The organism is Stenotrophomonas sp. Ker107b, assembly GCF_053847245.1.
Genome location: NZ_JBSPHX010000003.1, coordinates 169,749 through 285,091 on the forward strand (window position 1 = coordinate 169,749; position 115,343 = coordinate 285,091).

93 protein-coding genes and 2 pseudogenes (2 of these 95 cut by a window edge) are annotated in these 115,343 nt (G+C 65.8%); 66 read left to right on the forward strand and 29 right to left on the reverse strand.

The genetic code is table 11. From position 1 onward, the window contains the following. A protein-coding gene (locus tag ACWV8V_RS16070; protein ID WP_455900214.1) for a winged helix-turn-helix domain-containing protein crosses the window boundary here: on the reverse strand, positions 1-40 show its 5' end (the start). Its footprint begins 650 nt before the window's first position; the window shows 40 of its 690 coding nt (coding positions 1-40); the start codon lies at positions 38-40; its stop codon lies beyond the left edge, outside the window. Between the two features lie 334 nt (positions 41-374). Between ACWV8V_RS16070 and ACWV8V_RS16075 the strand changes: the two genes are divergently transcribed. Together ACWV8V_RS16075 and ACWV8V_RS16080 are read left to right on the forward strand one after the other, a co-directional pair. Continuing rightward, on the forward strand, positions 375-986 hold the full coding sequence (locus ACWV8V_RS16075; protein ID WP_346467269.1) for a porin family protein: 612 nt from the start codon (positions 375-377) through the stop codon (positions 984-986). 97 nt (positions 987-1,083) lie between these two features. Continuing rightward, complete coding sequence (locus ACWV8V_RS16080) at positions 1,084-3,003, forward strand: asparagine synthetase B family protein (RefSeq protein WP_455900215.1); 1,920 nt, start codon at positions 1,084-1,086, stop codon at positions 3,001-3,003. A gap of 94 nt (positions 3,004-3,097) precedes the next feature. Here the strand turns inward: ACWV8V_RS16080 and ACWV8V_RS16085 are convergent, their stop codons facing one another. Continuing rightward, the gene (locus ACWV8V_RS16085; RefSeq protein WP_088432036.1) at positions 3,098-3,463 is read right to left on the reverse strand and encodes a phasin family protein; all 366 of its coding nucleotides are present in this window, start codon (positions 3,461-3,463) and stop codon (positions 3,098-3,100) included. A gap of 204 nt (positions 3,464-3,667) precedes the next feature. Further along, on the reverse strand, positions 3,668-4,021 hold the full coding sequence (queD, locus tag ACWV8V_RS16090; RefSeq protein ID WP_259261742.1) for a 6-carboxytetrahydropterin synthase QueD: 354 nt from the start codon (positions 4,019-4,021) through the stop codon (positions 3,668-3,670). Positions 4,022-4,209: 188 nt separating this feature from the next. On the opposite strand from queD, the gene ACWV8V_RS16095 reads away from it, so the two are divergent. The 4 genes from ACWV8V_RS16095 to ACWV8V_RS16110 all read left to right on the forward strand — a co-directional run bounded on the left by ACWV8V_RS16095 (position 4,210) and on the right by ACWV8V_RS16110 (position 13,096). Continuing rightward, positions 4,210-6,855 carry a TonB-dependent receptor gene (locus tag ACWV8V_RS16095; protein WP_259261892.1) on the forward strand — a complete coding sequence of 882 codons (2,646 nt, stop codon included), beginning with the start codon at positions 4,210-4,212 and terminating at the stop codon, positions 6,853-6,855. 72 nt (positions 6,856-6,927) lie between these two features. Next, positions 6,928-9,510 (forward strand): M14 family zinc carboxypeptidase, encoded by a 2,583-nt coding sequence (locus ACWV8V_RS16100; protein WP_455900216.1) that lies wholly within the window; start codon positions 6,928-6,930, stop codon positions 9,508-9,510. Positions 9,511-9,759: 249 nt separating this feature from the next. Continuing rightward, entirely contained in the window at positions 9,760-10,611 is an 852-nt protein-coding gene (locus ACWV8V_RS16105; protein WP_455900217.1) for an EF-hand domain-containing protein, read from the forward strand. Positions 10,612-10,789: 178 nt separating this feature from the next. Next, positions 10,790-13,096: a TonB-dependent hemoglobin/transferrin/lactoferrin family receptor gene (locus ACWV8V_RS16110; protein ID WP_455900218.1), complete on the forward strand. Its 2,307-nt coding sequence runs from the start codon at positions 10,790-10,792 to the stop codon at positions 13,094-13,096. Positions 13,097-13,189: 93 nt separating this feature from the next. Here the strand turns inward: ACWV8V_RS16110 and ACWV8V_RS16115 are convergent, their stop codons facing one another. Next, entirely contained in the window at positions 13,190-14,590 is a 1,401-nt protein-coding gene (locus ACWV8V_RS16115; protein WP_455900219.1) for a DEAD/DEAH box helicase, read from the reverse strand. Between the two features lie 387 nt (positions 14,591-14,977). Between ACWV8V_RS16115 and ACWV8V_RS16120 the strand changes: the two genes are divergently transcribed. Together ACWV8V_RS16120 and maiA are read left to right on the forward strand one after the other, a co-directional pair. Continuing rightward, entirely contained in the window at positions 14,978-15,967 is a 990-nt protein-coding gene (locus ACWV8V_RS16120) for a fumarylacetoacetate hydrolase family protein (protein ID WP_455900220.1), read from the forward strand. A 20-nt stretch (positions 15,968-15,987) separates the two neighbouring features. After that, a complete protein-coding gene (gene maiA, locus ACWV8V_RS16125; protein ID WP_455900221.1) occupies positions 15,988-16,641 on the forward strand; it encodes a maleylacetoacetate isomerase in 654 nt (217 codons plus the stop codon). A gap of 69 nt (positions 16,642-16,710) precedes the next feature. Here the strand turns inward: maiA and ACWV8V_RS16130 are convergent, their stop codons facing one another. Continuing rightward, positions 16,711-17,838: a PilT/PilU family type 4a pilus ATPase gene (locus ACWV8V_RS16130; RefSeq protein ID WP_123731257.1), complete on the reverse strand. Its 1,128-nt coding sequence runs from the start codon at positions 17,836-17,838 to the stop codon at positions 16,711-16,713. Between the two features lie 97 nt (positions 17,839-17,935). Between ACWV8V_RS16130 and ACWV8V_RS16135 the strand changes: the two genes are divergently transcribed. The 12 genes from ACWV8V_RS16135 (at position 17,936) to ACWV8V_RS16190 (ending at position 32,913) form a co-directional block, all read left to right on the forward strand. After that, entirely contained in the window at positions 17,936-18,319 is a 384-nt protein-coding gene (locus ACWV8V_RS16135; RefSeq protein WP_455900222.1) for a DUF4398 domain-containing protein, read from the forward strand. Positions 18,320-18,333: 14 nt separating this feature from the next. After that, the gene (locus tag ACWV8V_RS16140) at positions 18,334-19,215 is read left to right on the forward strand and encodes a hypothetical protein (RefSeq protein WP_455900307.1); all 882 of its coding nucleotides are present in this window, start codon (positions 18,334-18,336) and stop codon (positions 19,213-19,215) included. Positions 19,216-19,582: 367 nt separating this feature from the next. Next, positions 19,583-19,801, forward strand: coding sequence for a YdcH family protein (locus ACWV8V_RS16145; RefSeq protein ID WP_259261749.1), 219 nt, complete (start codon positions 19,583-19,585; stop codon positions 19,799-19,801). A gap of 152 nt (positions 19,802-19,953) precedes the next feature. Beyond that, positions 19,954-21,324: a pyridoxal-phosphate dependent enzyme gene (locus ACWV8V_RS16150; protein ID WP_152153085.1), complete on the forward strand. Its 1,371-nt coding sequence runs from the start codon at positions 19,954-19,956 to the stop codon at positions 21,322-21,324. A gap of 119 nt (positions 21,325-21,443) precedes the next feature. After that, positions 21,444-22,625 carry a cystathionine gamma-synthase gene (locus tag ACWV8V_RS16155; RefSeq protein ID WP_259261750.1) on the forward strand — a complete coding sequence of 394 codons (1,182 nt, stop codon included), beginning with the start codon at positions 21,444-21,446 and terminating at the stop codon, positions 22,623-22,625. Between the two features lie 15 nt (positions 22,626-22,640). Further along, positions 22,641-24,050, forward strand: a complete 1,410-nt coding sequence (locus ACWV8V_RS16160; protein WP_259261751.1) for a glycosyltransferase family 4 protein — start codon at positions 22,641-22,643, stop codon at positions 24,048-24,050. 1 nt (position 24,051) lies between these two features. Next, the gene (locus ACWV8V_RS16165) at positions 24,052-24,837 is read left to right on the forward strand and encodes an ABC transporter permease (RefSeq protein WP_429000580.1); all 786 of its coding nucleotides are present in this window, start codon (positions 24,052-24,054) and stop codon (positions 24,835-24,837) included. Next, entirely contained in the window at positions 24,834-26,123 is a 1,290-nt protein-coding gene (locus ACWV8V_RS16170) for an ABC transporter ATP-binding protein (protein WP_259261753.1), read from the forward strand. The genes ACWV8V_RS16165 and ACWV8V_RS16170 overlap by 4 nt, the downstream gene beginning before the upstream one ends. Before the next feature lie 47 nt (positions 26,124-26,170). After that, the gene (locus ACWV8V_RS16175; RefSeq protein WP_259261754.1) at positions 26,171-28,342 is read left to right on the forward strand and encodes a methyltransferase domain-containing protein; all 2,172 of its coding nucleotides are present in this window, start codon (positions 26,171-26,173) and stop codon (positions 28,340-28,342) included. Further along, positions 28,342-30,858, forward strand: a complete 2,517-nt coding sequence (locus ACWV8V_RS16180; protein ID WP_455900223.1) for a glycosyltransferase family 4 protein — start codon at positions 28,342-28,344, stop codon at positions 30,856-30,858. Before ACWV8V_RS16175 ends, ACWV8V_RS16180 begins: the two co-directional genes overlap by 1 nt. A gap of 95 nt (positions 30,859-30,953) precedes the next feature. Continuing rightward, positions 30,954-31,994: a GDP-mannose 4,6-dehydratase gene (gmd, locus tag ACWV8V_RS16185; RefSeq protein WP_259261756.1), complete on the forward strand. Its 1,041-nt coding sequence runs from the start codon at positions 30,954-30,956 to the stop codon at positions 31,992-31,994. Next, positions 31,978-32,913 (forward strand): NAD-dependent epimerase/dehydratase family protein, encoded by a 936-nt coding sequence (locus ACWV8V_RS16190; protein WP_455900224.1) that lies wholly within the window; start codon positions 31,978-31,980, stop codon positions 32,911-32,913. Before gmd ends, ACWV8V_RS16190 begins: the two co-directional genes overlap by 17 nt. A 47-nt stretch (positions 32,914-32,960) precedes the next feature. On the opposite strand, the gene ACWV8V_RS16195 is transcribed toward ACWV8V_RS16190, so the two are convergent. The 9 genes from ACWV8V_RS16195 to ACWV8V_RS16235 all read right to left on the reverse strand — a co-directional run bounded on the left by ACWV8V_RS16195 (position 32,961) and on the right by ACWV8V_RS16235 (position 42,816). Then, positions 32,961-34,790 (reverse strand): sugar translocase, encoded by a 1,830-nt coding sequence (locus tag ACWV8V_RS16195; protein WP_259261758.1) that lies wholly within the window; start codon positions 34,788-34,790, stop codon positions 32,961-32,963. Then, complete coding sequence (locus ACWV8V_RS16200) at positions 34,787-35,149, reverse strand: GtrA family protein (RefSeq protein WP_259261759.1); 363 nt, start codon at positions 35,147-35,149, stop codon at positions 34,787-34,789. Before ACWV8V_RS16200 ends, ACWV8V_RS16195 begins: the two co-directional genes overlap by 4 nt. A 40-nt stretch (positions 35,150-35,189) precedes the next feature. Continuing rightward, positions 35,190-36,119 carry a WxcM-like domain-containing protein gene (locus ACWV8V_RS16205; RefSeq protein ID WP_259261895.1) on the reverse strand — a complete coding sequence of 310 codons (930 nt, stop codon included), beginning with the start codon at positions 36,117-36,119 and terminating at the stop codon, positions 35,190-35,192. Then, a complete protein-coding gene (locus ACWV8V_RS16210; protein WP_259261760.1) occupies positions 36,116-37,084 on the reverse strand; it encodes a glycosyltransferase family 2 protein in 969 nt (322 codons plus the stop codon). The genes ACWV8V_RS16205 and ACWV8V_RS16210 overlap by 4 nt, the downstream gene beginning before the upstream one ends. Next, the gene (locus ACWV8V_RS16215) at positions 37,069-38,172 is read right to left on the reverse strand and encodes a DegT/DnrJ/EryC1/StrS family aminotransferase (RefSeq protein WP_259261761.1); all 1,104 of its coding nucleotides are present in this window, start codon (positions 38,170-38,172) and stop codon (positions 37,069-37,071) included. Before ACWV8V_RS16215 ends, ACWV8V_RS16210 begins: the two co-directional genes overlap by 16 nt. 37 nt (positions 38,173-38,209) lie before the next feature. After that, positions 38,210-39,619 carry a mannose-1-phosphate guanylyltransferase/mannose-6-phosphate isomerase gene (locus ACWV8V_RS16220; protein ID WP_259261762.1) on the reverse strand — a complete coding sequence of 470 codons (1,410 nt, stop codon included), beginning with the start codon at positions 39,617-39,619 and terminating at the stop codon, positions 38,210-38,212. Between the two features lie 14 nt (positions 39,620-39,633). Then, positions 39,634-40,992, reverse strand: coding sequence for a phosphohexomutase domain-containing protein (locus ACWV8V_RS16225; RefSeq protein ID WP_259261763.1), 1,359 nt, complete (start codon positions 40,990-40,992; stop codon positions 39,634-39,636). Positions 40,993-41,131: 139 nt separating this feature from the next. Then, entirely contained in the window at positions 41,132-42,070 is a 939-nt protein-coding gene (locus ACWV8V_RS16230; RefSeq protein ID WP_259261764.1) for an electron transfer flavoprotein subunit alpha/FixB family protein, read from the reverse strand. Further along, positions 42,070-42,816 carry an electron transfer flavoprotein subunit beta/FixA family protein gene (locus tag ACWV8V_RS16235; protein ID WP_121042567.1) on the reverse strand — a complete coding sequence of 249 codons (747 nt, stop codon included), beginning with the start codon at positions 42,814-42,816 and terminating at the stop codon, positions 42,070-42,072. Before ACWV8V_RS16235 ends, ACWV8V_RS16230 begins: the two co-directional genes overlap by 1 nt. A 261-nt stretch (positions 42,817-43,077) precedes the next feature. On the opposite strand from ACWV8V_RS16235, the gene rfbB reads away from it, so the two are divergent. The 5 genes from rfbB (at position 43,078) to ACWV8V_RS16260 (ending at position 48,162) form a co-directional block, all read left to right on the forward strand. Then, positions 43,078-44,133, forward strand: a complete 1,056-nt coding sequence (gene rfbB, locus ACWV8V_RS16240; RefSeq protein ID WP_259261765.1) for a dTDP-glucose 4,6-dehydratase — start codon at positions 43,078-43,080, stop codon at positions 44,131-44,133. A 32-nt stretch (positions 44,134-44,165) separates the two neighbouring features. Continuing rightward, on the forward strand, positions 44,166-45,053 hold the full coding sequence (gene rfbA / locus ACWV8V_RS16245; RefSeq protein ID WP_259261766.1) for a glucose-1-phosphate thymidylyltransferase RfbA: 888 nt from the start codon (positions 44,166-44,168) through the stop codon (positions 45,051-45,053). Beyond that, entirely contained in the window at positions 45,050-45,607 is a 558-nt protein-coding gene (gene rfbC, locus ACWV8V_RS16250; RefSeq protein WP_259261767.1) for a dTDP-4-dehydrorhamnose 3,5-epimerase, read from the forward strand. Before rfbA ends, rfbC begins: the two co-directional genes overlap by 4 nt. Further along, complete coding sequence (gene rfbD, locus ACWV8V_RS16255) at positions 45,604-46,515, forward strand: dTDP-4-dehydrorhamnose reductase (RefSeq protein WP_259261768.1); 912 nt, start codon at positions 45,604-45,606, stop codon at positions 46,513-46,515. The genes rfbC and rfbD overlap by 4 nt, the downstream gene beginning before the upstream one ends. Before the next feature lie 183 nt (positions 46,516-46,698). Continuing rightward, entirely contained in the window at positions 46,699-48,162 is a 1,464-nt protein-coding gene (locus tag ACWV8V_RS16260) for a hypothetical protein (protein ID WP_259261769.1), read from the forward strand. A gap of 79 nt (positions 48,163-48,241) precedes the next feature. Here ACWV8V_RS16260 and ACWV8V_RS16265 read toward each other — a convergent pair whose 3' ends face one another. Continuing rightward, complete coding sequence (locus ACWV8V_RS16265) at positions 48,242-49,591, reverse strand: phosphohexomutase domain-containing protein (protein WP_259261770.1); 1,350 nt, start codon at positions 49,589-49,591, stop codon at positions 48,242-48,244. A gap of 307 nt (positions 49,592-49,898) precedes the next feature. On the opposite strand from ACWV8V_RS16265, the pseudogene ACWV8V_RS16270 reads away from it, so the two are divergent. The 10 genes and pseudogenes from ACWV8V_RS16270 to ACWV8V_RS16315 all read left to right on the forward strand — a co-directional run. Continuing rightward, positions 49,899-50,039: pseudogene (locus tag ACWV8V_RS16270) on the forward strand (sugar nucleotide-binding protein); the annotation flags it as partial. A 115-nt stretch (positions 50,040-50,154) separates the two neighbouring features. Beyond that, positions 50,155-51,126, forward strand: coding sequence for a UDP-glucuronic acid decarboxylase family protein (locus ACWV8V_RS16275; RefSeq protein ID WP_259261771.1), 972 nt, complete (start codon positions 50,155-50,157; stop codon positions 51,124-51,126). A gap of 10 nt (positions 51,127-51,136) precedes the next feature. Then, positions 51,137-52,081, forward strand: a complete 945-nt coding sequence (locus ACWV8V_RS16280; protein WP_259261772.1) for a glycosyltransferase — start codon at positions 51,137-51,139, stop codon at positions 52,079-52,081. Next, on the forward strand, positions 52,059-52,460 hold the full coding sequence (locus ACWV8V_RS16285; protein WP_259261773.1) for a GtrA family protein: 402 nt from the start codon (positions 52,059-52,061) through the stop codon (positions 52,458-52,460). The genes ACWV8V_RS16280 and ACWV8V_RS16285 overlap by 23 nt, the downstream gene beginning before the upstream one ends. After that, a complete protein-coding gene (locus tag ACWV8V_RS16290) occupies positions 52,457-53,056 on the forward strand; it encodes a hypothetical protein (protein ID WP_259261774.1) in 600 nt (199 codons plus the stop codon). Before ACWV8V_RS16285 ends, ACWV8V_RS16290 begins: the two co-directional genes overlap by 4 nt. A gap of 233 nt (positions 53,057-53,289) precedes the next feature. Continuing rightward, positions 53,290-53,715, forward strand: coding sequence for a hypothetical protein (locus tag ACWV8V_RS16295; RefSeq protein WP_455900225.1), 426 nt, complete (start codon positions 53,290-53,292; stop codon positions 53,713-53,715). Then, a complete protein-coding gene (locus tag ACWV8V_RS16300; protein ID WP_455900226.1) occupies positions 53,690-54,898 on the forward strand; it encodes a hypothetical protein in 1,209 nt (402 codons plus the stop codon). The genes ACWV8V_RS16295 and ACWV8V_RS16300 overlap by 26 nt, the downstream gene beginning before the upstream one ends. A gap of 130 nt (positions 54,899-55,028) precedes the next feature. Then, positions 55,029-55,751 carry a CoA transferase subunit A gene (locus ACWV8V_RS16305; RefSeq protein WP_455900227.1) on the forward strand — a complete coding sequence of 241 codons (723 nt, stop codon included), beginning with the start codon at positions 55,029-55,031 and terminating at the stop codon, positions 55,749-55,751. A gap of 1 nt (position 55,752) precedes the next feature. Next, a complete protein-coding gene (locus ACWV8V_RS16310) occupies positions 55,753-56,385 on the forward strand; it encodes a CoA transferase subunit B (protein ID WP_259261778.1) in 633 nt (210 codons plus the stop codon). A 60-nt stretch (positions 56,386-56,445) separates the two neighbouring features. Beyond that, positions 56,446-57,030, forward strand: a complete 585-nt coding sequence (locus ACWV8V_RS16315) for an alpha-ketoglutarate-dependent dioxygenase AlkB family protein (protein WP_455900228.1) — start codon at positions 56,446-56,448, stop codon at positions 57,028-57,030. On the opposite strand, the gene ACWV8V_RS16320 is transcribed toward ACWV8V_RS16315, so the two are convergent. Genes ACWV8V_RS16320 through ACWV8V_RS16335 form a run of 4 tightly spaced genes read right to left on the reverse strand, consistent with a single transcriptional unit; the run spans position 57,014 to position 60,585 of the window. After that, positions 57,014-57,673, reverse strand: a complete 660-nt coding sequence (locus ACWV8V_RS16320) for an ABC-type transport auxiliary lipoprotein family protein (RefSeq protein WP_455900229.1) — start codon at positions 57,671-57,673, stop codon at positions 57,014-57,016. The genes ACWV8V_RS16315 and ACWV8V_RS16320 overlap by 17 nt on opposite strands. Then, positions 57,670-58,596, reverse strand: coding sequence for an MlaD family protein (locus ACWV8V_RS16325; RefSeq protein WP_019182569.1), 927 nt, complete (start codon positions 58,594-58,596; stop codon positions 57,670-57,672). Before ACWV8V_RS16325 ends, ACWV8V_RS16320 begins: the two co-directional genes overlap by 4 nt. Before the next feature lie 3 nt (positions 58,597-58,599). After that, positions 58,600-59,430 carry an ABC transporter ATP-binding protein gene (locus ACWV8V_RS16330; protein WP_455900230.1) on the reverse strand — a complete coding sequence of 277 codons (831 nt, stop codon included), beginning with the start codon at positions 59,428-59,430 and terminating at the stop codon, positions 58,600-58,602. Positions 59,431-59,433: 3 nt separating this feature from the next. Further along, on the reverse strand, positions 59,434-60,585 hold the full coding sequence (locus ACWV8V_RS16335) for an MlaE family lipid ABC transporter permease subunit (RefSeq protein ID WP_455900231.1): 1,152 nt from the start codon (positions 60,583-60,585) through the stop codon (positions 59,434-59,436). Positions 60,586-60,706: 121 nt separating this feature from the next. Between ACWV8V_RS16335 and ACWV8V_RS16340 the strand changes: the two genes are divergently transcribed. After that, positions 60,707-61,966, forward strand: a complete 1,260-nt coding sequence (locus ACWV8V_RS16340; RefSeq protein WP_088432072.1) for a threonine/serine exporter family protein — start codon at positions 60,707-60,709, stop codon at positions 61,964-61,966. Between the two features lie 89 nt (positions 61,967-62,055). Here the strand turns inward: ACWV8V_RS16340 and ACWV8V_RS16345 are convergent. The 3 genes and pseudogenes from ACWV8V_RS16345 to ACWV8V_RS16355 form a co-directional block, all read right to left on the reverse strand. Continuing rightward, positions 62,056-62,430: pseudogene (locus ACWV8V_RS16345) on the reverse strand (H-NS histone family protein); the annotation flags it as partial. Positions 62,431-62,582: 152 nt separating this feature from the next. Beyond that, positions 62,583-64,274 carry a proline--tRNA ligase gene (locus ACWV8V_RS16350; RefSeq protein ID WP_455900232.1) on the reverse strand — a complete coding sequence of 564 codons (1,692 nt, stop codon included), beginning with the start codon at positions 64,272-64,274 and terminating at the stop codon, positions 62,583-62,585. A gap of 98 nt (positions 64,275-64,372) precedes the next feature. Beyond that, positions 64,373-64,747, reverse strand: a complete 375-nt coding sequence (locus ACWV8V_RS16355; protein WP_346467311.1) for a DUF4124 domain-containing protein — start codon at positions 64,745-64,747, stop codon at positions 64,373-64,375. A 73-nt stretch (positions 64,748-64,820) separates the two neighbouring features. Between ACWV8V_RS16355 and pssA the strand changes: the two genes are divergently transcribed. Genes pssA through rimI form a run of 3 tightly spaced genes read left to right on the forward strand, consistent with a single transcriptional unit; the run spans position 64,821 to position 66,573 of the window. Next, positions 64,821-65,600 (forward strand): CDP-diacylglycerol--serine O-phosphatidyltransferase, encoded by a 780-nt coding sequence (pssA, locus tag ACWV8V_RS16360; protein ID WP_346467312.1) that lies wholly within the window; start codon positions 64,821-64,823, stop codon positions 65,598-65,600. Then, entirely contained in the window at positions 65,597-66,079 is a 483-nt protein-coding gene (locus ACWV8V_RS16365; protein WP_259261786.1) for a hypothetical protein, read from the forward strand. The genes pssA and ACWV8V_RS16365 overlap by 4 nt, the downstream gene beginning before the upstream one ends. Continuing rightward, complete coding sequence (gene rimI / locus ACWV8V_RS16370; RefSeq protein WP_121042847.1) at positions 66,076-66,573, forward strand: ribosomal protein S18-alanine N-acetyltransferase; 498 nt, start codon at positions 66,076-66,078, stop codon at positions 66,571-66,573. Before ACWV8V_RS16365 ends, rimI begins: the two co-directional genes overlap by 4 nt. 32 nt (positions 66,574-66,605) lie before the next feature. On the opposite strand, the gene ACWV8V_RS16375 is transcribed toward rimI, so the two are convergent. The 5 genes from ACWV8V_RS16375 to ACWV8V_RS16395 form a co-directional block, all read right to left on the reverse strand. After that, a complete protein-coding gene (locus ACWV8V_RS16375; protein ID WP_455900233.1) occupies positions 66,606-67,430 on the reverse strand; it encodes an EamA family transporter in 825 nt (274 codons plus the stop codon). Positions 67,431-67,616: 186 nt separating this feature from the next. Continuing rightward, positions 67,617-70,385 (reverse strand): valine--tRNA ligase, encoded by a 2,769-nt coding sequence (locus tag ACWV8V_RS16380; RefSeq protein WP_455900234.1) that lies wholly within the window; start codon positions 70,383-70,385, stop codon positions 67,617-67,619. Between the two features lie 43 nt (positions 70,386-70,428). Continuing rightward, positions 70,429-70,617, reverse strand: coding sequence for a YqaE/Pmp3 family membrane protein (locus tag ACWV8V_RS16385; protein WP_088432079.1), 189 nt, complete (start codon positions 70,615-70,617; stop codon positions 70,429-70,431). A 45-nt stretch (positions 70,618-70,662) separates the two neighbouring features. Then, positions 70,663-71,088 (reverse strand): DNA polymerase III subunit chi, encoded by a 426-nt coding sequence (locus tag ACWV8V_RS16390; RefSeq protein WP_019182556.1) that lies wholly within the window; start codon positions 71,086-71,088, stop codon positions 70,663-70,665. Positions 71,089-71,173: 85 nt separating this feature from the next. Next, positions 71,174-72,652: a leucyl aminopeptidase gene (locus ACWV8V_RS16395; RefSeq protein WP_259261789.1), complete on the reverse strand. Its 1,479-nt coding sequence runs from the start codon at positions 72,650-72,652 to the stop codon at positions 71,174-71,176. Between the two features lie 104 nt (positions 72,653-72,756). Here ACWV8V_RS16395 and lptF point away from each other — a divergent pair, with 104 nt between their 5' ends. Next, complete coding sequence (lptF, locus tag ACWV8V_RS16400; protein WP_123731217.1) at positions 72,757-73,836, forward strand: LPS export ABC transporter permease LptF; 1,080 nt, start codon at positions 72,757-72,759, stop codon at positions 73,834-73,836. Then, a complete protein-coding gene (lptG, locus tag ACWV8V_RS16405; RefSeq protein WP_259261790.1) occupies positions 73,833-74,942 on the forward strand; it encodes an LPS export ABC transporter permease LptG in 1,110 nt (369 codons plus the stop codon). The genes lptF and lptG overlap by 4 nt, the downstream gene beginning before the upstream one ends. 712 nt (positions 74,943-75,654) lie before the next feature. Here the strand turns inward: lptG and ACWV8V_RS16410 are convergent. After that, complete coding sequence (locus tag ACWV8V_RS16410; protein WP_455900308.1) at positions 75,655-76,143, reverse strand: RDD family protein; 489 nt, start codon at positions 76,141-76,143, stop codon at positions 75,655-75,657. Between the two features lie 59 nt (positions 76,144-76,202). On the opposite strand from ACWV8V_RS16410, the gene xerD reads away from it, so the two are divergent. Together xerD and ACWV8V_RS16420 are read left to right on the forward strand one after the other, a co-directional pair. Beyond that, complete coding sequence (gene xerD, locus ACWV8V_RS16415) at positions 76,203-77,180, forward strand: site-specific tyrosine recombinase XerD (protein ID WP_259261792.1); 978 nt, start codon at positions 76,203-76,205, stop codon at positions 77,178-77,180. Between the two features lie 104 nt (positions 77,181-77,284). Then, on the forward strand, positions 77,285-78,064 hold the full coding sequence (locus ACWV8V_RS16420; RefSeq protein ID WP_259261793.1) for a thioredoxin fold domain-containing protein: 780 nt from the start codon (positions 77,285-77,287) through the stop codon (positions 78,062-78,064). 90 nt (positions 78,065-78,154) lie between these two features. Here the strand turns inward: ACWV8V_RS16420 and ACWV8V_RS16425 are convergent, their stop codons facing one another. Continuing rightward, on the reverse strand, positions 78,155-80,263 hold the full coding sequence (locus ACWV8V_RS16425; RefSeq protein WP_455900235.1) for a glycosyl hydrolase family 18 protein: 2,109 nt from the start codon (positions 80,261-80,263) through the stop codon (positions 78,155-78,157). 290 nt (positions 80,264-80,553) lie between these two features. Here ACWV8V_RS16425 and purL point away from each other — a divergent pair, with 290 nt between their 5' ends. The 23 genes from purL to ACWV8V_RS16540 form a co-directional block, all read left to right on the forward strand. Continuing rightward, positions 80,554-84,438 carry a phosphoribosylformylglycinamidine synthase gene (gene purL, locus ACWV8V_RS16430; RefSeq protein WP_455900236.1) on the forward strand — a complete coding sequence of 1,295 codons (3,885 nt, stop codon included), beginning with the start codon at positions 80,554-80,556 and terminating at the stop codon, positions 84,436-84,438. 450 nt (positions 84,439-84,888) lie between these two features. Continuing rightward, positions 84,889-92,493 carry an ESPR-type extended signal peptide-containing protein gene (locus ACWV8V_RS16435; protein WP_455900237.1) on the forward strand — a complete coding sequence of 2,535 codons (7,605 nt, stop codon included), beginning with the start codon at positions 84,889-84,891 and terminating at the stop codon, positions 92,491-92,493. A gap of 157 nt (positions 92,494-92,650) precedes the next feature. After that, a complete protein-coding gene (locus ACWV8V_RS16440) occupies positions 92,651-94,504 on the forward strand; it encodes a S8 family peptidase (RefSeq protein ID WP_455900238.1) in 1,854 nt (617 codons plus the stop codon). 126 nt (positions 94,505-94,630) lie between these two features. Next, on the forward strand, positions 94,631-96,358 hold the full coding sequence (gene gspE, locus ACWV8V_RS16445) for a type II secretion system ATPase GspE (protein WP_455900239.1): 1,728 nt from the start codon (positions 94,631-94,633) through the stop codon (positions 96,356-96,358). A 37-nt stretch (positions 96,359-96,395) separates the two neighbouring features. Next, complete coding sequence (gene xpsF, locus ACWV8V_RS16450) at positions 96,396-97,616, forward strand: type II secretion system protein XpsF (RefSeq protein WP_259261799.1); 1,221 nt, start codon at positions 96,396-96,398, stop codon at positions 97,614-97,616. A 48-nt stretch (positions 97,617-97,664) separates the two neighbouring features. Beyond that, entirely contained in the window at positions 97,665-98,096 is a 432-nt protein-coding gene (gspG, locus tag ACWV8V_RS16455) for a type II secretion system major pseudopilin GspG (protein ID WP_259261800.1), read from the forward strand. A 90-nt stretch (positions 98,097-98,186) separates the two neighbouring features. After that, entirely contained in the window at positions 98,187-98,606 is a 420-nt protein-coding gene (xpsH, locus tag ACWV8V_RS16460; protein WP_455900309.1) for a type II secretion system protein XpsH, read from the forward strand. Next, positions 98,603-99,019, forward strand: a complete 417-nt coding sequence (gene xpsI / locus ACWV8V_RS16465) for a type II secretion system protein XpsI (RefSeq protein WP_346467322.1) — start codon at positions 98,603-98,605, stop codon at positions 99,017-99,019. Before xpsH ends, xpsI begins: the two co-directional genes overlap by 4 nt. Positions 99,020-99,021: 2 nt before the next feature. Beyond that, positions 99,022-99,654 carry a type II secretion system protein J gene (locus ACWV8V_RS16470; RefSeq protein WP_259261897.1) on the forward strand — a complete coding sequence of 211 codons (633 nt, stop codon included), beginning with the start codon at positions 99,022-99,024 and terminating at the stop codon, positions 99,652-99,654. After that, entirely contained in the window at positions 99,651-100,514 is an 864-nt protein-coding gene (locus ACWV8V_RS16475) for a type II secretion system minor pseudopilin (protein WP_259261802.1), read from the forward strand. The genes ACWV8V_RS16470 and ACWV8V_RS16475 overlap by 4 nt, the downstream gene beginning before the upstream one ends. Next, positions 100,511-101,659, forward strand: a complete 1,149-nt coding sequence (locus ACWV8V_RS16480) for a PilN domain-containing protein (protein WP_259261803.1) — start codon at positions 100,511-100,513, stop codon at positions 101,657-101,659. The genes ACWV8V_RS16475 and ACWV8V_RS16480 overlap by 4 nt, the downstream gene beginning before the upstream one ends. Continuing rightward, positions 101,634-102,377: a type II secretion system protein GspM gene (gene gspM, locus ACWV8V_RS16485; RefSeq protein ID WP_455900240.1), complete on the forward strand. Its 744-nt coding sequence runs from the start codon at positions 101,634-101,636 to the stop codon at positions 102,375-102,377. The genes ACWV8V_RS16480 and gspM overlap by 26 nt, the downstream gene beginning before the upstream one ends. Further along, positions 102,367-103,155 (forward strand): hypothetical protein, encoded by a 789-nt coding sequence (locus tag ACWV8V_RS16490; protein ID WP_455900241.1) that lies wholly within the window; start codon positions 102,367-102,369, stop codon positions 103,153-103,155. The genes gspM and ACWV8V_RS16490 overlap by 11 nt, the downstream gene beginning before the upstream one ends. A gap of 9 nt (positions 103,156-103,164) precedes the next feature. After that, entirely contained in the window at positions 103,165-105,363 is a 2,199-nt protein-coding gene (gene gspD / locus ACWV8V_RS16495; RefSeq protein WP_455900242.1) for a type II secretion system secretin GspD, read from the forward strand. A gap of 115 nt (positions 105,364-105,478) precedes the next feature. After that, positions 105,479-106,345, forward strand: a complete 867-nt coding sequence (locus ACWV8V_RS16500) for a glycosyltransferase family 2 protein (RefSeq protein ID WP_455900243.1) — start codon at positions 105,479-105,481, stop codon at positions 106,343-106,345. Continuing rightward, positions 106,342-107,178 carry a glycosyltransferase family 2 protein gene (locus ACWV8V_RS16505; protein ID WP_455900244.1) on the forward strand — a complete coding sequence of 279 codons (837 nt, stop codon included), beginning with the start codon at positions 106,342-106,344 and terminating at the stop codon, positions 107,176-107,178. Before ACWV8V_RS16500 ends, ACWV8V_RS16505 begins: the two co-directional genes overlap by 4 nt. Positions 107,179-107,286: 108 nt before the next feature. Continuing rightward, positions 107,287-108,465 carry a nicotinate phosphoribosyltransferase gene (pncB, locus tag ACWV8V_RS16510; RefSeq protein ID WP_259261809.1) on the forward strand — a complete coding sequence of 393 codons (1,179 nt, stop codon included), beginning with the start codon at positions 107,287-107,289 and terminating at the stop codon, positions 108,463-108,465. A gap of 233 nt (positions 108,466-108,698) precedes the next feature. Continuing rightward, positions 108,699-109,157: a cellulose biosynthesis protein BcsD gene (gene bcsD, locus ACWV8V_RS16515; RefSeq protein ID WP_455900245.1), complete on the forward strand. Its 459-nt coding sequence runs from the start codon at positions 108,699-108,701 to the stop codon at positions 109,155-109,157. Between the two features lie 27 nt (positions 109,158-109,184). Further along, positions 109,185-109,559 (forward strand): hypothetical protein, encoded by a 375-nt coding sequence (locus ACWV8V_RS16520; RefSeq protein ID WP_455900246.1) that lies wholly within the window; start codon positions 109,185-109,187, stop codon positions 109,557-109,559. Between the two features lie 99 nt (positions 109,560-109,658). Continuing rightward, a complete protein-coding gene (gene bcsA, locus ACWV8V_RS16525; RefSeq protein WP_259261811.1) occupies positions 109,659-111,809 on the forward strand; it encodes a UDP-forming cellulose synthase catalytic subunit in 2,151 nt (716 codons plus the stop codon). Then, positions 111,806-114,145, forward strand: coding sequence for a cellulose biosynthesis cyclic di-GMP-binding regulatory protein BcsB (gene bcsB, locus ACWV8V_RS16530; protein ID WP_455900247.1), 2,340 nt, complete (start codon positions 111,806-111,808; stop codon positions 114,143-114,145). Before bcsA ends, bcsB begins: the two co-directional genes overlap by 4 nt. Positions 114,146-114,147: 2 nt before the next feature. Then, a complete protein-coding gene (gene bcsZ / locus ACWV8V_RS16535) occupies positions 114,148-115,308 on the forward strand; it encodes a cellulose synthase complex periplasmic endoglucanase BcsZ (protein ID WP_259261813.1) in 1,161 nt (386 codons plus the stop codon). Continuing rightward, a protein-coding gene (locus ACWV8V_RS16540; protein WP_259261814.1) for a cellulose biosynthesis protein BcsC crosses the window boundary here: on the forward strand, positions 115,290-115,343 show its 5' end (the start). 4,428 nt of this gene lie beyond the right edge of the window; only the first 54 of its 4,482 coding nucleotides appear in the window; it begins with the start codon at positions 115,290-115,292; its stop codon lies off the right edge, out of view. Before bcsZ ends, ACWV8V_RS16540 begins: the two co-directional genes overlap by 19 nt.

The following is a 115,343-nucleotide window of genomic DNA, read 5'->3' on the forward strand; positions in this document are numbered from 1 at the left end:
CCAGACGCTCGTCATCCTCCACCAGTACGATATCGACCATCGCTGCATCGCCTGCCTGACCTGACGCGATCGTAAAGCAGTACGGCAAGGCATCGCCCGTCACACGCAGTGCGGTGGGCCGTTCGTGAGCCGTGGTGCCGCCACGCTGAAACAAAGGACGTCAATTGGTGCAGACAACGACTGCCCGTGGCGTATACAGCAGCTTCAGTGGTGCGGCGATGGATCCGGGACGGACACTGCTGCGGTGTCGCATTCTGCACGTTGTCACGCGCGGTTACACACAGTCGACAACGGTTTCGACAGGCACACGCGCACGCCACTGACATGCGGCCGGCAGGGATCCACGCTGTGTACTCCCAACCACGGAGTCACCCATGTACATCAAGCGTTCCCTCATTGCCCTGTCGCTCGCCCTGGTCGCCACCACCGCCCACGCTTCTTCCCCTGATCGCGAAGGTGCCTATGTTTACGGTGGTATCGGCAAGACGCACCTCAAGTCGAAGACCCCTGCAGCAGACGTGGTGCCCGGTGAAAAGCGCAAGCAGAGCGATTCGGGGACCAGCTACGCCAGTGGCGCCGGATATCGCTTCGGGCCATTCCTGGCCGCAGAAGCTTCGTTCGAGAACACACTCAAGAACAGCCGCAGCAAGGACGTGTCGCGACTGACGAACCGCTCGCTCAATGTCGGCGGGCTTGCATTGCTGCCGATTGGCGACCGTGTCGAAGTGTTCGGCAAGGCAGCGGTCGGCAGTCGCCAGCAGAGCTTGGCCCCGCCCAAGAACGCGGTGGGCGATACCAAGCGAATCCGCCAGAGCAAGTTCGGCGTCACGCCCAGCGTCGGCGCCAACGTGTACCTGACCGAGGCACTTGCCGTGCGTGCGGAGTACAGCATTCCACAGTCGGTCAACAAGAAGGTGACGCAGGCCGCAGGGGACGAAAAAATGCGCCTGAACACCTGGAACGTGGGTATGTCCTACCGCTTCTGATTCGAGCGACCGCCGCCGATCCGTGCGGATCGGTGGCGGCTTCCCAAAGTGAGCGGGTGCAGTGCCGCGCGCTCACATCCCGGTAGGAGAAAGACCCATGAGTGGTATCTGTGGCGCGGTCCTGCGTCCTGGACGGTGCGCAGCGGAACTGTCGCAGCACGTGCAAGCCATGAGTGTGACACCACGCCATCGTGACAGCTTGCCACCTGCGCCCTGGTGTGAAGAGGATGACGGCGTGGCACTGGCCCAGTTGCACGCCGGCCCGGCGCGGCATGGCTCGCCCCGCAGGTCCCGGTGCGGGCGCTACGTGCTGTGCATGGATGGCAGGTTGAACGTGCGCACCGCCCTTGAGCGCGAGTACGCCACGAGCGTCCATCCAGGTGCGGATGATGCGACCCTGCTGTTGCTGTCCATCGCGGCGCGCGGGGTGCAGCGTACGCTGCACGATTGCGATGGCACGCTTGCGCTGGCGGTATGGGACTGCCAGGACAAGGTGCTCTGGCTGGCCCGCGACCGGGTGGGGGCCCGTCCGCTCTATTACGGGTGGTGCCATGGCGACGTGTTGTTCGGCTCCAGTGTTACATCGCTGCACGGCTATCCCGGCTTTCAGGCGCCCATCAGTCGCGATGCACTCACCCTGTTGCTTCGCTATGGCTACATCCCCGCCCCGCACAGCATTCAACAGGGCATTTTCAAGGTTTCAGCGGGCTGCGTGGTCCGTCTCAACCTGGCCGCGCGCGAAGCCGGCGCAACTGCGCATGTCGATCACGCAGGAGGTCGCCGCTACTGGGATGCCCGAGAGGACATGTGCGCTGCGATCGACGAGCGGGCCTACTCAACACTGAGTTTCGACGATGCGACGGGAAAACTGGAGCTGCTCCTGCACCAGGCTGTCTCGCGATGCAGGCCTCACGGCACTCCGGCGGCCGCATTTCTTTCCGGCGGGACCGATTCATCGCTGGTGACCGCCGTGCTGCAGTCCCAATCCACGCTGCCGGTGGAGACCTTCACGGTCGGCTTCGATGATCCGCGTCATGACGAATCGGACTGGGCGGATCAAGTTGCTGGACGCCTGAGGACGCGGCATACCCGGCACATCCTGCGTTGGAACGAGGCTGCGGCGCTGGTGGCGTCCCTGCCGGACGTCTGGTGTGAGCCCTTTGCCGATGCCTCCCAGATGCCGACGCTGCTCGCGTGCGCGCTGGTCGCCAAAGACCACAGCAGCGTGTTCACCGGCGATGGGGGCGATGAACTGTTCCATGGCCATGGGGCCTATCAGCGGGCCCTGCGTAATGCGGCCTGGACGGCGCGCATGCCTGCGCCCTTGCGGCGGATGCTGCAGCAATGGCCGCAGCGTGACGGCGAGCGTGCCCGGCTGGGTGGATGGCCCGCGCTGCGCTCGGAGCTGCAGGCAGACAGTCTGGAAGCACATTACCTGCTGCGCGTATCGCGTTGGCGCGATCCCTCCCGCGCCGTGCTGCATGCAAGTGAACCTCTTACGCTCTTTACCGACTGCCAGCGCTGGCTCCCTGCGGGCGATCCGGCCGACCGCGTCCAGTACCTGGATTTCATGATGGATCTCGGCAACGGGATCATGACCAAGATCGATCGTGCCGGTGCCGCGCATGGGCTGGACACGCGCTCGCCACTACTCGATGCCGCCGTCGCACGCTTTGCCTGGTCGCTCCCCAGCCCGCTCAAATACGCCGGTGGCGAGCACAAGCGCATCCTCAAGCGGCTGTTGTGCCGGCATCTGCCGGAGCACCTGGTCCACCGTCCGAAAATGGGCTTCGGGCCACCCGTGGCGGCCTGGCTGGCCGGCCCACTGCGTCCGTGGGCCGACGCGCTGCTCGACGAGGAACGCCTGCGCCGGGAGGGGTACTTCGATGCGGCCGTGGTCGGGCGTATCTGGGCCGAATTCCGTGAGGGGCGGCGCAAGTGGCACACCCACCTGTGGCCGATCCTGATGTTCCAGGCGTGGCTGGAGCGCCATCGGCGCGCCATTGCCGAGGCCTGATCGCCGGCCAAAAAAAGACCCGACAGAGGGAGGGTTCTGTCGGGTCTGGGATTGCGTGGGGGGAGGGACCCACGCAAATTCGATGTTGTCCGGCTCAGCCGCGCGTCTTGCCTGCGCTGGGCGTGGCGGCCGCGAACGGCTGCCGGGCGAGTTCGCCGAAGGCTTCGGAGGCCTTCAGCCCCAGGCCGGCCACTTCCTGGCTGGCGCTGGTCCAACGGGCGAGGTTGTCACGTGCCAGTTGCGCGCCTTTGGGCAGCAGCGACTGCAGCGTGCCAGCATCCTGTGACTGCACGATTTCACCGAAGAACCCGCTGGTGGCGGTGATGTTCTTTTCCAGCGTCTTCAACTGCACCCCGAACATGCTCTCGGCATTCTCCAGTGCGAGCCGGTTGGCACGCGTGGCCGTGGCGGCCAGCTGGCGGGTGTAGTCGCTGAAGGAATCGGTGAACGCGGACGCCATGGTCAGGACGGCTCGAGAACGTTGATGCAATGCAGCATACGCCGAAAATATTGCATTGCAACATTACGTTGCCGGGCGTCGTCCGGATTCAGTCGAATGGTTTACATATCAATGGGTTGCGCAGTGCTTCGGGCGGTAGCGGATGGCCCGGAGCCGGCCAGGAGCCGGCACTACCGCGCCGCATGATGCCCGCGCGCCATCGGATCAGCCCCGGTAGCGGCAGCCGGAGGTGCAGGTTTCGTGCACGGTGACTTCGCTCAGCGCGGGCAGGGCCGGCTTGAGTTCGTCCCAGATCCACATCGCCAGGCGCTCGCTGGTCGGGTTTTCCAGGCCGGGGATGTCGTTGAGGTAGTGGTGGTCCAGACGGTCGTAGATCGGCTGGAAGGCAGCTTTGACGTCGCCGAAGTCCATGATCCAGCCGGTCTGCTCGCCGGGCTCGCCTTCCACTTTGAGTTCCACCCGGAAGGAGTGGCCGTGCAGGCGCGCGCACTTATGGCCCACCGGGACGTTGGGGAGGTGGTGAGCGGCCTCGAGGGTAAAGACTTTGAAGATTTCCATGGCCGCATTGTAGCGGTGGGCTGGGGCTCCAGCAGGGGTCGGGCGTTAATTGTTGCTAACGAAAACATTTCCATCCGGATGAAGAGATGTTAGTTTCTCTTATATCCGTATGAAGAGATGTTATTGGCCGTGGTTCAGCCAGGCATGGACTACTGCGGAACTTGTCGTCCACCACCCCACTGAAGTTCATGCCCAAGCACACTCTTCTTGTAGCGGCGTTGTCCGTCGCTCTGGCAACGCCTTTGACCGCGTTCGCCGACGCCGCCCCCGATGCCGCCGCCGCCGGCGACAGCAAGACCCTCGCCGCCGTGCGGGTCACCGGGTCCAACATCAAGCGCACGGATACCGAGTCGGCCAACCCGGTGCAGGTGATCGAGCGCCAGCAGCTGGAGGAGACCGGCAAGGCCACCGTCGCCGACCTGCTGCGCTCGATCTCGGCCAATACCGGCAACGCCGCCAACGAAACCACCAACAACGGCTGGGCGTCCGGTTCGGCCGGCATCGGCCTGCGCGGCCTGTCGCAGAAGAACACGCTGGTGCTGCTCAACGGCCGCCGCCTGGCCAACTACGGGTTCCCGGCCGGCGGCCTGTCGGACACGTTCGTCAACCTCAACGCGCTGCCGCTGGTTGCGGTCGAACGCATCGAAGTGCTCAAGGACGGCGCCTCGGCCGTGTACGGTTCGGATGCCGTGGCCGGCGTGGTCAACATCATCACCCGGCAGAATTTCGAAGGTGCCGAACTCGGTGGCAGCCTGGGCACCGCCGATCAGGGCGGGCTGGACGAGCAGAACCTGAAGTTCATCGGCGGCATCGGTGATCTGGACACGGACGGCTACAACATCCTGGTCAGCCTGGAAGGCTACAACCGCGAGCGCCTGGACCAGGACGAGCGCGATCTGACCAAGTCCGGCATCTACACCGACAAGCCCGGCGGCCGCTGGAACGGCTGGTCGGCCAAGGGCGCACGCTATCTGGTCAACGGCACCTCGGTGCCGATGCTCGATGCCAGCGGCAACTGCCCGGACGGCACCACGCTGGTCGCCAGTGCGCCGATCGACGGCCTGGCCGGCAACACCTGCGGCTTCAACCAGGCGCCTTACACCACCCTGATCCCCTCGACCAAGCGCTACCAGGCCTACGTCAACGGCACCTTCCGGGTGAACGACAACGTCGAAGCGTTCGGCGAAGTGCTCTACAGCGACATCAAGGGCGTCTCCTGGTTCGGCAGCAGCCCGTTCTTCACCCTGGAAAGCGGCCGCTTCGCGCTCAACGCCGATACCGGGCTGGCCGAGCCGGTGTCGTCCAATCTGCCCGCCAGCAGCCCGTACAACCCGTATGGCCGCGCGGTGCCGATCGAGTACACCTTCTTCAACCTCGGTGCGACCATCAAGACCAACCGCTCGCAGGCCTACCGCGGCCTGGTCGGGCTGCGCGGCAGCCTGCAGAACTGGGATTGGGAAGTGGGTGCGTTCGGCGCACGCAGCAGCGAGCGCGAGACCGTCTCCGGCGGCTTTGCCAACCGCTATGCACTGGCCGATGCACTCGCCACGGGCAGCTACAACCTGCTCAATCCGTCGGCAACCTCGCAGGACGTGCTCAACGCGATCAACATCAGCACGCTGCGCCCGGCCGAATCGGTGCTGCAGGGCGTGGATGCCAAGATCTCCGGTGCGATCGGCCATACCTGGGCCGGCGAGATCGGGTTCGCCGCCGGTGCCGAATGGCGCCGCGAGAAGCTCGATTCCAACAACCCCTGGCAGATCGACGCGGGTCTGCAGATCCGCCCGGCGATCGCCGAGGTGCACGGTGAGCGCAAGGTCACCGCGGCCTATGCCGAAGTGAACGTGCCGCTGGCCGACCGCCTCGAACTGCAGGCCGCGGCGCGTGCCGATCACTACAGCGATTTCGGTGATGCGTTCTCGCCCAAGCTGAGCCTGCGCTGGCAGCCGTGGGACATCCTGCTGGTGCGTGCCGCCGCCTCCAAGGGCTTCCGCGCGCCGTCACTGTCGGAGAACTCCAACAGCACCAGCATTGCCTACGGCAGCGTGATCGATCCGCGCGACCCGGACGTGCCGGGCTCGCGGCAGAACCCGACCTTCTTCACTGTCGGCAACAACGATCTCAAGCCCGAGCGCACCAAGAGCTTCAATGCCGGCATCGTGCTCTCGCCGTGGTCCAACACCAGCCTGAGCGTGGATTACTACCGCATCGAGCTGGAAAACCTGGTGGGCACCAACAACACCCAGACCCTGGTCACCGACAACGTGCCGGGCGCGGTCAGCCGCGATGAGCGCGGCAAGCTGCTGGCGGTGTTCAACCGCTACCAGAACCTGAGCGAGCTGAAGACCTCCGGCTTTGATGTCGAACTGCGCCAGCGCTTCCCGACCACGCAGGCCGGCGACTTCGGCCTGAGCACCGCCTTCACCCACGTGCGCGACTACAGCCGCCCCACCGTGGTCGGTGGCCCGCTGGTGGACTACGCCGGCAGCAACCTCGGTGCCACCCTGCCCAAGAACAAGGCCACCACCACCTTCGACTGGAGCTATGGCGACTTCCGCACCGCGCTGACCTGGTACTACACCAGCGGATACGACCAGAAGGCCAGCGCCGCGGCCACTGCCGTGCAGGATCGGGTGGATGCGTACAACCAGTTCGATCTGTACCTGGGCTACACCGGTATCGAGAAGCTGACCCTGTACGCGAAGATCCAGAACCTGGCCGATGAGGAACCGCCGTACGACGCCTCCTTCCCGGGCATCCGCGCGCCGTATGACTTCAGCCAGTACGACCTGCGCGGTCGCTACTTCACGGTCGGCTTCGACTACCGCTTCTGACCTCATCCAGCGCACCGGAGCGTGCGTATCCACAGGGCCGGAAGGAACCGGCCCGTCTTTCGGGGAATTGCTGTGTCTTTGCAACGTCGTCTGTTCTCTCCCATCGCCTGGGTGGCGCTGGTGCTGTCTGTGTTCGCTGCGCCTGCCTCTGCGCAGAGCGCGTACTTCTTCCCGGCCGGCGGTGATTTCGATCCGGCCGTGCCCACGCCCCAACAGTTTCTCGGCTATGAGATCGGCAGCCGTTACACGCGGCACGATCAGCTGGTGGCCTACTTCAACGAACTGGCCAAGCGCTCGGACAAGATCAAGGTCGAAGAGATCGGCCGCAGCTACGAGGGCCGCCCACTGTTGATCGCCACGGTGACCTCGGCGCAGAACCTGCAGAACCTGGACACGCTGCGTCGCCAGCACGTCACCCTGGCCGATCCTGCGCAGCCGCTCTCGGCCGCCGGCAGCAGCCCGGTGGTGGTGTGGCTGGGCTACAGCGTGCATGGCAATGAAACCTCCAGCGGCGAAGCGGCGATGCTCACCGCTTACTACCTGGTCGCCAACCGCAGCACGGAGACCGCGCAGTGGCTGCAGCAGGCGGTGGTGCTGTTCGATCCGGCGCAGAATCCGGATGGGCGCGACCGCGCGGCAAGCTGGCACAACGCCTATGCATCCTCGCCTGCCTCGGCCGATCCGGCCGACAAGGAGCATGTCGAACCGTTCCCGCAGGGCCGTACCAATCACTACTTCACCGATCTCAATCGCGACTGGCTGGCGCTGACCCAGCAGGACACACGGCCGAAGATCGCCTATTTCCACCAGTGGTATCCCAACGTCCAGATCGATTTCCATGAGATGGGCAAGGACAGCACTTACTACTTCGAACCGTCGCCGGCGAGCATGCACAGCCCGTTGATTCCGGCGGCGTCGTATGACTTCAACAAGACCTTGGCCAAGTACCACGCCCAGTCGCTGGATGCGCTGGGCTCGCTGTATTACACCGGGGAGAACTTCGACAACTTCTCGCCGGTGTATGGCTCGACCTACCCGGACTTCCACGGTGCGGTCGGCGTGACCGTCGAGCAGGCCAGTTCGCGCGGCCGCGTGCAGGAATCGGTCAATGGCCTGCTGACCTTCGGCTTCACCATCCGCAATCAGGTTGCCACCGGACTGGGGACGGTGCGTGGTGCAGTGACCGAGCGCGACGGGCTGCTGAAGCTGCAGAAGGAGTTCTTCCAGTCCGCACTGAAGCAGGCCAACCAGCAGCCGGTGACGTCCTTCGTGTTCGGTGATGCCGCCGATCCGGGCCTCACCCAGCGGCTGCTGGATCTGCTGCTGCAGCACCAGATCACGGTGCAGGCGTTGAGCGCCCCGGTCACCGTGGATGGGCTGCGCTTCGAACCGGGCAGCGCGTACGTCGTCCAGGCGGCGCAGCCGCAGTTCCGCCTCGTGCATTCGATCTTCGCCGACACCCCACCGATCAAAGGCGATGTGTTCTACGGCAGCACCTCCTACGCGATCGCGCCGGCCTACGGCATCGCCTTCGCCGCGAGCCGCAGCCGGATTGCCGGTGGCGAGCGCGTGGCCAGCGTGCCGGCCGCCAACGGTGGCGTGGTCGGCGGTCAAGCGGGCTACGCCTACGTGTTCGATTGGCGCGATTACAACGCCAGCCGCGCGCTGTATGCGCTCCAGGCCAAGGGTGTGTTGACCCGTGCGGCCTTCCAGCCGTTCACCGCAGCCACCGCCCAGGGCGAGCAGTCATTCGGCTATGGCAGCGTGGTGGTGCCGGTCGCGGGCCAGCCGCTGGCCGGTGCTGAGCTGCTTGCCGCGGTCGATGCGGTCGCACGCAGCAGTGGGGTGCACATCCAGGCGCTGTCCAGCGGGCAGAGCCGCGGTGGCATCGATCTGGGCAGTGACAGCGTCAAGGCGCTGCGCAAGCCGGCGGTGGCGCTGGTCATGGGCGAGGGCGTCAGCGCCACCGAAATCGGCTCGGCGTGGTTCCTGCTCGACCAGCACCTGCAGCTGCCGGCGAGCAAGATCGACCCGGCCCAGCTGGGCAAGATCACCCTGGATCGCTACACCACCATTGTCCTGGCCGGCGGTACCTATGCCGGCGTGGACGCCACCGCCGTGGCGGCGCTCAAGCGTTGGATCAACGCTGGTGGCTCGCTGATCACCTACGGCACGGCCGCGCGCTGGGCGATCGAGCAGAAGCTCAGCGACGAAGTGCTGGGGCCGGAGGAGAAGGAACCGGAAGGCGCCCGACGTGCGTTCGGCGATCAGCGCGACATCGCGGCGATCGAACGGGTGAGCGGCAATATCCTCAGCGCGGACGTGGACAACACGCATCCGCTGGGCTTCGGCGTACCGCGTCGGCAGCTGGCGGTGAACAAGGAAAACGGCCTGAGCTTCCAGCCCAGCCGCAACCCGTTCTCCACCGTGGTGCGCATCGACGAGGCGCCCAAAGTCAACGGTTACCTCTCCGAACGCAACCGCAGCCGGGTCGCCGGTGCCGCGTGGCTGGTGGTGTCGCCGCAGGGGCAGGGCAATGTGGTGCTGTTCGCCGATGATCCGGCGCACCGCAAGTATTGGCACGGCACCGAGCGCCTGCTGTTGAACGCGATCTTCTTCGGCAACCAGCTCAACCCGACCAAGCCGCGCGGCTGACACCCCGGGTACCGGTAGTGCCGGCCGCTGGCCGGCTCCCGACCGTTCCCACCGCAACGCGCAGCTCCGCCACACTCACCTGATGGCGGGGCTTCCACCCCCAGGCAACAGCCGACCCACGTCGGCTGTTGCCGTTTGTCAGACACCCATCACACCCCCTGTGAAATTTCCGTATTGCGAATCATTCGCAATACGAATAGGATGGCGCCCGCCGGCTCGACCCGCAGCCGTCCTTCCAGGGGAACCACCATGAAGATCGTTCCGCTCACCGCTGCCCTGATGGCACTGGTGCTGGCCCCGGCCGTCCTCGCGCAGCCGTCCAGCACGACCCCCACCGCCTCGCCGACTGCGGCCGCCTTCCTCGCGCAGTTCGCCACCGAGGGCACCGACAGCGTCAGCTGGGCGCAGTTCGATGCCTTCCGCAAGCAGCGTTATGCCGACACCGACCGCAACCACGACGGTCATGTCGACGCACAGGAATACGTCGACGAGTACCTGCAGCGCTTTGATGTGCGCCTGGCCGACGCGCGCGCCGGTCACCTGCGCCAGACCGACACCCGCTTCAAGGCGTTGGATCGCGACAAGAACGGGGCGATCAGCCGCGCCGAGTACGATGCCGCCGGCGAACGCACCTGGGCCGGCTACGAGACGTCGCAGAACGCCACGCAGGAGACCGCCGCAGCGTCTTCGCGCGATCCACTGAAGATGCCGACGTCGCATACCGCCAACGGCATGCTCGAACTCTACGACCGCAACAAGGATGGCGCGGTGGATCGTGAGGAGTTCGATGCGGTGCGTGCGGCCAGCTTTGCGGCCACCGATACCGATGGCAACGGCAGCTTGTCGCTGGCCGAATACACCAGCGAGTTCGAAGGCCGCCTGGACCAGCAGCGCCAGCGCGTGCGCGCCGATGCCGAGCGCCAGGCCCGCGTGCGCTTTGCCTCGCTGGACAAGGACGCCGATGGCCGCATGACGTTCGCCGAGTACCAGCTCTCGGGCAAGCGCATGTTCGACCGCGCCGACAGCAATGGCGACGGCGTCGTCGATGCGCGCGATCCCGAGCCGGTCGCCGGTGCGCACTCTACCAACGGCAACCGCTAGCGGCCCGGACGTGCCGTGCACGTCCCACGTATCAGCCAACGATGATTCCGGCTCGCGATTCCCCGCGGGTCTTTGCGCCTCCCAGCCCCGCTCGATCCACCGATCGCCGCAGCCAGGAACGGCCCGCCGCCAACCGCGGCGCTCACGCCATTCCCTACCTCTCCTGCGGAGCTTGATCATGAAGTCGTCCTTCACCCTGCTGGCCATGGCGGTTGCCGCCAGCCTGTCCGTCACCGTGCACGCTGAAACCGTCAACGATGCGAGCACGCTCGATACCGTGCGTGTCCAGGCCGAGCGCGCCAAGAAAACGCGTTCGGCCAACCAGAATGTCACCGTGCTCACCTCGGCCGATCTCGACAACGAGATGGCCAACACCATGGAAGAAGCGATCCGCTACATCCCCGGTGTCAGCATCGTGGACATGGGCCGTTTCGGCGATAACGGCTTCAACATCCGCGGCCTGGAAAGCGACCGCGTGGCGATCACCGTCGATGGCCTGAGCCTGGGCGAATCGGTGGAAACCGCGCGCTCCTACGAGTTCTTCCGCGGTGGCCGCGGCGATGTGGACATCGATACGCTCAAGAGCCTGGCCGTGATCAAGGGCGCCGATTCGATCAGCGCCGGCAGTGGCGCGCTGGGTGGCGCGGTGGTGTTCACCACCAAGGACCCGGCCGACTATCTCAAGGCAAGCGGCAACGATACCCACCTTGGATTCAAGGCGGGGTACTCCGGTGCCAACGACGAAACCATGGGCACGCTGACCTTCGCCAACCGCACCGGCATCGTCGAATCGATGCTGGTCTACACCCGTCGCGAAGGCCATGAATCCGAGTCGTGGTACGACACCACGAACGATCGCATCGGGGTCGGTCGCCGCACGCCCGATCCGGTCGACAGCACCCGCGACAACCTGCTCGGCAAGCTCGATCTGCAGCTCGACGAAGCCAATACGTTGGGCTTCCTGTACGAGCGCGGCCGCGCCACCAACGACGTGGACAACCTGTCGCGCGTCTATGCACCGGGTTATCTGTCGCGCAAAGGCCATGACACCAACGACCGCGACCGCTACGGGGTGAACTACCAGTGGCGGGCCGACACCGCGCTGTTCGATACCCTGGATGCGCAGGTGGACCGCCAGGTCACCGACAGCCGTGGCATCACCACCATCGTGGCCGGCAGTGGCTGCCCGGGCGGCGCCACGCCGTGCCTGCGCAGCGAGAACCGCTCGACCAAGCAGACGCTGGACCGTGCCGCGGCCGATTTCAGCAAGGTGTTCGCCGCCGCGGGCGCACGCCATGATGTGGTGTACGGTCTGGCCTGGCAGCAGCGGGACATCGACTTCACCGCTGTCGATACCCGCTGGAATGCGGCGGGCGCCGTGGCCTCGGTCGAGATCGATCCGCGCCAGGTGCCCAAGACCGACGTGACCGCCTGGAACCTGTACCTGCGCGACAGCATTCAGCTGCTGGACGAACGCCTGATCCTCAGTGCCGGCGCCCGGTATGACCGCTACGACTATTCGCCGCAGGTGGATGCCACCTTCGTGGATCGCACCGGCAGCGTGCGTGATGTGAGTTTCGCCTCGCCGAGCTGGCAGGCCGGTGTCGAATATCGCTTCCTGCCCGACCATGCGCTGTGGGCGCAGGTGGGTCGCGGCTTCCGGGCGCCGACCGTGGCGGACATGTATTCGCCGACCAGCGCCACCCAGGTGATCAATGCGCAGAACGGCCAGCCGCTGCTGCTCAATGACACCGTGTCCAATCCAGACCTGGAGTCGGAAAAGAGCCTGAACCTGGAACTCGGTTACCGCTGGAGTACCGACCGTGCGCAGCTGGGCCTGTCGGTGTTCCGCGACCGCTACGAGAACTTCATCGAGTACACCAACCTGGCGCAGTCGGTGCCGGGTGGCTTCCGCACGACGGCGACCGGTCCGGTGCTGTACTCGCGCAACTACACGATGCCGACCAACGCGGGCAAAGTGACGGTCAAGGGGGTGGAACTGGAAGGACGCTGGCAGATCAGCGATGCATGGTCCTCGCGCCTGGCGGCCTCGTACAGCGAAGGCGAGAAGCGCAACGGCGATCCGCTGGAGAGCATCGTGCCGGCCAGTGCCGTGCTGGGCGTGCGCTATGCACCGTCGCCGGTGTGGAACCTCACCGCCAGCGTGACCCACGCCGTGGCCAAGAAGGCCAAGGATGCCTACACCACCGATGCCACCACCGGCAGGGTCACCACGCCGGCCTTCGTCGACAAGGCCGACGGCTACACCGTGCTGGATCTGTACGGCACCTGGAACGTCACCCCACAGTGGAAGCTCAGTGCCGGCCTCTACAACCTGACCAACGAGGAATACTACCTCTGGCAGCGCGTACGCAACATCAACAAGGGGACCAACACGCTGTACGGCTACGTCAACGATGAAGGCATCGGCCGCTACAGCGAGCCCGGCCGCAATGCGCGGATCACGGTGGCCTATAGCTTCTGAGGTGGGGGCGCCGGCCGCTGTCCGGCGCCCGACAAACGAAAAGGGCGACGCAGATGCGTCGCCCTTTTCATGTTTCAGCGATGCCCGAAGGAATCAGCTGGCGCGACCGCCACCGCCGCCCTGGCTGCGGCCACCACCGGGATTGCCACCGCCACGGCGCTGGCCCTGCGGCTGGCCACCGCGCGGTGCACCGCGGCCGGCGCCATCACGCTGACCGCCACCGGCCTTCTTCGGGCCGGCATGGGCGTGGCGCGGGGCCTCGGCGTGCGGGCGACGCGCGTGCTTGCGCGGCGAACGATCGCCACCCGGCAGTTCGGCCTTGCCCGGCGCGCTGTTGCCCCAGCGGATCGGGGTCTGCGGCTCGAAGCCCGGCACGTCGCGGATGTCCATGTCCTTGTCGAGCAGGCGCACGATCTGGCGCAGCAGCTTGGCTTCGTCCTGCGCCACCAGCGAGATCGCCTGGCCGGTCGAGCCGTTACGGCCGGTACGGCCGATGCGGTGCACGTAATCCTCGGCCACCATCGGCAGGTCATAGTTGATGACCTTCGGCAGCTCGTTGATGTCGATACCACGCGCGGCGATGTCGGTGGCGACCAGCACGGTCACGCGGCCGGCCTTGAAGTCACCCAGCGCACGCAGGCGCTGGCCCTGACTCTTGTTGCCGTGGATCGCCGCGGTCTTGATGCCGGACTTGTCCAGGAACATGGCCAGCTTGTCGCAGCCGTGCTTGGTACGGCCGAACACCAGGGTCTGCTCACGGCTGTCCTGGGCCAGAAGATGCAGCAGCAGCTCGCGCTTGCGCGGGCCATCGACCGGGTGCACGCGGTGGCTGATGTTCTCGGCAACGGTGTTCTTCGGCGTGACCTGGATCTGCTCCGGGTCGCGCATGAACTCCAGCGCCAGCTGCTTGATGCTCTCTTCGAAGGTCGCCGAGAACAGCAGGGTCTGGCGGTTCTGGCGCGGCAGCTTGGCGAGGATCTTCTTGATCGACGGCAGGAAGCCCATGTCGAGCATGCGGTCGGCTTCGTCCAGCACCAGGATTTCGATGCCGGAGAGGTCGACGCTGCGGCGCTCGATGTGATCGATCAGGCGGCCGGGGCAGGCGACCAGCAGGTCCACGCCACGGCGCAGCACATCGAACTGGTTGCCCATGCCGACGCCGCCGTAGATGCAGGCGCTCGGGATGCGCAGGTACTTGCTGTAGCCGCGCAGGCTGTCATGCACCTGGGTGGCCAGCTCGCGGGTCGGGGTCAGCACCAGTGCACGCGGGCGGCGCGGGCCATCGACGGCCTGCGGGTTGGTGCCCAGGTGCTGCAGCAGCGGCAGGCCGAACGCGGCGGTCTTGCCGGTACCGGTCTGTGCGCCGGCCAGCAGGTCGCGGCCTTCCAGGGCGAGCGGGATGGCCTGCTCCTGGATCGGGGTGGGGGTTTCGTAGCCCTGCTCAGCCAACGCGCGCAGCAGGAACGGGGCAAGGCCCAAGGATTCAAAAGACATCGGGTGGAAGCTCCAAAGACAAAGTAACGCCAGGCCGAATGGCCGGACGCGAGGCAGATCAATGTGATCGGCTGACTCGGAGCGTTCCCGTAAACCGCGCTGCGAGAATTGGGTGCAGTCGACGCGGTGCGCAGACTGGAATGCATGACGAATGGCGTCGGAGTGGGGGCGGGCGACGGATCAATGATCCATATCGCCGGCGATCCCGAAGGGAAACGGACGGCCGCTGCAGACCCGGATAGTCTAACGGATGTTTGAGACCCATACCAAATCCCCCTGTTCAGCTTGGGAGAGGTTACGGTAAGGCGATGCGGCGGTGCAGCTGGTAGGCCCGCCAAGCATTTGATTACACTTGAAACCTATTTTCGCGATCCCGGATACCCACCCATGAAGCTTGGTTCTCTGAAGGAAGGCGGCCGCGACGGCACCCTGATCGTGGTCTCGCGCGATCTGCGCCAAGGCGTGCGCGCCACCGGCATCGCCGTGACCCTGCAGCAGGCACTGGAAGACTGGAGCCACCTGGCGCCGCGCCTGAACGCCCTGTACGAGTCGCTGAACGACGGCGACGCCGACGGCGTGTTCGATATCGACCTGCAGGCATTGGCCGCCCCGTTGCCGCGTTCGTATGAGTTCGTCGACGGCAGCGCCTACCTGCCGCACGTGGCCCGCGTACGCCGCGCCCGTGGCGCCGAGGTGCCGGAAAGCTTCTACACCGATCCGCTGATGTACCAGGCCACCAGCGCCGGCTTTTACGGCCCGCGCGATGCGGTCAAGGTGGTCAGCGAGGACTACGGCATCGATCTGGAAGCCGAGCTGGTGGTGATCACCGACGACGTGCCGATGGCGGTGACTCCGGAGCAGGCCGCCGGCCACATCCAGCTGATCGGCCTGGTCAACGACGTCTCACTGCGCAACCTGATCCCGGGCGAGCTGGCCAAGGGCTTCGGCTTCCTGCAGTCCAAGCCGCGCTCGGCGCTGTCGCCGGTGTTTGTTACCCCGGATGAGCTGGGTGATGCCTGGCAGGACAGCAAGGTCCACCTGCCGCTGGTCACCCACATCAATGGCACCTGGTTCGGCGCGCCGGAAGCAGGCGTGGACATGCAGTTCAACTTCGCCCAGCTGGTCGCGCATGCGGCCAGGACCCGCCCGCTGGGCGCCGGTGCGATCGTCGGCTCGGGCACCATCGCCAACGAGGACACCAGCAAGGGCGCCTCCTGCTTCGCCGAACAGCGCACGGTGGAAACCCTGCGCGACGGCAAGCCGAGCACCCCGTTCATGTCCTTCGGTGATGTGGTGCGGATCGAGATGTTCGACGCGGCCGGCGAAAGCATCTTCGGTGCGATCGAGCAGCGCATCGAGCAGGCGGCCAAGCCCTGATCGCGGGGGCGGAGACCGTCATGGAACCGATCGAGCTCTTCAGTTACTGGCGGTCCAGCGCCGCCTATCGCGTGCGCATCGGTCTGAATCTCAAGGACCTGCCGCACCGGATCACCCCGGTGCACCTGGTCCGTGAGGGCGGGGAGCAGCACAGCGCGGCCTATGCCGCGCTCAACCCGCAGGAACTGGTGCCGACCCTGCGCCATGGTGATCGCGTGCTGCAGCAGTCGATGGCGATCCTGGAATACCTCGACGAGGTCTTCCCGGCCACACCGTTGCTGCCCGGCGATGCCGAGGGCAGGGTGCGCGTGCGTGCGCTGGCCCAACTGGTGGCCTGCGACATCCATCCGCTCAACAACCTGCGGGTGATGCAGTATCTGGAGCGCACCCTGCAGGCCAGCGCCGAGGCGCGCACGCAATGGACGCTGCACTGGATGGCGGAGGGGTTGGCGGCGATGGAAACGCTGCTGGCCGGCCATGCGGCGACCGGTACGTTCTGCCATGGCGACCAGCCCGGGCTGGCCGATGCCTGCCTGGTGCCGCAGCTGTACAACGCGCACCGGTTCGGCCTGGATCTGGCGCCGTACCCGACCCTGCAGCGGATCGAGGTGGCGTGCCTGGCGCTGCCGGCGTTCGATGCGGCGCGGCCGGAGAACCAGATCGACGCAGGGTGACGGGCAGGCATCGACCGTTGGTCGATGCGCCTGGCCCATTGCCCCCACCAACGGTGGGGGCCTACACCGTCAGAACCCGTGCGTGATCGCCGGTGCCGAGGCGGCCGAGTAATCCGCGTAAGGATCGTGCTCGTTGCCGCCCTCGGACAGCCGGAACTTCAGCGCCAGGCCATCGCGCGAATCGGCTGCGCGCAGCGCTTCTTCCTGCTCGATGATGCCGTTCTTGGCCATCCGGAACAGGCACTGGTCGAAGCTCTCCATGCCTTCTTCCAGCGAGGCTTCCATCGCGGCCTTGATCTCGTGCACCTGGCCGCGGCGCAGCAGGTCGCGGATCATCGGCGTGTTGATCAGCACTTCCGTGGCCGGCAGGCGACGTCCGTCCTTGCCCTTGACCAGGCGCTGGGACACGACCGCGCGCAGGTTCAACGAGAGGTTCATCAGCACGTTGCGGTGCGCGCTCTCGGGGAAGAAGTTGAGGATGCGCTCGATGGTCTGGTCGGCGTTGTTGGAGTGCAGCGTGGCCAGGCACAGGTGCCCGGTTTCGGCGAAGGCGATCGCTGCCTCCATGGTTTCCGCATCCAGGATTTCGCCGATCAGGATCACATCGGGTGCTTCACGCATCGCATTCTTCAGCGCGTGGTGGAAGGTGTGGGTGTCCAACCCGACCTCGCGCTGGTTCACGATCGACATCTTGTGCTTGTGCAGGTACTCGATCGGGTCCTCGATGGTGAGGATGTGCCCGGTCGTGGTGCTGTTGCGGTGGTCGATCATCGAGGCCAGCGAGGTCGACTTGCCCGAGCCGGTCGAGCCGACCACCAGCACCAGCCCGCGCGGGGTCATGATGACGTCCTTGAGCACCTGCGGCAGGTTGAGCTCTTCGATGCTGGGGATCTTGCTGCGGATCGCACGGATCACCATGCCGACCTCACCGCGCTGCTTGAACACGTTGACGCGGAAGCGCCCGGCGTCGGGCAGGGCAATGGCCATGTTGAGTTCGAGCTCGCGCTCGAACTGCGGGGCCTGGCCCTCATCCATCAACGAGTAGGCGATCTTCTTGACCATCCCGGGCGGCAGACCGGTATTGCCGAGCGGATAGAGTTTCCCCTCGATCTTGATGTATACCGGTGCTCCCGTCGTCAAGAACATGTCCGACGCGTTCTTTTCGGTCATCAGCTTCAGGAAATAGCCGATATCCATGCGAAATGTTTCCCCAACAATCAGCGGCTTGCCATTGCAAGCGCACCGCAGGCTTCCGACAATGGCCGCGCACACAACTCTGGCGACGGCACCCCCAATGAATCCTAGCTTCGCACAAATACGACGGGCCCTGTATGTGACGGTGTGCGCATTCGCGCTCTCTGGTGCCGTACAGGCGCAGGATGGCGCCCTGGAACTGATGCAGGCCCGCCAAGCGGTCGACAAGGCCACCCAGGCCGACGCCGACCAGTACGCTCCGGATCTGATCGCCGTGGCCCGCCAAGGCCTGGAGCAGGCCCAGCGCGCCGCAGGTGACCGCCGCGAGCGCAAGAACGCGCCGATGCTGGCCGTTCGCGCCACGGCCGATGCCGATCTGGCCCGCGCCCGCAGCGAAGAAGCCACCGCCACCGCGCAGCTGCAGCTGCGCCGCAACGAAGTCAGCCAGCTGCAGCGCCAGCTCGCCACCGGGGAAGACCGCTGATGATGTCCACCAAGATGCGCCTGCCCTGCCTGCTGCTGGCCGCCAGCCTCAGCCTGCCGCTGATGGCCCACGCCGCCGATGACCCGGCCGTGGCCCAGCTGACCCAGCGCCTGATGGCCATCCAGGCCAACCCGGATGCGGCCCAGCTGGCCGCCTTCGAGCGCCTGCAGGCCCAGCAGGCCGTGGCCGATCTGGCCAAGGCCAAGCGCCGGGATCTGGACCAGGCCCGCTACCTGGCCGAGCGCCGGGTCGAGATCGCAGAGACCAGCGTGCGTGCCGCGCTGGCCCAGCGTGAGGTCGACCAGCTCGAGCGCACCCGCAGCGAGCTGCTGATCGAGGCCAGCCGTCGCGATGCCCAGCGTGCCCGCCAGGAGGCCGAGCGCCTGCGCGTTCAGGCCCAGATCCAGGCCGAGGAAAGCGAACGCCTGCGTCAGGCCGCTGAGCAGGAAGCCCTGGCCCGCCAGGACGCCGAGACCGCGCTGACCAGCGTGGCCGGCAAGCAGACCGCGCGCCTGAGCGCGGCCCAGCAGAATGCGGCCAAGCTGGCCCGCGAGGAAGCCGAGCTGGTGGCGGGCAGCAAACTGCCGGGCTCCAGGTTCGACAGCCGCGGCGAAGTGTTCACCTTCAATGGCGACGCCTTCGCTGCCGGCAAGGGCAGCCTGTCCGGCGGTGCCAAGGGCCAGGCCAAGGCCTTGGCCGAGTACCTGAACATCGGCAAGAAGGGCCGGGTCCGGATCGAGGCCTACGACGCCGCAGCCGGTGTCGGCCAGCAGCGTGCCGAGGCCCTGCGTGATGCCCTGGTCGCGGCCGGCGTGAGCAGCAGCCGGCTGCAGGTCAGCGGCAAGAAGGCGGCGGCGACCAAGGCGCGTTCGGCCGAGGTCATCATCGCGCCCTGATGCCTGATCAGGATGTGCTCATGACCGCGGGTTGTGACGCAAATCCTTGTTTTTGTTTAATTTTCGTTGTTCTGCGTGTTCAGGCTGAACCCCGCCTAGGCAGCGCCAACGATATCGTTTGAAAGGGTTGAACCGACCCCGAAGCAAGCGTAGGGTCAGTTGTCCGGGTCGCCTTCCGCGGCCCGGACGATTGGAGGGCCGGCAATGCACCAGCGCCACGAATCACCGCAGTCCCAGGTCCAGCGCGATGTGCTGGAGGGCGCTGCGGGTTCGCAGGCCAAGGATGCGCGGTACTCCGCCCCAAGCAGCGCCCCGTGCCGTCAGGCCGGGGCGTTCTTGTTTCAGCAGAAGCGATAGGAGGTTCATCATGTTTGAAGGTCAGCCCCAGAGCGATATCGACGCACGGCGCCAGCGTGATCCGGAATTCAAGGCGTTGTACGAACGGCACCAGAAGTTGAACAAAAAGTGCATGGATGCCGAGCTGGGCGTACTTCCTATAGACCGTCTCACCCTGGGACAGATGAAGCGAGAAAAGCTGTTGGCCAAGCAGAAGCTGGAACGGTTGTACGCCTCCCCCATGCATTAACCCCTTTACCACCGTACGTCGCGGGCGGTTCCGGTCTCCTCGTCGACCGGTGCCGTCCGCGCCGCTTGATGAACGCGGCAACCTGACTTTCGCCGCCAACCGTCGGATAATCACCGGTCCGGCCGCCCAGCGGCGCGAATCGATGTGAACCGATGGCAATCCACTCCTCCGTACTCGAACTCATTGGCCAGACCCCGATCGTCAAGGCCCAGCGCCTGGATACCGGTGTCTGCGAGCTTTACCTGAAGCTCGAGAGTGCCAATCCCGGAGGATCGATCAAGGACCGCATCGGCCTGTCGATGATCGAAGCCGCCGAGCAGCGTGGCGACCTGAAGCCGGGCGCGACCCTGGTCGAGGGCACCGCCGGCAACACCGGCCTGGGCCTGGCGCTGGTCGCCCAGCAGAAGGGCTACAAGCTGATCCTGGTCGTGCCGGACAAGATGAGCCGCGAGAAGATCTTCAACCTCAAGGCGATGGGTGCCGAAGTGCGCCTGACCCGTTCGGACGTGGCCAAGGGCCACCCGGAGTACTACCAGGACATGGCCAAGCGCGTGGCCGAGGAAACTCCCGGCGCGTACTTCATCAACCAGTTCGGCAACCCGGACAACCCGGCCGCCCATGAATTCGGCACCGGCCCGGAAATCCTGGCGCAGATGGACGGCGACCTGGACGCGATCGTGTTCGGCTGCGGCAGCTCCGGCACCATGACCGGCCTGTCGCGTGCCTTCTCCACCCTCTCGCCGAAGACCGAGCTGGTCCTGGCCGACCCGGTCGGCTCGATCCTGGCCGAGTACATCAATGACGGCGTGCTCAATGACAAGTCGGGCAGCTGGCTGGTGGAAGGCATCGGCGAGGACTTCCTGCCCTCGATCGCCGATTTCAGCCGCGTCACCAAGGCCTACGCGATCACCGATGCCGAGAGCTTCCATACCGCGCGCGAGCTGCTGGGCAAGGAAGGCATCCTCGGCGGCTCGTCCACCGGCACCCTGCTGGCCGCGGCGCTGAAGTACTGCAAAGAGCAGACCACCCCGAAGAAGGTGCTGGTGCTGGTCTGCGACACCGGCAACAAGTACCTGTCCAAGATGTACAACGACTACTGGATGCTGGACAACGGCTTCCTGGAGCGCCCGCAGTCCGGCGACCTGCGCGACCTGATCCTGCGCCCGTACGGCCAGCGCGACACCGTTGTGATCGGCCCGAACGATCTGCTGACCACCGCCTACCAGCGCATGAAGCTGTATGACGTGTCGCAGCTGCCGGTGATGGATGGCGACCAGCTGGTCGGCATCGTGGATGAAAGCGACGTCCTGCTGCATGTCTATGGCGACGAAGCCCGCTTCCGCGACCCGGTCGCCACCGCGATGGTCAGCAAGCTGGACCGCTTGGACGTGAAATCCCCGATCGAGGCCCTGCTGCCGGTGTTCGACCGTGGCCAGGTCGCCATCGTCATGGACGGCGCCAACTTCCTCGGCCTGATCACCCGCATCGACCTGCTGAACTACCTGCGCCGCCGGGTACAGTAAGCGGCTGTGTCGCAATGAACCCATGTTTATCCGCGTCAACGGCCGATTAAGCCACCGCTGATAGACTTCCGCTCCTTTTGCGGGGGCCCCTGTGGGGGCTCCTCTTGCTGGGAAACAACATGTCCGATCACGCTTCTTCCGGGCACGGCGACCGCTCGCTCGCCCTGGCCACGCTGGCCATCCATGGCGGCCAGTCGCCGGATCCGAGCACCGGCGCGGTGATGCCGCCGATCTATGCGACCTCCACCTACGCCCAGTCCAGCCCCGGTGAGCACCAGGGCTTCGAGTACTCGCGCACCCACAATCCCACCCGTTTCGCCTACGAGCGGTGCGTGGCCTCCCTGGAAGGCGGCAGCCGCGGCTACGCCTTCGCCTCGGGCATGGCCGCCAGCTCCACGGTGATGGAACTGCTGGACGCCGGCAGCCATGTGGTGGCGATGGACGACATTTACGGCGGCACCTTCCGCCTGTTCGAGCGCGTGCGTAAGCGCACCGCCGGCTTGCAGTTCAGCTTCGTCGACCTGACCGACCTGGCCGCGTTCGAGGCCTCGATCACCCCGCAGACCAAGATGGTCTGGATCGAAACCCCGACCAACCCGATGCTGAAGATCGTGGACATCGCCGCGGTCGCTGCGATCGCCAAGCGCCACAAGCTGCTGGTGGTGGTCGACAACACCTTCGCCTCGCCGATGCTGCAGCGCCCGCTGGAGCAGGGCGCGGACCTGGTCCTGCACTCGGCCACCAAGTACCTCAACGGGCACTCGGACATGGTCGGTGGCATGGTCGTGGTCGGCGACAACGCCGAACTGGCCGAGCAGATGGCCTTCCTGCAGAACTCCATCGGCGCCGTGCAGGGCCCGTTCGACAGCTTCCTGGCCCTGCGCGGCCTGAAGACCCTGCCGCTGCGCATGAAGGCGCACTGCGCCAATGCGCTGGCGCTGGCCCAGTGGCTGGAAAAGCACCCGGCGGTGGAGAAGGTCATCTACCCCGGCCTGACCTCGCACCCGCAGCACGAGCTGGCGACCCGCCAGATGAATGGCTATGGCGGCATCGTCTCGATCGTGCTCAAAGGCGGTTACGAGGCGGCCAAGCGTTTCTGCGAGAAGACCGAACTGTTCACCTTGGCTGAGTCGCTGGGCGGCGTGGAAAGCCTGGTCAATCATCCTGCGGTGATGACGCATGCCTCCATTCCGGTGGAACGCCGGGAAAAGCTGGGCATCAGCGATGCGCTGGTGCGGCTGAGCGTCGGGGTGGAGGAGCTGGGGGATCTGCAGGTGGATCTTGAGCGGGCGTTGGGCTGATCGCAGCCGATCCCGATGAACGCAATCGAGCCCCCCCGACCGTCTGCCCAAGTGCGCCTGCTGGCGTGGTTGCGCAGTCAAGGTTGGCTGCGCAGCGTCTATCACGTCATTCCACGCCCGCTGCGTGAGGGCGCTTTGCAGCTCCTCACCCATCGCCTGCGTGCGCGTGCGCGTTTTGCACGTACCCCCGCCTGGCGGGAATGGAACAGGCCGGCACATCTAGGCGCGCCGCTCGGCCGCGCGCCGGGCGTGGGGCCGGTGCCATCCGGCGTCAACATCATCGGTTACGTCAATGGCCAGTTTGGATTGGCGGAAGCGGCACGCAGCTATGCGCGCGCGCTCATAGAGCAGGGGGTACCGGTTGCGCTGCACGATATCAATCTGGGCCTCCCCAACGTGCGTGCCAAAAGCGCGCTCGATGCCCATATCGATGACACGATGCCGCACCCGGTCAGCATCATATTCGTCAATCCAGATTACCTTCCACAGGCATTGGCGAAGATCGGCAAAGCGCATCTCAAGGGGCGGCATCTCATCGCGTGCTGGTTCTGGGAATTGGAGCGGATTCCGGATACTTGGCTGCCATCACTCGGCTTGGTGGACGAAGTCATGGTCGCCAGCGCGTTCGTCGAGCAGGCCGTTGCGCGGGTGACCGACACGCCGGTGCTGCGGGTACCGATGCCCGTTACGGTGCCTGCGGACAGCGGATTGCAGCGCGACGATTTCGGCCTGCCGGCAGACGTCTTTGTATTCCTGACGACCTTCGACTTCAGCTCCAGGATGGAGCGCAAGAATCCGGAGGCGGCCATCCGTGCATTTCTGGCGGCATTCCCATCAACGCGCCGTGACGTGCGCCTCGTGGTCAAGAGCAGCAATGGGCATCGATTCCCGCATTGGCTCAAGCACCTGCTGGCCCTTGTTGCGGGCGATGATCGAATTCTGATTCGGGACGACGTCATTGAACGTGAACATCTCACCGCCTTGCAACGGTGTTCGAACGCCTATGTATCGCTGCATCGCGCAGAGGGATTCGGGCTGGGAATGGCCGAATGCATGGCGATGGGGAAGCCGGTCATCGCCACGGCCTGGTCGGGCAACATGGAGTTCATGGACGCAGGGTGCGCGGCGCTGGTCGATTACTCCCTCATTCCGGTTCGCGCTGGTGAATACCCCGGAGGCGAAGGCCTGCGTTGGGCTGATCCCAATATAGAACAGGCCTCCGCCTGGATGCGAAGGCTGGTTGACGAACCCGGGCTGGCACTTGGCCTGGGCGAGCGGGGCAGGCAGCACGTCGACGAGGTTTTGTCCGGCAGGCACGCCGCGCGACAGATCGTCATCCGTACAGGTGAAATCGAGGCTGGGCGGATTTCCACGCAGCAATGCATGAAAGAACCACTGGAAGAGGGCGAAACAAGCCGTGATTGACATGCTGCGGTCCCTTTGGGCATATCGCTACTTTATTCTCTCCTCAATCAAGAACGATCTGAGGATGCGCTTCATTCGAAGCAAACTGGGTGCGCTGTGGATGATCATTCATCCGCTGATGCAGGTGCTCATCTTCGCCACCATCCTCTCCGAGGTTTTGTCGGCAAAAATGCCTGGCGTGGAGAACAAGTATGGATACGCCTTGTATCTGATGGCGGGAACGCTCTGTTGGAGCATGTTCTCGGAGACGGTATCCAAGTGCGTCAATCTGTTCGTGGATAGCGGCAACCTAATGAAGAAAATGGCGTTCCCGCGGATCTGCCTTCCGTTTATTGCAGCGGGAACCATGCTGGCAAACAACCTGCTGCTGCTGGCGGCGATCTTTGCCGTGTTCGCTGTGATGGGACACTATCCTGGCGTGCAGGTGCTGTGGCTGCCGGCACTGATCCTGCTGACGCTCGGTTTCGCAATGTCGATCGGTCTCCTGCTCGGCGTATTCAATGTATTCATGCGGGACATCAGTCAGGTGGTTCCGGTTGTCCTGCAGGCGCTGTTCTGGCTGACGCCGATTGTCTACAACGTGAGCATCCTGCCGGAAGCGGCTCGCGAGGCATTCAAGCTCAACCCGTTGTACCCCTTGGTGACCAGCTATCAACAGGTGCTCCTGTACAACCAGCCGCCCGTGTGGATGGATCTGTTGCCGATGGCAGTGGTGACGTTGATATTGCTGCTTGCGTCGCTGGTGGTGTTCCGCAAGGCCAGTCCGGAAATGGTGGACGCGCTATGAGTGGTCTGCTGAAGCTCACGGGGGTAGGCAAGGCCTACCGGCATTGGGGCAGCGAATGGCTTCGTGCAGCCAGCTGGTTCGGCCTGCCGGTGCGTCCCAAGGAGGAGCACTGGATCCTCCGTGATGTGTCCCTGACCATCTCGCCGGGCGAGGCGGTGGGTGTGGTGGGCCGCAACGGTGCAGGCAAAAGCACCCTGTTGAAGCTGATCACCGGCACCACCCAGCCCACCGAAGGCAGCATCATGCGCGGTGGGCGCATCGCGGCCATCCTCGAGTTGGGCATGGGCTTCAATCCGGACCTCACCGGCCGCCAGAATGCCTTCCACGCCGCGGGTCTGATGGGGTACACGCAGCACCAGATCGAAGCGATGATCACCTTCATCGAAGCGTTCGCCGAGGTAGGCGAGTATTTTGATGAGCCTGTTCGCACCTACTCCAGCGGCATGCAGGTGCGTGTGGCGTTTGCTGTCGCGACTGCGTTCCGCCCGGATATTCTCATCGTCGATGAGGCGCTCTCGGTCGGTGATGCCTATTTCCAGGCAAAGTGCTTCAAACGCGTGCAGGAGTTCAAGGAGCTGGGCACAACGCTCATCCTGGTGAGCCACTCCGTCGCCGATATCGTCAAGCATTGCGATCGTGTGATCTTCATCAAGGATGGCGGTGTTCACGCTGATGGACCGTCACGCGAAGTGTCCAACCTGTATCTCGACGAGTTGTTTGGCCGCAAGCCTGCAAAAGCGACCGCGTCGGCTGCCAGCGTCGCACCGACGAGCGTGGTGATGGAAGGTGGGAGAGAGGACCTGTTCCACACGCGGCGCGGCTACAACAAAGCCGAACATCGATGGGGCCAGGGCGGAGCCAGGATCATCGACTACGCAATCGTGAGCGGAGGCGAGGAACATCCGGCGCGCATTGACAGCGGCGCACGTACCGAGTTCGTGATGAAGGTGCTGTTCGAGCAGGATGTCGACAATGCAGTGCCCGGTATTCTGATCAAGACCTTGGAAGGCCTGTTCCTGTACGGAACCAACTCGTTCCTGGCCAGCAACGGGGCCGCAGCGATCTCCGCGAAGGCGGGGGAGATCGTGGTCTGCAGCTTCCAGGTGCCGATGAACGTCAATGAAGGGCACTACATGGTGTCGCTGGGCATCTCGTCGGGAGATCCCCTTTCCGAATTGGTACCGCTGGATCGCCGGTACGACTCCATCCTGCTCGATGTGAGCCGGCCGATGCAGTTCTGGGGAATTGTGGACCTCCACGCTGACTTCAGCGTGCAGGCGGCTTGAGCAGGCGCAGAAACGTATGTTGTACCGAGAATTGGATGACTATGCTTATGAATGATGCCCCCCCCCGTGCCGATGGCTCGATCAAAGCGCTGGTAGCTGCGTTGCCGGAGAAGTACCAGCCCATCTTCGGTCACCCGGAACTGTCGGATGGAAGTTCCCGAGGGTGCGAAGATCGATTGGTGCTCATTCTTGCAGCGGCCCAGCGATTGCAGGGCGCATTGGGGCGGCCGCTGCGCGTGCTCGACCTCGGCTGTGCCCAAGGCTTCTTCTCGCTGAACCTGGCGGCAGCGGGTCATTCCGTTCACGGTGCGGATTTCCTTGATCGAAACGTCGATGTCTGCGCTGCGCTCGCCGCGGAAGCCGGGCTGGCCAAGGCGACCTTCCGGTGCGCTCGCATCGAGGACGTCGCTGCCGCATTGCAGGCCGACACCTATGATCTGGTCCTCGGCCTCAGTGTCTTCCATCATCTGGTGCACGAGCACGGCCTGCCCCCCATCGTTGAGATCATCGCCGGCATCGCGGACAAGATCGGCTGCGGCATCTACGAGGTCGCGGTGCGCGAGGAGCCGCTGTATTGGGGGCCTTCCCAGCCCAAGCACGCCAGTGAGCTGCTCGCACCCTACGCGTTCCTGCGGGTCATGTCCTGGCAGCCGACGCACCTGTCAGGCGTTGAGCGCCCGCTGTATTTCGCCAGCCAGAAATACTGGTACGTGGGTGATGATTTCCGTGCATTCGATTCGTGGCGCTTCCAGTCGCATTCGATGGACATGAGCAGTCACCAGCAATCCCGACGCTATTTCTTCAGCAAGCATGCCCTGCTCAAGCAGTACTCACTGGCGAATCCGGCCCGACGTGAGTTCAATCGCGAGGAGTACGAAAACGAAGCCGGGTTCCTAGCTGTACCGCCGCCGCAGATGCGCACCCCTGCCTTGATTGAAGCGGTGGTGGATCGCCAGGACTGCTGGCTTGCCAGAGAGATGTTGCCGGGCCGGCTGCTGTTGAAGCTGATGGACGAGCATGTGCCCTATGCAGCCGAGCGCGTGGTGGATGGGTTGATCCGCCAGCTGGTGCTGCTGGAGGAGTGTGGCCTTTATCACAATGACGTGCGCTGCTGGAATCTGATGATCGATGGCGATTCGGAGCCATACCTGATCGATTTCGGCGCGATCTCGAAGACGCGAAGCGACTGCGTGTGGCCGGTCGATCTGCTGGTGTCGCTGCTGATCACTGTCCGCGAAATCTTCATGGGGCACGTCGGCCCGGTGCTGCCGGTGCGGCGTGGCCTGTTGGATCTCAGCATGCTGCCCATGCGCTACCAGACTGCGTTCGCCAACGCGCTCGCCAAGCCGCGTGGCGCCTGGAGCTTCCGCGAACTGTCGGACGGCATCAAGGCATGGGCCGGTGAGTCGATTGAGTTCCCCGGATACGTCGCGGCGATCGCCGCCGCCGAACGAGGGATGTTGAGCCTTGAAGGCACGCTTGCGGCTGAGAGGCATGAGGGCAGGGTTGCCCGCGAGAACCTTGCACGCTCGCTGGACGAGGCTCGCGCGGAGCTGACACGCTCGCTCGACGGGGCGCGCGCGGAGCTGACAAGTTCCCGTGAGGATGCCCATCGTTGGCACCTGCTTGCTGCGCAAAGGGACGACGAGATCGCCGCCTTGAATGACCGCACGGTGTCCACGACGGTCAGCCACGGTGCCCTGCAGCGGCGAATGGAAGGCTTGCTGGCCCAGCTGGCGGTCCAGGAGGCGGAGGCGCGCAGGGCTGGTGAGGACAATGTCGCGCTCGGAAAGTCCGTGCAGGAGTGGCAGGCGCGTGCAGACGAACTGAATCACCTGTTGCTTCTCGTTCGCGGCAGCTGGTCCTGGAAGTTGACCGCCCCGCTGCGGGGCCTCAAGCTCCTGGTTCGGCAGCCGACCGCCTTCACCCGGCGGATCGTCCTGGCCGGCATGCGACGCGTGGTGCGTTATCCGGTGATGGCGCGGCGGCTCAATTCGCTGGCCCAGTTGTTCCCGCCGCTGCACGCCAAGCTGATCTCGGTGGCCGTGAACAATCGAATCATCGCCGACGTTCCCGCTCCAATCGAGCAGGAAGGGATCGTCGGTGGCGTAAGCTCATTTACCGGCCTGACCGAGCGCGACGGCCTGGACCGCCTGTCCATCCGTGGCAAGGCGTTTTACCAAGGCATTGCAAACGGCAATCGCAAGGAGGCCCGTTGATGCGAATTCTTTTGGACCTGCAGGGTGCGCAAGGCGAAAGCCGGCGCCGCGGCATCGGGCGATACTCCTTGTCGCTCGCTATCGCTGCAGCCCGGTCGAAGCGGGGGCATGATCTGCACCTCCTGTTGAATGGCGCCTTCCCGGAGACCATCGATCAGATTCGGGACGCATTCACGGGCCTCGTGCCGAGACACAAGATCCATGTGCTGCATGTTCCGCTTCCGGTATTCGAGCGCGACGCGAGCAACGACCGTCGCAGAAGCCAGGCAGAGATCATCCGGGAAGCTGCGATCGCCTCGGTGAACCCGGACGTCGTGCACGTCTCCAGTCTCTTCGAGGGATTTGCTGACAATGCCGTCTGCAGTGTCAACCAACACTGCCGCGTCCCTACGATCGTGACGCTTTACGATCTGATCCCGCTGATGAATGCCAAGCTGTATCTTGATCCCGATCCGACCTACAAGAGCTTCTACCTCGGAAAGCTGGGCAACCTGGGGCGTGCCGATGCCCTCGTGGCCATCTCCCAGAGTTCGGCGGCGGAAGGACACGATGTAGCGGGCTTCCCCGCCGATCGGATATTCAACATCTCCGCAGCTTGCGATCGTGTGTTCCGGCCGTTGAAGGAAGCCGATCCGCTGCGCGGCGCTACACGGGCGGCGTTCGGCTTGCACGGCGGGTTCGTGCTGTATACCGGTGGTGCGGATCGGCGCAAGAACCTGGGCCGCCTGATCGAAGCGTATGCCGGCTTGGACGCGCACACCGGCGCACATGTGCAGCTGGTCCTGGCGGGACACATGCCGGGACCGCAAGTTGCCGAGTTGCAGTCCCTGGCGCTCGAGAAGGGGCTGGGCGAGCGCGATCTCGTCTTTACCGGATACATCTCTGACGAACAGTTGATTGCCTTATACAACGAATGCAGCCTGTTCGTTTTCCCGTCCTGGCACGAAGGGTTCGGTCTACCCGTGCTGGAGGCCATGGCCTGCGGCGCAGCGGTCATCGCATCGGATGCGTCCAGTATTCGGGAAATCGCGACCGAGAAGACGGCGCTGTTCGACCCAAACGACGCGGAGTCCATTCGCGAACGCATGGCGCATTTCCTGGCAAACCCGGAAGAAGTCAGCCGCCTGCGGGCGTACTCGCTGGAGCGCGCGAAGGTGTTTTCATGGGACAGGGTCGCCGGACACTTCCTCGACGCCTGTGAACGTGTGGCGGCGATGGGCATCGAGCGCACCTCGGCCGCGGCCGCCATCGACGACGCGATCGCCAGGCTTGGCGCGCTACGGGGGCAACACCACAGCGAAATGCTGGCGGCCGCCGACGCGCTGGACCGAAGCTGTGCTGCGACCCCGCAGTTGCTGGTGGATGTGACCGAGCTGGCCGACAAGGATCTTCGTTCCGGCATCCAGCGTGTGACGCGCGCGGTGCTGGCCGAGTGGGGGCGCGTGCCGCCCGCCGGGTACACCCTGCAGCTGGTGCGGATGGACCGTAGTGTGGGGACGTATGTCTGCGCAAACCGGTATGCCGCCACATTGCTCGGAGTGGAATCCCATCCGGACGTTCCTGTTGTCGCCCATCCCGGTGACGTCTTCCTTGGTCTGGACCTGGTGGGGTCCGCCGTGCAGGCGGGGAGCGCGTGGTTCGCCGCATTGCGGCGCAACGGCGTCAAGGTCAGTTTCGTCGTCTATGACATCCTGCCCGTCAGGCACCCCGAATGGTGGCCAGGTGGCGGCGGACAACACCATGAGGCATGGCTGCGCAATATCCTTGCTTGCGCCGACCAACTCGTCTGCATTTCCCAGGCGGTGGCCGATGACGTCAGCGCCTGGATGGATGAGAACCAGATAGACAGTAGGGCCACGATCGACTGGTTCCACCTCGGTGCGGACCTCGATGGCAGCATGCCGTCGAGGGGCCTGCCCGACGATGCGGAACAGGTTCTGGCGCTTCTGTCGGCCGTGCCCAGTTTCCTGATGGTCGGAACCATCGAGCCGCGCAAGGGACACGAGGCGGTCCTGACCGCATTCGAGGCGCTATGGGCCGACGGTCACCAGATCAACCTGGTGATCATCGGCCGCAAGGGGTGGCTGGTCGACGCGCTGTGCAGAAAGCTGGCCGGGCACGAGCAGCTCGGGAAGCACCTGTTCTGGTTCGAAGGCGCCAGCGACGAGTACCTCGACTTGGTGTATGAGAAATCGAGCTGCCTGATGGCGGCGTCCGAGGGTGAAGGCTTCGGTCTGCCGCTGATCGAGGCGGCCCAGCGCGGCCTGCCCATCATTGCGCGTGACATTCCCGTGTTCAGGGAAGTGGCGGGCACGGGAGCGCATTACTTCTGCGGTGCGGGCGCTGTGCCTGTTGTGAACGCAGTCAAGGAGTGGCTGAATCTGCATGCACGGAATGAGCACCCCTCCTCGGATGGAATGCCCTGGCTGACCTGGACGCAGAGCGCCGCGAAACTGGAGCAGGTGCTGTTGAGGGGCGAAACCGCCGACGATCGGCCTGCCCTGCGGCCCTCCTGAGCTATGATCCGTAGCTGAAACCACGGGCGCGGTCCTTACCTGGACCCCCCGATCTGGCGGAACCCGCCACACCAGACTTTTGAAGAGAGATCGGAATGAGCAAGAAGAAGGCGATTATCACCGGCATCACCGGCCAGGACGGCGCTTACCTGACCGAGCTGCTGCTGGGCAAGGGTTATGAGGTGTACGGCACGTATCGCCGCACCAGCTCGGTCAATTTCTGGCGCCTTGACGAGCTTGGCGTGACCAAGCACCCGAACCTGCATCTGGTGGAATACGACCTGACCGATCTGGGGACCACGATCTCCATGGTCCAGAAGATCCAGCCGGAAGAAATCTACAACCTGGCCGCGCAGAGTTTTGTGGGTGTGAGCTTCGAGCAGCCCACCACGACCGCCCAGATTACCGGCGTTGGTGCCCTGCATCTGCTGGAGGCCATCCGCCTGATCAACCCGAAGATCCGCTTCTACCAGGCGTCGACCTCGGAGATGTTCGGCAAGGTGCAGGCCATTCCGCAGATCGAGGACACGCCGTTCTATCCGCGCAGCCCGTACGGCGTCGCCAAGCTCTACGCACATTGGATCACGGTCAACTACCGCGAAAGCTACGACATCTTTGGTTCCAGTGGCATTCTGTTCAACCACGAAAGCCCGCTGCGCGGTCGCGAGTTCGTGACCCGCAAGATCACCGACTCGGTGGCCAAGATCAAGTTGGGCCAGCTGGACTGCCTGGAGCTTGGCAATCTCGATGCCAAGCGCGACTGGGGTTTTGCCAAGGAATATGTGGAAGGCATGTGGCGCATGCTGCAGGTCGAGCAGCCCGACACCTTCGTGCTGGCTACCAACCGTACTGAAACCGTGCGCGACTTCGTGCAGATGGCGTTCAAGGGTGCGGGCATCAATGTCGAGTTCCGCGGCAAGGACCAGGACGAGACCGCCGTGGATTCCGCTACCGGCAAGACCGTCATGCGTATCAACGCCAAGTTCCACCGTCCGGCCGAGGTCGATCTGCTTATCGGCAACCCGGAGAAGGCGGAACGCGTGCTTGGCTGGAAGCCGCAGACCACGCTCGAGCAGCTCTGCCAGATGATGGTCGAGGCCGATCTAAAGAGGAACGAACGTGGTTTCTCGTTCTGACCTTGCCGGTAAGCGGGTCCTGATCACTGGAGCGGCCGGGTTTACCGGTCGCTACGTCAGCCGCGAACTGCTGGACCAGGGCTGTCACCTGATTGGGATGGGGGCAGGACCTGCGATGGAGCATGGCGGGCAATCCTCCGGACTGTCCGCTTACGTCCAAGCCGATCTTCGCGATGAGCAGTCCGTTGCACGGGCGGTGGCCGAGAGCCGGCCGGACATTGTTGTCCATCTCGCCGCCATTGCGTTCATCGCGCATGGCGCAGCCGATGACTTCTACAACGTCAACCTGCTGGGTTCGCGCAATCTTCTCCAGGCCATCGCCGATCACGCGCCGGGCGTCGAACGCGTGCTGCTGGCGAGTAGCGCAAATGTGTATGGCAACCTGTCGGAAGGGAAGCTCGACGAGCGGTCGCGGCCTGCACCGGCGAACGACTATGCCGTGAGCAAGCTGGCGATGGAGTACATGGCCAGCCTGTGGACGGGAAAGCTGCCGATCACCGTGGTCCGGCCGTTCAACTATACCGGTGTCGGGCAGAGCGGGAATTTCCTGATACCCAAGATCGTTTCGCACTTCGCGCAGCGCAAGGACGAGATCGAACTCGGAAACCTCGACGTGTCGCGGGATTTTGGCGACGTACGCGCTGTGGCACGGGCCTATCGGTTCCTGCTGCAATCACCCGCTGCGGTGAGCCGTACGGTCAATGTCTGCACGGGTGTGGGCCATTCACTGCAGGAGATCATCTCGATCTGCACGCGTCTGACCGGTCATTCCATGACGGTGCGGGTAAACCCTGCCTTTGTCCGTGCCAACGAAGTAAAGGTCCTGCTGGGCGACAGCACGCAGTTGCTTGAGTTGATCGGCGACTGGCAGGCCCCCACGCTGGAACACACCATCGAGTGGATGTTGGCCGGGGAATAGCCTTGCGTTTCCGCCTGCCCGCAGGCGGAAATCAGCCCGGCGAGAGGTCAGTTGGCCGGCGTTCCTGCAGGGGTTCCGGGAGTGGCGGAAATGTCGAAGAACACGACCTTGCCATCTTCGCGCTCGATATTCGGGCCGTGTCCGAGTGCGGCACTCCACGCGGCCACCTCTGCGGCACCGGAATCGGGATAGCCACGTGTATCTATGTAGACCCCACGGAACCCTTTCCTGCGGATTTCGGCGAGTTGCGCGTCGACCGGCTGTGTTGAAAGCTGTCGGAAATACAGGTCACCTTCGCGCCCCTTCATGCCTGCGTAGCTCCACTTCAGCTGCGTTGAATGGATGAAGCCGGCTGCGAGGCCATAGGTCTGCAGCTCATGCAGCGGCGGCACTTCCGGGAACGGCATATAGGGAAGCTGATACACCGCGGCACCCTCGGGCAGGGCGCGCTCGATGTCGGCGACGAACGACTTGTCCATCGTATAGGCCGCCCGTGTCGCCGGGTCACAGCCGCGACAGGCATTGGGCGTCTGGTCCCAGAAGCCGAATGCAAGAAGGGCCATTGCCGTGATACCGGCGACATAGCGGCGTTGAGAAGCACGCACGCGCGCCAATCCATACTCAACGACCACGACGAGTGCCAGGATGGTACTGAAGGATACGAAGATGCTCGCGCGGTTCCAGCCTCTGATGGAGGGGCTGACCAGGTTGGCAAACAACGAGCCCAGCCCGCCAACGATCATGAAGGCGAGGAGCATGATTGTCGTCGCGCTGAGCAGATTGAGTCGCTCGTCAATAGTCACGCCGGCGAAGCGTGCAAAGAGAACCAGTACAAGAATGCCCAGGCCCGCTGCGCCAAGGAAGCCCAATGCAGCCGTTACGTTCTCGTTGATCAGTGGCGTGGAGCTGTTGTAATGCTGGGCAATGGCGGCCAACTTCTCGGAGCGGTGCGCGCCTTGGGGAAGGACCAGCTGAAGCGGCTTGGTTGCATAGATCTCCGATTCAACAGGCGAACGTGCGGCAACCTCGGCATTCTTCCCATGGGTCCGTTCGTGGACGATGTTGGGCAGGACGTTTGCCAGCGAGCCCAATGCCAGGAAGAACAGGGCAGGTGCGACGATGCCTCGGAGGGGGGGCAGGCAGCCGCGCAGCAGCATCAACCCAGCCGCCGTGCCTATCACGATCATGCCGAAGGCGGTGTAATACACCCCGAAGCAGGACATCACCAGGTACAGCAGCGCCAAGCCCGCCCGACGCTTGTTGCTGGCCTCGAAGAAGTCGAAGTGGCGGGCCTGCGAGACGACTGCGAAGGCGACATAGAAGTACAGCGGAATGACGAAATACCACGTGTAGAAAATGTGACCGAGCCGCAGGAAGTGGAACGGTGCGATGGCAAACACCATCGCTGCGGTGAAGGCCATCGGCCGGGACACAGAGACACTGCGGATCACCAGATGCGCGATGGCGAAATTGACGGCGAACCCAAGCAGATAGAACAGGTTCATCGCAGCGGCGCTGCTGCCGCCCAGCCAGCCCAGCAGTTTGAGGATCAGGAAACTGCCATTGTCGGCGCCGGGATAATCGAGAAACGATGATCCAAACGGGAAGCCGCTGCGTGGATTGTCGAAGACCCAGCCTTCCATGGCCCGCTCGGTCAACCACATGCTGCTGAGCGCATCGCCACTGTACTGATAAGGCATCTGGATATCGGGAAGCAGACCTGCCGGCCACCCGCTCATCGCGATGCTCCCGATCAGGATCGCCACGACTGAACCTATCAGCAGCAGCAGCCGATCATCCACGGCCAACCGGGCCAAGGGAGCCGGTGCGGCCAAGGTCAACGGTGAAACCGGGCAGGACTTGAAAGTGGTGTTCATTCAGGGACGTGGTCGCGTAAGAGCAGGAAGCGGGTAAGCAGGAATGAGACGGGCAGCGTAGCCACGATCGATACGAGCGGGGCAATCGAAACCGGCACCCCAAGCTGATGTACCGAGAGCCGCAGCACCAGCGCGCCAATCACATAGGTGATGAGGTAAATCAAGGGAAATACAGCAAACTTGAGCCAGGTGTGGCGCGCGCGGAACACAAACCGGGTATTCACCGAGTAGCTGATCGCGATTCCGGCGCAGTAGCTGACAAGATAGGCCAGCTGGTAATGCATGACACGCTGGAGCAGCCAGTACAGTGCCAGCGTGGCCAAGGTGTTGATGCCGCCCCCGATCAGGAACCTGATCATTACCGGGAGATGGGGGCGGAGCCGCTGGGGAGGCTGCTGATCAGGCACCCGCGTTGGCCAGCGTTTTGAAGGTGCCGTAATCGCGGATGTACTCATCGGAGTCATAGGACTCCGAAGCGAACACAAGCAGTACCGCATCCTTGGAATACCGGTACTGCGTACCCCAGATCATTGGCGGCAGGTGGATGCCCTGGTCGGGGGAATTGAGTTCCACATCGATCCGGCGCCGCCCGTCATCGGCCAGCACCCGCACGGAGCCCGCCACGCAGACCAGGAATTGATGGCAGCGCTTGTGCGCGTGCTCACCTCGGGTTTCCTGGGTGGGTACGCCATAGACCAGGAAATATCGCTTGGCCTGGAACGGAAGGAAACCGTCGAAGTCGCCCACCGACAATGAGCCGCGCATGTCGGCGAAGCTCGGCATGCGGTACAGCTTGACGCCCGGCACGGCGGTTTCGCTCACGCCCTGACCTCCTGCCTCGGGCGCTTGGGACGCGTCGTCCTTGTCCGAGACATAGCCGACGATACGGGCCGGATTGCCGACGACGATGGCATTGGGCGGGACCGAACGGGTCACCACGGCACCTGCGCCGATCATCGCGCCGCTGCCGATCGTGGTGCCCGCGAGAATCGTGGCGTTCGCGCCGATCGAAGCGCCCGCCTCGACAACGGTGCCAAGGAACTTTTCGGGATACACCTTGCTGCGCGGAAACAGGTCGTTGGTGAACGTTGCATTGGGCCCGATGAACACATCATCGCCGATACGCACGCCGTCCCAGAGCTGAACCCCGCACTTCACCGTGACGCGGTCGCCAATGACTACATCGGATTCGATGAACACGCCATCGCAGATGTTGCACTCTCGGCCGAGGCGCGCGTTCGGGAGTACGTGGGCGAATGCCCAGATGCGGGTGCCTTCGCCAATCTGGTCGCTTTCACACAGGGCGTTGGGATGGACAAAATGACTCACGTGATCTCCTTTCCGAAAAGCTCGACCGATTGTTTGATCGAAAGAGGCCTTGCCTTGGTATTTTCGAAGGCGTGCCATGCGTATGTGCCCACGATGCCCAGCCCGAGGGAATTGAGTGCGCCGAAGAACAGGATCGTCAGCATGGTGCCTGCGTAGCCCGGCACCTGGACGAGACCCGAGATCTTGGCCGCAATGACCAGTACACCCAGAAGCGCGGTGAATGCCAGCGAGACCAGCCCCAGTGCGGTCAGCATCCGCACTGGCAGGTCTGTGAAGGCGAAGACGCTGTCGGACAGGTAGCGAAGCTTCTTGCTCAGCGTCCATGCGCTTTTGCCATGCTGGCGTTCGCGGCGCTGGTAGGTCACGAACTCGCGCGTGCCCCCCAGCCAGAACAGCTGGGCCAGCAAACTGGAGTGCGATTCATTGAGCATCAACAACCGTTCGCGGAATTTCCTGCTGACGGCAAAGATGTCCACGCCACCTTTCGGGATGTCCTTGATCACCAGGCGTCGATAGATGGCCCAGAACAACGTAGAGGCAAACTTGGAGCCCATCGGGTCCTTGCGCGCCTCGCGAACGCCGAAGGCAACATCGTACTGTGCAGCGACAAACCGCTGATAGAAGCTGATGACCAGCTCCGGCGGTTCCTGCAGGTCGGCTGCCATGACAGCGGTGACGTCGGCGCTGCTCAGCTCCAGTCCCGCACGAATGGCCGGAAAGGCGCCGAAATTCCGGGTCAATGCCACCAGCTGGGCCGGGAACGCACAGCCGGGAAGCTTCTCTCGAAGCACCTGGTGGCTGCGGTCAGGACTGCCATCCACCACGAAGATCGCCTCGAACGGCGCCTGCACCGACTGCCGGATGTGTTCCAGTGCCAGCAACAGATCATCGATCGACCCCTCGTTGCGGTAGATCGGGACGACCACCGCGAGAGAGGGCGTGGACATGCTCAGAACCGATTGCATGCGGCAATGACCTGGTCGGCTTCAGCGTCGGTCAGTTCGGGGAAGCAGGGCAGCGTCAGGACGCTGACTGCATCAGCCTCGGTGTTCGGCAGCCGCACGCCATCGAACGCACCCGCATGACACGGTTGGCGGTGATCGCATACCGGGTAATGCACTTCAGTCTGGACGCCTTCGGCCTGCAGGTGCTCACGCAGCGCGTCGCGAGCGCTGCTGCGAACGACATACAGATGGCCCACGTGATCATCACCAGCGGGGCCGCTCACCACGATGCGAGGATTGCGAATGCCGGCTGCGTAGCGGTTGGCGATCTCGCGCCGACGCGTGTTCCAGCCATCCAGCAGCGGCAGCATGTGCAGCAGCATCGCCGCCTGCAGCTCATCCAGGCGGCTGTTACGGCCACCACGGAGGCTGTTGGTGTACTTGGCGGACCAGCCGTACTGACGCAGGCGCGTGGTCGTTTCAGCCAGCTGCGCGTCGTTGGTGACGATGGCGCCGCCGTCGCCCAGTGCACCCAGGTTCTTGGTGGGGTAGAAGCTGAACGAGGCGATGTCGCCGAAGCTGCCGGCGCGCTTGCCATTGCGGGTAGCGCCGTGGGACTGCGCGCAGTCTTCCAGGACGGTGATGCCGCGGCCATGGCAGAGGGTGACGATCGCCTCGATATCGGCCAGCTTGCCGTAAAGGTGGGTGACGATGACCGCTTTCGGTGCAGCGCCCGAGTCGAGGGCGGCCTGCAGCGATTGGATGGACATCAATCCATCATCGACGTTCGTGTCGATGAAGACCGGCGTCGCGTTGCAGGCCAGCACCGCAGACGTACCGTACATCGCGGCGTTGGCCACGACGGCGACCTGGTCACCTTCGGTCACGCCAAGTGCGCGAAGCGAAAGCTCGAGCGCATCGGTCCCGTTGGCAACGCTGATGCAGTGGGCCGCACCGCAATAGCCGGCGAACGCCTGCTCGAATGCTTTCACATTCGGGCCCAGCACGTAATAGCCGCTGGCAATGATGGCGGCTGCGATATCCGACAGTGCATCCTGCAACGGCGCAATGTGGCGGGAAAGGGAGTTGACCGGGATCGTGGACGTCATGTCTTGGGTGCTGTCTTTGGGATTGGGTTGCCGCAGATCACTGCGGTGCGCGACCGTACTGGTCTTCGAATCGAACGATGTCGTCTTCACCGAGGTAGCTGCCGGACTGCACCTCGATAAGCTCCAACGGCAGCTTGCCGGGGTTCTTCAGACGGTGGGTCACACCGAGCGGGATGTACGTGCTCTGGTTCTCGCTGAGCAGAATCACCTCCTCGCCGCGGGTGACTTCGGCGGTGCCGCTGACGACGATCCAGTGCTCGGCACGATGGTGGTGCATCTGCAAGCTCAGCGTGGCGCCGGGCTTGACGGTGATGCGTTTGACCTGGAATCGGGCGCCGTTGTCGATGGAGTCGTAGGCACCCCAGGGACGGTACACCTTTCGGTGTGCGGCCGCTTCGCTACGACCATCGCGCTTGATCTGTGCCACGATCTCCTTGACGTCCTGCACGCGGTCCTTGCGTCCCACGAACACAGCGTCATCGGTCTCCACCACCACCATGTCGTCCAGGCCGACCATGGCGATCAGACGGCTGCCATATGCGTAGCTGTTGCGGCAGTCAACGGCGATCACGTCGCCGTGGCAGGCGTTGCCGGAGACATCCTTGTCCGATACCTCCCACAGCGCGGACCAGGAGCCGACGTCGTTCCATCCGGCATCCAGCGGGACCACAGCGGCATCTGCGGTTTTTTCCATTACGGCATAGTCGATCGAATCGTTCGGGCACGCGGCGAACGCCTCCGCGTCCAGACGGATGAAATCGCTGTCACGCGTAGCCTTGTCCAACGCCGCACGGCTGGCCGCAAGAATGGCGGGCTGCAGGGTCTCCAGTTCCTTGAGGTAACGGGAGGCTTTGAACAGGAACATGCCGCTGTTCCAGAAATACTCGCCGGATCGAACATATTCTTCAGCGGTTTCCGCGTCCGGCTTCTCGACGAAACGTTCCACCGGACGAACACCATCGCCCTTTGCAGCCTTGATATAGCCGTAGCCCGTCTCAGGGGCGGTCGGCACGATGCCGAACGTCACCAGTTGCCCGGTTTGCGCCGCCGCCGCCGCCAGCTTCACCGCCTCATGGAAGGCCTGCTCATGGCGAACGACATGGTCGGACGGCAGAACCAGCAGCAGTGCGTCTTCACTGGTGGTCAAAGCCTGCAATGCAGCAATGGCAATCGCGGGGGCGGTGTTGCGGCCCATCGGCTCCAGTATCAGCGCCTGCGGGGCCGCGTTGCACTCGCGCAACTGCTCGGCGGCCATGAAGCGGTGCTCCTGGTTGGCCACCACGATGGGGGCGGCACCGGCAATCGGCGCGACGCGCTTCCACGTGGCCTGCAGCATCGTGTCGTTGCCGACAAGCGGAAGAAACTGCTTCGGGTAGGCTTCGCGCGACACGGGCCACAGGCGGGTGCCTGAGCCACCGGAAAGGATGACGGGAACGATGGGCAGCATGGGTGCGTCCTGAATCAGTGTTGGGCGGTACTGCCGCCGATCAGGGCGGTCAGTTCGTCGGTGCGGGTGCGTAACAGCGCTGCATCGCCGCGGGTTTCAACGTTGAGGCGCAGCAGCGGTTCGGTATTGGAACTGCGCAGATTGAAGCGCCAGTCCGCGAACTCGGCGCTTACGCCGTCGGTATGGTCCAGCCACGGCGCCTGCGCCTCATAATTGGCCATGACACGGGCCGTGGCCTCCTTGGCATCGTCAACCCGGAAGTTGATTTCGCCGCTGCACGGGAAGGCCCGCATCCGGTCGGCGACCAGGTCGCCCAGGGAGACGCCGCGCTGCGACACAAGTTCGGCGATCAGAAGCCAGGGAATCATCCCTGAATCGCAGTAGGCGAAGTCGCGGAAGTAGTGATGCGCACTCATCTCGCCGCCGTAAACGGCATCCTCCGCACGCATGCGTTCCTTGATGAAGGCATGGCCGGTCTTGCTCATCACAGGTATGCCACCGGCCTGTTCCACCATTTCAACGGTGTTCCAGGTCAGGCGGGGGTCGTGAATGATCTTCCCGCCGGGGTGGCGCTTCAGCAGGGCGGTGGCGAGCAGGCCCACAAGGTAGTAACCCTCGATGAAATCTCCCTGTGAGTCGAAGAAAAAGCATCGGTCGAAGTCACCATCCCATGCGATCCCGAAATCGGCGCGATGCTCGCGCACGGCATTGGCCGTCGCGTCGCGGTTCTCTGGCAGCAGCGGGTTGGGAATGCCGTTGGGGAAGGTGCCGTCGGGCTGGTGTTGGATTCGGATGAATTCGAACGGCAGGTGCGGAGCCAGCTGATCGATGACCATGCCGGCGCCCCCGTTTCCCGCGTTGACGACTATCCTGAGCGGCTTGAGTACGCTGTGTTCAACGTAGCCCAGGAGGTGATTGATATAGGCGCTCTTGTCGGCAGAGTGCTGCACCTGGCCGTGCCCATGGGGCAGGGGCGCATCGCCGGCTGCAAACTCCCGCACGTCGAACAGACCCGTGTCTCCACTGATCGGACGCGACTGTGCACGGACAAGTTTCATCCCGTTGTAATCCATCGGGTTGTGGCTGGCGGTCACCATCACCCCGCCAGCGGCGTTCCGGTGGAAGGTCTGGAAGTAGACCTCCTCAGTACCGCACAACCCAATGTCGATGACGTCGCGGCCGGCAGCATGGAAACCTGCCGTCAGTGCGGTGTGAAGTTCGGGGCTGCTCAGGCGAATGTCGTATCCCAGCACAACGGGACCAGCGCCCAACAGGGCTGCGGTACCCGCACCAATGCGCGTGGCAAGGGCCGGATTCAGTTCTTCCGGCACCCGGCCGCGGATGTCATAAGCCTTGAAGCAGGGAAGCGTCATCAATGCATTCCGTGTTGGGACGACGTTGGATTATAGCGACAGTACCCCCAGGCGATGACGTATGAATGCGGGATCCTGAACCCCGCCGACAATGTCTGCACCGCTGCGCGCCGGTGGGCGCGCAGCAGGGCGTCCGTCGTTATAGCGCCGCTTCCAGCGCGGGAAGCAACGTAAACAGATCCCCCACCAGCCCGATATCGGCGATCTCGAAGATCGGCGAATCCGGGTCCTTGTTGATCGCCACGATGGTGCCGGCGTCCTTGATACCGGTCAGGTGCTGGATCGCGCCGCTGATGCCCACGGCCACGTACAGCTCGGGCGAGATGATCTTGCCGGTCTGACCGACCTGCAGGTCGCTGGGCACGTAGCCGGCGTCGACCGCGGCGCGCGAGGCGCCCACGGCGGCACCGAGCTTGTCGGCCAGCTGGAAGATCACCTTGAAGTTCTCTTCCGAGCCCACGCCACGGCCGCCGGAGACCACGCGCTTGGCGCTCTGCAGGTCCGGGCGGTCGGTCGCGCCAGCGGCCAGGCCGACGAAGCGGGTGTGGGTCGGCAGAGCCGCATCCACGCTGGCCGCTTCCACAGCAGCGCTGCCGCCCTTGGCCGCTTCAGGCCAGGAGGCCGCACGCACGGTCGCCACCACGATCTGGTCGGCCGGCACCTCCACGGTGATGATGGCGTTGCCGGCGTAGATCGGGCGCTTGAAGCTGTGGCTGCCTTCGACGGTCATCAGATCGGAGACCTGGTTGACGCCCAGCAGGGCGGCCACGCACGGCATCAGGTCCTTGCCGAAGGTGGTCGAGGGGCCGAATACGTGGGTGTAGCCGGTGGCCAGCTGCGCGATCTGCGGGGCCAGCACCTGGGCCAGCGCCTGGGCATTGGCGGCGTTGGTCACGGTCAGCACCTTGGCCACGCCGGCCAGCTGGGCGGCCTCGGCAGCCACGGCGGCCGGATCGGCGGCCAGCACCAGCACATCGATGCTGGCGCCGCTGATCGCAGCGGCCGCACTCACGGTCTTGGCGGTGGCGGCGTTGAGCTTGCCATCGTGGTGTTCAGCGACAACGAGGATCTTGGTCATTACAGCAACCCCTTCTGCTTGAGTGCGGCGACCAGTTCGGCCGCGTCCTTGACCATCACGCCCTTGCTGCGCTTGACCGGCGCGGCGTACTGGGTGGTCTTGAAGGTATCGGCGGCGTCCACGCCGAGGTCGGCCAGCTGCAGGGTCTCCAGCGGCTTGGCCTTGGCTTTCATGATGTCCGGCAGCTTGATGAAGCGCGGCTCGTTCAGGCGCAGGTCGGTGGTGACCACGGCCGGCAGATCTACCTCCAGCGTTTCCAGGCCGGCATCGACTTCACGGGTGACCGTGGCCTTGCCATCGGCGATGTCCAGCTTGCTGGCGAAGGTCGCCTGCGGGCGGCCCCACAGCGTGGCCAGCATCTGGCCGGTCTGGTTGGCATCGTCGTCGATGGCCTGCTTGCCCAGGATCACCAGGTCCGGCTGTTCCTTCTCGACCAGCTTGAGCAGCGTGCGCGCGGCGGTGAGCGGCTGGATGGCCTGGTCGGTCACGACATGGATGGCGCGGTTGGCGCCCATGGCCAGGCCGTTACGCAGGTGGGCCTGGGCATCGGCGGGAGCGATGGTGGCAACCACGACCTCGGTGGCGATGCCCTTGTCACGCAGGCGCAGCGCTTCTTCCAGCGCGATTTCATCGAACGGATTTGGGGACAGCTTGACGCCATCGGTAACCACGCCGGAACCGTCCGGCTTGACCTGAATGCGGACGTTGTAGTCCACCACGCGCTTATACGCGACGAGGATTTTCATCTGGAGCTGGATCCTTCAATAACGGGGGAACGTCCGGCTCTGTACTCAGCAACCGGTTCGGGGGTGGGACAGCGATTCTAACTGGCGCAAGGGCACCATGCGAATGCGTATGGTTGTGCTGCAGTGCGTCATGAAATCGACGGAAGACGTCTGCTGTTCACACTGGACGGGCAGTCGTGACGACGGCCGGCATGTATCCTGTTGCGCTGAGCGAGGGCGCCAGCAGGCCCCCTGCACGCATATCGAACAGGAGAACGGGTAGTGCCCACATGGCTTGTCACCGGCGGAGCCGGATTCATTGGCGGTAACTTTGTCCTCGAAGCAGTCGCCAAAGGCGTGCGCGTCATCAACCTGGATGCGCTGACCTACGCGGGCAATCTGAAGACCCTGGCCACGCTGGCCAGCAATCCGGACCATGTGTTCGTCGAGGGCGACATCGGTGACCAGGCGCTTGTTTCCCGTCTGCTTGCCGAGCATCAGCCGGACGCCGTGCTGAACTTCGCCGCCGAAAGCCACGTGGACCGCTCCATCGATGGCCCCGGCGCGTTCATCCAGACCAACGTGGTCGGCACCCTGGCACTGCTGGAAGCCGTGCGCGATTACTGGAAGGCGCTGCCGGCCGACAAGGGCCCTGCGTTCCGTTTCCTGCATGTGTCCACCGACGAGGTGTACGGCACCCTGGGCGAGACCGGCAAGTTCAGCGAAACCACCCCGTATGCGCCCAACTCGCCGTACTCGGCGTCCAAGGCCGCATCGGACCATCTGGTGCGCGCGTTCCACCACACCTATGGGCTGCCGGTGCTGACCACGAACTGCTCCAACAACTATGGTCCGTACCACTTCCCGGAGAAGCTCATTCCGCTGGTGATCGCCAAGGCCCTGGCCGGCGAACTGCTGCCGGTCTATGGCGACGGCAAGCAGGTGCGGGACTGGCTGTTCGTGTCGGACCACTGTGAAGCAATCCGCACCGTGCTGGCCAAGGGAAAGGTGGGCGAGACCTACAACGTCGGTGGCAATTCCGAAAAAGAGAACATCGAAGTGGTGCACGCCGTCTGCGCGTTGCTCGACGCTCGCCGCCCGCGTGAGGATGGCCAGCCGCGCAGCAGCCAGATCACCTACGTCGCCGACCGTCCCGGCCATGATCGGCGATATGCCATCGACGCAAGCAAGCTCAAGGACCAGCTGGGCTGGGAGCCGAAGTACACCTTCGAGCAGGGAATCGGTTTCACGGTTGACTGGTATCTGGACAACCAGGAATGGGTCAACGGCGTGCTCGACGGCAGCTACCGCCTGCAGCGAATCGGTACCTCCGCCTGAGGGCGGGGCACAACCAGACTGAGGAATACGACATGACTCAACGCAAGGGCATCATCCTCGCGGGTGGTTCGGGTACGCGCCTGTATCCGATCACCAAGGGCGTCAGCAAGCAGCTGCTGCCCGTGTACGACAAGCCGATGATCTATTACCCGCTCAGCGTGCTGATGCTGGCCGGGATCCGCGAAGTCCTGATCATCAATACCCCGCACGAACAGGCGCTGTTCCAGCAATTGCTTGGCGACGGCTCTCAGTGGGGCATGGACATCCAGTATGCCGTGCAGCCCAGTCCCGATGGCCTGGCGCAGGCCTATCTGATCGGTCGCGACTTCGTGGGTGGCAAGCCGAGCTGTCTGGTGCTGGGTGACAACATTTTCCATGGCACCGGATTCCAGGATGTATTGAAGCGCGCCGATTCACGGGACGCCGGCGCCACTGTCTTCGGTTACTGGGTCAATGACCCCGAGCGATACGGCGTGGCCGAATTCGACAAGGACGGGCGGGTTGTCGGCCTGGTGGAGAAGCCTGCGCAGCCGCGTTCGAATTACGCCGTGACGGGTCTCTACTTCTATGACGGCAACGCCAGTGACTACGCTGCCGAGCTCAAGCCCTCGCCGCGAGGCGAGCTTGAGATCACCGATCTCAACCAGCGCTACCTCGATGAAGGGAGTCTGCACCTTGAGGCGCTGGGCCGCGGCTATGCCTGGCTCGATACCGGCACGCACCAGTCCCTGCTCGAAGCGTCCAACTTCATCGAAACGATCCAGACACGCCAGGGCCTCCAGGTCTGCTGCCCTGAGGAAATCGCGTTCGCCAAAGGTTGGATCCGTGCCGACCAGTTCGAAGCGTTGGCTGCGCCGTTGCTGAAGAATGGCTATGGGCAGTATCTACAGAAGCTGCTGGAGCGAGGCGTGGTGCAGTGAAGGTAACGGAGACAGGCCTCCCCGGATGCGTGGTCATCGAACCAACTGTCTTCGAGGACGGGCGCGGCTTTTTCTATGAAACCTGGAACGCCGAGCGCTTCGAGCGGATGGGGCTGCCGGGCCGGTTCGTGCAGAACAACCTATCGCGGTCCAGTCGAGGCGTGCTGAGAGGGCTTCACTACCAGTGGCCGCGGCCGCAGGGCAAGCTCGTCAGCGTGCTCGAAGGCGAAGTATATGACGTGGCGGTCGACATACGGCGCGGCTCGCCGACCTTCGGTCGCTGGGAGGCATTCATTCTCAGCAGTGCCAATCGTCGTCAACTCTGGTTGCCGCCTGGCTTCGCGCACGGTTTCGCCGTGCTGTCCGACAGTGCGCTGTTCAACTACCTGTGCACGGACGTCTATGTCCAGGAAGGCGATGCCGGGATTCGCTGGGATGATGCCGACGTGGCGGTTGACTGGCCGGTGGGCGCTCCGATCCTGTCGGCGAAGGACGAGCGAGCGCCTTTCCTTGCCGATGTTCCCGAGGCCCGTCTGCCGGTCTATACACCGTGACAATCCTGCTGCTGGGGGCCAATGGCCAGCTTGGACGCGAACTGCTGCGCTCGCTTTCTGCCATGGGCGACGTGGTTGCCGCCACCCGTACCGGCACGCTGTACGACGGACGCAGCTGCGAGGCCGTTGATCTCGATGCGCCAGCGGTAGTGAGTGCCTTGCTTGACCGGTGCCAACCTGGCATCGTGGTCAACGCGGCTGCGTATACGGCCGTCGATCGTGCCGAGGAAGAGCCCGAGGCGGCCTTCCGGGTCAACGCGGAGGCGCCTGGCGTCATGGCCCGTTGGTGCGGGGTGCGGGACGTACCGTTCGTTCACTACTCCACCGACTATGTTTTCGGCGGGCAGGCCACGACGCCGTACCGTGAAGATGCGCCGACCGCGCCTCTGGGCGTCTATGGAGCCAGCAAGCGTGATGGCGAGAACGCCGTTCGCGCGGCAGGCGGCCGCCATCTCATCTTCCGCACCGCGTGGGTACATTCGGCCCACGGAAACAATTTCCTGCTTACCATGCTTCGGCTTGCGGCACGCCAGGAGGTCCTGACGGTTGTTTGCGACCAGGTCGGTGCGCCGACCCCTGCCGCGCTGGTGGCTGACATCACTGCCCGCGCCCTGCAGCATCCAGGCCGGCATGCCGGTACATGGCATCTTGCTTCGGCGGGGCAGACATCGTGGTATGGCTTTGCCGAGGCGATTTTCGCCGAGGCAAAGGCCATCGGCCTCCTCGCCGAACTGCCGGTTGTCACCCCGGTGACCAGTTCGGCCTTCGCCACCGCAGCCCGGCGCCCTGCCTGGTCTGTATTGGATACGGAAAAGCTCCAGCGCGATTTCAATGTGCAACTGCCTGACTGGAAAGAAGGCATGCGCCATGTCTTGGCAGAGCTGCGGCGCCTGGCCATCCAAAGATGACCGCGCTGCGGTAACGGCAATCAGGCGCATGCCGGCAGTCCCCTTTGTCGCAATTGGCTTTCAGCCCCGATACACTAGGCCTATAGCGTCGTGTCACTCAAGTCCCTGAATCCAGACGGATATGCCGACCTGGAGGGACCGCTGCTAGGGAGTGCACCGCAGCCAGTACAGGGGAAGCCGTTGATGGAAAGGCGTTTGGATCGTGATTTCGCCATGGTTGCTGGCATCGCACTGGTGACATGCCTGCTGCTCGGCTGGGTCCAGAACACGGTAGGGGTCATCGCCGTTGCCGGTGGGCAGGGATGGGATGGGTCGGTATTCGTTCGCGTCATCCACGAGATTGTGACCGGCGCCTACAGCAATTCCGACCCGTATCGTGCGATTCGTACGGTCGCGTTTCCGGCCATCTATTACATCGAATACTTCCGCCCGGAAGCGAACATTGTCAACGCGCAGCGCAACGTCAATATTCTGTCGATGGTTGCTTCAATCTGCATGCTTTATACCTCGGCGCGCCTGAAAAGCGTTGCACGCAGCACTGCGGTGGTGACGGTTGCCACGTTCTTTGCCGCGTGGTGTGTGCTCGTTGTTCCGGTGTTTACGCCGGTACTGACCGACCATCTGGCGATCTTCACCTCCAGTCTCTCGTTGCTGCTGTGGGCTGCCGACCGCAAGCGCGGGCTCTACGTGATCGTGCTGGCCTGCGTCTGGGTCATGCCGTCTGCGGCACTGATTCCGTTGGCATTGCTGGCCATGAAGGACGAGCCAGGCGATACGCGGTGGCCGCCGGTGCCGGTGCGCATCAACGTGGCCTGCCTTCTTGCATCCCTCGCCATTTGTGCTGCGGTCTATATGTGGAAGGGGCCCGCGTTGCTGGAAGGTGTGGATACCCATGTATTCGATTTTCCGAGAAACCCGGACGGGGAGTTGACCGGCAGCCTGCGATTGCTGCCGGTAAGCATCATCGTGGTGATTGCCATGGTGTTTCTCTGCGTGCGTTCAGCGGTGCTGTTCCTGACAAGCCACATCAGGCACGTGGATGCCAAGCGCGTCGTGGTCGGTTTGCTGGTCGCACTGGCATCATTCGCCGTCATGCGCCTGCTCATCGATTTCGACAAGGGCTTCTCCGCGGGCCAGCTGTTCAACAACATGACCAAGCAGGCGCTGTCAGCGCCGCTCAAGACATGGGCAGCGCACGCAGCGTATTTCGGTCCGGCGGTGCTGGTGACGTACTACTTTGTCGCGTTCCGCAGGACCGTGCTGCCGGCGCCTGTGTTGTTGTGCCTGGTTGGCTTCATGCCGCTGCTCGCATTGGGGTCGGAAACGCGACAGTGGATCGCTGTGCTGCCCGTGGTGATGCTTGCGCTGTGTTTCCTTCCGCTGTCCATGCGTACCCGCCTTGCATTGATGCTGTTCTCGGTCTGCATGTTCTGGGGCGTCTGGACACTCAACGACGAGGTCACGCAGGCGGTGGTAACCAATGTAGGCCTGCAGCATCCGCTCTGGAACAGCTACATGGGGCGCGTCGGTCCGTGGATGACCATGGGGGTCTATCGTTACTGGCTCGTGCTGGCGACCCTGATGATGATTGCCCTCTATCTGGTTGAAGTACTGCCCCGCCGCCTGTCCCGCCGCGTGCGCGGCTAGGCGGGCCGTCGCCGATGCAAATAACCCCGGCATTGCCGGGGCTATTTGCAAGGGGAAACACACGCAGGCTGGCTGGGCCTCATTCGCCCTGCAGCAGGCGAGACAGTTCGGCGGTGCGTGCCTGCAGCAGTTCCTGGTCGCCACGCGTTTCGACGTTCAGGCGCAACAGCGGCTCGGTGTTGGAGCTGCGCAGGTTGAAGCGCCACTGGCCGAAGTCGGCACTGATGCCATCGGTGTGATCCAATGCCGGCGATTGCGCGGCGTAGTGGTCCATCACGCGTGCCACCGCTGCCTTGGCATCGATCACCTTGAAGTTGATCTCGCCGCTGCACGGGAATTTCTGCATGCGTGCCTCGACCAGATCGGCCAACGAGCGGCCGGATTCGGAGACCAGCGCGGCGATCAACAACCAGGGAATCATGCCCGAGTCGGCGTAGGCGAACTCGCGGAAGTAATGGTGCGCGCTCATCTCGCCGCCATACACGGCGTTTTCGCTGCGCATCTTCTCCTTGATGAAGGCATGGCCGCTCTTGCACAGCACCGGCTGGCCGCCGGCCTGCTCGACCATCTCCACGGTATTCCAAGTCAGGCGCGGATCGTGCACGATCTTGCCGCCCGGGTTGCGCGCCAAGGCTGCCTGCGCCAGCAGGCCGACCAGGTAATAGCCTTCGATGAAGCGGCCATTGTGGTCGAAGAAGAAGCAGCGGTCGAAGTCGCCGTCCCAGGCGATGCCGAAGTCCGCGCCATGCTCGCGCACGGCCTGTGCGGTGAGTTCGCGGTTTTCCTGCAGCAGCGGGTTGGGAATGCCGTTCGGGAAGCTTCCATCCGGCTCATGCGCGATGCGTACGAACTCGAACGGCAGGTGTGGCGCCAGCAGGTCCACGATGGTGCCGGCGCCGCCGTTGCCGGCGTTGACCACCAGCTTCAGCGGCTTCAATGCGGCGCGGTCGACATAGCCCAGCAGGTGCTCGATGTAGGCGCTCTTGTCCGGATGCGACTGGATGCCGGCGCGCGGCTCCGCGGCAGGCGCGGTATCGGCCTCCACGGCGTCGGAGATGGCGAACAGGCCGGTGTCCGAACTGATCGGACGGGCCTGCTGCTTGACCAGCTTCATGCCGTTGTAGTCCATCGGGTTGTGACTGGCCGTGACCATCACGCCTCCGGCGGCGTTGAGGTGGTCCACCTGGAAGTAGACCTCTTCCGTGCCGCACAGCCCGATGTCCAGCACCTCGCGGCCGGCACCGCGCAGCCCGGCGGCCAGTGCGTCCTGCAGGGCGGGGCTGGTCAGGCGCACGTCATGGCCAACGACCACGGTGCCCGGTTCCAGCTGCGCGGCCAGCGCCACGCCGATCCGGCGCGCCAGGTCTTCGTTCAGCTCGTCCGGCACCCGGCCGCGGATGTCGTATGCCTTGAATGCGGGGAGGGTCATCGTCAGTCCTTCAGGAAGTCAGCGGCCTAGTCTAGCGGCTGCCATGTATGGGATTCGTTTTCATGCCGCAACGCCCCGTGACCGGCGGCAATCAGCCGTTTCCGGCAGTACGCCTCGTCCTGGCCCGCTTGGGCGCCACGCCCGGCAACGGTGCCAGCAGCGCGTCCAGATCCGCGTCGTTGAAGCGTGGTCCGCTGCTTCCGCCACCCTCCAGGATGGCGTCGGCCAGCGCCGCCTTGCGTTGCTGCAGCTCGGCAATCCGCTCCTCGATGCTGTCGGCGGCAATCAGGCCGTCATTCCGGTATCGAGTGCCGAATATCCGACCCCTGCCCGCCGCCCGGCATGGTCGGTGCTGGACAACGTCAAACTACAACACGATTTCGGTATTGCGCTGCCTGCCTGGCAGGAAGGGCTGTCCAGCGTCATGGCGCAGATCCCCATCACGTGATCGTCCGTCTGCTGTGGATGGAGTTCTTCGCATACAATCGCGCTCTATTGGAGGAGGACGCCGGTACGGGGCCGCGTCTTGCCAAGGGTGAATGCCCAGCCCGTTACTGTCCCGAATGGCGAGAACTGCATTGAAATTCGCTCACGACCAGCAACGCGTACTGGTGACCGGCGGTGCCGGATTTCTGGGTTCGCATCTGTGCGATCGCCTTGTCGAGGCGGGCCATGATGTGCTTTGCCTTGATAATTTCTATACCGGTAGCAAAGCGAACGTCGAAGGTCTGCTGGGGCACCCACGTTTTGAGTTGATGCGCCATGACGTGACCTTCCCGCTTTATGTGGAAGTGGACCGAATCTTCAATCTGGCATGTCCGGCTTCGCCCATCCATTACCAGCAAGATCCCGTACAGACCACCAAGACCAGCGTGCATGGCGCAATCAATATGTTGGGTCTGGCCAAGCGGGTGCGAGCGCGTATCCTCCAGGCCAGCACCAGCGAGGTCTATGGTGATCCGGAGATCCATCCGCAGGTCGAAGGCTACTGGGGGCGCGTCAACCCGATCGGTATCCGCAGCTGCTATGACGAGGGCAAGCGCTGTGCGGAGACGCTCTTCTTCGACTATTGGCGCCAGCATCAGCTGGAGATCAAGGTCATGCGCATCTTCAATACCTATGGCCCGCGCATGCACCCCAACGATGGGCGTGTGGTCAGCAATTTCATCGTACAGGCGCTCCAGGGCGACCCGCTGACCATCTATGGTGATGGCAGCCAGACCCGTAGCTTCTGCTACGTGGACGATCTCATTGAGGGCATGCTGAGGCTGATGGAGACGCCGGCGGAGTTCACCGGCCCGATCAATATCGGCAATCCGGCCGAGTACACCATGTTGCAGTTGGCCGAGACCGTATTGCGACTGGTAGGTGGGAACTCGAAGATCATCTTCCAGCCGCTGCCATCTGACGATCCACGTCAACGCCAACCAGACATCAGCTTGGCCAAGACCCACCTGGACTGGGAACCCACGGTTTCCCTGGACGATGGCCTGCAGGAGACCATTGCCTATTTCCGTCATCGGTTAAGGGCGTGAGGTGGGGATGATGCGAACGGTAGTGGTCATGCCGGTTTATGAGGATCTGGAAGCCTCCTCGCGGCTTTTCATGGAACTCGCGCGTACCCAGGCGGCGGATACCTATGTCATCGCCGTCGATGATGGCTCCGTTCGGCAACCGCTGACCGCCTCAGCCATCGAGGCCTCCGGTTTGGAAGGCGTTGTGATTAAGCTGCGCCGTAATGTGGGCCATCAGCGGGCCATTGCCATCGGCTTGAGTTACGCCGCCGAGCACTTCGGTAACGACGTCATCGTGGTCGTAATGGACTCCGACGGTGAAGACATGCCGCAGACCATTGCCGAGCTCGTGGCTGGTCTGGACGCTGACGATGTCGACGTGGTCGTTGCAGCGCGTCGTAGCCGTGTCGAGTCGCTGCGTTTCAAGAGCTTCTACATCGTTTACAAGCTCCTTTTTTCGGTGCTGAGCGGTCGCAGGATCAGTTTCGGAAACTTCATGGCAGCCAAGATGTCGGGGGTGCGGCGGATGGCCGCGATGCCTGAAATGTGGATTCACGTGGCTGCCAGTGTGCTGGCGTCCAAGCTGCGTGTGCAGAGCTGCGCGCTTGATCGCGGGCCGCGGTACGCCGGTCGCAGCAAGATGAACTTCGTCGGTCTGGCACTTCATGGTTTCCGTGCCCTTATGGTTTTCGCTGAAGACGTCCTGGTACGTGTCGGCATCGCCTGCACGATCGTTGCGGCACTTTCGGTGACGGGTGGCTTTATTGCCATCGCATTGAAGATGCTCGGATTTGCCACGCCAGGTTGGTTTTCGCTGGCATTCGGCATCCTGGTGCTGGTGTTCCTTCAGACCGCTGCGCTCACGCTGATCATCCTGATGCTATCGGGCATGATGCGCGGTGGCGGCGTACTTGGCTTGGGTAGTTATCGTGAGTACGTTGAAGAGGTCCAGCATGCCGCCCTCCGCAGCGCGTGATGCGCTCGGCGGTCAGCTGCTCCGCTACCTGATCAACGGCCTGGTCGCCACGGCCATCCACTATGGCGTTCTGTGGTTCAACATCGAGGTGTTGCATTTGCCGTTGGCGGGCGTGGCGAACGCGATCGCTGCGGTCTTCGGTATCGCCGTTTCGTTCTTGGGCAGCCGTTACTTCGTGTTCCGGGGCAGCGAAGGCAGTGTCACCAGGCAGGGTGCCTTGTTTTTGATGGTGTATGTCGGCATCGCCATGCTGCACGCCTTGGTCATGTATGCCTGGACCGACCGTCTTGGCCACGACTACCGCGTTGGTTTTCTGCTGGCCACGGCACTGCAGATGGCCTTCAGTTTCCTCGCCAACAAATTCCTGGTGTTCAAGTGAACAAATACCTGCGAGCCTTCCTTGCCACGTTGGCGTTCATCGCCGGACTTCTGCTGATCTACTACCTGCACATGCGCTACTTCCGCGTGGACGTGGTGCTTTATGCCAGCATCTTTGATGCAGGTGTCGCTTTGGTGGTCGTCCTGGGTGGCGTCTATGTACTGGGATGGTTCCGCGACTTCAGCAGGCTCGAGTTGATTCAACTGGCGCTGATCTGGTTGCTGGGAGGGTATGTGTTCGCGATCTCGGTGCCGACCGTGATTGATCGTTCGCTGTCGTTCTACATCCTGGAGAAGCTCCAGCAACGTGGAGGGGGTATCCGCGATGATGCGTTTCGCCAAGTTTTTACTGACGAGTATGTGCGCGAGCACCATCTGGTTGAGGTTCGCCTGACCGAGCAGCTGCAGTCGGGCACCATTGAGATCAAAGATGGCTGCGTAAAGCTGACGGCCCGGGGAGAGCGGCTTGCTTCGTTCAGCCGTTTTTACCGACAGAACCTGCTGCCGACCCACCGGCTGTTGATGGGGCAGTACACCGATGCGTTGACTGATCCGTTCCGCGGTAGCCAGATGCCTTACGACTATCGCTGCCAGTGACACGTCGGGATAGGCGATGAGCAGTAGTAGACCGCGGGCGGCAAACCCTGTGCCTCATGAAGACCGTGTATGGGGTTGGAGGGAGACTGTGCTGCTGTGATAGGTATCTGGCTGGTGCCGTCGGCGGCAGCGCAGATTCGTCCGGTGTCCGGTATTCTACTGATCCGCCACGGAGGGCAGATGCGCGCAGCGCGCGGCTCCCGTCGCTCCGCCCCCTCTGCCCGCTGCCCCTCATGGACATGACTCCCTCACCTCCCGTCACCCGGTTTTCCCGCGGTCGCCTGATAGGTGCACTGCTCATCGCACTGCTCATCGCCGGAACGCTGGCCAATGCCGCGCGAAAGTCTGATTTCGATGTCGCGTTGCTGCGCGATGCCTTCGTCGCCGATGCCGGCATCAATGCGTCGCTGCCGCAGGAGGTGGTTGACGCCCGTGCACTGTTGCAGAGGCATCCGCTGGACGAGGGAAGTGTGCTTTCACTGGGACAGGGGCTGAGGGACGATACGTTGCTGCAGCAGCGCATGTGGGAAGCGCTGTTCCCCCAACGGTTCAGCGATGCCGACGCCCGTATGCGGATTCTGAGGGCAGCCGATCCTGTGGCAGCGACCTGCGCGCTCATCGAAAGGAGTGGGGATGTCATCCTTGTCGACTGCGCCTGATCTTTCTGGCCGTGCGGCACTTGGCATGCTTGCCAGCGCGCTGCTGTGCTATGGCGCCGCAGCGCTGGGCTTGATGGGCTGGCCGCTGGTGGTCCTGTTCGCGGCCTTCCTCGGCTGTGGACTGCTTTCCCTTGCTGCGCTGCGCGACGGACGCGTCGCCATTGTCATGTCGATCGTTGCCGTGTTGGTGGTGATCTCATTGGGCAGCCCCGGGGATGACTGGGACCCGCGCTCGATCTGGCTGTTCCATGCCAAGCGCATCTATCTGGAGGGCACACTGTATGCCCAGCTGGATGACTATGCGCCGTGGAGCCACAATGACTATCCTGTGCTGGTTCCGCTTCTCATGGCATCAGCGGCGAAACTGGTCGGACAGTGGAATGAGTTGTTCCCCAAGGCCATTGCTCCCCTGTTGCTGTTGCCGGCACTGCTGCTGATCGGGTCGAGCCTGCGTTCGCGGCAGTGGCTCGCGCTGTTTGTGCTGGGTCTGCTGTTGGTGGGCGGGGAGATGCTTGTCAACGGTTACCTGGACGTCGCGGTCGCAGTGTATGCGGTTGCCGCGCTGGCCACGGCCATGCGGTTGCGGGAGGCGCGAGGCGCACCGCGTGGGGTCGACCTGCTTGCTTTCGCGCTGGTGATCGCAGTGCTGTCGCTCCTGAAGAACGAGGGCGTGGTCGTCGCAGGCGTTGTGGTCGGCTTTGTGTTGTTTGAAGCATTGGTGCGGGAGCGGCGTCTGTACTGGAAGGTGGCACTTGCTTTCGTCGTCGCGGTGCTGCCGCTGCTGGCATGGATGTTTGCTGTCAGCAGCGCCGGGGTCGGCAACGATCTGGCCACGACCGACATGAAGGCGCAGGCCTGGGCCCGGCTGAGCGAGCAGGGGGGAAGCGCGCTGATTCTCAAGCGGCTGCTGGTACCTGAGTGGGTGCTGCTGCCGTTGCTCGTGATGGCCGTGATGTGGCGGCGCAGCGTGCGGCAGCCGACCGTGGTCGTTGCGATCCTGGCGGCGCTGGTCTATGGCGTCGTTCTGTACTTGGTGTATCTGGGCACGCCGCATGACCTGAACTGGCACCTGCGCACCAGTGTCAGCCGTACCCTGATGCCGGTGATGCTGTTGCTGGTGTATGCCTTGGTCGTGCTGATGGACCGACGCACGGCCCAGAACAGGTCGGGGTCGGTGGCCTGACCGGGCGCGATGACGGCCTGGTGCTGCAGGTCGTCACTGCACTGCTCAAGCTTGATGCTGCGCCGCATCCCAGCGGATGTCCAACGTGCCGCTAGAATGCGGGTACCTTTATCGTTTGGGTAGCAGAGCAATGGACAAGTCCAGTTCGGGCGGCAAGCGTTACGCCAGCGCAGCCGCGGCGCTGCAGGGCGCTGTCGCCGATGGTCAGACCCTGGCGGTCGGCGGGTTCGGCCTATGCGGTATCCCCGAAGCACTGATCGCCGCGCTGCGCGATACCGGTGCCAAGGATCTGACCGTGATCTCCAACAATGCGGGCGTCGATGGCTTTGGCCTCGGCCAGCTGCTGACCACCCGCCAGATCCGGAAAATGATCTCGTCCTATGTGGGTGAGAACAAGGAATTCGAACGCCAGTACCTGGCCGGTGAGCTCGAACTGGAGTTCAACCCGCAGGGCACCCTGGCCGAGCGGTTGCGCGCCGGTGGCGCCGGCATCCCGGCGTTCTTCACTGCCACCGGCTACGGCACGGTGGTGGCCGAGGGCAAGGAAACCCGCCAGTTCGACGGCAAGCACTATGTGATGGAGACCGCGCTGCGCGCGGACATCGCACTGGTCAAGGCGTGGAAGGCCGACGAGGCCGGCAACCTGGTGTTCCGCAAGACTGCGCGCAACTTCAACCCGGCCTGCGCGATGGCCGGCAAGCTGTGCATCGTGGAAGTGGAGGAGCTGGTGCCGGTGGGCAGCATCGATCCGGATCAGGTGCATCTGCCGGGCATCTACGTGCACCGCATCGTGCACAACCCGCATCCCGAGAAGCGTATCGAACAGCGAACCGTGCGCCAGGAGGCGAACTGAGATGGCCTGGACCCGCGATGAAATGGCACAACGCGCCGCGCGCGAACTGACCGACGGCGCCTACGTGAACCTGGGCATCGGCCTGCCGACCCTGGTGGCCAACCACATTCCCGACGGCGTGGATGTGTGGCTTCAGTCCGAGAATGGTCTGCTGGGCATCGGTCCGTTCCCGACCGAGGCCGAGGTCGACGCAGACCTGATCAATGCCGGCAAGCAGACGGTGACCGCACGCGCGGGCGCCAGCTACTTCGGCAGCCACGACAGCTTCGCGATGATCCGAGGCGGCCACATCAATCTGGCCATCCTCGGCGCGATGCAGGTCACCGACAAGGGCGACCTGGCCAACTGGATGGTGCCGGGCAAGATGGTCAAGGGCATGGGCGGGGCGATGGATCTGGTCGCCGGCGTGCAGCGCGTGGTGGTGCTGATGGAGCACACCGCAAAGAGCGGCGAGCACAAGATTCTGCCCGAGTGCAATCTGCCGCTTACCGGCGTGGGCGTGGTCGATCGCATCATCACCGACCTGGCCGTGTTCGATGTCACCGACAAGGGCTTGGTGCTGGTCGAGTCTGCTCCGGGTGTGGGCATTGATGAGTTGAAGGAAAAGACCGGCGTGGCGTTCGGCCAGGCCTGATCGCTGTCGCCAGCGTGGTATCCGTTCAACGGGCACCATGCTGGCTCCTTAGGGAAGGCCATGGACCTGCATCTGCGCGACGCTGAAGTGAGTTGGCACCGCCACTGGCTGCCCCACGCCGCCGCCGACACCCTCCAGCGCGCCCTCCGCGACGACGTCCCGTGGGAGGTGCACAAGATCCGCATGTTCGGCCGCCAGGTCGATTCCCCGCGGCTGAGCTGCTGGATGGGCGACCCGGCTGCGCGCTACCGCTATTCCGGTACCGAATTCGTGCCGCAGCCCTGGCATCCGGCGCTGCTGCCGCTGCGCGATCAGCTGGCGACCTTCTGTGGCCACGCGTTCAACAGCGTGCTGCTCAACCGCTACCGCGATGGCGATGATGGGATGGGCTGGCACAGCGACAACGAACCCGAACTGGGGCCGGCCCCGGTGATCGCGTCACTGACTCTGGGCGCGGCGCGGCGGTTCCTGCTGCGGCGTCGGGACGACCATGCGAAGAAGGCCGAGGTGTTGCTCGACCATGGCGATCTGCTGGTGATGGGCGGGCAGACCCAGCGCCTTTACCAGCATTCCCTGCCCAAGAGCGCCCGGCCGCTGGCCGAGCGCCTCAATATCACGTTCCGCTGGATCAACGCACCCGGGTAGGGGTGACCGCACTGCGGGCGTGATCCTGCTCACCGGTGACCAGCGTCCAGCCCACCACGTTCGTGGTCAGCGTCTGCAGCCCCTGTTCCAGCGCGGTGGTGACCTGGGCGACGTCGGTGCTGCCGACCGGGTTTTCCTGGCGGAAGGTGCGGTCGGCGACCACGCGCTGGTCGATCACGTGAATCAGCTTGGCGTTGACCTCGATCAGCGCGGTCGGCGTGGCCTGGCCGCGGTAGTCGGCTTCGAAGCGACGCACGTCCATCGCCAGTTTGTAGTCGGCGCGGATGCCGGTGGTGACGCGGGCGACGCCGTTGATACGGCCCGAGTCCTCGAAGCCGCGCACCAGCGCGTCATCGAGCATGTCGGTGGCCGGCTGGGCCCAGCTCACGCCCTTGTAGACCTCCAGTTCGGAGGGGGTCGGGCGCACGTTGATGCGCGGGCTGTCGACCACGCGCGCGGCGCTGGGCTTGACCAGTACCAGCTGCCAGTCAACGGTCGGCCAGCTCGGGTCAGCCTGGATGCGGACCACGGGCGAATAGATGGTCACCGCACTGCGTTCGTTGCTGCCCAGCAGCGAGCAGCCGCCGAGCGCGGCGATCAGGGCGATCGGCAGCAGGGGCCGGAAGAAGGTCGGGCGGCTCATTTGGGTTCGAACTCCTTGGGTGCGTCACGGCCGAGCAGGTAGCGTGCCGGGTTGTTGTCCAGGCGGTCGCTGACCCGGCGCAGGTCGCGGATCAGGCCGCGCAGCTCGGTCAGGGTCGGGCCGAGCTGGGCCAGGCCATCGTTGGCGAAGCTGTTGATCGCGGCGCGGTTCTCGCCAAGGATCGAGTCGGCGTTGCCGGCGGCCGAGTCCAGCTTGCTCAGCGTGGTCTCCAGCTTGTCCAGGATCGGCGGCAGCTGCTGCACCAGGTTCTTGTCCAGGCGCTGGATGGTGCCGTTGGTGCTCTTCAGGGTGACATCCAGGCTGCGCGCGGCATCGCGCGCGCTGAGCAGCAGCGCCTGGGTGCCCTGGTCACGGTCGGCCAGGCCGCCGCTGATGGTTTCCAGATTGGCCAGGGTCGCGTTGATGCTGGCCACGTTGCGGTCGCTGAGCACCTGGTCCATGCGCTCGACGATGCGGTTGGCTACATCGGTGATGTTCTGCAGCGCCGACGGGGTGGTCGGGATGATCGGGGCCGGGTCCTTGTTGACGGCGGTCAGCGCGGGGGACTGGGGCGTACCACCGCTGAGCTGGATGATCGACGGGCCGGTCAGGCTGGTGATCGCCAGCTTGGCGCGGGTGTCGGTCTTGACCGGGGTATTGGAGTTCAGGCGGATCCGCGCGACGACCTGGCGCGGATCGTCCGGTACCAGGTTCAACTCGGTGATCGAGCCGACCGCGATGCCGTTGTACTGCACCGGGCTGCCCACCGACAGGCCGGTGACGGCCTCGCGGAAGACCACGCGGTACTCGGTCCAGGTGCGGTCTGAAGAGTACTTGGCGGCCCACAGGCCGAAGGCCAGCAGCGCCAGGCCCACTATCAGGGTGAAGGCGCCGATCAGGACGTAATTGGCTTTGGTTTCCATGGCTTACTCGCTCTCGTGCTTTGCATCGCGCGCAGCACGCGCGCGCGGTCCGTGGAAGTACTCCTGGATCCACGGGTGGTCCAGTTGTTCGATCTCGTGCAGCGGGGCATTGGCGATGACTTTCCTGTCGGCCAGCACCGCCACCCGGTCACAGATCGCATACAGCGTGTCCAGATCATGTGTGATCAGGAAGACAGTCAGGCCCAGCGCTTCCTGCAGGGTCTTGATCAGGCGGTCGAAGGCGGCCGCGCCGATCGGGTCCAGCCCGGCGGTGGGCTCATCCAGGAACAGCAGCGGCGGGTCCAGCGCCAGCGCCCGGGCCAGGCCAGCGCGTTTGCGCATGCCGCCGGACAACTGCGAGGGCAGCTTGTTGATCGCATCGGCCGGCAGGCCGGCCAGCTTGACCTTGAGCAGGGCCAGTTCGTAATGCCAGCGCTCGGGCAGCTCGCCGTGATGTTCCTTCAGCGGCACCTGCACGTTCTCGCCCACGGTCAGCGAGGAGAACAGCGCACCATCCTGGAACAACACGCCGGTGTTGCGTTCGATATGCAGGCGGTTGGCCGGATCGCTGGAGCGGGCATCGACGCCCAGCACCTCGATCTGGCCATCGTCCGGCGTGCGCAGGCCGAGGATGCTGCGCATCAACACCGATTTGCCGGTCCCCGAGCCGCCGACCACGCCGAGAATCTCACCGCGGCGCACATCCAGGTCCAGCCCGTCGTGCACCACCTGGGCGCCGAAACGGTTGGTCAGCCCACGCACGCGGATCAGCAGCTCACCGTCATCGGTGGCGGCGTCATCGCGGTCAGGGGCCGGGGCGGTGTCGTTGATCATCGGTTACCAGCCCATCTTCATGAACCACAGCGCGGCGAACGCGTCGAGGATGATCACCAGCGAAATGGCCTGCACCACGCTGGAGGTGGTGCGCTCGCCGACCGACTGCGCGGTGCCTTCGACCTTCAGGCCTTCCAGGCAGCCGATCAGGCCGATCACCAGCGCGAACACCGGCGCCTTGGACAGGCCCACCAGCATGTTGCGTACTTCCATGGTGTCGTGCATCCGCGCGATGTACATCTGCGGCGGGATATCCAGATCGAACGCGCCCACGGTGATGCCACCGGCCAGGCCGGCGACCATGGCAATGAAGGTCAGCAGCGGCAGGGTGATCAGCAGGGCGATCAACCGCGGCAGCACCAGCAGATCGACCGGGTCCAGGCCCAGCGTCTTCATCGCGTCGATTTCTTCGCGCGCCTTCATCGCACCGATCTGCGCGGTGAACGCACTGGCGGTGCGGCCGGCCAGCACGATGGCGGTCAACAGCACGGCGAACTCGCGCAGGAAGGCGATGCTGACCAGTTCGACCACATAGATCTCGGCGCCGAAGTCGCGCAGGATCGTCGAGCCGAGGAAGGCGATCACCGCGCCCACCAGATAGGACAGCAGGGCCACCAGCGGCACCGCATCCAGGCCGACCTGTTCCATCTGGGCCACGGTGGCGGTGAGACGGAAGCGGCGCGGCTCCTTGATCAGGCGCGCACCCTTGACCAGGTTCTCGCCCAGGAAACTGGCCAGGGCCACGATGTTGTGGCCCATGCCATGCACGCTGACACCCAGCCGTTCCAGTGCGGCCAGCACACCGAAGTCGCGCTTGGCCTTGGGCCGGTCGTCGGCGACTTCCTCGATGGTCGAGACCAGCGCACGATGCTCCTCGCGGAACGTCACCGCGTCTTCGCCGAGATCGGCGCGGTGGGCCACGCGCAGCAACTGCAGCACGCCGGCCGAGTCGAGCGCGGTGATCCCGCTGGCATCCAGACCGGTCACCTTCTCCGGAAGGCCACGCAGCACTTCGGCCGCGTCCAGCGCGGTGCGTAAAGTCCAATGACCAGACAACCGGATCAGACCGGGGTCTTGGGCATCCTGCTCGAGATGGGGGGCTTGGTCTGAGGTCATGTAGGCGTCCTGCACGCAGCATAACCTGTCCGGGTGCATGGCTCGCGTATGCGCCGGACGGGGCTGAACGCGTCGCTCGGCCACACCGGGGGCGCCATGCCGCGATGCGATGACACCGGGATTCTTCAGGCCGGGGCGTGTTCGGGTAATACTACGCCGCATGTCTGCCGACGCCCCCACCATCGTTGCACCACCGGCCACCTACGCACAGCGCGTGGCCTTCGTTTCGGAAATGGCCGGGCGCCTGCACAGCTATGGCACCACCGCGCAGCGGCTGGAAGCGGCCGTGGTCGCGCTGGCGCAGCGTCTGGACCTGGATTGTGAGCCGTGGTCGAACCCGACCGGCCTGATCCTGAGTTTCAGCGACCCTACCAAGGCGATCGGTTCATCGGACATCACCCGCGTGATCCGGCTGGCCCCGGGCGAGAACGACCTGCATAAACTCAGCATCGCCGATCAGATCACTGATGCGGTGGCCAATGGCACCATGAGCATCGCGCAGGGCCACACCGCGCTGCGCCAGCTGGACAAGGATCCGGGCCGCTGGGGCAAGATCCGCACCATTCTTTCCTACAGCCTGGGCGCGGCAGGCGTGGCCGGCCTGTGGAAGCTGCCGTGGCTGGACATCGCCACCGCCGGCGTGATCGGCCTGCTGATCGGCGTCATGGGCATGTATACCGACCGCCGCCCGGCCACGCGCGAGGCCAATGAAGCATTGGCGGCGCTGCTGGCCGGCTCGGTGGCGACCCTGGTGGCTTCCTTCATCGGGGCGCTCAACCTCAACACGGTGATCATCGCCTCGCTGGTGGTGCTGCTGCCCGGGATGTCGCTGACCAATGCGGTCAACGAGCTGGCCAGCCAGCACTGGGTCTCCGGCACGGCACGGTTTGCCGGTGCGGTGACCACGATTCTGAAACTGACAGTGGGCGCGGTGATCGCAGTGACGCTGTCGGGCATCGTCGGGCTGGAGCCGCTGGTGCGCGCCTCGCGGCCGCAGGCCGATTGGGTCGAATGGGGCGCGTTGCTGCTGGCCGCGTTCGCGTTCGCGATGTTGTTCAAGGCCAACCGTCGCGATTTTCCGTGGGTGATGGCGGCGGCCGTCGCCGGCTATGCGATCTCCAAATTCGCCGGACAGGCGTGGGGCATCCCGGCCGGCATTTTCATGTCCGCGATGCTGCTCACCGCCGCAGGCAATCTGTTTGGTCGGCTGGCGCAGCGTCCGGGCGCGATCATCCGCTTGCCCGGCATCATCATGCTGGTGCCCGGCAGTACCAGCCTGCGCGGCGTGCTGACCCTGGTCCAGCAGCAGGACATGAGCGCTGGCCAGACCGTGCTGATGACGGTGCTCAACGTGGTGATGGCGCTGGTGGCCGGCCTGCTGTTCGGCAATCTGCTGATCCCGGCGCGCAAGAATCTCTGACGCCCCGATCACCGCGCGCTCGATCAACGGGTACGAAAACGCCGGCGCGAGGCCGGCGTTTTCATGTGCAGCAGTGACTGACCGGCTTACTTCTTGATCAGGAACTCTTCGACCTTCTTGCCCTTGGCGGTATGCGCGGCCAGCCAGCGCGGCTGCTTGCCACGGCCGGTCCAGGTTTCCTTCGGGTTGGCCGGGTTGCGGTACTTCGGGGCGACCTTGCCGAGCTTGCGTACGGCCTTGGCCGGGGCCTTGGTCGCCTTGCTCGCGGCACGGCCACGTGCGGCCGGGGCGGCGCCGCCGAACAGCTCTTCCACCGAATAGCCCTGGGCCTTGGCCAGCTTGGTCAGCTGCGCGCGGACCTTGGTGATCGCCGGACGCTTGGCGACGATGGTCTGCTGCTTCTTGGCGTTCTTGATCAGCGCGCCCAGCTCTTTGGCGGACAGGCCGCTCAGGTCGATACTCATCTACTACTCCGCAATGTATTAAGGACAGGGTGAGCCGGTCCTTGGCATCGGAAACAGCATACATTCTCTTTTGCGAAATACACAAACACGCCGGACATATTGAAACCGGCGGCACCATTGAAAAGGCCGGGATATTGCGCCCGGCCCTGTCATCACTTCGTCAATTTTGCCAGCAGTGCGTCCCGGTCGAGGACCTCCGCTTCGGCCGCGCTGCGCGCGCGGTATTCGAATGTGCCGGCGGCGACGCCGCGCTCGGACACCACGATCCGGTGCGGCACGCCGATCAGTTCCATGTCGGCGAACATCGCGCCCGGGCGCAGGCCGCGATCATCCAGCGCCACATCCAGGCCGGCCGCCTGCAGCTGCGCCAGCAGGTCAGAGGCGGTGGACGACACCGTTTCGTCCTGCTTGGGGTTGATCATGCAGACCACGACCTGCCACGGCGCCATCGCATCCGGCCAGATAATGCCGGCGTCGTCGTGATTCTGTTCGATCGCCGCGGCGACGATGCGCGAAATGCCGATGCCGTAGCAGCCCATCGCCAGCACTGCGGCCTTGCCGTTTTCATCAAGCACGGTCGCATTCAAGGCTTGTGCATATTGGCGGCCGAGCTGGAATACGTGGCCGACTTCGATGCCGCGCGCGACTTTCAGTTCACCGCCATCGGCGGCGCGGTCACCGGCCTTGGCGTTGCGGATATCCGCTACCTCCGGCTCGGGCAGGTCACGGCCCCAGTTGACGCCGGCGATGTGGAAACCGGCTTCATTGGCACCGATGACGAAATCGGCCAGCGCGGCGACGTCACGGTCGGCCACGATGCGGATCGGCTGTGCCGGGTTGAGCGGGCCGAGGAAGCCCGGCTCGCTGCCCAGATGGGTGGCGATCTCCGCCTCGCTGGCCATGCGGTAGCCCTGCAGGCCCTCGACCTTGCCGAGTTTGATTTCATTGACGTCGTGATCGCCGCGCACCAGCGCCAGCACGAAACCGGCCTCGCTCATGATCGCGATCGACTTGACCGTGCGCTCCAGCCCCAGGCCGAGCAGGGCGGCCACGGCCTCGCAGGTTTTCTGCGTGGGTGTATCGAATTTGCGCAGCGCTTCGCTGGCGGCCGGGCGCTCGCCCGGAGCCGCGGCGATGGCCGCTTCCATATTGGCCGCGTAATCCGAGCCGGTGGAAAACACCAGCGCGTCTTCGCCCGAATCGGCGATCACGTGGAATTCCTGCGATGCATCGCCACCGATGGCACCGGAGTCGGCCTGCACCATGCGGAAATCCAGACCCAGGCGGCTGAAGATGCGGCTGTAGGCCGACTTCATGTTCTCGTATTCGCGCACCAGGCACTCATCGTGCAGGTGGAAGGAATAGGCATCCTTCATCAGGAATTCGCGCGAGCGCATCACGCCGAAGCGCGGCCGGATCTCATCGCGGAACTTGGTCTGGATCTGGAAGAAATTGACCGGCAGCTGCTTGTAGCTGGACAGCTCCTGGCGTGCAAAGTCGGCGGCGGCTTCTTCCGCGGTCGGGCTGTAGCAGAACACCTGCTCCTTGCGATCCTTGATCTTCAGCAGCTGCGGGCCGAACTTTTCCCAACGGCCGGTGGCGTCCCACAGTTCCTTGGGCTGGATCGTCGGGATCTGGAATTCCACCGCACCGGCACGCTCCATTTCCTCACGCACGATGCGCTCGACCTTGCGCAGCACGCGCAGTCCCAGCGGCGACCAGGTGTACAGCCCCGAGGCCAGCTTGCGGATCATGCCCGCGCGCAGCATCAAGCGGTGGCTGGTCAGCTCCGCGTCGCTGGGGGTTTCCTTGGTGGTGTGCAGGTGGAACTGGGAGAGGCGCATCGTCGGCTTCGCTGAACGGCAGAAGCCGATATTCTGCCAGTCCGGCCGCCGCGATGGGTGTTGCGGGCAGTTTTGGCCCCTTCACCCGGTTCAGCGGCTCAGGCCTTGGGCGTGCAGTAGGCCTGGATGGCGGCCTCGGCCAGGGTTTTCTGGGCGCTGCGCTGCGCCTCGGTCAGCGCGGTATCGGCCTTGCCGTCACCATCGGTGTCCTGCATGACCTTGCCCGACCCGTTGAGCAGGGTGAGGTTGCCGCGGGCGTCGGTGCAGGCCTTGTTCTCCGCCGGGGCGGCGGCGGTCTCGCGCGGGACCGGGTCGCGGGCCTGGACCTCGCGGGCCTCGTACTTCTGCCCGGCCGGCGGTTTCTCCGAGTACTGGGTCACGCCGTTGGCGTCTTTCCACTTGTAGACGGTGCCGGCGCTGGCCGTGGCACTGGCGAGCAGCAGCAGGGCGGTCAGACGGGACAGGGCACGCATGGCAACTCCGGGAACGGGGCAGAACCGCGATTGCAGCACCCCGGGGCAGGTGCTGGCAAGCTAAACTCCCCGCATGGATCAGATGAAACCCCCGCCGCGCTCGCGCAGCATTTACCTGCTGCCCAACCTGTTCACCACCGCAGGCCTGTTCGCCGGCTTCTACGCGATCATCGCCGCGGCCAACGGCGACTTCGTCAATGCCGCCATCGCGGTGTTCGTCGCGGCGGTCATGGATGGCCTGGACGGCCGCGTGGCCCGCCTGACCGGCACCAGCAGCGAATTCGGAGTGCAGTACGACTCGCTGGCCGACCTGGTCAGCTTCGGCATGGCCCCGGCCCTGGTGATGTACCACTGGTCGCTGTCGTGGCTGAAATTCGACGATCCGGTGCTTGGCCGGGTGGGCTGGGCGGTCGCCTTCCTCTACGCCGCCTGCGCCGCGCTGCGCCTGGCCCGCTTCAATACCCAGGTCACCGTGGTCGACAAGCGCTGGTTCATCGGCCTGGCGAGCCCGGCCGCGGCCGGCCTGATGATGTCCTTCGTCTGGGCCTTCGCCGATGGCAACCTCGGCTGGGACGGCAACCAGCTGCGCTATGTCGCCCTGGGCGTGACCCTGGTGTCGGCGCTGCTGATGGTCAGCCGGATCCGCTTCTGGAGCTTCAAGGGCAGTGGCGAGCGGGGGCCGCGCGCCGACCGCGTGCCGTTCCTGGCGCTGGCCCTGGTACCGATCGCCATCGCGATCATGGTCATTGATCTGCCGCGCGTGCTGTTCGCGGTGGGCGTGGTGTATGCCTTGTCCGGCCCGTGTTACTGGGTGTGGCAGCGCACCCGCAAGACGGTCGAGCCGAACGCGTGAGCGGGCAGGCGCTGCCGCCATTGTGGTCGCCGGCGCAGCAGTCCTGGCTGCAGGCGATGGGGTATACGGTGTTCGTCGACGGCAGTGTCGAGCCGGAGGCCGCTGCGGTACCTGACGTCCAGCTCAGCGCGGCGCCGCTCGCCGAGTCGGCCGCGCCCGTGCGCCAGTCGCGGCCGGCACCGGCGATGGATGCGCCCGCACCGGTGCGCCGAAGCGCGCCGCGCACGGTCGAAGAAGGCGCGCCGGCGCCCGTCCCGGCGGCCACGCCGGCACGCGCAGGCGGAGGCCGCCGCGCCGCAGTGCGGATGCCCGATCGCCTGCAGATCGCCCTGTTGCGCGCCTCCGGCTGCAACCCGGCCGAGCCGGACACCCAGGCCTTGATGGCCAGCTGGAACCTGGATGACCTGCGCAGCAGTGCCGCCGCCAAGCGCGCGTTGTGGCCGCAGCTGCGCGCCCTGCGCAAGCGGGGCCGCCCGTGAGCGCGGTGAGCTCGCCGCGGCCGTTGTCGTTGCGCGCGCTGCGCGAAAGCGACCTCAATGCGGTGATGGCCATCGAGGTGCGCGGTTACCCGTACCCGTGGACCCGCGGCATCTTCCAGGACTGCCTGCGTGCCGGTTATCCCGGCCTGGCGATGGAAGAGGATGGCCTGCTGATGGGCTATGGCCTGCTCAGCATCGCCGCCGATGAAGCGCATATCCTCAACATCTGCGTGGACCCGCTGTGCCAATCGCGCGGCCACGGCCGCTACCTGCTGCGCGCGCTGGTGAAGCTGGCGCGTGACCACGGTGCGCACCGGGTGTTCCTGGAAGTGCGCCCGTCCAATACCTCGGCGGTGGCGCTGTACCACAGCGAAGGGTTCAACGAGATCGGCCGCCGGCCGCGCTATTACCCTGCCCGCGACGGGCGCGAGGATGCGCTGGTGATGGCCATCGAGCTGGTCGACGACGACATCCAGGTGATGCCGCCGCTCTGACAGCGTGGTGTAGAGCCACCCATGGGGGGGCTCTACGCCATCCGCAGCACTATCGCCCCGAGCACGATCAGGCCGGCGGCGATCCAGCGTTGGCGGGTAACGCGTTCGCGCAGGAGCCAGGCCGAGATCAGGATGCCGAACAGGATCGAGGTTTCGCGCAGTGCGGCGATCATCGCGATCGGCGCGACCGTCATGGCCCACAGCGCCAGCCCGTAGGAGACCAGCGTGCCGATGCCGCCGGTGATGCCGTAGCCCCAGTTGCGGCGCGCATAGTCACGCAGCGCGCTGGCGCGTGTGCACAACGCCCACAGTGGCAAAGGCAGGCCGGAAAGCAGGAACAGCCACAACGTGTAGCTCACCGCGGCGCCGGAGTGACGAGCGCCCCAACCATCGACCAAGGTGTAGGTGGCGATGACACCGGCATTGAGCAGCGGCAGCCACAGATGCTGGCGCGAGGTGCCGCGGGTCATGCACAGGATGCCCAGGCAGATCAGCCCGATGCCGGCCCACGCGATCCATGCCAGGCGCTCACCCAGAAACAGCGTGCTGATCAGCGCGACCAGGATCGGCGCGCAGCCGCGCATCAGCGGGTAGGACGCGCTCATGTCGGTCAATTGGTAAGTACGCGCGACAAGCACGTAATACCCGGTTTGGAGCAGGGTCGAGGCAGCCAGCCATGGCCAGCTCTGCGCGGCGGGTGTGGGCACGAACGGCAGCGCGATCGCGGCGATCACCGCCGCCGAGCCGGTGACCAGGATCGTGGTCAACAGCGTGTCGGTGCCGCGTTTGACGATCGCGTTCCAGCTGGCATGCAGCAGGGCGGCGAACAGCACGATGCAGAAGAGGGACAGCGACATCGTGTCGGCGGTCATTCAATCCGTGGACGAACCCGCATCATGCCGCAGATGGGCAGGCATCGGGCCCGTAACCGCGCGGGCGGGCCCTGCCTACGTTATCGGCCCAGGGTAGAGCCACCCCATGGGTGGCTACACGCCATCCCGCCCCGGAAGGCAGCCACCCATGGCGTGGCTCTACCCGTGCGCTTACAGCTTCGCGCGCTGCGACCGCAGACCGTCCAACTGGGCGGTCCATTCGACCAGCCGCACGCGCTCCTGCTCGACCACGGCCGCCGGCACCTTGTCGGTGAACTTGGCCAGCTTGGTCCCGCTCTTTTCCTTCTCCGATTCGACCCGGGCGATTTCCTTGTCCAAGCGCGCGCGTTCGGCACCCAGATCGACCAGGCCCTCCAGCGGCACCAGCAAGGTGAGATCGCCCACGATCGCAGCCGCCGCCGGCGGCGTGTCACTGCCGTTGGCCAGCCACTCGATGCGCTCCAGCTTGAGCAGGAACGACAGCGAGGAAGTGAAGCGGGTCATGCGCGCACGATCATCGTCGTTGCCACCCTGCAGCAGCAGCGGCACCAGCTTGGACGGCGGCACGTTCAACTCGCTGCGCACGCGGCGCAGCGCGTTGACCATCGACTTCAGCCATTCCACGTCGGCTTCGGCGCGGGTGAAATCACCCGCGAATTCCTCGGCAGTCGGGTACGGACGCAGCGAGACGGTGTCGTCGGTGATGCCCAGGCGCGGGGCGACCTGGCGCCACAGCTGCTCGGTCACGAACGGGGTCAGCGGGTGCAGCAGGCGCAGCAGCGCTTCGAGCACGTACAGCAGGGTGTGGCGGGTGCTGTTGGCATCGTCGGCGTCGGCACCGTTGAGGGCCGGCTTGGTCAGTTCCAGGAACCAGTCGCAGAACTCGTTCCAGGCAAATTCGTACAGGCACTGCGCCAGCAGATCGAAGCGGTAGTTGGCGTAATGCGTCTGCGCTTCGGCCGAGACCGCGGCCAGGCGCGCGAGAATCCAGCGCTCGGCATCGGTGCGCGGCTGCGGCACGCCGGTGAAGCTGCTGCCCTCAGTGTTCATCAGGGTGAAGCGGCTGGCGTTCCACAGCTTGTTGCAGAAGTTCTTGTAGCCCTCGGCACGGTTCATGTCGAACTTGATATCGCGGCCGTGGGTGGCCAGCGCGGCGATGGTGAAGCGCAGCGCATCGGCACCGTGGGCGATGATGCCCTCGGGGAATTCGCGGCGCGTCGCCTTCTCGATCTTCGGCGCGTCCTTGGGCTTCATCAGGCCGGTGGTGCGCTTGGCCACCAGGTCCTCGATGGAGATGCCGTCGATGATGTCCAGCGGATCCAGCACGTTGCCTTTGGACTTGGACATCTTCTGGCCCTGCGCATCGCGGATCAGGCCGGTGATGTAGACGTCCTTGAACGGAATCTTCCCGGTGAAGCTGTCGGTGGCCATGATCATGCGGGCCACCCAGAAGAAGATGATGTCGAACCCGGTGATCAGCACCGACGACGGCAGGTAGCGCTCGAAACCGCGCGCGTCCATTGCCTGCTCGTTCGGCCAGCCCAGCGTGGAGAACGGCCACAGCTGCGAGGAGAACCAGGTCTCCAGCACGTCGCTGTCCTGGTGCAGGGCGAGGTCGGCGGCGAGGGTGTTCTTCGCGCGCGCCTCGGCTTCATCACGGCCGACATAGCAGTTGCCCGCGTCGTCGAACCACGCCGGAATGCGGTGGCCCCACCACAGCTGGCGGCTGATGCACCAATCCTGGATGTTCTCCATCCAGTGGCGGTAGGTGTTGATCCAGTTGGCCGGGACGAACTGGATGCTGCCGTTCTCGACCAGCTCCAGGCCGCGCTTGGCCAGCACGTCCATCTTCACGAACCACTGGTCGGTCAGGTACGGCTCGATCACCTGCTGGGTGCGATCGCCACGCGGCACCTGCAGCTTGTGCGCCTTGGTCTCCACCAGGATGCCCAGGTCTTCCAGCTCGGCCAGGATCACCTTGCGCGCTTCGTAACGGTCCAGCCCGCGGTACTTCTCCGGGGCGTTGTCGTTGATCGCCGCCACCGGGGTGAACAGGTTGATCATCGGCAGGTTGTGGCGCAGGCCGACCTGGTAATCGTTGAAATCGTGCGCGGGGGTGACCTTGACCACGCCGGTACCGAACTCGCGGTCGACGTAATCATCGGCGATCACCGGGATCTCGCGATCGGTCAGCGGCAGCTTCACCATTTTGCCGATCAGGTGCGCATAGCGCTCGTCTTCCGGGTGCACCATCACGGCGGTGTCGCCGAGCATGGTTTCCGGGCGGGTGGTGGCCACGGTCAGCGTGCCGCTGCCGTCGGCCAGCGGATAGCTGATCGACCACAGGAAGCCGTCTTCCTCCACGCTCTCCACTTCCAGATCGGAGATAGCGGTCTTCAGCACCGGATCCCAGTTGACCAGGCGCTGGCCACGGTAGATCAGGCCCTGCTCGTGCCAGCGCACGAACGCCTCGACCACCGCTTCGGACGGCTGCGGGTCCATGGTGAAGGTGCTGCGCGACCAGTCGCTGGAGGTGCCCAGGCGGCGCATCTGGCGCTCGATGGTGTCACCGGACTGCGCCTTCCACTCCCACACCTTCTCGATGAAGCCGTCGCGGCCCAGCGAATCGCGGGTCTCACCGGTGTTGGCCAGGGCCAGGTTGCGCGACACCACCATCTCGGTGGCGATGCCGGCGTGGTCGGTGCCGACCTGCCACAACGTGTCGTAGCCGCGCATCCGGTGGTAGCGCACCAGTGCATCCATCAGGGTCTGCTGGAAGGCATGGCCCATGTGCAGCGTGCCGGTCACGTTCGGCGGCGGCAGCAGGATGGTGTACGGCTCGCCCTTGCCGGACGGCTTGAAATGGCCGGCCTTCTCCCACGCGTCGTACAGCGCGGTTTCAAAGGTTTTCGGGTCGTAGCTGGAGGCGAGTTGGGTCATGCGGGAACCAGGATCGAATACGGAAGGTGGGGGTGCCGGAAGCTCAGCGCCCTAGGGCGCGGCGGATCTTCTGGTCGGTATGGAACTGTGAGACCGCGTAGGCGGCCCAGATCGCGGCGGGCAGCCAGCCGATCAGCGTGATCTGCAGGATCAGGCAGAGGATGCCTGCGATCGGGCGGCCGATGGTGAAGAAGGCGAACCAGGGAAAGATCAGGGCGATCAACAGGCGCATCAAGGGTCTCCGGGGGCGGCGGCGACCGGACGGGCGCCGCGCGGGTTACATGTCGTACTTGTTCAGGTCAAAGCCCAGCGCCTTGTACTGGCGCCAGCGCTCGCGCAGTGGTTCGCGCGCTTCCGGGTCGGCCGGGACCACTTCCAGCACGCGGTCGCAGGCCGCCAGGTAGGGATCGTCGCGCAGGTTGATCACCAGCGGCCGGGCCGGGGCCTCGGTGCCGGGAACGGCGATCAGCACCAGCGCCTCTTCCTCATCCATGTCTTCGCCGGCGATCTGGTGCGGGATGTAGGCATCGTTGTCGAACGCCCACAGCAGCTCGTCCAGCTCTTCGGCCTGGGCCTGGTCGCGTGCCAGCACCAAGGTGAACAACCCGGCGTCATTGGCCTTGCGGGCCAGTTCGCAGACCAGGCGCAATGGCTCGGTCAGGAAGCGGGGCTTGGCGATCAGGTAAAAATCAGCACGGGACATGGCAGGGCCTGGAGCGGAGGGAGAACCCGGCGCCAGGCCGGGCGGGATCGCGGCCACCCGCAGGCGGCCGCGATCGGGCAGGGCATCAGGCGCGGGCGACCTGGTCCAGCAGCCACTGGCTCAGCAGGCCGACCGGGCGGCCGGTGGCCATGCCGCGCTTGCCTTCGTCGCTGGCCACGCCGGCGATGTCCAGATGCGCCCAGCGCTGGCCTTCGGCGAACCGCGACAGGAAGCAGCCGGCGGTGATCGCACCGGCCCAGCGGCCGCCGATGTTGTAGATATCGGCGAAGCTGGAATCCAGCATCGGCTGGTACTCGTCCCACAGCGGCAGGCGCCAGGCGCGGTCGAACACGTGCTCACCGGCGGCCAGCAGCTCGTTGGCCAGGTCGTCGTGCTTGGTCATCAGGCCGGCGGTCTGGTGGCCCAGGGCGACCAGGCAGGCACCGGTCAGGGTGGCCACGTCGATCAGCGCGGCCGGCTCGAAGCGCTGCGCGTAGGTCAGGGCGTCGCACAGGATCAGGCGGCCTTCGGCGTCGGTGTTGCCCACTTCGATGGTCTTGCCCGACATCGAGGTGATCACGTCCGAGGGACGGTACGCGTTGCCGTCGATGGCGTTTTCGACCGCCGGCACCACCACCACCAGGTTCAGCGGCAGCTTGGCCGTGACGGCCGCGACGAAGGTGCCGATGACGTTGGCGCCACCGCACATGTCGTACTTCATCTCTTCGATGCCGCCCTGGGTCTTCAGGTTGACGCCACCGGTATCGAAGGTGATGCCCTTGCCGACCAGCACGTAGGGCTTGGCGTCGCCGCCGTTGTTCCACTTCAGCACGACCAGATGCGGGCGATTGGCCGAACCACGGGCCACGGCCAGCAGCGAACCCATGCCCAGCGCTTCCATCTGCTGCTCGTCCAGCACCTCCGCTTCGGCGCCTTCATGCGCCTGCGCGAACGCAACCGAGGACTCGGCCAGGTAGGCCGGGGTGCAGACGTTCGGCGGGAGGTTGCCCAGCTCGCGGGCGTACTGCACGCCGGCGGCGATGGCCTGGCCCTGGGCCAGCGCCTGGGTGTCGGTGCCGGCGATGGCCAGCGTGGTCAGGCCCGGCTCGTCGGCCTTCTTCTTGCCCAGCGTGGCGCTGTAGCGGTAGGCGGCGTGGTCGGCGGTGATGATGGCCTGGCGGATGTTCCAGGCGGCATCGCGGCCCTTGACCTCGATCTCGGTCAGGGTGAACAGCGCATGGTGGTTGACCCCGCTCTTCAGGGCGCGGCTGGCATCGCCGACCGCCTTGAGGTACTGCGGGACGCCGAACTTGGCCGGCTCGCCCAGCCCGACCACCAGCACGCGTGCGGCGGTGACGCCGGGCAGATCGTGCAGCAGGGTCGTGTTGCCGGTCTTGCCGCCCACGTCGCCGCGGGCGATCAGGGCCGACAGGCGGCCGCCGGACGCAGTGTCCAGGGCCTGTGCCGCCGGGCTCAGGGTCTGGTCGGCGTAGGCGCCGACGATGACGCAATCGCACTCGGCCGAGGCCGGCGATGCGTGGTTCAGGGTGAATTCCAGGGCCATTGATCAGATTCCGTTGGCAAATCCGTACAATCGCGAGCTGTTTACGTCCCGTCAGTAGACTGGGCAGCACCGCGAACGAATCCGAGAGTTTAAACCACCGCCCCATGTCGAAGCTCGATCGCTATCTCCTGCGTGATTTCGTCCAGAGTTTCCTGGCCACCCTGATCGTGTTGCTGGTGGTGAGCGTCGGCGGTGTCCTGGTGGACATCCTCGGCAACATCGCCGACGGCCGCCTGCCTGCCCGCCTGCTGTTCTCACAGCTGGGCCTGCAGTTCATCGTCTATATGCCGCTGATCCTGCCGCTGGCGCTGATGCTGGGCCTGCTGCTGGCCACGGCCCGGCTCTACCGGGATTCGGAAATGGCGGTCATCACCGCCATCGGCGTCGGCCCCAAGCGCCTGCTGCGCCCCCTGCTGATGCTGGTGGTTCCGGTGGTCGGCCTGATCGGGCTGTGCTCGCTGTGGCTGGGCCCTTGGGCCGACCGTACCGGTGAGAAGATGATCGACGAGGCCAACCGCAGCGTGGTCATGGCCGGCCTGGAGGCAGGCAAGTTCACCTCCCTGCCCAATGGCGGCGTGGTCTACCTGTCCTCGGTCTCGCCCGACGGTACCCAGCTGGGCAAGGTCTTCATGCAGCGCCAGAAGGACGACACCATCGAGGTGATCTCCGCCGATCGTGGCCGGATGTACTTCGAAGGGGCCAAGCAGCGGTACCTGGAGCTCGACGAGGGTCATCAGGTGCAGGGCCCGGCGAACGGCGCGCTGGACTACAAGCTGATGACCTTCGCCCGCAACGACGTGGCGATGCCCGACGGTGCCGAGACCCGCAAGGACGACGATCCCGAGCTGCTGCCGACCACGCAGCTGTTCGGCGATGAGCGCCCGGAGGCCCAGGCGCAGCTGCACTCGCGCATCGCCCCGCCGCTGATCGCGCTGGCCTTCGCCCTGATGACCCTGCCGCTGGCCCGCAGCTCACCGCGCCAGCAGCGCTACGGCCGGATGATGCTGGCCTTCCTGGCCTACATGGTGGGCATGAACCTGATGTTCATCGGCACCCGCTGGATCGCCGATGGCAAGCTGCCCGGCGCGGCGGGCCTGTGGTGGCTGACCCTGCCGCTGCTGGCGCTCGCGCTGTGGATGTATTTCCGCGACGGCAAACTGTCGCGTCCCCGGAGGACCGCATGACCCTGTTCCGCCCCATGCGGTTTGATCTGTATCTGGGCCGTGCCGTGTTCGGCACTGTCCTGCTGACCTGGGCCGTTCTGGTCGGCCTGGACGTGGTGATGGCCTTCTCCGGCGAGTTCAAGGATGTCGGCAAAGGCAGTTACACCCTCGGCCATGCCGCGGCCTGGGTGCTCTACACCGTGCCCCGCCGCGCCTATACCTTCTTCCCGACCGCCGCCGTGATCGGTGCGCTGATGGGCCTGGGCCAGTTGGCCGCCACCTCCGAACTGACCGCGCTGCGGGCGCTGGGCCTGTCGCGTAAGCGGCTGAGTGCTTCGGTGGCGATCGCGCTGTCGCTGATGACCGCGGTGATGGTGTTCAGTGGCGAGACGATCGGCCCGTGGGGACAGAGCAAGGCCGATGAGATCAAGGCCAGTGCCAAGTGGGGCAACAGCCTGAGTGCAGCCCGCTACTCGGGGGTGTGGGCACGCGAAGGCGACACCTTCCTCAATGCACAGAGCGGCGACGAGCAGCTGGAGTCCGGTGGCGGCACGCGGCTGGTGCTGCACGATGTGCGTCTGTACAAGATCGCCGATGATGGGCGTCTGGCCTCGCTGACCTATGCCACCACGGCCGAGCATGGCAAGAATGGTTGGGTGTTGAACAAGGTTCGCCGTGACACCTTCGGTGAGCGGTCGGCGACGCGCGAGAGTGTCGAGTCGGAGCCGTGGGCGTCGCGTCTGGATGCGGCGGCGTTGGCCAGTGGTATTTCCAAGCCGCGCAATCTGACGGCGTCGGATCTGCGGACCAGTATCGAGTACCGCAAGCGCAATGGTCTGGATTCGCGCGATTACGAGGATGTGTACTGGAGCCGATGGTTCTATCCGCTCAATGTGCTGGCGCTGTGTCTGGCGGCGGTGCCGTTCGCGTTCGGTTCGTTGCGCAGCGGTGGCATGGGCAAGCGGTTGTTCCTGGGCATTCTGTTTGCGTTGGGGTTCTGGTTGTTGCAGTTGTTCTTCGGGCGCATGGCGGGTGCGTTGAAGTTCGATTACCGGATTGCGTATGCGTTGCCGCCGATTGTGATGATGGTGGTGTCCGGGTTGTTGTTCCGACGTAAGTCGGGCTGATTCCTCTGCTCGAACGCCAGACGCCAGACGCCAGACGCCAGACGCCAAACGCCAGACGCCAAACGCCGAAGCCGAAGCCGAAGCCGAAGCCGAAGCCGAAGCCGAAGCGGCCTCCATGTGCTCTCGAGCTAGGCGCGACGGGCTCGCCATTCCGGGACCCGCCGCAAGTACGTCCATGTAGGCTCGTGTGCTGCCATCCATGGCAGCACACGGTCCCGGCCTGGCAATCCCGCCGCGCCTCCGACAGTGTGCTGGTGGGGGAGGGAGAGCAGCCGGGCATGGCCCGGCTCTACCGTTCTGATGGATTGGCGAAGTGTCGGGGTTTGTGTTCAATCTTGGCGACTGAGCGACTGAGCGACTGAGCAATTGATCGACGAAGCGATTGGTCGATTGATCGATTGAGCGAAGGCACGACTTCGCTATGAAAGTTGCGCTCTTTGGGCGTCTAGTGCGCGAGAGCTGGTGCTCCAAGCGAAACATCCGCTGCGCAACAAATCCGCTTTTACCAGCCGCACTTCGCAATCTGTCAATGCGGAGAGGCGCAGCCCATTTCAGGGCCGTAGTGCGCCATGGATGGCGCACTACGAGCTTACATGGACGTACTTGCAGCGGGCCCAGAAATGGGTTGCGCCTCTCCGCAAACGCACAGAAAACAGAGGCGCTGCTTTCAGCGCTGTTCTGGAAGGCGTTAGAGCGTCAGTGCGTGAGCGCGTCAGTACTTCGGCAGCCGCACAACCCGCGTCCTGCTGGCGCGGTCATGCCAGGTCAACCGCTGCCGATCCAGCAGCGCCCACCAGAACCCCAGGCCAGCCGCCAACACCGACAGCGACCCCACCGCATAGCGCCGCCACAACTGCCCGCGCGTCGGCAGCGTGCCGTCCAGCGAGACCACCTGCAACCGCCAGGGCCGCATCCCCAGCGTCTGTCCACCGCGGCGCCAACTCATCGTCGCGTACAGGCCTGTCACCACCCAGCAGCTCGCCCACAATGCCCACTGCCACGCACTGAACGGGGCGATGTTCTCCCGCTCTGCGTGACCGCTCACCGTATAGACCGCCACGAACACCGCCCCCAGCAACATCCACAGCGCCAGCGCGGGGAAGACGTCGTATAACAGGGACAACAGCCGCCACAGCAGCAACGAGGCAGGGCGGTCAGCAGCGGGGGACGACAGCGCGGTATCGGTCATGACCCGGAGCATACCCGGCCCGCTGCCCGCGTTCGATGGCCCACGCACGGTCTGCTCCGTATGCTGTGCGAATGTCCGATGCCACCACCCCCGCACTACGCCGCCAGCTCATCCAGCACCTGCCCGAGCTGCGCGATGACGACAACGTGCGGATCCAGCGCTTCCTTGACACGGCCTGGGCCGAGCACGGCCTGGCGCGGGCCAGTCTGGACAGTTACCGGCGCGATCTCGAAGGCCTCGCGCGCTGGCGTGATGGCGCTGCCGGGGGGCTGCCCGGTCTGGATCGCGCCGGGCTGTTCGATTACCTGGCCTGGCGCTCGCGCCATGGTTGGTCGCCGCGCAGCAACGCCCGCTTGCTGTCCGCGCTGCGGGCCTTCTTTGCCGATGCGGTCCGCCGCGGCGAGCGCAGCGATGACCCTAGCGCCTTGCTCGATCCGCCGAAGCTGCCCCGCCTGCTGCCCAAGGCGCTGGCCGAAAGCCAGATCGATGCGCTCTTGGCCAGTCCCGACATCGAGACGCCGCTCGGGCTGCGCGACCGCGCCATGCTGGAGTTGATGTATGCCGCGGGTCTGCGCGTCAGCGAACTGGTCAACCTGCCGGCCAATGCCGTGAACCTGCGCCAAGGTGTGCTACGCGTGACCGGCAAGGGCAGCAAGGAACGGCTGGTTCCGCTGGGGGAAGAATCCCAGCACTGGCTCGAACGTTATCTGGCTGAATCGCGCCCGCAGCTCACCGGCAAGCGCAACGTGCCGACGCCACAGGACGGCGCCGTGCCGATGTTCCTGGAGCCTTCCCTGCATCCCTTGAGCCGCCAGCAGTTCTGGGGGCTGGTGAAGAAGTACGCAGTGCTGGCCGGGATCGACCCCGCCCGGATCAGCCCCCACGGCCTGCGCCACAGCTTCGCCACCCACCTGCTCAACCGGGGCGCCGATCTGCGCGCCCTGCAGATGCTGCTCGGCCACAGTTCGCTGTCCACCACCCAGATCTACACGCTGGTCGCCCGCGAACACCTGCAGAAGCTGCACGCCAAGCACCACCCGCGCGGCTGAGAGGGTGTCCAACCCGGCCGCGCGTCACCGTTCCACTGCGGTCCAGCTGTGTGAGCAGGCAGCTGTGCGAGAATCCAGCCTGACTCCTTACACCGGAATGCTCGATGCTCCGTGTTGCCATTGCGGCGCTCTTCGGCGCGCTCAGCCTGACTGCCTGCGCGCAGCAACCGTCCGCCCCGGCGGCCAAATCCACTGCCGCGGCCCCGGCCGCTGCCGGCGATGCCGACCAGCGCGTGCGCGCCGCGCTCCAGCAGCTGGACCCCAACTTCAAGCCCGACTTCATCGGCGCGGCGCCGTTCCCCGGTTTCCGCGAGGTGTTGGTGGGTGGTCAGGTGCTGTACGTCTCCGATGACGGCCGCTACCTGATGCAGTCCCAGCCGTATGACATCCAGAACAAGGCGCCGGTCAGCAGCCAGGGCCTGCTCAGCTACCGCCGCAAGCTGCTTGACGGCGTGCCGCACAACGAGCGCATCGTGTTCGCTGCGCCGAATGCCAAGTACACCGTCAGCGTCTTCACCGACATCGAGTGCGGCTACTGCCGCAAGCTGCACCAGGACATCGCCGAGCTCAACCGCAACGGCATCACCGTGGAATACCTGGCATTTCCGCGCATGGGGCTGGGCAGCCAGGACTACACCGACATGATCTCGGTCTGGTGCGCGGCCGACCGCAAGCAGGCCCTGACCGCCGCCAAGACCGGCAAGGCCGTCCCCCCGAAGAACTGCACCAATCCGGTGGCCATGCAGTACAAGCTCGGCCAGCAGATGGGCGTCAACGGCACCCCGGCGATCTTCGCCGCCGACGGCACCCAGCTCGGTGGCTACCTGCCGCCGGCGCAGCTCAAGGCTGCGCTGGAGCGCGTCTCGGCAGGCGGCAGCCGCTGAAAACAGAACGCCCCGGCCAGGCCGGGGCGTTTTTCTGTCAGCGGAGGAGCGGCCTGCTCGATCAGCGAGGCCGCGTCCCGCGCGACGGGGTCACTTCAAGCCGTCACTGATCGCCTTGGTCAGGGTGCCCTGCGCATCATCGCCGCTGAACTCCCAGAAGAATGCGCCGCCCAGGCCCTGTGCTTTCACATAGCCCATCTTCTCGGTGACCATCGCGGGCGTATCCAGACTCCAGAACGTGGTGCCGTTGGAGATCCACGTGGCCTTGGCAACGTTGTCGGTGTACACCGGCCAGTTGAGGTTCTTGAGCACCTTCCAGTCTTCGATACCGGCTTCGTACGTGCCCGGTGCCGCGCCGCTGGCGCCCTTGTAGAGCCCGTTGTTGCCGCTGGCCACGCCGGTCCAGCCACGCCCGTAGTAGCCGATGCCCAGGTTCAACTTGTTGGCCGGCACCCCGCGGCTGAGGAAGGCTTCCATCGCATCGTTGCTGTTGTAGAGCTTCTGGTCGCCGGTGGAGGGATCAGCCGGTGAATCGAACAGTGCAGAGTGATGGTTGGTCTGCGGATCCCACGCGCCGTGGAAGTCGTAGGTCATCACGTTGATGAAATCCAGGTACGGGTGGTAGCTGGCCGGATCGGTCACACGGATCTTGTCCACGCCGGCACCGACCGCCACCGTCAGCAGCAGGCCGGGTCGCACCGCATCCAACTGGCGGCGGAATTCGGCCAGCAGCGCGGTGAAGTTGGCATTGTCGGCCGGCGTGCCGCAGCTCAGCCCGCACGCCACCGGGTACTCCCAGTCGATGTCGATGCCGTCGAACACGCCGAGCGCTGCGCCCGTGCCACCCGCGCCGTCGGCCACCGGCAGGTTGCCCTTGATGTACGCATCAATGCACGAGGCCACGAACGCCTGCCGGTTGGCCGGCTGCGCCGCGCTGGAGAAGCCGCGCGACCAGGTCCAGCCGCCCAGCGAGATCAGCACTTTCACGTTCGGGTGCTTGGCTTTGAGCTGCTTGAGCTGGTTCCAGTTGCCCCGCAGCGGCTGGTCCCAGGTGTCGGCGACGCCGCTCACGCTGGCACCGGCAGCGAAGGACTTGCCGTAATCGGCGTAGGCATCGCCGCCCACGCCGGTGTTCGGGTCGGAGGCCTGGGTCACGCCGACTTCGCAGCGGTTGTTGCGCACGTTGCCGAAGGCGTAATTGATGTGGGTCAGCTTCGCCGCCGAACCGCTGGTGTCGATGTTCTTGACCTGGTAGTTGCGGCCGTAGATGCCCCATTGGGTGAAGTAGCCGATCACCCTTTTGGTGCCCCCTCCGCCGCCACCGGCGGCTGTGGTCACGCTGATCGAGCCGCTCTGCGCCGAGGCATTGCCGGCGTTGTCGCGTGCCCGCACCGTGTAGGTATAGGCCGTGCTCGCGGCAAGACCGCCATCGGTGTACTGGGTGGCGCTGGGCGAGCCGACCAGGCTGCCGTTGCGGTACACGTCGTAGCCGGCCACACCGCTGCCACCGCTGTTGTCGGTGGCGGCGTTCCAGGCCAGGTTCACCGTCGTCGCGGTCCTGGACGGGGACGCCAGCCCGCCCGGGACGCTGGGTGGCGTGATGTCGTTGCTGGCCGCGGTGACGGTCACATTGACCGTGGCCGAGGAGGTCACGGCGTTGTTGTTGTCGGTGGCCACCGCCTTGAAGGTGTGGCTGCCGGCCGAGGCATTGCTCCAGACCGCGCTGTAGGGCGCGCTGGTGTCGATGCCCAACGAGGTGCCGCCGCGGAAGAACTCGACCTTGCTGATGCTGCCATCGGTGTCACTGGCAGTGGCGCTCACCGTGATGCTGCTGCCGGCGGTGAAGCTGGCCCCGGCGGCGGGCGAGGTCAGCGCGACGCTGGGCGGCTGGTTGCTGCCGCTGCCATCGCAGGCACCGAGGTTGGTGTAGTAGGGCGCACCGGCCGGGTGGTCGGGCGGGGCATTCCAGATGTCCTGGTTGGCGCGGTACAGCACGCCGCCTTTCTGCAGGGTCTGGCCAGCGAGGTAGATGGCGGCCCCGTTCCATTCGGGCACCCCGGTACAGTTCGCGGCCTGTACCAGCGTGGGCGTGCCGGCAGCAGCGGCCAAGGCCAGCGCCAGCAACCAGCGCCGTCGGCGCGGAAGCGGGGCGGGGGAGGAAAACGATGTCACTGCACGGCGCGCAATCGGGTCTGGCATGGTCGGTCTCCGATCAGGTGGGCGCATGCCGCCGGGATGGCGGCATGCGTGCAGCAGGTCCGGGCGCCGGTGAGAGAGGCCGGCAACGACATGGGGGACGGACAGCACCGGGCGCTGGGCCAGGTGGTGATAACGTTGTCATGTAATCCGCACGCAATCCGTGAACCAGCGCATGGTTCGGGTGTGAACACGCCTTGCCGCCTTCCAGGCAGGCCGATCCCCTGGGCCGGGCCGCGGCGGCCGACTTGGGTACAATAGTGGGCCCCGTTCCCAACCACGGTTCCCCGGACATGATGGTCCTCGAGGGCGCATCCGCCCTTTCGCCGTTCCGCCGCGAACGTCTTGAATCCCGCCTGCAGTCCCTGGCCGCCGATCTGCGCATCACCGGTGCCTGGCATGTCTACTTCATCCAGACCGAGGGCGATGCGGCCCCGGACCCGGTGATCCTGAGCCGGATCCTGGAAGCCCAGCCGACCCTGGCCGGGCGTGAGGACGGGGCGGTCTCGCGCTTCGTGGTGCCGCGGTTGGGCACGCTGTCGCCGTGGTCGAGCAAGGCCACCGAGCTGGTCCGGGGTGCCGGGCAACCGATCCGCCGGGTCGAACGTGGCCTGCGCATCGATCTGGCTGGCTGGCCGGCCGACGCCGCCGCGCAGGAAGCGGTGATCCGCGCGCTGCACGACCCGATGACCCAGTCCGTGCTGGCCGAGACCGCCCAGGCGCAGGCGCTGTTCAGCGCCCCGGCGCGCGGTGAGCTGGAACGGATCGCCCTGGAGGATCTGGAAGCAGCCAACAGCCGCCTCGGCCTGGCCATGGCCCAGGATGAGATCGACTACCTGCGCCAGCGCTTCGGCGAACTGGGCCGCAAGCCGTCGGACGTGGAACTGATGATGTTCGCGCAGGCCAACTCCGAGCACTGCCGCCACAAGATCTTCAATGCCAGCTGGACCATCGACGGTGCCGACCAGTCGCACTCGCTGTTCCGGATGATCAAGAACACCCACCAGCAGACCCCGCAGCACACGTTGAGCGCCTACAGCGACAACGCCGCGGTGGTGGCCGGCTTCCCGGCCGCGCGCTATCGCCCGGATCCGGCCACCGGCCAGTACCGCAGCGAGGCCGTGGTCGATTCGGCGTTCTGCATCAAGGTGGAAACGCACAACCACCCGACCGCGATCGCCCCGTTCCCGGGTGCGGCCACCGGTGCGGGCGGTGAGATCCGCGATGAAGGCGCGACCGGCCGCGGCGGCAAGCCCAAGGCCGGCCTGACCGGTTTCTCGGTCTCGCACCTGCGCATCCCGACCCTGCCGCAGCCGTGGGAAGCGCCGCGCGCGCTGAACCCGCGCATGGCCCCGGCGCTGGACATCATGCTGGACGGTCCGCTCGGCGGCGCCGCGTTCAACAACGAGTTCGGCCGCCCGAACCTGCTCGGCTACTTCCGCAGCTTCGAACTGCCCGAAGGCGAGGGCCTGACCCGCGCCTACGACAAGCCGATCATGCTGGCCGGTGGCCTCGGCGCGATCGACCAGAACCAGGTCGAGAAGCTGCGCCTGCAGCCCGGCGATGCGGTGATCGTGCTGGGTGGCCCGGCGATGCTGATCGGTCTCGGCGGCGGTGCTGCCAGTTCGGTGGCCTCCGGTGAGAGCGCCGAAGACCTCGATTTCGCCAGCGTGCAGCGCGACAACCCGGAAATGGAGCGTCGCTGCCAGGAAGTGATCGACCGCTGCGTCGCGCTCGGTCTGGACAACCCGATCCGCTGGTTCCATGACGTGGGCGCCGGTGGCCTGTCCAACGCGATTCCCGAGTTGCTGCATGACTCCGGCGTCGGCGGTGTGATCGATCTGGGCAAGGTGCCCGCCGATGACCCGTCGCTGTCGCCGATGCAGCTGTGGTGCAACGAATCGCAGGAACGCTACGTGCTCGGTGTGCCGCAGGCACGCCTGGCCGAGTTCGCCGCGCTGTGCGCGCGCGAACGTTGCCCGTTCGCCGCCGTTGGTGTCGCCACCGCTGAAGAGCGGCTCGTCGTGGCGTACGGCGCCACCGTGGGCAATACCCCGGTGGATGCCCCGATCGATCTGCCGATGGACGTGCTGTTCGGCAAGGCGCCGAAGATGCACCGCGACACCGTGCACCCGGCGGCACCGCGCTGGCCGGCGCTGAAGACCGCCGGGCTGGACCTGCATGAAGCCGGTCTGCGCGTGCTGGCCCATCCCTCGGTGGCCTCGAAGAACTTCCTGGTCACCATCGGTGACCGCAGCGTCGGTGGCCTGACCGCACGCGAACAGATGATCGGACCGTGGCAGCTGCCGCTGGCCAACGTCGCCATCACCCTGGCCGGGTTCGACACCGTCGCCGGTGAAGCGATGTCGATCGGCGAGCGCACCCCGCTGGCGCTGCTGGATGCCGCCGCGTCGGCGCGCATGGCGGTCGGTGAAGCGATCACCAACCTCTGTGCGGCGCCGGTGGATGCACTGGAAACGGTGAAGCTGTCTGCCAACTGGATGGCCGCGGCTGGCCATCACGGCGAAGACGCGCTGCTGTATGACGCGGTGCGTGCGGTCGGCATGGAGCTGTGCCCGCAACTGGACCTGAGCATTCCGGTCGGCAAGGACTCGCTCTCCATGCAGGCGCAGTGGCAGGACAACGGCCAGGCGCACAAGTCGGTGTCGCCGGTGTCGCTGGTGATCTCGGCGTTCGCGCCGGTGGCCGATGCGAGCGGCCAGCTGACCCCGCTGCTGGACCGTGACGCGGACAGCGAGTTGTGGCTGATCGGCCTGGGCGCCGGCAAGCAGCGCCTGGGCGGCTCGATCCTGGCCCAGGTGCACGCCGACCATTCCGCGCTGCCGGCCTTCGCCGGTGCCGTGCCGGATCTGGACGATGCCCAGCGCCTGCGCGCTTTCTTCGAACTGATCCGCGATGCGCGGCAGTCTGGCCTGCTGTTGGCCTACCACGACCGCAGCGATGGCGGTGCGTTCGCCGCGCTGTGCGAAATGGCCTTCGCCTCGCGCCTGGGCCTGGACATCACGCTGGATGCCTGGGGCGATGATCCGTTCCGCAGCCTGTTCAATGAAGAGCTGGGTGCGGTGGTGCAGATCGCCAAGGAAGACCGCGCCGCGTTCGCCGATCTGGTCGAACGTCATGCACTGACCGAATGCGCGCAGCGCATCGCGCGTCCGACCACCGCCCCGGTGGTGCGTGTCTCGCTGCAGGGCGAAAGCCTGGTCGAGTGGCGCTGGGAAGCGCTGTTCGATGCCTGGTGGTCGGTCACCCATGCCATGCAGAAGCTGCGCGACAACCCGGACAACGCCGACCAGGAGCGTGCGATCGCGCGCAACTTCAACGCGCCGGGCCTGAAGCCCAAGCTGACCTTCGATATCAACGAAGACGTGGCGATGCCTTTCATCAACACCGGCGCGCGTCCGCGCGTGGCGGTGCTGCGCGAGCAGGGCGTCAACGGCCAGATCGAAATGGCGAACATCTTCGAACGTGCCGGCTTCAGTTCGTTCGACGTGCACATGAGTGATCTGATCGAAGGCCGTGTCGCACTGACCGATTTCACCGGTCTGGTGGCCTGTGGCGGCTTCAGCTACGGCGACGTGCTCGGTGCCGGCCGCGGCTGGGCCACCTCGGTGCTGGAGCGCAGCGCGCTGCGGGATGCCTTCGCCGCGTTCTTTGCCCGCGAAGACAGCTTCGCCTTGGGCGTGTGCAACGGCTGCCAGATGATGAGCCAGCTCAAGGACATCATCCCCGGTGCCGAGCACTGGCCGCAGTTCCGTCGCAACCGCAGCGAGCAGTTCGAAGCGCGCACCGCGCTGCTGGAAGTCGTGGAATCGCCGTCGATCCTGCTGCGTGGCATGGCCGGCTCGCGCCTGCCGGTCGCGGTGGCGCATGGCGAAGGCCAGGCGGTGTTCGCCACGGCGGTCGATCAGGCTGCGGCGCGCGTGTCGCTGCGTTACATCGATGGCGATGGCAACGTGGCCAGCCAGTACCCGCTGAATCCCAACGGCTCGCCCGATGGCATCACCGGCCTGACCACCACCGATGGCCGCACCACGATCATGATGCCGCACCCGGAACGTACCCCGCGTGCGATCAACCACAGCTGGCATCCGGACGATTGGAACGGCGATTCGCCGTGGCTGCGGATGTTCCGCAACGCAAGAGTATGGTGCGGCTGATACTGCGCACCGCATCGAAATCGGCGCGGTGAAAATCGCGTGAAGAAACCGCCGGCCTGTCCGGCGGTTTTCTTTTATGCGGTGCACAAACTGATCGGGAGCAATGAGTTACACGGCGTTACAACGTGAAAATCCGCTATATCGTTTGCTCACATGCAGCTAACAAAAAGGCGCAATAACGCGGCGGTTTTGTGACGAGTGACACGGTCATATGAAAATCAACGTCAAAGTCTTGACGTCATTGAACCTGTACGTTAACACTGCATCCTCATTTCGACAGCGTTCAGTTCCACAGTAACCGCATGGATGGCGAGCACGCTGTAGGTATCTGCCAGCCATTGCGCACAACGCAGTAAATCAAGCGAAAAAACGCCCCCAGGGGACGTTGGACCACGCGGTCCGGCGTTGGCGTCGCTTTGCCTAAAACCAGCCTAATCAGGAGCCGCATCGATGAATCGGATTTATCGCAAGGTCTGGAACAAAGCACTGGGGCAGATGGTCGTCGCCTCGGAATTGGCCAGCAGCCAGTCCTCGGGTGTCGTCATCGATCAACGCCGAACCGCTGGCGGACGCAACACCGCACTGCTCTCGGCCGCCATCGCGTTGACGCTGGGATTGGGCGTGGCAGGCGCCACGCAGACAGCGCACGCGCAGTCGGTGGAAGTGGGTGGGAATGCGAACTGCGTGGTCCTGAACAGCAAGGTCATCGACAGCTGCGTGGTCGATGGCAACGCCACGGCCTCGGGCACCAACGCGGTCGCGATCGGCAGCAACAGCACCGCCTCCGGCACCAACAGCGTGGCGCTCGGCGCCGGCTCCAAAGCCAACCGCGCCAACACCGTGTCGGTGGGTGATGCCGGCAAGGAGCGCCAGGTCACCAACGTCGCCGCCGGCACCGCCGCTACGGATGCGGTGAACAAGGCGCAGCTGGACAAGGTGGCGGTCGCCGCCGAAGGCGCGACCCGCTATTTCAAGGCCGATGGTGACGGCACCGGCGCCGATGCGGCGACGATCGATGGCGAGGGTGCACTGGCCGCAGGTTCCAGCGCCAACGCCGATGGCGACGGCGCAACGGCCCTGGGCAACAGCAGCCAGGCGATCGGCAATGCCACCACTGCCGTTGGCAACCAGGCACTCGCGGTTGGCCTCGGTGCAAGTTCGTTCGGCCAGGGCAGCATGGCCTTCGGTGATGCCAGCATCGCGCTCGGCCAGAGCGCGGCGGCATTTGGTCTGGGCGATGTCGCCCTGGGTGCATCAGCGGTAGCGGCCAGTGAGAACGGTGCGGCAACGGCGATCGGTGGTCTGGCCGAAGCCAGCGCCGATGGCGCGACCGCGATCGGCGGTGGCGCACTGGCCATCGGGCCGGGCAGCACCTCGCTGGGCCGTGGTGCGGCCAGTGCCGGTGAGGCCTCCGTGGCAGTCGGCGCCTTCAGCGTTGCGGTGGCGGATTTCAGCGCAACGCTCGGCGCGAATTCTGCGGCCGTCGCGGTGGGCAGCGTGGCGCTCGGCGCCGGCTCCTACGCCGACCGGGTCGATACCGTGTCGGTCGGCAATGCCGAGAACGGCCTGCGTCGCCAGATCACCAATCTTGCCGATGGCACCGAAGACAGCGATGCGGTGAACAAGGCCCAGCTCGACGCGGTTGGCGCGGTTGCCGCCAACACGGACACGTATTTCCAGGCCACCGGCAGCAGCGACAGCGATGCCGGTGCGCTTGCGGCAGGCGATAACGCGACCGCGATCGGCGAGGCGTCCAACGCGCTGGCCGACGGCGCGACCGCGCTCGGCAGCGGCGCCACGGTCACTGCGCAGAACGCGACGGCCGTCGGCTACAACGCCAGCGCTACCGGTCAGAACAGCGCCGCCTTCGGCACCAACGCGCAGGCCAACGGCCCGGGCAGCGTGGCCGTGGGCGGGGCCGCGGTGGATGCCGATGGCAACCCGCTGATCACCAACGGCGGTGTGCCGGTCGATACCGGTGCAACCAGCGCCGGCGTCGGTGGCACGGCAGTGGGCGCGAGTGCGGAAGCCGCAGGCTTCGCGTCGTCGTCGTACGGTGTGGGTGCGTATGCCTCAGGTGCACAGGCGTCGGCATTCGGCGCGGTCTCCAATGCCACCGGCGACTACGCCACGGCGGTCGGTACGCAGAGCGTGGCGACCGGTAACAGCAGTACCGCCATCGGCGGTCCGGCGGATCTGCTGCCGGGGCTGGGCTTCTTCGTGCAGACCCAGGCCAGTGGCGAAGCAGCCACGGCGGTCGGTGCCGGCGCGATCGCCAGTGGCGATTACGCCGTGGCCAACGGCACGTTGAGCGAAGCTTCCGGCACGGAAGCCACGGCCGTGGGCTACTTCGCCTACGCCCCGGGCGAAGGTGCTACCGCACTCGGTGCGGAAACCTGGGCCAGCGGTGAGCTGAGCACGGCGGTCGGTTTCTACAGCACCGCACGCGGCGCCAACAGTGTCGCCCTGGGCGCCAATTCCACCGCTACCCGTGCCAACACGGTCTCGGTGGGTGACGTCGGCAACGAGCGCCAGATCACCAGCGTCGCGGCCGGTACCGAAGCCACGGACGCGGTCAACAAGGCGCAGCTTGATGCGGTTGCGACCTCGGCCTCGGCGACCTCGGCGCAGTTCAAGGCGAACGGTGCGGCCAGCGGTGCGGTCGGTGCCTTCGCCGAGGGCGAGGATGCATTGGCAGCGGGTGAAGCCAGCAATGCACTGGGCGCCGGTGCCACCGCTGTGGGCGGTGGTGCAACCGCGGTCGGCGACGACACGGTGGCCTTGGGCCGCAACAGCAGCGCCACCGGCAACGGCAGTGTCGCCATTGGTGGCCTCGGCCAGGCGTATGACGAATACAACCAGCCGCTGATCGATGACCAGGGCAATGCGATCCTGATCGGTGCCACCGCGGCGCCGGACAGCGTGGCGGTCGGTGCCGGTGCACAGGCCACCGGCACGACCAGCAATGCGTTCGGCAGTGGCGCGCAGGCCACCGGCAGCAACAGCCTGGCCAGTGGCTACAAGGCACGCGCCACCGGCGATTACAGTGTGGCGCAGGGCGACAACGCCTTCGCCAGCGGTGAAGAAACCACCGCAACCGGCGCATATGCGTGGGCCACCGCGGATGGCGCCACCGCCTTCGGTTCCAGTGCGTGGGCCACCGAGGCCAACGCCACGGCGGTGGGTCAGTCAGCGTGGGCCAGCGGTACCGGGTCCACCTCGATCGGCTACAACAGCTGGGCACGCGGCAGCAGTTCCACCGCGCTTGGCCGCGGTGCCTTCGGCTACGGCGACAACAGCGTCGCCGTCGGCTTCCAGGCGCTCGGCAACAGCATCAACAGCATCGCCATCGGCACCAACGTGGTGGCCGGCGGTGAAAGCGCGATCGGTATCGGTGCGGGCAGCAATGCCAGTGCGTCCAATACCGTGGCGCTCGGCGCGGGTTCGGTCGCCGACCGTGCCTACACCGTCTCGGTCGGCAACGATGGCCGGCAGCGCCAGATCACCCAGGTTGCCGCCGGGACCGAGGGCAGCGATGCCGTCAATCTGGACCAGCTGACCGCCGCGACGGACCAGTTCCAGGCCAGCGGTGACGGTGTTGCCGTCGCAGGTGGCGAGGAGAGTGTGGCCGCCGGTGCAAACGCGGCGACCGACGGCGATTACGCCACTGCGGTCGGTTCGAGCAGCTTCGCAGCCGGCACCGGTGCATCGGCGATCGGCAGCGGCGCCTTTGCCTTGGCCGACAACGCCAGTGCCGTCGGCTTCAATGCCGTCGCCAGCGGTGCCAACGCAAGCGCTACGGGCGCCAACGCACAGGCGACCGCCGAGTACGCGACGGCAAGCGGTGCGGAAAGCCTGGCTTCCGGCGAGCAGAGCACCGCGACCGGTGCGGCCAGCGTTGCCTCCGGTGCCGGCAGCCTGGCCGGTGGCGCGCTGTCCGATGCGGCCGGTGAGGAGTCGGTGGCCTTGGGTTACTTCAGCAGCGCCAGCGGTGATGGTGCGACGGCCGTCGGTGCCGAAAGCGTGGTCAGCGGCACCCTCTCGGCTGGTTACGGCTTCGCCTCCGAAGCGACGGCCAGCTACACCACCGCGATCGGCGGTTATGCGGTGGCCTCGGCCTTCAACGCGACCGCGTTGGGCAGCTTCGCGCAGGCGACCGGCTCCAACAGCGTGGCGCTCGGCGGTGATGCCGAAGCGTCCGGTGCGTACAGCACCGCCACCGGCCAGGGCAGCCTGGCCAGCGGTACCAACAGCGTGGCCGTCGGTGGTGCGCTGTTCGGCCTGCTGCCTACTGAAGCATCGGGCAATTACTCCACGGCCGTTGGCGGCGGTGCATGGTCACCGGGCGTGAACAGCACCGCGCTCGGCAATGCGGCCACGTCCAGCGGTGCGAACAGCGTGGCGCTCGGTGCGGACTCGATCGCCGATCGCGATGACAGCGTGTCGGTGGGCAGTGCCGATGCGCAGCGCCAGATCACCAACGTCGCGGCCGGCACCGACGGCACCGATGCGGTGAACGTGAATCAGTTGAATGCAGTAGCCGATGCGGCCGCGACGACCAGCAAGTACTTCCAGGCCAGCGGCAGCGATGACAGCGACGCCGGTGCCTACGTGGAGGGCGACAATGCGCTGGCTGCTGGTGAGGCTTCCAATGCCATCGGCAACGGCGCCAGTGCGCTGGGCAGCGGCGCCACTGCCGTTGCCGACAACGCGACAGCCGTGGGCTTCAATGCGCTGGCAAGCGCTGAGGGGGCCGCAGCACTGGGCAGCGATGCGCAGGCGACCGGCGAAGACAGCGTGGCCGTCGGCAACGGCGCCAGCGCCAGCGAGATCGGTGCCAGCGCCACGGGTGCCGGCGCGCAGGCCGCAGGGGCCTACGCCACGGCCACCGGCAGCCAGGCCACCGCAGCGGGCCAGCAGACGACCGCCAATGGCTTCCGCGCCAGTGCGTCCGAAGCCGGTGCATCGGCCTTCGGCAGCTACAGCGAGGCGACGGGCCAGCTGTCCTCCGCGCTGGGCTACGGCGCGGTTGCCTCCAACGCCTACGCCGTCGCGGTGGGTGCAGCATCCACCGCGTCCGGCTCGGGGGCGGTGGCGGTCGGTGAATACTCCGAAGCCACCGGCGATGAGAGCGTGGCGATCGGTGGCACGACCTTCTTCGGTCTGCTGCCGTCGCGCGCCTCGGGTACGGGGGCATCGGCCTTCGGTGCAGGCGCCTGGGCGACCGATGACTACGCCACCGCGATCGGCTGGAACTCGTGGGCCGATGCAGGCAATGCCACCGCACTGGGCGCCAGTGCCAGCGCAGAAGGCGTGAACAGCGTCGCACTGGGTGCCGGGTCGGTCGCCGACCGTGACAATTCCGTCTCGGTCGGCACGGCCACCGCCCAACGCCAGATCACCAACGTCGCCGCCGGTACCGAAGGCACGGATGCGGTGAATGTCGATCAGCTCAATGCGGTCGCCGATGTGGCTGAAACCACCAGTCGCTTCTTCCAGGCGTCGGGCAGCGGTACTGGCGATGACGTCGGCAGCTACGTCGACGGTCCGTATGCCACCGCCGCGGGTGAGGCCGCCAACGCGTTCGGTACCGGCGCATCGGCCTATGGCAGCGGCGCGCTGGCCTCCGGCCGCAATGCGTCTGCGTCGGGCTTCAATGCGTCGGCAACGGCCGATTCGGCGACTGCGATCGGCGGTGCGCTGTACTACGAAGACGACAACGGCAACGTCCTGCTCGACCAGGCCACCAGCGCCAATGGCGTGGGCGCCACTGCACTGGGCGCCGGCGCACAGGCCGAGGGCAGCTTCAGCACCGCCACCGGCGCCGGTGCCACTTCGGCAGGACTGCAGTCCTCGGCCTTCGGCTACAGCGCCGAGGCCGGCAGTGACTACAGCACCGCCGTCGGTACCTTCAGCGCGGCCAGTGGGGTACGCACCACGGCGCTGGGCTACGGGGCCGAAGCCAGTGGTGATTACGCCTCCGCACTGGGCTGGGGCAGTGCCGCGTCGGGCAGCTACGCCAATGCGATCGGCTACGCATCGCAGGCCAGTGGCGACAACAGCGTGGCGGCCGGTTCCAATGCCTGGGCCACCGCTGCACGCACCACTGCGGTAGGGCAGCTGGCATGGGCGACCTCGCAGGGTGCGACGGCCATCGGCCAGGACAGCTACGCCTACAGCGGCATCAATGCCACGGCCTTGGGCACCAGCTCGTCCGCCAGTGGCGCAGGCAGCGTCGCGCTCGGCGCCGGTGCCCGCACCAGCGAGGCCAATGTGGTCTCGGTCGGTGGCGGCAACGGCACCACCGGCCCGGCGACGCGCCGGATCACCAATGTGGGCGATGCGGTCAATGCCAGTGACGCGGTGACCAAGTCGCAGCTCGATTCGGTCGCGGCCACCGCCGATGCAGTGGGCAAGCACTTCCAGGCCAGCGGCAGCGGCGTGGCCACGGCAAGCGGCAGCGATGCCCTCGCCGCCGGTTCCGGTGCCACCGCCAGTGCCACCCGCAGCAGTGCGCTGGGTACCGCAGCCGTCGCCTCGGCGACCGGGGCCACGGCCGTCGGCGCCGATGCCTCGGCACGCGGTGCCAACAGCACCGTGCTGGGGCGCCAGGCCTCGACCAACGCTACCAACGGTGTGGCGATCGGCAACGGTGCATTCGCCAGCAACGGGGCCAACAGCATCGCGATCGGTTCGGCGGCGGGTGTCTCCGGTGCCAACGCGGTGGCGCTGGGTGCCGGCTCGCGCGCGGTCGAAGCCAATGTGGTGTCGGTCGGCGGTGGCAATGGCACCGACGGTCCGGCCACGCGCCGCATCGTCAACGTCGGGGCCGGCCGTGTTGCCGCGGGCAGCACCGACGCGGTGACCGGCGGCCAGCTCAACACCACCAACCAGCGTGTGGGGGCAGTGGAAACCCAGGTCGGTGAGTTCGATTCCCGTATCGGCTCGGTCGAGAACGTCACCGCCAATGCGCTGACCTACGACGACAGCAGCCGCGACACGCTGACCCTGTCCGGGCTGCAGGGCACCACACTGGACAATGTCGGCAGCGGTTCCATCGCCTCCGGCAGCCGCCAGGCGATCAACGGTGGCCAGCTGTTCCAATCGCTGACCGATGTCGCCACCTTCCTCGGCGGCGGCGCCAGCGTGGGCATGCAGGGTGTGTTCGTGGCGCCGAACTATGTAATCCAGGGCGCGACGTACAGCAATGTCGGCGATGCACTTGGCGCACTGGACCGCAAGGTCAGCGATCTCGATCAGCGGGTTGCTGGCGGCAGCAGCAGTGCGCGTGCACGCACGGCGTCGCTGTCGACCGCCAGGGTGGCAGCGGACACCAGCGCAGCATCGGACACCGGTGCTGCGCCGGAGGCCAGCGTCGTCACTGCCGCCAGCGACACCGCCGTCGCCAGCGTGCAAGGGGCGCCGACCGCTGCGAGTGTCGGCAGCAGTCAGCCGATCAACGTGCCGACTGCCGCACCTGCCGCCGTCAATGCGGTGGTGATGGGGGACGGTGCGGTAGCCAGCGGCGCATCGGCCACAGCGATCGGCCAGGGCGCCACCGCGTCAGCCGCCAACTCGGTCGCGCTGGGCCAGGGCTCGGTCGCCGACCGCGCCGACACGGTCTCGGTCGGCAGTGCCGGCAACGAGCGGCAGGTCGCCAACGTCGCCGCCGGTACGCAGGCCACCGATGCGGTCAACAAGGGCCAGCTGGATGGCGGCATCGCGACCGCCAACAGCTACACCGACCAGCGCTTCACCTCGATGGCCGACAGCTTCGACATCTACAAGGGCGAGATCGATCAGCGCCTGCGTCACCAGGACCGTCGCATTGATCGCCAGGGCGCGATGAGCGCGGCCATGCTCAACATGGCCACCAGTGCCGCCGGCGTGCGTACCCAGAACCGCGTCGGTGTCGGCGTCGGCTTCCAGGGCGGCGAATCGGCGCTCTCGCTGGGCTACCAGCGCGCCCTCAGCGAGCGCGCCACGGTGACCCTGGGCGGTGCCTTCAGCAGTGATGACAGCTCGGTCGGCGTGGGCGCCGGCTTTGGCTGGTAAGCCGTTCCAACGCGGGGCCGTGCGCGGCCCCGCTGCAACGCAATGCAAGGCCTGAGGGGGCGGGTCACGGGAACCCTGGCCAGGGCCGGCCAGGGAGCTCGCATGGAGTGTTGGCCTGAACAGTCGTTTGATCCATGACCTTGAAGAGGACGTCAACGTGACCAGTAAGCAGAACCTTCGCATCAATGTGCTGGCAGCCGCCGTGCTGTCGTTGTCCGCAGGCGCCAGCGCCTATGCAGCCGGTCTGCCGGCCAAGGAACCGGTGCGCCAACCAGCCTCCGCCCAGGGCGCAGAGCGGATCATCGTCAAATACCGTGCCGGCACCGCAGCGGCCACGGACCGTTCGGCCAAGCTGACCACCGTGCAGTCGGCGGTTGCCCGCGCCAGTGTCGGTGGCTCCGCCGCCGGCCGTGCCAGTGCGGTGAACCCGCAGATCGTGCGCAAGCTCGGTGTCGGTGCTGATCTGATCCGCCTGCAGGGCCGGTTGAGCCCGGCCGAACTGCAGAAGGTGCTGGCCGAAATCAAGGCCGATCCTTCCGTGCAGTACGCCGAAGTGGACGTGAAGCTGCAGCGCACCGACGTGCGCCCGCGCGACGCGACCCCGCAGCTGGTGCCGAACGATCCGTACTACGCGCAGTACCAGTGGCATCTGAACAGCGCCACCGGCGGCATCAACGCGCCCGCCGCGTGGGATATCGCCCAGGGCGAGGGCGTGGTGGTGGCGGTGCTCGATACCGGCATCCTGCCGCAGCATCCGGATTTCTCCGGCAATCTGCTGGCCGGTTACGACTTCATCAGCGATGCGGAAACGTCGCGCCGCCCGACCGATGAGCGGGTCCCGGGTGCGCTGGATTACGGCGATTGGGTCGAGAACGACAACGAGTGCTATGCCGGCTCGCTGGCCGATGACAGCTCCTGGCACGGTACCCACGTCGCCGGCACGATCGCCGAGTCGACCAACAACGGTGTCGGCATGGCCGGTGTGGCATACAAGGCGCGCGTCCTGCCGGTCCGCGTCCTCGGCAAGTGCGGTGGCTATCTGTCCGACATCGCCGACGCGATCACCTGGGCCTCCGGTGGCACGGTGGCCGGCATCCCGGCCAACGCCAATCCGGCCGAGGTCATCAACATGAGCCTGGGTGGCGGCGGCGCGTGTGATGCGCTGTACCAGGACGCCATCAACGGCGCCGTGTCGCGCGGTACCACCGTGGTGGTCGCGGCCGGCAACTCGGCCTCCAACGCGGCCAACTTCCGTCCGGCCAGCTGCGCCAACGTGGTGTCCGTCGGTGCGACCCGCATCACCGGTGGCATCGCCTATTACTCCAACTTCGGCACGGCGGTGGACCTGTCCGGTCCGGGCGGCGGTGGCAGCGTGGACGGCAATCCGGGCGGCTACGTGTGGCAGTCCGGCTACAACGGCCTGACCACACCGACCTCCGGTGCCTACAGCTACATGGGCATGGCCGGTACCTCGATGGCGTCCCCACATGTGGCGGCGGTGGCGGCCCTGGTGCAGGGCGCGGTCGCGGCGGCCGGCAAGGATCCACTCACCCCGGGTGCGCTGGAAGCCCTGCTCAAGCAGACGGCACGGGCCTTCCCGGTCACCATTCCGACCGCCACGCCGATCGGCACCGGCATCGTGGATGCCAAGGCCGCCCTCGACAAGGCGCTGGAAGAAGAGTGCACCGAGAACTGCGGCCCGGTGGCCACGCCGCTGACCAACAAGGTCGCCGTCGGTGGCCTGAGCGGCGCCGGTGGCAGCGAAGTGCTGTACAGCTTCGAGGCGCAGGCCGGCAAGGTGCTGAGCCTGCTCACCTACGGTGGCAGCGGCAATGTGTCGGTGTACGTGAGCCAGGGCAAGGAGCCGACCGCGACCGCGTTCGATGCCAAGTCCTCGCGTCCGGGCAACAGTGAAACCGTGCGCTTCACCGCGCCGGTGGCCGGCACGTATTACATCAAGGTGGTCGGCGAGTCCGCGTTCAGCGGTGTGAGCATTCTTGCCAACCAGTAACTGAGCACTACCGCGAACGGGAGTCCGTCATGTGACGGGCTCCCGTTTTTACGTCTGGACCGCGGGCAATACCGCGTAGCATCGCAACGAACTGCTAAAGTCGCAGGGGTTGCCAGGAGAACATTCTTGAACGCGGTTGCCCAGGATCCCACTGCAGCATCTACAGCTGAATCGCGCATTGTTGCGGTATTGCTGGAGAAAGGTCGGCTGAAGGACAGCGACCTGGCACGCGCACGACCGCTGCACCGCGAATCCGGCGGCAGCCTGCTCGGTCTGCTGGTGCGGCTGGGGCTGGTCTCCGAGCGTGACCATGCACAGACCTGTGCCGAGGTGCTCGGCCTGCCGTTGCTCGATGCCAAGGCCGTGCCGGAAGCGCCGGCCGAAGCGCTGCTTGATGGGTTGCCGCTGACGCTGCGTTTCCTCAAACAATTCCATGTCTGTCCGCTGGCGCTGCAGGACGGCCTGCTGGATCTGTGGCTGTCCGATCCGCAGGATCCGTATGCGGCCGACGCGGTGCGGCTGGCGATGGGCCTGCCGGTGCGCCTGCACGTGGGTCTGCGCTCGGAGATCGATGATCTGATCGAGCGCTGGTTCGGCCAGGGCCGCAGCGCGATGGGCGCGATCATCGAAACTGCCGATGGGGAAGGTGCCGCCGTTGACGACATCGAGCACCTGCGGGATCTGGCCTCCGAAGCGCCGGTCATCCGGCTGGTCAATCTCATCATCCAGCGAGCGGTGGAACTGCGTGCGTCGGACATCCATATCGAGCCGTTCGAGAATCGCCTGAAGGTGCGTTACCGCGTGGATGGTGTGCTGATCGAAGGCGAAAGCCCGCCGGTCAATCTCACCGCCGCGGTGATCAGCCGCATCAAGATCATGGCGCGGCTCAACATCGCCGAACGCCGCCTGCCACAGGACGGCCGCATCATGCTGCGCGTGCAGGGCAAGGAGCTGGATCTGCGCGTGAGCACGGTGCCCACCGCGCATGGCGAAAGCGTAGTGATGCGTCTGCTTGATCGCGACACCGTGGTGTTCGATTTCCACCGGCTGGGCTTTACCGATGCGTTCCTGCCGCAGTTCCGCAAGGTGCTCGAGCAGCCGCACGGCATTCTGCTGGTGACCGGCCCGACCGGCTCGGGCAAGACCACTACGCTGTACACCGCACTGAGCCAGCTCAACACCGCCGACGTCAAGATCATCACCGTCGAAGACCCGGTCGAGTACCAGATCGAAGGCATCAACCAGATCCAGGCCAAGCCGCAGATCGGGCTGGATTTCGCCAATGCGCTGCGCAGCATCGTGCGCCAGGATCCGGACATCATCATGATCGGCGAAATGCGCGATCTGGAAACCGCGCGCATCGCGATCCAGTCCGCACTCACCGGCCACCTGGTGCTCTCCACGCTGCATACCAACAACGCCGCCGGTGGCATCACCCGCCTGCTGGACATGGGCGTGGAGGATTATCTGCTGACCTCCACCATCAACGGCATCCTTGCCCAGCGCCTGGTACGCCGCCTGGAGCCGCAGCATGCACAGCGCTATCCCGCCTCGCCGGAGGAGATCGAGAAGTTCGGCCTGCGCCGGCTGCAGCCGGAGGGCGAGATCTTCCTGTACCGCGCGCAACCCTCGGCGATCGCGCCGACCGGCTATCTCGGCCGGACCACCATCGTCGAGTTTCTGGTGATGAACGATGCGCTGCGCAGCGCGGTGATGCGTCGTGCCGGGATGGGCGAGATCGAGCAGATCGCGCGCGCGGCCGGCATGCGCACCATGTATGAGGATGGCCTGTCCAAAGCGCTGCAGGGCCACACCACGCTGGAAGAAGTGCTGCGCGTGACGGAGGAATCCTGATGCGTGCCTGCGGCCGGCACCCGGTGAGCGGCTGAGCATGGCCCAGTACCGCTACAAGGCGCTCAACGCCCATGGCGAACTGTTCGATGGCCAGATGGATGCAGCCAGCGAAGCCGAGGTGGTCGCGCGCCTGCAGGACCAGGGCCACATGCCGATGGAAGCGCGACTGGCCAGCGAGGGCGTGGCCGGTGCCTCGTCCTGGGCGGCGCTGCTGCGCCGGAAGCCGTTCGACGGCGGAGGGCTGGTGCAGTTCACCCAGCAACTAGCTACGCTGCTCGGCGCGGGGCAGCCGCTGGACCGCGCGCTGAGCATCCTGCTCGAGCTGCCCGAAGACGAACGCACACGCCGGGTGGTCACCGACATCCGCGACATCGTGCGCGGCGGCGCGCCGCTCTCCACCGCGCTGGAGCGCCAGCACGGGCTGTTCTCGCGGCTGTACATCAACATGGTGCGCGCCGGTGAAGCCGGTGGCAGCCTGCACGACACCCTGCAGCGGCTGTCGGATTACCTGGAGCGCAGCGCTGAGCTGAAAGGGCGCGTCATCAATGCGCTGATCTACCCGGCGATCCTGCTGGCGGTGGTCGGCGGCGCGCTGCTGTTCCTGCTCGGCTACGTGGTGCCGCAGTTCGCGCTGATGTACGAAAGTCTGGATGTCGCGCTGCCGTGGTTCACCCAGTGGGTGCTCACCGCTGGCCTGATCGTGCGCGAAGGCTGGATCATCATGATCGTGGTACCGGCCGTGATCGCGCTGGTGGTAGAGCGGCGGCTGCGGCAACCGGCCACGCGCCTGGCCATGGATGGCTGGCTGCTGCAGCGCAAGGGCATCGGCCCGCTGCTGGCCAAGCTGGAAACCGCGCGTCTGGCCCGCACCCTGGGTACGTTGTTGCGCAATGGCGTGCCGCTGCTGTCCGGCCTGGGCATCGCGCGCAACGTGCTGAGCAACCGCGCGCTGGCCGCCGATGTGGACGCAGCCAGTGACGAGGTCAAGAACGGCAACGGCCTGTCGGCGTCGTTGGCGCGTGGCAAGCGTTTCCCGCGCCTGGCGCTGCAGATGATCCAGGTCGGCGAGGAATCCGGCGCGCTGGATACGATGCTGCTCAAGACCGCCGATACGTTCGAACAGGAAAGCGCGCGCGCGATCGACCGGCTGCTGTCGGCGCTGGTGCCGGTGATCACCCTGGTGCTGGCCTCGGTGGTCGGCCTGGTGATCGTGGCCGTGCTGGTGCCGTTGTACGACCTGACCAATGCCATCGGCTGACCGGCCGCTGGTGACTATCCCAACGATTCGATGCAAGGAGCCTGCCATATGCAACGCCGTCGCCTGACCCGCTTTTCTTCCGCGCGCCACCAGTCCGGCATGAGCCTGCTGGAGATCATCATCGTGATCGTGCTGATCGGTGCGGTGCTGACCCTGGTCGGCAGCCGCGTGCTCGGCGGTGCCGATCGTGGCAAGGCCAACATCGCCAAGGCGCAGGTGCAGACCATGGCCGGCAAGATCGACAACTACCAGCTCGATACCGGCAAGCTGCCGGCCAAGCTGGATGATCTGGTCACCCAGCCCAGCGGCAGCGCGGGCTGGCTCGGCCCGTACGCCAAGCCGGCCGACCTCAATGATCCGTGGGGCCATGCGTTGGAGTACCGCGTGCCGGGCGAAAGCCAGCCGTACGAGCTGATCAGCCTGGGCAAGGATGGCAAGGTCGGTGGCAGCAGTTACGATGCGGACATCCGGTACGAGTAATCGGCATTGGGAGCGCTGTGGCCCGTGCCGAGCAGACCGCCGCATCGCGTGCCCACGGGCACCCATGCACGCGGTCTGTCGCTGCTGGAGATGCTGCTGGTGGTGGCCCTGATCGCCATCATCGGCGTGGTGACCGCCACCGCGATGAACGGTGGCATCGATGGCATGCGCCTGCGCAACGCCGGCAAGGAAATCGCTACCCAGCTGCGCTACACACGTACCCAGGCCATCGCCACCGGCCAGACCCAGCGCTTCGTCATCGACCCGCGTGCGCGAACCTGGCAGGCCGCCAATGGTCGTCACGGGCAGATTCCGGCCGCGCTGGACGTTCAGTTCCGCGGTGCGGGCCAGCTCAGCACCGCGCCGGGGCAGGGCAGCATCGCCTTCTTCGCCGACGGCGCGGCCAGTGGCGGCAGCATCGAGCTGAGCACCCGCGGTGCGGTGTGGGAGATCCACGTCGGCTGGATCACCGGTGAAGTCCGTGCCGGTCCGCGCCGGGAGGGTGGATGAAGCGTCAGCGCGGCTATTCGCTGCTGGAGGTGATCATCGCGTTCGCGCTGCTGGCGTTGGCGTTGACCCTGCTGCTGGGCAGTCTGTCCGGTGCGGCCCGTCAGGTCGGCCAGGCCGACGTGCGCAGCCGGGCCACGCTGTATGCGCAGTCGCTGCTGGCCAGTACCGGGGTGGAAACGCCGCTGCAGGAAGGCAGCACGCAGGGCGAGTGGGAGCAGGGCAGGTACCGCTGGCAACTGCAGGTGGAGCCTTACGCGGAGCCGCGTATCACCACAGCGCCGGTGACCACCGACGTTGGTGGCCCGACCCTGGCGCAGATCACGCTGCAGGTGCGCTGGGGCGAAAGCAACGGCGAGCAGCTGCAGTGGCGCAGCCTGCGCTTGTTGCCGCCGGTACCGGGCGCACCGCGATGACGCTGCGCCCACGCCGCGCCGGCGGCTTCACGCTGATCGAGATCCTGCTGGCGACCGCGCTGCTGGTGGGCGGGCTGGCACTGGCCTTCGCCACCGTGCGCTCGGCCATGGCGATCAGCCAGCGCGGCGAGCGCATGGCCGCCCAGAACGAACGCATGCGCGCGGTCGACGGATTTCTGCGCCGTCGCCTGTCGACCGCGCTGGTCATTGCGACCTCGCCCCCGGATCCCACCCGAGACCCGGTGTACTTCATTGGCGAGCCGCAGCGGATGCTGTTTGTCTCCGATCTGCCCGGCTACCTCGGCCGCGGCGGGCCGTATGCGCATGAGCTGCAGGTCCGTCGTGCGGGTGGGCAGGAACAGTTGGAGGTCGGACTGACCCTGCTGCAGAACGGTGAAGCGATTGAAGAAGATCCGCCACGACCGCCGGAGATGCTGGCCGACCAACTGCGCGAGGTGCGCTTCCGCTACCGCGGCACCGATCCGCGCACCGGCCAGCTGAGCGAATGGCTGGACCGCTGGGAGGACACCCGCCGCCTGCCGCTGCTGGTCTCGATCGAGATCATCCCGCTGCAGGGGCCGGCGTGGCCGCCGATGATCGCGGCATTGCCGCCGCCGCGCGGAGATCTCCGATGAAGCCCGCGCGCGGTGCCGCGCTGGTGCTGGTGCTGTGGTTGATCGCGCTGCTCACCGCGGTGATCGGCGCATTTGCGCTGAGTGCACGCGTGGAGCACATGCAGCAGCGGGTGATTGGCGACGATGCCATCGGCCAGGAATACGCGCGCGCGGGGCTGGAATATGCCCTGCACCGTCTGCAGCCGCGCGCCAGCCAGCCGGCGTGGGTGGCCGATGGCCGCCGCTACCGGTGGACCTTTGATACGCGTCGGATCGATCTGACGATTCTCGACGAGAACGGCAAGATCAATCTGAATCTGGCCGACGTTAGCCTGCTCAGCGCATTCCTGCGCGCGATGGGGGAGGCGCCTGACCACGCCCAGCAGCTGGCCGGTGCCATCGTCGATTGGCGCGACGCCGACAGCCTCAAACAGCCCGGTGGCGGCGCGGAGACGCCGGATTACGTCGCGGCCGGCCTGCCCTATGGCGCACGCAACGCGCGCTTCGAGACGATGGGCGAGCTGCAGCGCGTGCTGGGCATGGAGGCGGACCTGTATGCGCGGATCGAGCCGATGCTGACCCTGTACAGCCGCCAGGCGCGGCCCGATCCACGCTTCGCGGCTGGCCCGGTGTTGACCGCGCTGGGGCTGGATGCCGAACGCCTGCTGGCCGAGCGCGAGCGTGCGGCGGCCGCGGATGACGCGGGATTACCGGCCGCAGCGCTTGCAGGTGGCAGTGGCACCTATAGTATCGAGAGTCGCGCCACGGACGAACGCGGCCGGATATCGGTACTGCGCGCCGTGGTGAGGATGGGGGCGGCAGGCACGCCGGGAACGGCATACACAGTACTTCGCTGGGAACAGGGAATGGCAGCAAGATGACGGCATGGCGTGACAGTCTGGTGCGGGCCCGCGGGCGCTTGTCGCCTGGCGTGGGCAGCAGCCTGCGCTGGTGGCGGCAATCGTTGCTGGCCTGGCTGCCGGTGCGTTGGCAATGGGCGATGGGCTGGTCGCGCTCACGGCTGCTGCTCAAGCGGGACGGTGAGGTGCTGCACGTTCAGCGCCAGACCGGTGAACAGCTCGAGGCGATTGCCGAACTGCCCTGGCCGGTGTCGCCGGCCGCGCTGGACAACCTGTTGGATGCGCGTCTGCGCAGCCTGCCGAGGCATTGGTTGCTGGCTGCCGGAAGCGTGTTGCGGCGACCGCTGCGGCTGCCCGCGGCGGCCGCGGAGCGGCTGCGCGATGTGGTCGGTTTTGAGATCGATCGGCAAACCCCCTTCGATGCCAGCCAGGTCAGCTATGACGTGCGCGATCTCGGCGCGTTGCCGGATGGCCAGCTGCAGGTGGAACTGGTGGTGATCCCGCGCCAGCAACTGGAGCACTGGGCACAGCAGGCCGGGCCATGGGCCCAGGCCGTGGCCGGCGTGGATGCCGTCGACGCCGATGGCCAGCCGCTGGACGTCAATCTGCTTCCGGTCGCGCAACGGCAGCCGTATCGCGACCCGATGGCGCGCTGGAACGGGCTCCTGGCCGTGGGCGCGATCGTGCTGCTTGCGCTGGCCGGCCATCAGTTGATCGACAATCGCCAGGCCGCGGCGGACCAGTTGCGTGAGCAGGTCGATGCCGCCGCGCGTGACGCACGCCAGGTCGCCGCCGAGCGGCAACAGCTTCAGAGCCTGGTCGAAGGCGCCGCGTTCCTGGAGGGCAAGCGTGCCGAGCATGCGAGCACCGTGGAGATCTGGAATGAACTTACCCGCCTGCTGCCCGATGGCACCTATCTGGAAAAAATGTCGATTGAAGGCACCACGCTGCAGTTGATCGGGCTCAGCCGCGAAGCCTCGCAACTGGTGCCGCTGCTGCAGGACTCGCCGCTATGGCGCAAGGTCAACCTGACCGGTGTGCTGCAGGCCGATGGGGCGACCAGCGGCCGCGACCGTTTCACGCTGACGGCCGAGCTGCAGCCGCTGCCCGGCGCGACACCGCCTGCCAAGGAGGTTGCCGATGGCAGCACAACCGACGCGCCGTGATCGCTGGCTGGCGCTGGGGCTGCTGTTGGCGGTGATCGCCGTGGCCTACCTGCTGCTGGTGCATCCGTGGTTGACCCGTCCGTTGCTGGCGATCAATGCCGACATCGCTGCGGTGCAGGAGCGCCAGCAGCGTGTGCAGGCGCAGTTGGCGCAGCGCGGCCAGATCGCTACCCAACTGAGCGAGGTGCAGACGGCGCTCGAGGGCCGCCCCGGCTTCCTGCGCGAGGCCACGGCCGAATCGGCCGCCGCCGCGCTGTCCAGCCGGCTGCAGGATGCGGTGGCCTCGGCCAGTCCGGGCAATCGCAGCTGCACGATCAGCAACCGCACGCCGCTGCCTGATGCCAGCCGCGAACCGGCGTTCCCGCGCGTGGCCCTGCAGGTGCGGCTGCGGTGCGGCGTGCCGGAAATGGCCGCGGTGCTGCACACGCTGGAGACCGGTACGCCGCGCTTGTTCGTGGACAACCTGAATCTGCTGGCGCAGCGCTTCCAGCAATCGCCAAGTGAAACCGGCACCGGCCTGGACGTGTCGTTCGAACTGGTCGGCTATCTGCGCCCGGGCGCCGCGCTGGAGCCCGGTGCGACGGTGCCATCCCCCGTTCTGCTGCCGGCGGGACAGGACGCTGGGCAGAACGTTGAACCAGGTGCGGCCCCGCCCAGCGATGCGGCCGAACCCCCGCCAGCGCCGGATGTTGCCGAGGAGGTCGAGCATGAAGCTTGAAGCAGCCGGCCTGCGCACCTGGTGGCTGGGGGGCATCGCGCTGTGGGCGCTGGCGATCTGGATCGCCACGCTGTCCGGGCTGGGCAGCCGTATCGCGCCGGCAACCGAGGGCGATGTCGGGCCCGGGCCGTTGCCGCAGCTGGCACCGGCCGCGCCGGAGCGCATGGCCTCGGCCAGCACCTACGCACAGATCGGTACGCGGCCGCTGTTCGCCGAAGACCGTCAGCCGCGCCCGTATCTGCTCGGCGGCACCGAGCAGGGCACCGCCAGCAGCGTCTCGCTGACCGGCGTACTGCTCACGCCTGACTTCGCGATGGCCATCCTGACCACCGATCAGCGCCAGTCGCTGCGGTTGCGCTTGAACGGTGAGGCGGTGAACGGCTGGCAGCTGCTGGCGCTGGAACCCCGCCGGGCCACTGTCAGTGGGCCGGGTGGCACCCAGACGCTGGAACTGCCGGTGTTCAACGGGCAGGGTGGCGAGCCGCCGACGGTGCTGGGCAGCACAGCGCTCACGAGCGTTCCGCCGGCCGGTGCCGGTGCGCGCCCGATCAATGGCGCATCGGCACCCATGCCCCCATCACCGCCGGCCGCCCCGCCTGCGCCGCAGACAGTTACGCCCTCGGCTGCGGCGGCTCCCGCGCAGAACGTGCAGGGCCCCAGCGAAGACCAGATGAAGGCGATCCGCGAGCGCATCCAGGCGCGCCGCCAGCAATTGCAGCAACAACAGCAACAGCAGTCGCAGCAACCGCCCGCGGGCGGCTCCGGCCACAACCCTTAGAGTGACAGCATGACCCTGCGCCTTTTCCCCGTGTCTTTCCTTGTCGCCCTGCTGGTGGGCTGCACCACCGTGCCCGCGCCGGAGGTGCGCCGCGATGCGGTCCTCGACAGCCACCAGGTGGTCGCCGGTGATGGCTCCCACGCAGGCGTCGATGCCGAGCCACTGGGAACCAGCGGTGCACCGCAGGCGGTGATCCGCCGCGGCACCGGCACGATGATCAACCGCAGCGCTGCCGCCGCGCCGCAGCCGTCGCTGGGCAATGCCTCCACCGGCAATGCGACCTTCAACTTCGAAGGCGAATCGGTGCACGCGGTGGTCAAGGCGATCCTCGGCGACTTCCTCGGCCAGAACTACGTGATCGCACCGGGCGTGCAGGGCACCGTGACCCTGGCCACGCCCAAGCCGGTGTCCTCGGCGCAGGCCTTGAACCTGCTGGAAATGGTGCTGGGCTGGAACAACGCGCGCATGGTCTACAGCGCAGGCCGCTACAACATCGTGGCCGCCGATCAGGCGCTGGCGGGCACCGTGTCGCCCAGCACCGCCCCGCCGGCCAATGCGCGCGGCTTTGAAGTGCGCGTGGTGCCGCTGCAGTACATCTCCGCCACCGAGATGAAGAAAGTGCTGGAGCCGTACGCGCGCCCGAACGCGATCGTCAATGTCGACAACGGCCGCAACGTGATCACCCTCGGCGGTACCCGCAGCGAACTGGAGAACTACCTGCGCACGGTGGAGATCTTCGATGTGGACTGGCTCTCGGGCATGTCCGTGGGCGTCTTCCCGATCCAGTCCGGCAAGGCCGAGCAGGTGGCCGCCGATCTGGAGAAGGTGTTCGGCGAGGAAAGCAAAACCCCCAGTGCCGGCATGTTCCGCTTCCTGCCGCTGGAGAATGCCAACGCGGTGCTGGTGATTACCCCGCAGGCGCGCTATCTCGACCAGATCCAGCAGTGGCTGGACCGCATCGATACCGCCGGTGGCAACGCGCGGCTGTTCTCCTACGAGCTGCGCTACGTCAAGGCCAAGGACCTGGCCGAGCGCCTGGCCGAAGCCTTCGCCAACGAGAACGGCCGCAGCGGTCGTGGCAGCAGTTCGCTGGCGCCGGGCGCGTCGCCGATGGACATCGGCAGCCGCGATGGCAACAGCAACAACAGTAATTTCTCCAACACCGGCAGCAGCAACGGCAGCAGCCGCGGTGGGCTGGGCGAAGGCACGATGAGTCTGCCGCAACGCCAGTCCGGCAACGCCAGCTTCAGCCTGGAAGTGCAGGGCGATACCGTCGGTGTATCGGCGGTGGAAGAAACCAACACGTTGCTGGTGCGCTCGACCCCGCAGGCCTGGCGCTCGATCCGCGAGGTGATCGAAAAGCTCGACGTGATGCCGATGCAGGTCCACATCGAAGCGCAGGTCGTCGAGGTCGCGCTGACCGGCGATCTCAGCTATGGCGTGAACTGGTTCTTCGAGCAGGCCGTGGCCACCGGCAAGACCGAGAGCGGCATCGACCTGCCCAGCGCGCTTGGCCGTTCGATCTGGGGCAGCATCTCCGGCTCGGTTGGCAGTGATGGGGTCGGCTGGACCTTCCTCGGCAAGAACGCCGCCGCAGTGGTCAGTGCGCTGGACAAGGTCAGCAACCTGCGCCTGCTGCAGACCCCCTCGCTGTTCGTGCGCAACAACGCCGAAGCCACCCTCAACGTGGGCACCCAGATTCCGATCAACTCGGTGTCGGTCAATACCGGCGTGGGCGGCGACAACACTTACAGCCAGGTCCAGTACCTGGATACCGGCGTGATCCTCAAAGTGCGCCCGCGCATCACCCGCGATGGCGTGGTGTTCCTGGACATCGTGCAGGAGGTCAGCTCGGCCGGCGCGATCCCGAGCGGCTGCGACCCGACCCGCACCACCTGCAACCCGCCGATCAATACCCGCAAGATCTCCACCGAAGCGGCGGTGCAGAGCGGTGACACCATCATGCTCGCCGGCCTGATCACCGATTCCGGCGAAGACGGCTCCAGTGGCGTACCGGGCCTGAGCAAGCTGCCGGTGATCGGTGCGCTGTTTGGCCGGAAGACGTTGAAGTCAGAACGCTCCGAAGTGATCGTGCTGCTGACTCCGACCATCGTGCGCAACGCGCAGGAGTCGCGGAACCTGACCGACGAATACAGCAGCCGCTTCCGTGCGATGGAGCCATTCCCCGAGCGCAAGGGCAAGCGCTGAGCGATGCCAGGCCCCTGCTGTCATCGCAGGGGCCGATCTTGTTACGCTGGCCGCGCCCAAGGGAGCCTGCGATGACACAGCGACACGGCGAAGACGGCAGCACGCAGAGGTCGGCATGAGCACGGTCATCCTGCTGCCGATCGGGGTCGACGATGCCGCGCTGGACCGCTGCCTGGCCGCGCTCGATGCCGGCACCGCAGCGGGCACCGCGATCTGGCTGGCCGACGATGGCCAGGCCGGGCCGCGCGCCCAGGCCGTGATCGAACATTGGCTTGCACACACGCCGCTGCAGGCCGAGTACACCCGCCGCGCCCGCGCGATCGGCGAGGTGGCCCATCTGGACGAAATGCTCACCGCCTGTGCGGGCGCTGATGTGGTGGTGCTCGCCCCGGATGCGATCCCGGCACCGGGTTGGTTGCAGCAGCTGGACGCCTGCCTGGCCCGCGATGCCTCGATCGGCTCGGCCACGCCGTGGTGCAACGCCGGTGAGACGGCCGCCTGGCCGCGTCTGGGTGAGATCAATCCACTGCCGGACGACCTTGATCTGGCCCCGCTGGCCCAGGCCTGCGCGGCGATGCCGCCATTGCATCCCGAACTGCCGTCTGCGGTGACCCACGCGGTGCTGTTGCGTGGCAATGCCCGACGCAAGGCCGGTGGGCTGGACATGCACAGTTACGCCTCATGGAATGCGGCCCTGATCGACCTCAGCCTGCGCATGGCCGGCCTCGGCTGGCGCAACGCCCTGTGCGAGACCGCCTTCGTCGCCCGCGTGGCCGAAGGTGTAACCGGCGAGGGCGACATGGAGGCGTTGGCGTCGCGCTGGCCGGCCTGGCCGCCGCGGCTGGCCGGCTTTCTGATGATCGATCCACTGCAGCAGGCACGCCACGACCTGCAGCAACACCACCGGCAGGCGATAATGCCCAAGGCGCAGGGCGATCTGTTCGCGCCGCCTGTCATTGCCGCCCCGGAGTCCCCCGTTTGAGCCCTGCCATCGCCGCCATCATCGTCAGCTACCAGAGCGCCAGCACGCTGGATGCCTGCCTGCTGCGCCTGCGCGAGGCGCGCGACATCGCCGAGATCCGCGTGGTCGACAACGATTCCACCGACGGCACCCTGGAGATCGTGCAGCGCCATGCCAGCGCCGATCCGCGGGTGCGCTTCATCGCCAATCCGGACAACCCCGGCTTTGCCGCCGCCAACAACCAGGGCGTGGCCGACAGCCAGGCACCGTGGCTGGCCTTCATCAACCCCGACCTGATGGTCGGCCCGGAGACCCTGGCCCAACTGCGCGAACGTGCGCTGCCGCTGGGTGACTGCCTGCTGGGCGTCGAGCAGGTGGATGAAAGCGGTCGCCCGGACGATGCCGTGCGTCGCCGTGACCCGGATTTCGCCGCGATGCTGCGCAACCCCGGGCAGGGCGGGAAACTGGCCCTCCCGGTCGACCACCGCCAGCCGCTGCAGGTGGTGCCGGCCCTGTCGGGCGCGCTGCTGCTGATGCCGCGGGCCCTGTTCGACCGGATCGGTGGGTGGGATGCGGGCTACCGCCTGCACGCCGAGGATCTGGATCTGTGCAGGCGCGCACGCGAGGCCGGCGCGGTGATCGCCATCGCCAACGACCTGCAGGTGACCCACGTACGCGGCGTCTCCAGCCGCTCGCGGCCGTTCTTCGTGGAGTGGCACAAGCACCGCGGGCTGTGGCGGTACTTCCGGAAGTTCGAGGCGCCGCAACGTGCCTGGCCGGTGCGCTGCGCCGTGTGGGGCGCGATCTGGGCGCATGCGCTGGTGCAGGTCCCGCGGCTGCTCCGCCGCCGGTAGAGGGCCGCGCATCCGCTTCGGCACCGGGTCGATACGTGCCGTGAACGCTGTCCACGCTGAGGGCACCGGCCGTTGGTCGTACACGGTGGCAGGCGCATACTCTTCAGCATGATCATCCAGTCCCTGCTCGACACCGACCTGTACAAATTCACCATGATGCAGGCAGTGCTGCATCAGTACCCCGGCGCGCAGGTGCAGTACCGGTTCAAGTGCCGGACCCCGGGCATCGACCTGGCGCAGTTCATCGACCAGATCAACGCCGAGATCGACCATCTGTGCAGCCTGCGCTTCAGCGCCGAAGAGCTGGACTACGTGCGCGGCCTGCGCTTCGTCAAACCGGATTTCGCCGATTTCCTCGGCCTGTTCCACCTGGACCGCAAGTACATCGCGCTGCGCCCCTCGACCACCGTGCCCGGTGAGATCGATCTGGACATCACCGGGCCGTGGCTGCACACCATTCTGTTCGAAGTCCCGCTGCTGGCGATCATCAACGAGGTCTGGTTCCGCAACACCACCGACTCGGATTTCAGCGAAGGCGAGCGCCGCCTGCAGGCCAAGACCGCGCTGCTGCGCGATACCCCCGGCTTCGAGCTGTGCCGGATCGCCGATTACGGCAGCCGCCGCCGTTACTCGCGCCAGTGGCATGGGCGGATGCTGCCGATGCTGCGCGACGCGCTTGGTGCGCAGTTCGTGGGCACCAGCAACGTGCATTTCGCCCGGCTGTACGGCATGACCCCGCACGGCACGATGGCCCATGAGTACCTGCAGGCGTTCCAGGCACTCGGCCCGCGCCTGCGTGACTCGCAGGTGGCCGCGCTGGAATCCTGGGCGCGCGAGTACCGCGGCGACCTCGGTATCGCGCTGTCGGATGTGGTCGGGCTGGAGGCCTTCCTGCGCGACTTCGACATGTACTTCTGCAAGCTGTTCGACGGCGTCCGCCACGATTCCGGCGACCCCTTCACCTGGGGCGACCGCATGCTGGCCCACTTTGACAGCCGCCGGGTGGATCCACGCAGCAAGGTGCTGGTCTTCAGCGACGGGCTGAACATCGAAAAGGTGATGCAGCTGTTCGATTATTTCCGCGGCCGCTGCCAGGTGGCCTTCGGGGTCGGCACGCACCTGACCAATGACCTGGGCCCGACCCCGCTCAACATCGTCATCAAGATGGTCCGCTGCAACGGCCAGCCGGTCGCCAAGCTGAGTGATTCACCCGGCAAGAGCATGTGCGACGACCCGGGCTATCTGGCGTATCTGCGCCAGGTCTTCGAGCTGCCCGCCGAGGGCTGAGCAGTGCACCGGCGCGGCGATCCGCTGCCGCCGGACACCCTTCAACCCCGATTCCGTTCAGCCCATCCGGGGCAGGTGACGCTGCGCGTCAGGAAGCGACGCAGCGCGCTCGCTATGCAGGAAAGCCAGATGTGCCACAATAATATGAGGCGCAGTTCACACTTTTGACCGACATCGATGCCGGTAATTGCCCGTATGCCGCCTCCGCATCGTGGTTCGTCTAGGCTTCCCGGATGAATGCATCATCACCACTCGATTACTACCGTACCCACGCCTGCTCTCGCCAGTGGCGCGGCTTCCTGCTGGCGCTCTGCGAAGAGTTCGACAGTGCGTTGCCCGATGCCGAACTGGCGCGGTTGATGGCGCGGATCGGTGAACGCTTCGGCCGTGCCCATGCACTGCCGGCGGCAGCGACCCTGGAGGAACTGCAGGACGCCGCCAATGCGGTCTGGTCCTCTGCCGAGTGGGGCCAGGTGGCGTTCGAGGAATTGCCGGAACAGGTTCACATTCACCATGCCGCCTCGCCGTTGTCGGCGGTACTCGGCGGCCGCGTCGGGTGGGATACTGGTTTTCTGGAAGGTGTGTACCGGCAATGGTTCCGCGCCGCCGGGATGGTGTCGGTATTGGATGTCCGGCACCTGCAGAGCGACAACCCGGATGTAGCGACATACACGCTGTCGCGTGTGTTCTGAATCTCTCTCCCCCCCTTTGATGGTGCCATGAGCAAGCTTCTGCAACATGCCGATACAGAGAGCCACGACGATGACGTGGCCGGCCTCTTCAACCGCTTGGGCGGCCGCGATGACACGCGCACCTACCAGGATTTCACCCACAGCCAGCCGCAGGTCAGCACCACGGCCCGCCTGCGCGAGGAGGCCCCGCCGCCGATTCCGGCCGCGAGCCTGACCGCGGTACCCAGTGCCGCGCCGGTGATCACGCCCGTGATCGCCGCGGCCGAGGCGGCGCCCATCGACGTGCCGGCAGCGGCTGCACCGGCGCAGAGCACACCGCTGGAACAGCTGTTCCAGCGACTGGCCGGGGCGCGTAGCGCGACGCCGGGGCACAGCCCGCTGAGCCGGCTGCGCGGGGCGTGAAACGTAGCCGGTGATCGCTCGCCGCGCCCTTCGGGGTGGGGCGGGAGTGCCGGCTGATGCAAGGGGATGCCGCTGCGTGCGGCCGTGTTGGGGAACATCATGAGCAAAACTTCCACCCCGAGAGGGGATGCCGTTCTGGCCCGCTTGGCGCTGCTTGCGCTGGTGGTCGGCGGCGCCATGCTGCTGGCCTTCGTGATCACCGTGCCCATGGAGATCGGTCAGCAGTTCCTGTTCTCCGCGGTGGTGTTCCTGATCGCCCTGTGCCTGCGCAACCGCGAAAGCCGGTTGATCCCGCTGGTGTTGATGGGCCTGTCGCTGGTGATGTCCACGCGCTACATGTACTGGCGCCTGACCGACACGATGGGCATGAGCAGCTTCGTCGATCTCACTCTGGGCCTGGGCCTGGTGGCCGCCGAGGTGTACTCGTTCATCGTGCTGGTGCTGGGCTACTTCCAGGTGGCCTGGCCGCTGCATCGCAAGCCGATGCCGTTGCCCGAAGACCAGTCGCTGTGGCCCACCGTGGATGTGCTCATCCCGACCTACAACGAGCCGCTGTCGGTGGTACGCACCACCGTGCTGGCGGCCACCGTGCTGGACTGGCCGGCGGACAAGCTCAACATCTACCTGCTCGATGACGGCCGCCGCGAGGAATTCCGCGAATTCTGCGACGAGGTCGGGGTGAAGTACATCACCCGCACCAACAACAATCACGCCAAGGCCGGCAATATCAATGCGGCGTTGAAGAAGACCAGCGGCGAGTACGTGGCGATCTTCGACTGCGACCACATGCCGACCCGCTCGTTCCTGCAGATGTCGATGGGCTGGTTCCTGTTCGACGAGAAGATGGCCGTGGTGCAGACGCCCCACTACTTCTTCTCGGCCGATCCGTTCGAGCGCAACCTGGGCAACTTCGGGCGCGTGCCCAACGAAGGCGAGCTGTTCTACGGCCTGCTGCAGGATGGCAACGACCAGTGGAACGCGACCTTCTTCTGTGGCTCCTGCGCGGTGATCAAGCGCGGACCGCTGGAGGAAGTGGGTGGCGTGGCCGTCGAAACCGTCACCGAGGATGCGCACACCGCGATCCGTCTGCACCGTGCCGGCTACCGCAGTGCCTACATCCCGGTGCCGCAGGCGGCCGGCCTGGCCACCGAGAGCCTGTCGGCACACGTCGGCCAGCGCATCCGCTGGGCCCGTGGCATGGCGCAGATCCTGCGGGTGGACAACCCCATGTTCGCCAAGGGGCTGAGCCTGATGCAGCGCATCTGCTACACCAACGCGATGCTGCACTTCTTCTACGGCCTGCCACGGATCATCTTCCTGACCGCGCCGCTGGCCTTCCTGTTCTTCGGCGCCCACGTCATCCACGCCTCGGCGCTGATGATCCTGGCCTACGCGCTGCCGCACATCGTGATGGCCAACCTGACCAACCTGCGCGTGCAGGGCAAGCATCGCCATCTGCTGTGGAACGAGGTCTACGAGACCACGCTGGCCTGGTACATCCTGCGCCCGACCCTGATGGCGGTGATCAATCCGAAGCTGGGCAAGTTCAACGTGACGGCCAAGGGGGGCCTGGTCCAGCGCAGCTACTTCGATGCGCAGATCGCCCGCCCGTACCTGCTGCTGCTGTTGTTGAACCTGCTGGGCGTGGTGGCCGGCATCGTGCGGATGGTGATGGCCGATACCAGCGGCGAGGTCAATACGATCTGGTTGAACCTGGGCTGGACCGTCTACAACATGATCATGCTGGGCGCGGTCATCGCTACCTCCAGCGAACAGCGCCAGATCCGCCGCTCGCACCGCGTGCCGCTGAACATGCGGGCAGTCCTGCACCTGCCCGATGGCCAGGCGTTGCCGTGCCGCACGCTGAACTTCTCCACCGGTGGCATGGCGCTGCGGCTGGACCAGTCCCAGCCCGTGCAGCCGGGTACGTACGTGGAGGTTGAACTGGCCCATCGCCAGCGCAGCGAGCGCCTGCCGGCCGAAGTGCGGCACGATCGCGACGACCAGGGCATCAGCATCCAGTTCGGCGAGCTGACCTTGGAGCAGGAACGCTGGCTGGTCACCTCCACCTTCGCCCGTGCCGATATCTGGGTAAAGCTGTGGGGTCGCCATGACCGCGATACGTTCCTGCGTTCCACCACCGACGTCCTCAAGGCCAGCATGCGCGGCTTCCACCGCCTGGGCAGTTTCGTTCTTGCGGGAGGCCGCAAGGATGGCCCCACCCCGCCGCGCACCGGAGATTCCGCATGACCCGTCGTGACCGTTCCCTGTTCCGCCCGGTGCGCGTGCCGCGCCCGTCCGCCGCAGCGGTGGCGTTCACCCTGACCCTGCTGTGTGGCGCGGTCTACGCGCAGGATCCTGCGGTACCCGCAACGGCCACGCCCGTCGCCGCACCCGCCGATGCCGCCCCGGCAGTGCCCGTGCCGCCTGCCGCGCCAGCGGCTGGTTCGCGGCAGAGCCGCTCCACGCTCAAGCAGCTGGGCATCGATTACGAGATCACCCTGCGCGGCATCCAGGGCACCGCGGGCGTGCCGTTCTCGGTGCGCAACGACCAGGTGGTCGATCGCGCCTCGCTGCATCTGAAATACAGCTATTCACCGGCGCTGTTGCCGGATCTGTCGCACCTGAAGGTCACCGTCAACGACGTCACCGTGGCGACGTTGCCCACGCCGGTCGAGCAGGCCGGGCGGATGATCGAGCGCGACATCGATATCGATCCGCGCATGATCATCGATTACAACCGCATCAACCTGCAGTTGATCGGCCACTACACCCGCGAATGCGAGGATCCGGACCACACCAGCCTGTGGGCCAACATCGACGCCGGCAGCTATCTGGAACTGGGCTGGGCGCCGCTGCAGCTGACCAATGATCTGTCGCTGCTGCCGGTGCCGTTCTTCGATGCCCGTGATACCAACCGGCTCGAACTGCCGTTCGTGTTCACCGGTCAGCCGGGGCAGGCGCTGCTGCAGTCGGCCGGTATCGTCTCTTCGTGGTTCGGCGCGCTGGCGGGCTATCGCGGTGCGCTGTTCCCGGCCTCGATCGATACCGTGCCGCTGGAAGGCAACGCGGTGGTCGTGGCCACCCCGCGCAACCCGCCGGCCGGCCTGGTGCTGCCCGACATCAGCGGGCCGACCCTGGCCGTGATCGCCAATCCGAACGATGCCAACGGCAAGTTGTTGCTGGTGCTCGGCCGCGATGACGGTGAGCTGCGCATCGCGGCCACCGCGCTGACCCTGGGCACGCCGTTGTCCGGGCCGACCGCCAGCATCGGCGATTTCAAGGAGATCGCGCCGCGCAAGCCGTACGACGCGCCAAAGTGGGTGCCCAGCGATCGCCCGGTGCGAGTCTCCGAACTGGTCCAGCAGACCAGCGAGTTGAATGTGGTCGGTTACCACCCGGACCTGATCCGGATCGGCCTGCAGCTGCCGCCGGATCTGTTCACGTGGCGCCGTGATGGCATCCCGCTGGATCTGCGCTACCGCTACACGCTGCCGGAAGGCGCGAACAAGTCGGCGCTGAACATCAGCATCAACGATGCCTTCGTCACCACGCTGCCCTTGAACGGCCGCCCGGCACCGCGCTCGGTGTCGGAGATGCTGTGGAACAAGATGAAGGCGCCGGGCGTGATGCCGATCCAGCAGAAGGTGATGCTGCCGACCGGGCCGTTCTCGTCCAACAGCCAGCTGCGCTTCCATTTCTTCTTTGATCGCCCGCAGGCGGCCGAATGCAAGAACACCTTCCCGGATGTGTCCGCGGCGATCGACGGCGACACCAGCATCGATCTGAGCGGTTTCGACCATTACATGGCGATGCCCAACCTGGCCGCCTTCGGCAACGCCGGTTATCCGTTCACGCGTCTGGCCGATCTGTCCGAGACCGTGCTGGTGCTGCCCAACAACCCCAACGCCGATGACGTCGGCAACGTGCTGACCCTGCTCGGCCGCATGGGTGCCTCGACCGGTTACCCGGCGCTGCGCAACCGCATCATCGCTGCCGGCCAGGTAGGCGAGCACGCCGACCAGGATCTGGTCGTGCTGGGGTCGCGTCGCAGCCAGCCGCTGTTCGGCGAGTGGGCCGCGCACCTGCCGATCGGCGAGGCGGGGCAGTCGCGCCGTTTCCAGCTGTCGGACTGGGTGTTCGAGCGGATGCCCTCGTTCCTGTCGCCGGATGCGCGCCGTACCGATCTGCCGACCACCGCCGAAGTGTCGGTGCGTCCGGATGCTGGCGATGTCGTGCTGATGGGCTTCGAGTCGCCCCTGCGCAAGGGGCGCAGCGTGATCGCGGTGATGGCCGATGATCCGGCGCAGGTCAACCGCCTGTTCGAGGCGTGGTTCGACCCGGACCGCCTGCGTGATTTCCAGGGCAGCGTGGTGCTGCTGCAGAAGGACAAGGTGCGCAGCCTGGCCGGCAACCAGACGTATTACGTCGGCCACCTGCCGCCGCTGACCTGGCTGCGCTGGTACTTCTCGCAGAGTCCGCTGCTGTTGGCTGGCTTCGTCGGTCTGGCCTGCCTGCTGTTGGCCCTGATCGCGCGCTGGCTGCTCAAGCGCAACGCCAAGTCCCGCATCGGGCTGTCAGGCTGAGCATGCGCGACACGTCCGTCCCCGCGCCGGCGCTCGCGCGCCGCCGCTTTCTGCAGGCACTCGCGGCAGCCGGTGCTGCCGCCGCGTTGCCGCTGGACGCATGGGCGCAGGCCTGTGGCACGCCGTGGCGTGAGTGGCGCACGTTCGTGGATCGGCACATCGAGCCGGACGGGCGCGTGGTCGATCACCTCAACACGGACCTGCGCAGCACCTCCGAATCGCAGTCCTACGGGTTGTTCTTCGCGCTGGTCGACAACGATCCGGTGCTGTTCGACCGCATCCTGGCCTGGACCCGCCGCCACCTCTGCCGCGGCCGCGCCGATCTCAATCTGCCGGCGTGGCTGTGGGGCCGGGCCGCCGACGGCCAGTTCCGCGTGCTCGACCCCAACACCGCCTCCGATGGTGAGTTGTGGATCGCTTATGCGCTGCTTGAAGCCGGCCGCCTGTGGAAGCGCCCGGGCCTGGTCGAGGCCGGGCGGCAGACGCTCGCGCTGATGCGCACGGCCGAAATCGTCGAGCTGCCCGGATTCGGGCCGATGCTGCTGCCCGGCAACCGCGGCTTCGTGCAGGCCGACCGCTGGACGCTCAACCCCAGTTACCTGCCGCTGTTCGTGCTGCGCCGCTTCGCCGCCGTCGATGCACGCGGTCCGTGGGCGCGGCTGGCCGAGCGCAGCGTGGCGATGACCCGCGCCAGCGCCCCGGTCGGGTTCGCGCCGGACTGGATCGCCTGGAACGGCAAGGCCTTCGTGGTCGACGCCGGCAAGGGCGCGCTCGGCAGCTACGATGCCATCCGCTGCTACCTCTGGGCCGGGATGACCGACCCGGCCGATCCGCTGCGGCGCAGCTTGCTTGATGGCCTGTCCGGCCCGCTGTCGATGCTGCGCGCGCAGACCGGCTTCGCCGAGAAGATCGACACGCGTCTGGGGGTCGGCACCGGCGCACCCTCGCCGGGCTTTGCCGCCGCACTGCTGCCGTATCTCAGTGCGCTTGGCCAGCCTGCACTGGCCAAGGCACAGCTGGCGCGGATCCCGACCGGCACCCTCAACTATTACGATCGTGCCCTGGTGCTGTTCGGCAAGGGCTGGATGGATCGCCGCTACCGTTTTTCTGCCGATGGGCGACTGCTGCCCGCGTGGAGTTCGCCATGTTCCGCAAGACCCTGACCCCCCTTTGCCTGGTTGGCCTGTGCGTGTTGACC

Excerpts from the sequence above, each read along its gene's own strand:
- ACWV8V_RS16075 (WP_346467269.1), top strand. The coding sequence starts at position 375 with ATGTACATCAAGCGTTCCCTCATTGCCCTGTCGCTCGCCCTGGTCGCC.
- ACWV8V_RS16080 (WP_455900215.1), top strand. The coding sequence starts at position 1,084 with ATGAGTGGTATCTGTGGCGCGGTCCTGCGTCCTGGACGGTGCGCAGCG.
- ACWV8V_RS16085 (WP_088432036.1), bottom strand. The coding sequence starts at position 3,463 with ATGGCGTCCGCGTTCACCGATTCCTTCAGCGACTACACCCGCCAGCTG.
- queD (WP_259261742.1), bottom strand. The coding sequence starts at position 4,021 with ATGGAAATCTTCAAAGTCTTTACCCTCGAGGCCGCTCACCACCTCCCC.
- ACWV8V_RS16095 (WP_259261892.1), top strand. The coding sequence starts at position 4,210 with ATGCCCAAGCACACTCTTCTTGTAGCGGCGTTGTCCGTCGCTCTGGCA.
- ACWV8V_RS16105 (WP_455900217.1), top strand. The coding sequence starts at position 9,760 with ATGAAGATCGTTCCGCTCACCGCTGCCCTGATGGCACTGGTGCTGGCC.
- ACWV8V_RS16110 (WP_455900218.1), top strand. The coding sequence starts at position 10,790 with ATGAAGTCGTCCTTCACCCTGCTGGCCATGGCGGTTGCCGCCAGCCTG.
- ACWV8V_RS16115 (WP_455900219.1), bottom strand. The coding sequence starts at position 14,590 with ATGTCTTTTGAATCCTTGGGCCTTGCCCCGTTCCTGCTGCGCGCGTTG.
- ACWV8V_RS16120 (WP_455900220.1), top strand. The coding sequence starts at position 14,978 with ATGAAGCTTGGTTCTCTGAAGGAAGGCGGCCGCGACGGCACCCTGATC.
- maiA (WP_455900221.1), top strand. The coding sequence starts at position 15,988 with ATGGAACCGATCGAGCTCTTCAGTTACTGGCGGTCCAGCGCCGCCTAT.
- ACWV8V_RS16130 (WP_123731257.1), bottom strand. The coding sequence starts at position 17,838 with ATGGATATCGGCTATTTCCTGAAGCTGATGACCGAAAAGAACGCGTCG.
- ACWV8V_RS16135 (WP_455900222.1), top strand. The coding sequence starts at position 17,936 with ATGAATCCTAGCTTCGCACAAATACGACGGGCCCTGTATGTGACGGTG.
- ACWV8V_RS16140 (WP_455900307.1), top strand. The coding sequence starts at position 18,334 with ATGCGCCTGCCCTGCCTGCTGCTGGCCGCCAGCCTCAGCCTGCCGCTG.
- ACWV8V_RS16145 (WP_259261749.1), top strand. The coding sequence starts at position 19,583 with ATGTTTGAAGGTCAGCCCCAGAGCGATATCGACGCACGGCGCCAGCGT.
- ACWV8V_RS16150 (WP_152153085.1), top strand. The coding sequence starts at position 19,954 with ATGGCAATCCACTCCTCCGTACTCGAACTCATTGGCCAGACCCCGATC.
- ACWV8V_RS16155 (WP_259261750.1), top strand. The coding sequence starts at position 21,444 with ATGTCCGATCACGCTTCTTCCGGGCACGGCGACCGCTCGCTCGCCCTG.
- ACWV8V_RS16160 (WP_259261751.1), top strand. The coding sequence starts at position 22,641 with ATGAACGCAATCGAGCCCCCCCGACCGTCTGCCCAAGTGCGCCTGCTG.
- ACWV8V_RS16165 (WP_429000580.1), top strand. The coding sequence starts at position 24,052 with ATGCTGCGGTCCCTTTGGGCATATCGCTACTTTATTCTCTCCTCAATC.
- ACWV8V_RS16170 (WP_259261753.1), top strand. The coding sequence starts at position 24,834 with ATGAGTGGTCTGCTGAAGCTCACGGGGGTAGGCAAGGCCTACCGGCAT.
- ACWV8V_RS16175 (WP_259261754.1), top strand. The coding sequence starts at position 26,171 with ATGAATGATGCCCCCCCCCGTGCCGATGGCTCGATCAAAGCGCTGGTA.
- ACWV8V_RS16180 (WP_455900223.1), top strand. The coding sequence starts at position 28,342 with ATGCGAATTCTTTTGGACCTGCAGGGTGCGCAAGGCGAAAGCCGGCGC.
- gmd (WP_259261756.1), top strand. The coding sequence starts at position 30,954 with ATGAGCAAGAAGAAGGCGATTATCACCGGCATCACCGGCCAGGACGGC.
- ACWV8V_RS16195 (WP_259261758.1), bottom strand. The coding sequence starts at position 34,790 with ATGAACACCACTTTCAAGTCCTGCCCGGTTTCACCGTTGACCTTGGCC.
- ACWV8V_RS16200 (WP_259261759.1), bottom strand. The coding sequence starts at position 35,149 with ATGATCAGGTTCCTGATCGGGGGCGGCATCAACACCTTGGCCACGCTG.
- ACWV8V_RS16210 (WP_259261760.1), bottom strand. The coding sequence starts at position 37,084 with ATGCAATCGGTTCTGAGCATGTCCACGCCCTCTCTCGCGGTGGTCGTC.
- ACWV8V_RS16215 (WP_259261761.1), bottom strand. The coding sequence starts at position 38,172 with ATGACGTCCACGATCCCGGTCAACTCCCTTTCCCGCCACATTGCGCCG.
- ACWV8V_RS16220 (WP_259261762.1), bottom strand. The coding sequence starts at position 39,619 with ATGCTGCCCATCGTTCCCGTCATCCTTTCCGGTGGCTCAGGCACCCGC.
- ACWV8V_RS16225 (WP_259261763.1), bottom strand. The coding sequence starts at position 40,992 with ATGACGCTTCCCTGCTTCAAGGCTTATGACATCCGCGGCCGGGTGCCG.
- ACWV8V_RS16230 (WP_259261764.1), bottom strand. The coding sequence starts at position 42,070 with ATGACCAAGATCCTCGTTGTCGCTGAACACCACGATGGCAAGCTCAAC.
- ACWV8V_RS16235 (WP_121042567.1), bottom strand. The coding sequence starts at position 42,816 with ATGAAAATCCTCGTCGCGTATAAGCGCGTGGTGGACTACAACGTCCGC.
- rfbA (WP_259261766.1), top strand. The coding sequence starts at position 44,166 with ATGACTCAACGCAAGGGCATCATCCTCGCGGGTGGTTCGGGTACGCGC.
- ACWV8V_RS16260 (WP_259261769.1), top strand. The coding sequence starts at position 46,699 with ATGGAAAGGCGTTTGGATCGTGATTTCGCCATGGTTGCTGGCATCGCA.
- ACWV8V_RS16265 (WP_259261770.1), bottom strand. The coding sequence starts at position 49,591 with ATGACCCTCCCCGCATTCAAGGCATACGACATCCGCGGCCGGGTGCCG.
- ACWV8V_RS16275 (WP_259261771.1), top strand. The coding sequence starts at position 50,155 with ATGGCGAGAACTGCATTGAAATTCGCTCACGACCAGCAACGCGTACTG.
- ACWV8V_RS16280 (WP_259261772.1), top strand. The coding sequence starts at position 51,137 with ATGCGAACGGTAGTGGTCATGCCGGTTTATGAGGATCTGGAAGCCTCC.
- ACWV8V_RS16285 (WP_259261773.1), top strand. The coding sequence starts at position 52,059 with ATGCCGCCCTCCGCAGCGCGTGATGCGCTCGGCGGTCAGCTGCTCCGC.
- ACWV8V_RS16295 (WP_455900225.1), top strand. The coding sequence starts at position 53,290 with ATGGACATGACTCCCTCACCTCCCGTCACCCGGTTTTCCCGCGGTCGC.
- ACWV8V_RS16300 (WP_455900226.1), top strand. The coding sequence starts at position 53,690 with ATGTCATCCTTGTCGACTGCGCCTGATCTTTCTGGCCGTGCGGCACTT.
- ACWV8V_RS16305 (WP_455900227.1), top strand. The coding sequence starts at position 55,029 with ATGGACAAGTCCAGTTCGGGCGGCAAGCGTTACGCCAGCGCAGCCGCG.
- ACWV8V_RS16310 (WP_259261778.1), top strand. The coding sequence starts at position 55,753 with ATGGCCTGGACCCGCGATGAAATGGCACAACGCGCCGCGCGCGAACTG.
- ACWV8V_RS16315 (WP_455900228.1), top strand. The coding sequence starts at position 56,446 with ATGGACCTGCATCTGCGCGACGCTGAAGTGAGTTGGCACCGCCACTGG.
- ACWV8V_RS16320 (WP_455900229.1), bottom strand. The coding sequence starts at position 57,673 with ATGAGCCGCCCGACCTTCTTCCGGCCCCTGCTGCCGATCGCCCTGATC.
- ACWV8V_RS16325 (WP_019182569.1), bottom strand. The coding sequence starts at position 58,596 with ATGGAAACCAAAGCCAATTACGTCCTGATCGGCGCCTTCACCCTGATA.
- ACWV8V_RS16330 (WP_455900230.1), bottom strand. The coding sequence starts at position 59,430 with ATGATCAACGACACCGCCCCGGCCCCTGACCGCGATGACGCCGCCACC.
- ACWV8V_RS16335 (WP_455900231.1), bottom strand. The coding sequence starts at position 60,585 with ATGCACCCGGACAGGTTATGCTGCGTGCAGGACGCCTACATGACCTCA.
- ACWV8V_RS16340 (WP_088432072.1), top strand. The coding sequence starts at position 60,707 with ATGTCTGCCGACGCCCCCACCATCGTTGCACCACCGGCCACCTACGCA.
- ACWV8V_RS16350 (WP_455900232.1), bottom strand. The coding sequence starts at position 64,274 with ATGCGCCTCTCCCAGTTCCACCTGCACACCACCAAGGAAACCCCCAGC.
- ACWV8V_RS16355 (WP_346467311.1), bottom strand. The coding sequence starts at position 64,747 with ATGCGTGCCCTGTCCCGTCTGACCGCCCTGCTGCTGCTCGCCAGTGCC.
- pssA (WP_346467312.1), top strand. The coding sequence starts at position 64,821 with ATGGATCAGATGAAACCCCCGCCGCGCTCGCGCAGCATTTACCTGCTG.
- ACWV8V_RS16375 (WP_455900233.1), bottom strand. The coding sequence starts at position 67,430 with ATGTCGCTGTCCCTCTTCTGCATCGTGCTGTTCGCCGCCCTGCTGCAT.
- ACWV8V_RS16380 (WP_455900234.1), bottom strand. The coding sequence starts at position 70,385 with ATGACCCAACTCGCCTCCAGCTACGACCCGAAAACCTTTGAAACCGCG.
- ACWV8V_RS16385 (WP_088432079.1), bottom strand. The coding sequence starts at position 70,617 with ATGCGCCTGTTGATCGCCCTGATCTTTCCCTGGTTCGCCTTCTTCACC.
- ACWV8V_RS16390 (WP_019182556.1), bottom strand. The coding sequence starts at position 71,088 with ATGTCCCGTGCTGATTTTTACCTGATCGCCAAGCCCCGCTTCCTGACC.
- ACWV8V_RS16395 (WP_259261789.1), bottom strand. The coding sequence starts at position 72,652 with ATGGCCCTGGAATTCACCCTGAACCACGCATCGCCGGCCTCGGCCGAG.
- lptF (WP_123731217.1), top strand. The coding sequence starts at position 72,757 with ATGTCGAAGCTCGATCGCTATCTCCTGCGTGATTTCGTCCAGAGTTTC.
- lptG (WP_259261790.1), top strand. The coding sequence starts at position 73,833 with ATGACCCTGTTCCGCCCCATGCGGTTTGATCTGTATCTGGGCCGTGCC.
- ACWV8V_RS16410 (WP_455900308.1), bottom strand. The coding sequence starts at position 76,143 with ATGCTCCGGGTCATGACCGATACCGCGCTGTCGTCCCCCGCTGCTGAC.
- xerD (WP_259261792.1), top strand. The coding sequence starts at position 76,203 with ATGTCCGATGCCACCACCCCCGCACTACGCCGCCAGCTCATCCAGCAC.
- ACWV8V_RS16420 (WP_259261793.1), top strand. The coding sequence starts at position 77,285 with ATGCTCCGTGTTGCCATTGCGGCGCTCTTCGGCGCGCTCAGCCTGACT.
- ACWV8V_RS16425 (WP_455900235.1), bottom strand. The coding sequence starts at position 80,263 with ATGCCAGACCCGATTGCGCGCCGTGCAGTGACATCGTTTTCCTCCCCC.
- purL (WP_455900236.1), top strand. The coding sequence starts at position 80,554 with ATGATGGTCCTCGAGGGCGCATCCGCCCTTTCGCCGTTCCGCCGCGAA.
- ACWV8V_RS16435 (WP_455900237.1), top strand. The coding sequence starts at position 84,889 with ATGAATCGGATTTATCGCAAGGTCTGGAACAAAGCACTGGGGCAGATG.
- xpsF (WP_259261799.1), top strand. The coding sequence starts at position 96,396 with ATGGCCCAGTACCGCTACAAGGCGCTCAACGCCCATGGCGAACTGTTC.
- gspG (WP_259261800.1), top strand. The coding sequence starts at position 97,665 with ATGCAACGCCGTCGCCTGACCCGCTTTTCTTCCGCGCGCCACCAGTCC.
- xpsH (WP_455900309.1), top strand. The coding sequence starts at position 98,187 with ATGCTGCTGGTGGTGGCCCTGATCGCCATCATCGGCGTGGTGACCGCC.
- xpsI (WP_346467322.1), top strand. The coding sequence starts at position 98,603 with ATGAAGCGTCAGCGCGGCTATTCGCTGCTGGAGGTGATCATCGCGTTC.
- ACWV8V_RS16475 (WP_259261802.1), top strand. The coding sequence starts at position 99,651 with ATGAAGCCCGCGCGCGGTGCCGCGCTGGTGCTGGTGCTGTGGTTGATC.
- ACWV8V_RS16480 (WP_259261803.1), top strand. The coding sequence starts at position 100,511 with ATGACGGCATGGCGTGACAGTCTGGTGCGGGCCCGCGGGCGCTTGTCG.
- gspM (WP_455900240.1), top strand. The coding sequence starts at position 101,634 with ATGGCAGCACAACCGACGCGCCGTGATCGCTGGCTGGCGCTGGGGCTG.
- ACWV8V_RS16490 (WP_455900241.1), top strand. The coding sequence starts at position 102,367 with ATGAAGCTTGAAGCAGCCGGCCTGCGCACCTGGTGGCTGGGGGGCATC.
- gspD (WP_455900242.1), top strand. The coding sequence starts at position 103,165 with ATGACCCTGCGCCTTTTCCCCGTGTCTTTCCTTGTCGCCCTGCTGGTG.
- ACWV8V_RS16500 (WP_455900243.1), top strand. The coding sequence starts at position 105,479 with ATGAGCACGGTCATCCTGCTGCCGATCGGGGTCGACGATGCCGCGCTG.
- pncB (WP_259261809.1), top strand. The coding sequence starts at position 107,287 with ATGATCATCCAGTCCCTGCTCGACACCGACCTGTACAAATTCACCATG.
- bcsD (WP_455900245.1), top strand. The coding sequence starts at position 108,699 with ATGAATGCATCATCACCACTCGATTACTACCGTACCCACGCCTGCTCT.
- ACWV8V_RS16520 (WP_455900246.1), top strand. The coding sequence starts at position 109,185 with ATGAGCAAGCTTCTGCAACATGCCGATACAGAGAGCCACGACGATGAC.
- bcsA (WP_259261811.1), top strand. The coding sequence starts at position 109,659 with ATGAGCAAAACTTCCACCCCGAGAGGGGATGCCGTTCTGGCCCGCTTG.
- bcsB (WP_455900247.1), top strand. The coding sequence starts at position 111,806 with ATGACCCGTCGTGACCGTTCCCTGTTCCGCCCGGTGCGCGTGCCGCGC.
- bcsZ (WP_259261813.1), top strand. The coding sequence starts at position 114,148 with ATGCGCGACACGTCCGTCCCCGCGCCGGCGCTCGCGCGCCGCCGCTTT.